Origin of the sequence: uncultured Algoriphagus sp. (assembly GCF_963974835.1) — a bacterium.
Classification (GTDB): domain Bacteria; phylum Bacteroidota; class Bacteroidia; order Cytophagales; family Cyclobacteriaceae; genus Algoriphagus.
Genome location: NZ_CAXBET010000001.1, coordinates 517420 through 632762, shown reverse-complemented (window position 1 = coordinate 632762; position 115343 = coordinate 517420). Strand labels below are relative to the sequence as shown.

104 protein-coding genes (1 of these 104 running past the window's edge) are annotated in these 115343 nt (G+C 40.2%); 48 read left to right on the top strand and 56 right to left on the bottom strand.

Features of this window, described 5'->3' with window-relative positions; genetic code table 11:
• The 3 genes from AACZ73_RS02910 to AACZ73_RS02900 all read left to right on the top strand — a co-directional run.
• On the top strand, positions 1 to 346 hold the 3' portion of the coding sequence (locus AACZ73_RS02910) for a TfoX/Sxy family protein (RefSeq protein ID WP_339875240.1). Its footprint begins 11 nt before the window's first position; only the last 346 of its 357 coding nucleotides appear in the window; the start codon falls outside the window, past its left edge; its stop codon occupies positions 344 to 346.
• Between the two features lie 78 nt (positions 347 to 424).
• On the top strand, positions 425 to 844 hold the full coding sequence (locus AACZ73_RS02905; protein WP_339875238.1) for a hypothetical protein: 420 nt from the start codon (positions 425 to 427) through the stop codon (positions 842 to 844).
• 50 nt (positions 845 to 894) lie between these two features.
• Positions 895 to 1329, top strand: a complete 435-nt coding sequence (locus AACZ73_RS02900) for a secondary thiamine-phosphate synthase enzyme YjbQ (protein ID WP_339876336.1) — start codon at positions 895 to 897, stop codon at positions 1327 to 1329.
• A 2-nt stretch (positions 1330 to 1331) separates the two neighbouring features.
• On the opposite strand, the gene AACZ73_RS02895 is transcribed toward AACZ73_RS02900, so the two are convergent.
• From AACZ73_RS02895 to AACZ73_RS02870, 6 genes are all read right to left on the bottom strand, one after another.
• Complete coding sequence (locus AACZ73_RS02895) at positions 1332 to 2720, bottom strand: hypothetical protein (protein WP_339875236.1); 1389 nt, start codon at positions 2718 to 2720, stop codon at positions 1332 to 1334.
• Between the two features lie 10 nt (positions 2721 to 2730).
• A complete protein-coding gene (locus tag AACZ73_RS02890; protein WP_339875234.1) occupies positions 2731 to 3669 on the bottom strand; it encodes a polysaccharide deacetylase family protein in 939 nt (312 codons plus the stop codon).
• Positions 3670 to 3712: 43 nt separating this feature from the next.
• A complete protein-coding gene (locus AACZ73_RS02885) occupies positions 3713 to 3979 on the bottom strand; it encodes a hypothetical protein (RefSeq protein ID WP_339875232.1) in 267 nt (88 codons plus the stop codon).
• A gap of 29 nt (positions 3980 to 4008) precedes the next feature.
• On the bottom strand, positions 4009 to 4278 hold the full coding sequence (locus AACZ73_RS02880) for a hypothetical protein (protein ID WP_339875230.1): 270 nt from the start codon (positions 4276 to 4278) through the stop codon (positions 4009 to 4011).
• A gap of 254 nt (positions 4279 to 4532) precedes the next feature.
• Positions 4533 to 5591: an aminotransferase class I/II-fold pyridoxal phosphate-dependent enzyme gene (locus tag AACZ73_RS02875; RefSeq protein WP_339875228.1), complete on the bottom strand. Its 1059-nt coding sequence runs from the start codon at positions 5589 to 5591 to the stop codon at positions 4533 to 4535.
• A 9-nt stretch (positions 5592 to 5600) separates the two neighbouring features.
• Positions 5601 to 6023, bottom strand: coding sequence for a VOC family protein (locus tag AACZ73_RS02870; RefSeq protein WP_339875226.1), 423 nt, complete (start codon positions 6021 to 6023; stop codon positions 5601 to 5603).
• 60 nt (positions 6024 to 6083) lie between these two features.
• On the opposite strand from AACZ73_RS02870, the gene AACZ73_RS02865 reads away from it, so the two are divergent.
• Together AACZ73_RS02865 and AACZ73_RS02860 are read left to right on the top strand one after the other, a co-directional pair.
• The gene (locus AACZ73_RS02865; protein ID WP_339875224.1) at positions 6084 to 6986 is read left to right on the top strand and encodes a patatin-like phospholipase family protein; all 903 of its coding nucleotides are present in this window, start codon (positions 6084 to 6086) and stop codon (positions 6984 to 6986) included.
• Positions 6973 to 7587, top strand: coding sequence for a class I SAM-dependent methyltransferase (locus AACZ73_RS02860; protein WP_339875222.1), 615 nt, complete (start codon positions 6973 to 6975; stop codon positions 7585 to 7587). Before AACZ73_RS02865 ends, AACZ73_RS02860 begins: the two co-directional genes overlap by 14 nt.
• A 21-nt stretch (positions 7588 to 7608) precedes the next feature.
• Here the strand turns inward: AACZ73_RS02860 and AACZ73_RS02855 are convergent, their stop codons facing one another.
• From AACZ73_RS02855 to AACZ73_RS02845, 3 genes are all read right to left on the bottom strand, one after another.
• Positions 7609 to 8961, bottom strand: a complete 1353-nt coding sequence (locus AACZ73_RS02855; protein ID WP_339875220.1) for an NAD(P)/FAD-dependent oxidoreductase — start codon at positions 8959 to 8961, stop codon at positions 7609 to 7611.
• A 25-nt stretch (positions 8962 to 8986) separates the two neighbouring features.
• On the bottom strand, positions 8987 to 10267 hold the full coding sequence (gene kynU / locus AACZ73_RS02850) for a kynureninase (RefSeq protein ID WP_339875218.1): 1281 nt from the start codon (positions 10265 to 10267) through the stop codon (positions 8987 to 8989).
• 266 nt (positions 10268 to 10533) lie between these two features.
• Positions 10534 to 11046: a 3-hydroxyanthranilate 3,4-dioxygenase gene (locus AACZ73_RS02845; RefSeq protein ID WP_339875215.1), complete on the bottom strand. Its 513-nt coding sequence runs from the start codon at positions 11044 to 11046 to the stop codon at positions 10534 to 10536.
• 118 nt (positions 11047 to 11164) lie between these two features.
• Between AACZ73_RS02845 and AACZ73_RS02840 the strand changes: the two genes are divergently transcribed.
• Together AACZ73_RS02840 and AACZ73_RS02835 are read left to right on the top strand one after the other, a co-directional pair.
• Positions 11165 to 12154, top strand: coding sequence for a membrane dipeptidase (locus AACZ73_RS02840; protein WP_339875213.1), 990 nt, complete (start codon positions 11165 to 11167; stop codon positions 12152 to 12154).
• Positions 12154 to 12768, top strand: a complete 615-nt coding sequence (locus tag AACZ73_RS02835; RefSeq protein WP_339875211.1) for a thiamine pyrophosphokinase — start codon at positions 12154 to 12156, stop codon at positions 12766 to 12768. Before AACZ73_RS02840 ends, AACZ73_RS02835 begins: the two co-directional genes overlap by 1 nt.
• On the opposite strand, the gene AACZ73_RS02830 is transcribed toward AACZ73_RS02835, so the two are convergent.
• Genes AACZ73_RS02830 through prmC form a run of 5 tightly spaced genes read right to left on the bottom strand, consistent with a single transcriptional unit; the run spans position 12722 to position 14930 of the window.
• Entirely contained in the window at positions 12722 to 13108 is a 387-nt protein-coding gene (locus AACZ73_RS02830) for a magnesium citrate secondary transporter (protein WP_339875209.1), read from the bottom strand. The two genes, AACZ73_RS02835 and AACZ73_RS02830, sit on opposite strands and share 47 nt — an antisense overlap.
• Complete coding sequence (locus AACZ73_RS02825; protein ID WP_339867611.1) at positions 13105 to 13389, bottom strand: class I tRNA ligase family protein; 285 nt, start codon at positions 13387 to 13389, stop codon at positions 13105 to 13107. Before AACZ73_RS02825 ends, AACZ73_RS02830 begins: the two co-directional genes overlap by 4 nt.
• 4 nt (positions 13390 to 13393) lie before the next feature.
• A complete protein-coding gene (locus AACZ73_RS02820) occupies positions 13394 to 13762 on the bottom strand; it encodes a helix-turn-helix domain-containing protein (RefSeq protein ID WP_339875207.1) in 369 nt (122 codons plus the stop codon).
• Positions 13755 to 14066, bottom strand: coding sequence for a type II toxin-antitoxin system HigB family toxin (locus tag AACZ73_RS02815; RefSeq protein ID WP_339875205.1), 312 nt, complete (start codon positions 14064 to 14066; stop codon positions 13755 to 13757). The genes AACZ73_RS02820 and AACZ73_RS02815 overlap by 8 nt, the downstream gene beginning before the upstream one ends.
• A 24-nt stretch (positions 14067 to 14090) precedes the next feature.
• Positions 14091 to 14930, bottom strand: coding sequence for a peptide chain release factor N(5)-glutamine methyltransferase (gene prmC, locus AACZ73_RS02810; protein ID WP_339875203.1), 840 nt, complete (start codon positions 14928 to 14930; stop codon positions 14091 to 14093).
• A 256-nt stretch (positions 14931 to 15186) separates the two neighbouring features.
• Between prmC and AACZ73_RS02805 the strand changes: the two genes are divergently transcribed.
• Entirely contained in the window at positions 15187 to 16374 is a 1188-nt protein-coding gene (locus AACZ73_RS02805; RefSeq protein ID WP_339875201.1) for a class I SAM-dependent methyltransferase, read from the top strand.
• Between the two features lie 206 nt (positions 16375 to 16580).
• Positions 16581 to 18059, top strand: a complete 1479-nt coding sequence (gene guaB / locus AACZ73_RS02800) for an IMP dehydrogenase (protein WP_339875199.1) — start codon at positions 16581 to 16583, stop codon at positions 18057 to 18059.
• Between the two features lie 103 nt (positions 18060 to 18162).
• Here guaB and AACZ73_RS02795 read toward each other — a convergent pair whose 3' ends face one another.
• The 3 genes from AACZ73_RS02795 to AACZ73_RS02785 form a co-directional block, all read right to left on the bottom strand.
• Positions 18163 to 18621 carry an RES family NAD+ phosphorylase gene (locus AACZ73_RS02795; RefSeq protein WP_339875197.1) on the bottom strand — a complete coding sequence of 153 codons (459 nt, stop codon included), beginning with the start codon at positions 18619 to 18621 and terminating at the stop codon, positions 18163 to 18165.
• 3 nt (positions 18622 to 18624) lie between these two features.
• Positions 18625 to 19092 (bottom strand): antitoxin Xre/MbcA/ParS toxin-binding domain-containing protein, encoded by a 468-nt coding sequence (locus AACZ73_RS02790; protein WP_339875195.1) that lies wholly within the window; start codon positions 19090 to 19092, stop codon positions 18625 to 18627.
• Positions 19093 to 19172: 80 nt separating this feature from the next.
• Entirely contained in the window at positions 19173 to 19649 is a 477-nt protein-coding gene (locus AACZ73_RS02785; protein ID WP_339875193.1) for a GNAT family N-acetyltransferase, read from the bottom strand.
• Between the two features lie 61 nt (positions 19650 to 19710).
• On the opposite strand from AACZ73_RS02785, the gene AACZ73_RS02780 reads away from it, so the two are divergent.
• Complete coding sequence (locus AACZ73_RS02780; protein ID WP_339875191.1) at positions 19711 to 20481, top strand: type III pantothenate kinase; 771 nt, start codon at positions 19711 to 19713, stop codon at positions 20479 to 20481.
• On the opposite strand, the gene AACZ73_RS02775 is transcribed toward AACZ73_RS02780, so the two are convergent.
• Positions 20478 to 21146, bottom strand: a complete 669-nt coding sequence (locus tag AACZ73_RS02775) for a peptidoglycan DD-metalloendopeptidase family protein (RefSeq protein ID WP_339875189.1) — start codon at positions 21144 to 21146, stop codon at positions 20478 to 20480. The two genes, AACZ73_RS02780 and AACZ73_RS02775, sit on opposite strands and share 4 nt — an antisense overlap.
• Positions 21147 to 21315: 169 nt before the next feature.
• On the opposite strand from AACZ73_RS02775, the gene AACZ73_RS02770 reads away from it, so the two are divergent.
• Positions 21316 to 22266, top strand: coding sequence for a pyridoxal-phosphate dependent enzyme (locus AACZ73_RS02770; RefSeq protein WP_339875187.1), 951 nt, complete (start codon positions 21316 to 21318; stop codon positions 22264 to 22266).
• A gap of 6 nt (positions 22267 to 22272) precedes the next feature.
• Here AACZ73_RS02770 and AACZ73_RS02765 read toward each other — a convergent pair whose 3' ends face one another.
• Complete coding sequence (locus AACZ73_RS02765) at positions 22273 to 25233, bottom strand: glycoside hydrolase family 3 N-terminal domain-containing protein (RefSeq protein ID WP_339875185.1); 2961 nt, start codon at positions 25231 to 25233, stop codon at positions 22273 to 22275.
• Positions 25234 to 25502: 269 nt separating this feature from the next.
• On the opposite strand from AACZ73_RS02765, the gene AACZ73_RS02760 reads away from it, so the two are divergent.
• From AACZ73_RS02760 to AACZ73_RS02745, 4 genes are read left to right on the top strand one after another with little or no spacing between them, the layout of a single operon-like run.
• Positions 25503 to 25916, top strand: a complete 414-nt coding sequence (locus AACZ73_RS02760) for a hypothetical protein (protein WP_339875183.1) — start codon at positions 25503 to 25505, stop codon at positions 25914 to 25916.
• On the top strand, positions 25909 to 27750 hold the full coding sequence (gene mutL, locus AACZ73_RS02755; RefSeq protein ID WP_339875181.1) for a DNA mismatch repair endonuclease MutL: 1842 nt from the start codon (positions 25909 to 25911) through the stop codon (positions 27748 to 27750). Before AACZ73_RS02760 ends, mutL begins: the two co-directional genes overlap by 8 nt.
• Before the next feature lies 1 nt (position 27751).
• Entirely contained in the window at positions 27752 to 28543 is a 792-nt protein-coding gene (locus AACZ73_RS02750) for a rhomboid family intramembrane serine protease (protein ID WP_339875179.1), read from the top strand.
• 2 nt (positions 28544 to 28545) lie between these two features.
• Positions 28546 to 29484, top strand: a complete 939-nt coding sequence (locus AACZ73_RS02745) for a rhomboid family intramembrane serine protease (RefSeq protein WP_339875177.1) — start codon at positions 28546 to 28548, stop codon at positions 29482 to 29484.
• A 60-nt stretch (positions 29485 to 29544) separates the two neighbouring features.
• Here AACZ73_RS02745 and rlmN read toward each other — a convergent pair whose 3' ends face one another.
• Complete coding sequence (rlmN, locus tag AACZ73_RS02740) at positions 29545 to 30612, bottom strand: 23S rRNA (adenine(2503)-C(2))-methyltransferase RlmN (protein ID WP_339875175.1); 1068 nt, start codon at positions 30610 to 30612, stop codon at positions 29545 to 29547.
• A gap of 67 nt (positions 30613 to 30679) precedes the next feature.
• Positions 30680 to 31162, bottom strand: coding sequence for a peptide deformylase (locus AACZ73_RS02735; protein WP_339875173.1), 483 nt, complete (start codon positions 31160 to 31162; stop codon positions 30680 to 30682).
• A 278-nt stretch (positions 31163 to 31440) separates the two neighbouring features.
• Here AACZ73_RS02735 and AACZ73_RS02730 point away from each other — a divergent pair, with 278 nt between their 5' ends.
• Positions 31441 to 33342, top strand: a complete 1902-nt coding sequence (locus tag AACZ73_RS02730) for an ABC-F family ATP-binding cassette domain-containing protein (protein WP_339875172.1) — start codon at positions 31441 to 31443, stop codon at positions 33340 to 33342.
• Positions 33343 to 33437: 95 nt separating this feature from the next.
• Here AACZ73_RS02730 and AACZ73_RS02725 read toward each other — a convergent pair whose 3' ends face one another.
• Complete coding sequence (locus AACZ73_RS02725) at positions 33438 to 34100, bottom strand: multicopper oxidase domain-containing protein (protein WP_339875170.1); 663 nt, start codon at positions 34098 to 34100, stop codon at positions 33438 to 33440.
• 272 nt (positions 34101 to 34372) lie between these two features.
• Complete coding sequence (locus tag AACZ73_RS02720; protein WP_339875169.1) at positions 34373 to 36613, bottom strand: TonB-dependent receptor; 2241 nt, start codon at positions 36611 to 36613, stop codon at positions 34373 to 34375.
• A 133-nt stretch (positions 36614 to 36746) separates the two neighbouring features.
• Here AACZ73_RS02720 and AACZ73_RS02715 point away from each other — a divergent pair, with 133 nt between their 5' ends.
• From AACZ73_RS02715 to AACZ73_RS02685, 7 genes are all read left to right on the top strand, one after another.
• Positions 36747 to 38795: an alpha-L-fucosidase gene (locus tag AACZ73_RS02715; RefSeq protein ID WP_339875167.1), complete on the top strand. Its 2049-nt coding sequence runs from the start codon at positions 36747 to 36749 to the stop codon at positions 38793 to 38795.
• 19 nt (positions 38796 to 38814) lie between these two features.
• Positions 38815 to 40224, top strand: a complete 1410-nt coding sequence (locus AACZ73_RS02710) for a sulfatase-like hydrolase/transferase (protein WP_339875165.1) — start codon at positions 38815 to 38817, stop codon at positions 40222 to 40224.
• 55 nt (positions 40225 to 40279) lie between these two features.
• Entirely contained in the window at positions 40280 to 40852 is a 573-nt protein-coding gene (locus tag AACZ73_RS02705) for a gluconate 2-dehydrogenase subunit 3 family protein (protein WP_339875164.1), read from the top strand.
• On the top strand, positions 40845 to 42563 hold the full coding sequence (locus tag AACZ73_RS02700; RefSeq protein WP_339875163.1) for a GMC family oxidoreductase: 1719 nt from the start codon (positions 40845 to 40847) through the stop codon (positions 42561 to 42563). Before AACZ73_RS02705 ends, AACZ73_RS02700 begins: the two co-directional genes overlap by 8 nt.
• Positions 42564 to 42775: 212 nt before the next feature.
• Positions 42776 to 43912, top strand: a complete 1137-nt coding sequence (gene bshA, locus AACZ73_RS02695; protein WP_339875161.1) for an N-acetyl-alpha-D-glucosaminyl L-malate synthase BshA — start codon at positions 42776 to 42778, stop codon at positions 43910 to 43912.
• 116 nt (positions 43913 to 44028) lie between these two features.
• Positions 44029 to 44655 (top strand): sterol desaturase family protein, encoded by a 627-nt coding sequence (locus AACZ73_RS02690; protein ID WP_339875159.1) that lies wholly within the window; start codon positions 44029 to 44031, stop codon positions 44653 to 44655.
• Positions 44656 to 44700: 45 nt separating this feature from the next.
• Complete coding sequence (locus tag AACZ73_RS02685; protein WP_339875157.1) at positions 44701 to 45525, top strand: NAD(P)H-binding protein; 825 nt, start codon at positions 44701 to 44703, stop codon at positions 45523 to 45525.
• On the opposite strand, the gene AACZ73_RS02680 is transcribed toward AACZ73_RS02685, so the two are convergent.
• Positions 45522 to 45860, bottom strand: coding sequence for a tRNA-binding protein (locus tag AACZ73_RS02680; protein WP_339875155.1), 339 nt, complete (start codon positions 45858 to 45860; stop codon positions 45522 to 45524). The two genes, AACZ73_RS02685 and AACZ73_RS02680, sit on opposite strands and share 4 nt — an antisense overlap.
• A gap of 72 nt (positions 45861 to 45932) precedes the next feature.
• Here AACZ73_RS02680 and AACZ73_RS02675 point away from each other — a divergent pair, with 72 nt between their 5' ends.
• A complete protein-coding gene (locus tag AACZ73_RS02675; RefSeq protein ID WP_339875153.1) occupies positions 45933 to 46292 on the top strand; it encodes a hypothetical protein in 360 nt (119 codons plus the stop codon).
• A 57-nt stretch (positions 46293 to 46349) separates the two neighbouring features.
• Here the strand turns inward: AACZ73_RS02675 and AACZ73_RS02670 are convergent, their stop codons facing one another.
• From AACZ73_RS02670 to AACZ73_RS02630, 9 genes are all read right to left on the bottom strand, one after another.
• A complete protein-coding gene (locus AACZ73_RS02670; protein WP_339875152.1) occupies positions 46350 to 47084 on the bottom strand; it encodes a 1-(5-phosphoribosyl)-5-[(5-phosphoribosylamino)methylideneamino] imidazole-4-carboxamide isomerase in 735 nt (244 codons plus the stop codon).
• Positions 47085 to 47224: 140 nt separating this feature from the next.
• Positions 47225 to 48259, bottom strand: coding sequence for a YCF48-related protein (locus AACZ73_RS02665; RefSeq protein ID WP_339875150.1), 1035 nt, complete (start codon positions 48257 to 48259; stop codon positions 47225 to 47227).
• 12 nt (positions 48260 to 48271) lie between these two features.
• The gene (locus AACZ73_RS02660) at positions 48272 to 49183 is read right to left on the bottom strand and encodes a TIM barrel protein (protein ID WP_339876335.1); all 912 of its coding nucleotides are present in this window, start codon (positions 49181 to 49183) and stop codon (positions 48272 to 48274) included.
• A gap of 2 nt (positions 49184 to 49185) precedes the next feature.
• On the bottom strand, positions 49186 to 50496 hold the full coding sequence (locus AACZ73_RS02655; protein ID WP_339875148.1) for a Gfo/Idh/MocA family oxidoreductase: 1311 nt from the start codon (positions 50494 to 50496) through the stop codon (positions 49186 to 49188).
• 21 nt (positions 50497 to 50517) lie between these two features.
• Entirely contained in the window at positions 50518 to 51435 is a 918-nt protein-coding gene (locus AACZ73_RS02650) for an SUMF1/EgtB/PvdO family nonheme iron enzyme (RefSeq protein WP_339876333.1), read from the bottom strand.
• Positions 51436 to 51528: 93 nt separating this feature from the next.
• On the bottom strand, positions 51529 to 54879 hold the full coding sequence (locus tag AACZ73_RS02645) for a VCBS repeat-containing protein (protein ID WP_339875146.1): 3351 nt from the start codon (positions 54877 to 54879) through the stop codon (positions 51529 to 51531).
• A 65-nt stretch (positions 54880 to 54944) separates the two neighbouring features.
• Positions 54945 to 56804, bottom strand: a complete 1860-nt coding sequence (locus AACZ73_RS02640) for a RagB/SusD family nutrient uptake outer membrane protein (RefSeq protein ID WP_339875144.1) — start codon at positions 56802 to 56804, stop codon at positions 54945 to 54947.
• A 13-nt stretch (positions 56805 to 56817) separates the two neighbouring features.
• The gene (locus tag AACZ73_RS02635) at positions 56818 to 59937 is read right to left on the bottom strand and encodes a TonB-dependent receptor (protein WP_339876331.1); all 3120 of its coding nucleotides are present in this window, start codon (positions 59935 to 59937) and stop codon (positions 56818 to 56820) included.
• Positions 59938 to 60214: 277 nt separating this feature from the next.
• Positions 60215 to 60868 carry a DUF3365 domain-containing protein gene (locus AACZ73_RS02630; protein WP_339875142.1) on the bottom strand — a complete coding sequence of 218 codons (654 nt, stop codon included), beginning with the start codon at positions 60866 to 60868 and terminating at the stop codon, positions 60215 to 60217.
• Positions 60869 to 61018: 150 nt separating this feature from the next.
• On the opposite strand from AACZ73_RS02630, the gene AACZ73_RS02625 reads away from it, so the two are divergent.
• Entirely contained in the window at positions 61019 to 63829 is a 2811-nt protein-coding gene (locus AACZ73_RS02625) for a YCF48-related protein (protein WP_339875141.1), read from the top strand.
• A gap of 18 nt (positions 63830 to 63847) precedes the next feature.
• Here AACZ73_RS02625 and AACZ73_RS02620 read toward each other — a convergent pair whose 3' ends face one another.
• Both AACZ73_RS02620 and prfA read right to left on the bottom strand, forming a co-directional pair.
• Positions 63848 to 64372, bottom strand: a complete 525-nt coding sequence (locus tag AACZ73_RS02620; RefSeq protein WP_339875139.1) for a GNAT family N-acetyltransferase — start codon at positions 64370 to 64372, stop codon at positions 63848 to 63850.
• A gap of 85 nt (positions 64373 to 64457) precedes the next feature.
• Positions 64458 to 65537, bottom strand: coding sequence for a peptide chain release factor 1 (gene prfA / locus AACZ73_RS02615; RefSeq protein WP_339875138.1), 1080 nt, complete (start codon positions 65535 to 65537; stop codon positions 64458 to 64460).
• A 114-nt stretch (positions 65538 to 65651) separates the two neighbouring features.
• Between prfA and AACZ73_RS02610 the strand changes: the two genes are divergently transcribed.
• Positions 65652 to 65879 carry a Kazal-type serine protease inhibitor domain-containing protein gene (locus AACZ73_RS02610; RefSeq protein WP_339875137.1) on the top strand — a complete coding sequence of 76 codons (228 nt, stop codon included), beginning with the start codon at positions 65652 to 65654 and terminating at the stop codon, positions 65877 to 65879.
• 31 nt (positions 65880 to 65910) lie between these two features.
• Here the strand turns inward: AACZ73_RS02610 and glmS are convergent, their stop codons facing one another.
• The 3 genes from glmS to AACZ73_RS02595 all read right to left on the bottom strand — a co-directional run bounded on the left by glmS (position 65911) and on the right by AACZ73_RS02595 (position 70013).
• A complete protein-coding gene (gene glmS, locus AACZ73_RS02605) occupies positions 65911 to 67755 on the bottom strand; it encodes a glutamine--fructose-6-phosphate transaminase (isomerizing) (protein ID WP_339875135.1) in 1845 nt (614 codons plus the stop codon).
• Positions 67756 to 67876: 121 nt separating this feature from the next.
• Positions 67877 to 69166, bottom strand: coding sequence for a DUF4270 family protein (locus tag AACZ73_RS02600; protein ID WP_339875133.1), 1290 nt, complete (start codon positions 69164 to 69166; stop codon positions 67877 to 67879).
• A gap of 28 nt (positions 69167 to 69194) precedes the next feature.
• Positions 69195 to 70013 carry a glycogen/starch synthase gene (locus tag AACZ73_RS02595; RefSeq protein WP_339875131.1) on the bottom strand — a complete coding sequence of 273 codons (819 nt, stop codon included), beginning with the start codon at positions 70011 to 70013 and terminating at the stop codon, positions 69195 to 69197.
• Between the two features lie 129 nt (positions 70014 to 70142).
• Between AACZ73_RS02595 and panC the strand changes: the two genes are divergently transcribed.
• From panC to AACZ73_RS02565, 6 genes are all read left to right on the top strand, one after another.
• A complete protein-coding gene (panC, locus tag AACZ73_RS02590; RefSeq protein ID WP_339875129.1) occupies positions 70143 to 70991 on the top strand; it encodes a pantoate--beta-alanine ligase in 849 nt (282 codons plus the stop codon).
• A gap of 21 nt (positions 70992 to 71012) precedes the next feature.
• On the top strand, positions 71013 to 71360 hold the full coding sequence (gene panD, locus AACZ73_RS02585; protein ID WP_339875127.1) for an aspartate 1-decarboxylase: 348 nt from the start codon (positions 71013 to 71015) through the stop codon (positions 71358 to 71360).
• Positions 71360 to 72364 (top strand): lysylphosphatidylglycerol synthase transmembrane domain-containing protein, encoded by a 1005-nt coding sequence (locus tag AACZ73_RS02580; protein ID WP_339875125.1) that lies wholly within the window; start codon positions 71360 to 71362, stop codon positions 72362 to 72364. The genes panD and AACZ73_RS02580 overlap by 1 nt, the downstream gene beginning before the upstream one ends.
• Before the next feature lie 31 nt (positions 72365 to 72395).
• The gene (locus AACZ73_RS02575; RefSeq protein ID WP_339875124.1) at positions 72396 to 73082 is read left to right on the top strand and encodes a zinc metallopeptidase; all 687 of its coding nucleotides are present in this window, start codon (positions 72396 to 72398) and stop codon (positions 73080 to 73082) included.
• Positions 73083 to 73180: 98 nt separating this feature from the next.
• Entirely contained in the window at positions 73181 to 74320 is a 1140-nt protein-coding gene (locus AACZ73_RS02570; protein ID WP_339875122.1) for an acyl-CoA dehydrogenase, read from the top strand.
• A 138-nt stretch (positions 74321 to 74458) separates the two neighbouring features.
• Positions 74459 to 75385: an AraC family transcriptional regulator gene (locus AACZ73_RS02565; protein ID WP_339875120.1), complete on the top strand. Its 927-nt coding sequence runs from the start codon at positions 74459 to 74461 to the stop codon at positions 75383 to 75385.
• Here the strand turns inward: AACZ73_RS02565 and AACZ73_RS02560 are convergent.
• The 4 genes from AACZ73_RS02560 to AACZ73_RS02545 form a co-directional block, all read right to left on the bottom strand.
• Positions 75371 to 76150, bottom strand: a complete 780-nt coding sequence (locus AACZ73_RS02560) for a geranylgeranylglyceryl/heptaprenylglyceryl phosphate synthase (RefSeq protein ID WP_339875118.1) — start codon at positions 76148 to 76150, stop codon at positions 75371 to 75373. The two genes, AACZ73_RS02565 and AACZ73_RS02560, sit on opposite strands and share 15 nt — an antisense overlap.
• Complete coding sequence (locus AACZ73_RS02555; RefSeq protein WP_339875117.1) at positions 76122 to 76505, bottom strand: hypothetical protein; 384 nt, start codon at positions 76503 to 76505, stop codon at positions 76122 to 76124. Before AACZ73_RS02555 ends, AACZ73_RS02560 begins: the two co-directional genes overlap by 29 nt.
• Positions 76506 to 76509: 4 nt before the next feature.
• On the bottom strand, positions 76510 to 76863 hold the full coding sequence (locus tag AACZ73_RS02550) for a phage holin family protein (protein WP_339875115.1): 354 nt from the start codon (positions 76861 to 76863) through the stop codon (positions 76510 to 76512).
• Between the two features lie 70 nt (positions 76864 to 76933).
• Positions 76934 to 77533: a YkgJ family cysteine cluster protein gene (locus AACZ73_RS02545; RefSeq protein WP_339875114.1), complete on the bottom strand. Its 600-nt coding sequence runs from the start codon at positions 77531 to 77533 to the stop codon at positions 76934 to 76936.
• 171 nt (positions 77534 to 77704) lie between these two features.
• Between AACZ73_RS02545 and AACZ73_RS02540 the strand changes: the two genes are divergently transcribed.
• The 7 genes from AACZ73_RS02540 to AACZ73_RS02510 all read left to right on the top strand — a co-directional run bounded on the left by AACZ73_RS02540 (position 77705) and on the right by AACZ73_RS02510 (position 86040).
• Positions 77705 to 78427: a TIGR00730 family Rossman fold protein gene (locus tag AACZ73_RS02540; RefSeq protein WP_339875112.1), complete on the top strand. Its 723-nt coding sequence runs from the start codon at positions 77705 to 77707 to the stop codon at positions 78425 to 78427.
• A gap of 64 nt (positions 78428 to 78491) precedes the next feature.
• Positions 78492 to 79142 (top strand): hypothetical protein, encoded by a 651-nt coding sequence (locus AACZ73_RS02535; protein WP_339875110.1) that lies wholly within the window; start codon positions 78492 to 78494, stop codon positions 79140 to 79142.
• A 52-nt stretch (positions 79143 to 79194) separates the two neighbouring features.
• Positions 79195 to 80130 (top strand): lytic transglycosylase domain-containing protein, encoded by a 936-nt coding sequence (locus AACZ73_RS02530; RefSeq protein WP_339875108.1) that lies wholly within the window; start codon positions 79195 to 79197, stop codon positions 80128 to 80130.
• 318 nt (positions 80131 to 80448) lie between these two features.
• A complete protein-coding gene (gene uvrA, locus AACZ73_RS02525) occupies positions 80449 to 83280 on the top strand; it encodes an excinuclease ABC subunit UvrA (RefSeq protein WP_339875106.1) in 2832 nt (943 codons plus the stop codon).
• An 80-nt stretch (positions 83281 to 83360) separates the two neighbouring features.
• Positions 83361 to 84413 (top strand): histidine kinase, encoded by a 1053-nt coding sequence (locus tag AACZ73_RS02520; RefSeq protein WP_339875104.1) that lies wholly within the window; start codon positions 83361 to 83363, stop codon positions 84411 to 84413.
• A 14-nt stretch (positions 84414 to 84427) separates the two neighbouring features.
• The gene (locus AACZ73_RS02515; RefSeq protein WP_339875103.1) at positions 84428 to 85162 is read left to right on the top strand and encodes a LytTR family transcriptional regulator DNA-binding domain-containing protein; all 735 of its coding nucleotides are present in this window, start codon (positions 84428 to 84430) and stop codon (positions 85160 to 85162) included.
• Between the two features lie 122 nt (positions 85163 to 85284).
• Positions 85285 to 86040 carry a response regulator gene (locus AACZ73_RS02510; RefSeq protein ID WP_339875102.1) on the top strand — a complete coding sequence of 252 codons (756 nt, stop codon included), beginning with the start codon at positions 85285 to 85287 and terminating at the stop codon, positions 86038 to 86040.
• A 101-nt stretch (positions 86041 to 86141) separates the two neighbouring features.
• Here the strand turns inward: AACZ73_RS02510 and AACZ73_RS02505 are convergent, their stop codons facing one another.
• The 6 genes from AACZ73_RS02505 to AACZ73_RS02480 all read right to left on the bottom strand — a co-directional run bounded on the left by AACZ73_RS02505 (position 86142) and on the right by AACZ73_RS02480 (position 96635).
• Positions 86142 to 86363, bottom strand: a complete 222-nt coding sequence (locus AACZ73_RS02505; protein WP_339875101.1) for a hypothetical protein — start codon at positions 86361 to 86363, stop codon at positions 86142 to 86144.
• A 210-nt stretch (positions 86364 to 86573) separates the two neighbouring features.
• On the bottom strand, positions 86574 to 87920 hold the full coding sequence (locus AACZ73_RS02500; RefSeq protein WP_339875100.1) for a PhoH family protein: 1347 nt from the start codon (positions 87918 to 87920) through the stop codon (positions 86574 to 86576).
• A 179-nt stretch (positions 87921 to 88099) separates the two neighbouring features.
• Positions 88100 to 91039 (bottom strand): DEAD/DEAH box helicase, encoded by a 2940-nt coding sequence (locus tag AACZ73_RS02495; protein ID WP_339875099.1) that lies wholly within the window; start codon positions 91037 to 91039, stop codon positions 88100 to 88102.
• Between the two features lie 219 nt (positions 91040 to 91258).
• Positions 91259 to 91891, bottom strand: a complete 633-nt coding sequence (locus AACZ73_RS02490; protein WP_339875097.1) for a lipoprotein signal peptidase — start codon at positions 91889 to 91891, stop codon at positions 91259 to 91261.
• 16 nt (positions 91892 to 91907) lie between these two features.
• A complete protein-coding gene (ileS, locus tag AACZ73_RS02485) occupies positions 91908 to 95282 on the bottom strand; it encodes an isoleucine--tRNA ligase (RefSeq protein WP_339876329.1) in 3375 nt (1124 codons plus the stop codon).
• Between the two features lie 246 nt (positions 95283 to 95528).
• The gene (locus tag AACZ73_RS02480; RefSeq protein ID WP_339875096.1) at positions 95529 to 96635 is read right to left on the bottom strand and encodes a Fic family protein; all 1107 of its coding nucleotides are present in this window, start codon (positions 96633 to 96635) and stop codon (positions 95529 to 95531) included.
• A 170-nt stretch (positions 96636 to 96805) separates the two neighbouring features.
• On the opposite strand from AACZ73_RS02480, the gene AACZ73_RS02475 reads away from it, so the two are divergent.
• Positions 96806 to 97837 carry a glycoside hydrolase family 43 protein gene (locus AACZ73_RS02475; RefSeq protein WP_339875094.1) on the top strand — a complete coding sequence of 344 codons (1032 nt, stop codon included), beginning with the start codon at positions 96806 to 96808 and terminating at the stop codon, positions 97835 to 97837.
• A 176-nt stretch (positions 97838 to 98013) separates the two neighbouring features.
• Here AACZ73_RS02475 and AACZ73_RS02470 read toward each other — a convergent pair whose 3' ends face one another.
• Entirely contained in the window at positions 98014 to 98412 is a 399-nt protein-coding gene (locus AACZ73_RS02470; protein ID WP_339875093.1) for a hypothetical protein, read from the bottom strand.
• Positions 98413 to 98749: 337 nt separating this feature from the next.
• A complete protein-coding gene (locus AACZ73_RS02465; RefSeq protein WP_339875092.1) occupies positions 98750 to 99994 on the bottom strand; it encodes a M20/M25/M40 family metallo-hydrolase in 1245 nt (414 codons plus the stop codon).
• A gap of 72 nt (positions 99995 to 100066) precedes the next feature.
• Here AACZ73_RS02465 and AACZ73_RS02460 point away from each other — a divergent pair, with 72 nt between their 5' ends.
• The 3 genes from AACZ73_RS02460 to AACZ73_RS02450 all read left to right on the top strand — a co-directional run bounded on the left by AACZ73_RS02460 (position 100067) and on the right by AACZ73_RS02450 (position 102772).
• A complete protein-coding gene (locus AACZ73_RS02460) occupies positions 100067 to 101176 on the top strand; it encodes a hypothetical protein (RefSeq protein ID WP_339875090.1) in 1110 nt (369 codons plus the stop codon).
• A gap of 85 nt (positions 101177 to 101261) precedes the next feature.
• Positions 101262 to 101729, top strand: a complete 468-nt coding sequence (locus AACZ73_RS02455; RefSeq protein WP_339875088.1) for a hypothetical protein — start codon at positions 101262 to 101264, stop codon at positions 101727 to 101729.
• 299 nt (positions 101730 to 102028) lie between these two features.
• The gene (locus tag AACZ73_RS02450) at positions 102029 to 102772 is read left to right on the top strand and encodes a mechanosensitive ion channel domain-containing protein (protein ID WP_339875086.1); all 744 of its coding nucleotides are present in this window, start codon (positions 102029 to 102031) and stop codon (positions 102770 to 102772) included.
• Positions 102773 to 102888: 116 nt separating this feature from the next.
• Here the strand turns inward: AACZ73_RS02450 and lysA are convergent, their stop codons facing one another.
• Positions 102889 to 104121: a diaminopimelate decarboxylase gene (gene lysA / locus AACZ73_RS02445; RefSeq protein WP_339875084.1), complete on the bottom strand. Its 1233-nt coding sequence runs from the start codon at positions 104119 to 104121 to the stop codon at positions 102889 to 102891.
• Positions 104122 to 104333: 212 nt separating this feature from the next.
• Between lysA and AACZ73_RS02440 the strand changes: the two genes are divergently transcribed.
• Together AACZ73_RS02440 and AACZ73_RS02435 are read left to right on the top strand one after the other, a co-directional pair.
• Positions 104334 to 106061, top strand: coding sequence for a HAMP domain-containing sensor histidine kinase (locus AACZ73_RS02440; protein ID WP_339875082.1), 1728 nt, complete (start codon positions 104334 to 104336; stop codon positions 106059 to 106061).
• Positions 106058 to 106753, top strand: coding sequence for a response regulator transcription factor (locus AACZ73_RS02435; protein WP_339875080.1), 696 nt, complete (start codon positions 106058 to 106060; stop codon positions 106751 to 106753). The genes AACZ73_RS02440 and AACZ73_RS02435 overlap by 4 nt, the downstream gene beginning before the upstream one ends.
• Before the next feature lie 168 nt (positions 106754 to 106921).
• Here the strand turns inward: AACZ73_RS02435 and AACZ73_RS02430 are convergent, their stop codons facing one another.
• Positions 106922 to 107935, bottom strand: a complete 1014-nt coding sequence (locus AACZ73_RS02430; protein WP_339875078.1) for a dipeptide epimerase — start codon at positions 107933 to 107935, stop codon at positions 106922 to 106924.
• A 93-nt stretch (positions 107936 to 108028) separates the two neighbouring features.
• Here AACZ73_RS02430 and AACZ73_RS02425 point away from each other — a divergent pair, with 93 nt between their 5' ends.
• From AACZ73_RS02425 to rlmF, 3 genes are all read left to right on the top strand, one after another.
• The gene (locus AACZ73_RS02425; RefSeq protein WP_339875076.1) at positions 108029 to 109510 is read left to right on the top strand and encodes a M14 family zinc carboxypeptidase; all 1482 of its coding nucleotides are present in this window, start codon (positions 108029 to 108031) and stop codon (positions 109508 to 109510) included.
• Positions 109511 to 109594: 84 nt separating this feature from the next.
• Positions 109595 to 110326: an SIMPL domain-containing protein gene (locus AACZ73_RS02420; protein WP_339875074.1), complete on the top strand. Its 732-nt coding sequence runs from the start codon at positions 109595 to 109597 to the stop codon at positions 110324 to 110326.
• Between the two features lies 1 nt (position 110327).
• Positions 110328 to 111287 (top strand): 23S rRNA (adenine(1618)-N(6))-methyltransferase RlmF, encoded by a 960-nt coding sequence (gene rlmF / locus AACZ73_RS02415; protein WP_339875073.1) that lies wholly within the window; start codon positions 110328 to 110330, stop codon positions 111285 to 111287.
• 111 nt (positions 111288 to 111398) lie between these two features.
• Here the strand turns inward: rlmF and AACZ73_RS02410 are convergent, their stop codons facing one another.
• The 4 genes from AACZ73_RS02410 to AACZ73_RS02395 all read right to left on the bottom strand — a co-directional run bounded on the left by AACZ73_RS02410 (position 111399) and on the right by AACZ73_RS02395 (position 115322).
• The gene (locus AACZ73_RS02410; RefSeq protein ID WP_339875071.1) at positions 111399 to 111812 is read right to left on the bottom strand and encodes an OsmC family protein; all 414 of its coding nucleotides are present in this window, start codon (positions 111810 to 111812) and stop codon (positions 111399 to 111401) included.
• 79 nt (positions 111813 to 111891) lie between these two features.
• A complete protein-coding gene (locus tag AACZ73_RS02405) occupies positions 111892 to 113067 on the bottom strand; it encodes a DUF1972 domain-containing protein (protein ID WP_339875069.1) in 1176 nt (391 codons plus the stop codon).
• Positions 113043 to 114191 carry a glycosyltransferase family 4 protein gene (locus AACZ73_RS02400; protein ID WP_339875067.1) on the bottom strand — a complete coding sequence of 383 codons (1149 nt, stop codon included), beginning with the start codon at positions 114189 to 114191 and terminating at the stop codon, positions 113043 to 113045. Before AACZ73_RS02400 ends, AACZ73_RS02405 begins: the two co-directional genes overlap by 25 nt.
• A 12-nt stretch (positions 114192 to 114203) precedes the next feature.
• Complete coding sequence (locus AACZ73_RS02395) at positions 114204 to 115322, bottom strand: glycosyltransferase family 1 protein (RefSeq protein ID WP_339875065.1); 1119 nt, start codon at positions 115320 to 115322, stop codon at positions 114204 to 114206.
• Between the last annotated feature and the right edge of the window lie 21 nt (positions 115323 to 115343).

Genomic DNA, 115343 nt, shown 5'->3' with positions numbered 1-115343 from the left:
TGAATATTTGGTAGAACGATTGGCTGAAAGTCTAAAACGGCGAGGCGTTGTTTTCTCAAATAAAAAGATGATGGGAGGCATGCTTTTTTTAGTGGATGACAAGATGCTCATTGGATTGAATAAAGATAAGGCCACTCAAAAAGATCGGATGATGGTGCGGGTAGGGGAAAATTTGCAAGAGATGTGTATGAAAAGGGCAGGTTGTAATCCGATGGAATTCACAGGTAGATCGATGAGAGGCTTTGTATATGTTGACCCTGAGGGTTTTGACATGGATGAAGACTGGGAATTTTGGGTGGAAAAGGCTTTGGAATATAATCCGGAAGCTAAAAGAAGTAAAAAATGAGGCTTTAATTTTTAGTTTTGTTTTTTGGCAAAGTAATTGGATTTCAAAAGGCTATATAGATAATAGTCAATAAAGCCAATGAAAAACGTCATTTCCTTCTTAACCTTTGCAATGGCAGCCGTTTTAGCATTTTCATGTAACTTCGATGAGAATCCGGAGCCAGGTGAGAGTATTGAACGGTGGGTTTTGGCTGGTTATCAAAAGGGAGGGGAGACAAAATCAAGTTATACCAGCGTTCGGGATTCTGCTTACGTTTATACCCTTTCTTCAGATGGGACTTTCAGAAAATCCATAGGGAAGCAAGGATTTATTGGGACCTATGAGGAGCGCTTTGAGGACGGATTAAGAAAATTTATATTTCAATATGAAACAGCAGCCGATAATGAAATCCACGGCTGTAGCAGCGATCAAGAAATATATTTTCTCAATAGTCAAGGCCAGCTGACCGGCACTTGGGATTCCTGCAACGGAGACAAACTATACTTTGATAAAGAATAAGCCGGAATAAAGGCTTTTCTTTTTTTGGATGAACTCTAATTTTGTCAATGATTCAATTTTTCCAGCATAAACTTCGTTTGTCTTCTTATCCAGCAGGATACCATTTGATTACAGATGAGATCGAAGATGCGATTCCTGAAATTGCACGGATTAAAACAGGTGTTTTGCAGATTTTTATCCAGCATACTTCCGCTGCGCTCACCATCAATGAAAATGCTGACCCTACTGTCAGAAAAGACTTCCAAACCTTCGTAAATGAGTTAATTCCAGAATCTTATCCACGATTTATCCACACCTATGAAGGGTCGGATGATATGCCTGCGCACATTAAAGCAAGTTTTTTTGATTCAAGTTTACAAATACCCATTTCTGGTGGAAAACTTAACATGGGTATTTGGCAGGGAATTTATCTCTGTGAATTTCGTAGAAATGGAGGGAATAGAAGCTTGGTTCTCACGGCATTTGGGGAAGTTGAAAAAGAATAAAGTTAGTTCTTCTGAGCCTCGATTTTTACATGATCTCCTGTCATTAGAATCCTGCGGAAATTATCTTTGGTATCTATGCTCACTTGCTTACCCAGCACTTTTACTTTGGAGAAGTCTTCAGGCAGATGAATCGATATACCAGCACTTTTTTGGGTTTGCGTCACTTCAACAATCATTGAGTTTTCATCTATGGAAATCGCAATTTTCAGCTTATTATCATCCATCCAGAGATTTTCGATAATAACTTCATTCCATTCTGTAGGCAAATTAGGTTTAATAAAAACCACTCGATTTTCGAAGTCAGCTTTGATTCCCAGTAATTTAAAAATTAAGGGTTGAATCAACCTATGTGAAGGAGCAATATGCCTAGACGAATTCAAATTTTCTATGAATGCGGTCTGATCTATTTTTAAAGGGTATTCAGGATCAAATTGCGCTAAAAGTTTCAGAAGTTCATCAGAATTGTGTTGAGGTATATCTTGGTCATATGAATTTAATGCAGATATGCCTCCTTTGTATTTACTCCAATCCCAAATCTGTTTTATATTATCTGAAGGAATTATGAGTTTTGAAGTATTCTGAAGAGAATCTAGCAGGGAGAAATTTTCTTCCCAGTCGGAAAATAGATCAGTACGCAGATCTGCCAGCGTTTCGATCGCTGAATATTCACTTTGATCTGAACCTGCTATGAAAACTGGTATTATCCGTTCTTCCAGAGGACCTAATTCTAAATTGATTTCGAAGCCAGCACTTGCCCCGAACCCGGGAAGTTCTTTTCTACAATTAGAACTAGCAGGATTCAAAGTGAAATCACTAGAACTACCCCATACAGCATACCAATCTATGGCACCATCTTTTGCTGTGAAAATTCCCGTTACTTGGTCAAAATTGATTTGATCGGGACCATCTTGCTCATTAATTCCATCCATCCAACCGGTAGAACTTAGATTAGTATTTGCCTCAAATTTGAGTTTTAAAGTTTTTTCGGACTCATCGACATTCTTTACAAAATTCAGAATAGTAATTCCAGGTTTGTCTTTACTAAAGATCAGCATCTGGTTGATTTCTAATCCTTGTGATTTCAACTTGTAGTTTAAGTTGGCGGCGATTGGATATTTTTTAAAAGACTCCGGTTGATCTAGACAAATAGTTTCATCTTCAGATAGAATAGAAAATGAATAAGTCGATAAAAGATGAATGCCCTTGAGTGATATTTCTTTTTCGCTAACTAGCATTTCTTCGTTTGCAAGGGAGAAATGCTCGTAGTTATCTACTGAATAGTGAGGCAACCTATCCAAGCTATCAAAAAGCAAATGCTCCTTTGGTTGTGGTCCGTGGCAGGAAGTAATGATAAAAAAAATGCACGGGATGGCAATACAAAAATACTTCATGTGCGCGAATTCAAAATTGCATCGTTTTGCCAACTTCTCTCCATGTAACCAGTTTCACATTATTTTTTTTCAAAAGTTCTCTGGCTTTTTCACTTGTAAAGAAATTATAATCCGCCTGTCTCCATGGTGCATGGTAGGTATCATGTCCTTGAGTAACCGCATTCATTTCCTCATTGTCAAAAGCCAGATGAATCAAGATTAGATTCAAACCTGAGGACAGATTATTGATGGAATTTGTATAATATTCTTCCATTCCTGATTCATAGTCTTCCGGTTCTGCCATGAATAGTTGATCGATCACAGGGAAATGATCCACATTAATCCCTTCAAATAGAGCCGAATTTGGATTGATAATATTGTCTACTATTTGCTGATTGATCATGGCTGGGATTTTCAGCTCTTGTGCGATTGTAAGATAAGATTTTAGATATTCTGGTCTACCATAGAAAACGCATCCCATATGTGAATCCAAATGAGTTGGTACTATTCCCATCTGGTTAGCGGTTTTGATCTGTGCACGTATTTCCATTTCTACTTCTTGAGGACTGGCATTGGCACTGACTTCGGCACAGTTCGAATACATATGACCTTTTTCATTTGCCAAACCAGGGACAGCAGTTCTTCCAGCTTCTGGGCCCCAATTGAAATTCAGCCATTCATTGGTCAAGGTAATATGAATTCCAATATCAGCGCCTGGCATTTCCTTCGCCATTTCTCCCACTTCTGCAGACCAACCGGTTGGTACCATCATGCTTGTAGAGTTTACAATGCCAATTTTCATGGCATCAAAAGTTGCCTTAGTCTGTGAATGGGATACTCCTACGTCGTCTCCGTGGATGATTAGAACTTTGGCATCACTGGGGTAGCCGAGTTTCTCTGCGAGGTTTTGTGAAAATGCAAGACCTGGTAAAAAGGCCATAAGAAGTAGGTAGTAGCGGAGATTTTTCATTTTGGGTTGTTGTTTATACCAAGATAAATAATCCAAGGTAATCTTAACTTTTATATTCCTTTGATTTGATTCTGTACACCCAGAGATAAGTGAAAAAGCCCATGAACACCTGTAAAATGGCAAAGTATAACCAAGTGGATGGTAACTTTAGCGGTTCAAAATTGATGGTGTTATTGTAATATAGCTTTGAAACTGCCAGAGCTGTCAATGTTCCAGGGAGTATTACAGCCAGCCAAAAATTGAAAAATGATCGGAAAATAAAAGGAATGGATTTTTTATAAACTGGAGCTTTGGATTTATGCTTTTTCATTTAGGTTTAATTTGCCATTTGGATCTGGATCAAACTCCATCTTTATATTGCCGTGATTTTGGCTTGTAGTCTCTAAAATACATCCAAAGACCAAAGATCAGCTGAAAAATAATCATTTTGAAATAGGTAGAGGGTAATCTAAAGAACTCCGCGCTGATAGATCCCGTGAATAGTTGTGTCACGATAATAGTAATAATACTTGCAGGAAGAATCAATACTATCCAGTATTTGAAGTAGGATCGATAGATGAAAGGAATTTTACTTTTAGGGGAAGGATTTGGCTCTTCGTGGTTTTTCATAGAAAGAATTGATGTTAAATGCCCTTATACTGAGAAAGCATTTTCTTATTTCTTGGATCTGGATAGATGAAGTGGTTTATAGGGGATTATATGAATCAAGCAAGGAACTTTTAGGATCACCGGCCCCATGATGTCTAAGATTAGGCTTGTAACTCAAATAATGGTCGATCCCTTTTGTGGATCCATTACATCCAATTTATATTATTTTCAAAACTATCTCACCATTATTCAGATGTACAGTGAAAGTTTAGCCTCTATGAAGATAATTCACGGATTATTTCATTCACATACATCAGATCTCCCAGTTCATGAAATGCAGAGATCACAATTCTATTTACACTGGGGCTTGCAGCAGTAGGATATGGAAAAGATGAGGTGATGATTCCAGCTTTTTCAAATTTTTCAAACCAAGAGGGATCAGTATATGCAAATGCGGGGAAATTTTTACTTCCTTGGATTTGACGAATAGTAGCAGTTTCCTGAGCGAAAATAGCACAGGCATCTTTTAGCCAAAGTTGCTTTTTCAGATAAAGATTTTCCAGATCCAGAAATGTTTTTAAGTGTGCTGGTGATCCCGGGGAAGCTCCACCAAAGAGTGAAGTGGATTTTATATTATTTATCTGTAGGCGATTTCCCACAATTATACCGGCTGGTAACCCCAGCCCTTTTCCGAGAGAGCCAGAAACTAATAAATTTATGGATGGGTCAGCCCATTGTGAATAAGTGCCATAAATACTATTCCCAAAGGCCCCAAATGCGTGGCTGTCATCGATAAGAAGACTCACTTCATGTTTTCGGGATATTTCTTTTACCCAAGAGTAGTCATTTATTTCACAGGAAAAAGGATCGACAGCATTACCGATTAAGAGAATTTTCCGTGAAAGTAAACTTTCAGATTGCTGTAGACATATCTTTTTCCATTGTGTAAAATTTAATTGAATGCTGGAAGTATGATGATCTGGGATGATGGCAGTGTGAGCATCGGGAGCTATCCAAACTTCATCCTTATCCATAATTAATGATTTCCAAGCAGCTATTCCTGCTAGGTATCCCGAACTAAATATAGCTGCCGATTCTGATCCTGCTCTCTCTGCAAAATGATTTTCAAAGTCATCAAAGACAGAAAGCCGGATATTATTGATTCTGCTTTGTCCGTGATTCGCTCCTAAAAGAAAAAGATTATCAGATAAAGCGCCAAGAAAATCCTTGTCTTGACCAATTCCCAGATAGGATGTGCCGCTGAAATAAAGATATTCTCTCCCTTCTATTTCTATCGTCCGACCTATTCCAGCACCTAGGTAGTGATTTTTCAAAGCAGTGATTTATTTGGCAAAAATCTGAGATTCGTCTTGAAATGATTTGAATTCGAGCGCATTTCCGCATGGGTCCAAAAAGAACATGGTAGCCTGCTCACCGACTTCGCCCTTAAAACGAATATATGGCTCGATCACAAACTCGATTCCTTGTTTTTTTAATTTTTCAGCAAGTTCATGCCATTCTTCCCATTGTAAAATAGCTCCGAAATGACGAACAGGTACATATTTTCCATCCACTGTATTGCTATGCGCTGGAGCTAACTCTTCTGGTTTGATATGAGCGGAAAGCTGGTGACCAAAGAAGTTAAAATCAATCCATTTGTCAGTGCTTCTTCCGATCTCGCATCCAAGTAGGCCTCCATAAAATTCACGGGTTTCTGCAATATCCCTGATCGGGAAAGCCAGGTGAAAGGGTTTAAATTGGCTCATAATATGTACTTTCGTTGAGGGTTTTTCGGCTCCAATTTAGTTGTTTATTCCCTAATTAATATGGTCAAAAGTAAATCAGTATCATTGGTTCTGAGCAGCGGCGGAGCGCGGGGATTGGCGCACGTAGGCGTAATCGAGGAACTCGAAAGAAGAGGCTATCATATTGCCGAAGTTGCAGGCTGCTCAGCAGGAGCGCTGATTGGAGGAATGTATGCCGCGGGCAAGTTGAATGAATTTAAAGATTGGATTTGTCATTTGGATAGATTGGATGTGTTTTCCCTGATGGATTTCACCTTTTCCAGTAGAGGATTTATCAAAGGCGAAAAAGTATATAGTGCGCTGAAGAAAGTGGTGAGTGATTGTCAGATAGAGGATTTTGAAATCCCCTTTTATTGCAATGCAGTTGATTACATTAATGGGAAAGAAGTGATTTTTAGTAAAGGAAGTTTGTATGCTGCGATCCGAGCTTCTGGAAGTATTCCTACAGTTTTCCAACCCGCCCGGCACCAAAGCCAAGAATACATAGACGGAGGAGTGTTGAATCCTGTTCCTCTTTCTCTTTTGCGGAAATCCGAAGGAAATATCGTGGTGGTAGTGGGACTGAATGCCGGGGATTCTGAGTTGGTAATTCCTCCCAAGAAAGATGCTACCGGCAAGCGGTTTATTTCTCTGCCCGTATGGCTAGCTGATTACCGTATGAAAATGCGTCAGTATTTTCCAGACCAAGTAAAAGAAGAGAGGCCGGCTTATCTCAGTTCAATAAGTCTTATGACACGCTCGTTTGATTTGTTGCAAGATCGGTTTTCTGCTTTACTAATAGAAAAGCATGATGTTGACGTATTGATTCAGGTCGCAAGAAATCAAGCAGGAATTATGGAGTTTCACAGAGCCGAAGAATTGATAGAAATTGGAAGAACAAAAGCTATTCAAGCATTAGATAAATGGGAAAATGAACATCTCTGAATTAAATCGTCTTTTAGGCAATATTGATATTTACCTATTGGATCAAATTCTGAAAGGAAGGTTTTCCACAGATATGAAAATCTTGGACGCTGGTTGTGGAGAAGGGCGAAATATCATCTATTTCATCAATCAAGGCTATCAAGTTTTTGGAATTGATCAGAATGAGACTGCTATTCAATATTGCCGATTTATGGCAAAAAGTCTTGATTCGAATTACGATGCTCACCGATTTCAGGTTGGTAGATTGGAGGAGATTCCTTTCCATAAAGAAGCGTTCGATGCGGTAATCTGCTCGGCAGTATTGCATTTTGCGAAAGGGGAGGATAACTTTTGGCAGATGATTGAGGAAATACTTAGAATCCTGAAGCCTGGGGGGATATTTTGGTTTAGGATGACCACAGCTTTCGGCGGAATGCTCAAAGAATCCCATTCGACAGGAAGAGGAACATACATACTCCCGGACGGCTCCGAAAGGTTTCTTCTTAACCAATCTCATGTAGATAAATTGGGTGAAATGGGCTTGAAATTTTTGGAATTTCCTAAATCTGTGCTCGTTCATGGACAGCGAGCGATGGGAGTATTTGTGATGGAAAAAAGTTGATGGATAAAAAAAGCGGTCTGATTAGACCGCTTTTGCTGTTTCCATTTTATAAATAATATCCTCGTAGTCAAGTTTATTCCAATTCTCCGTGATCAGCGGGTCAGCCATCACGCGATCCATAATTGCTTCCTGCAATTTGCCCTGAGTATAAGCTTCCGAATATCTCATATTGGTAAAAGTCACCATAGAATAAAGTGGTATCCAGTCATTTGGATACAATTCATATAATTTAGCTTCGATTTTTTTACGAAGGATAAACTTAGGATCTGCAACAGAATCTCGCATTTCCTCAAAATTCTCCATTGCCAGTTGACAGATGGCATCGGTATCTACTTTTCTTTTTTTCTGGAATTTTTCGAAAACTAAATCCCATGAGTTTGTTCCGTATTTATCGATCAAACCATTTAAAATAGAGCAATCCTCAAAACCACAATTCATACCTTGTCCGTAAAAAGGCACCATGGCATGACTGGCATCTCCCATCAACAAACTCGTTCCTTGAACCCATGGGAAACATTCCACATTGATCAAAGCGGAGGTTGGGTTTATAAAGAACTCAGTCTTTAGGTCTGGCATTAGCTGATATGCGTCGTCAAAATAATTTGAGAAGAGTATCTCCAAATCTTTCTCGTCATTGATTTTGTCAAAGCAAACTTTTGATCCACTATGAGGCAAAAACAAAGTACAGGTAAATGTCTTATCAGGATTGGGAAGTGCGATCAGCATAAACTTCCCTCTTGGCCAGATATGTAAAGCGTTTGGATCCATCGCAAACTCCCCTTCAGCAGTTGCCGGAATGGTTAGTTCCTTGTATTCATGAGAGATATATTCTTGCTTATAATTGAAGCGAATTTGCTTTTGCATTGCCAGTCGGAGTGAAGAATACGCTCCATCAGACCCAAACAACACAGGAGCTTTGATTTTTTCTACTCTTTCGGGAGTCTGGAAAGTAATTTCTTGGGTGTTGAAATCTACCCCCAGGCATTTGTGCTCAAAATAGTATTTTGCTCCAAGCTTTTCTCCTTCTTCTACCAGAAGCTGGTTAAACTTTCCTCTAGAAAGGGAATATATCGCTTGATTTTCCTTTCCGTAGGAAATAAAGGTAGTGCCACCATGCTCATCATGGACTTTACGTCCATACATGGGTATAGCCAACGGCATCACTTTATCCTTCAATCCCACCTCTTCCAAAGCACTCCAACCTCTATGGCTTAATGCCATATTTATTGATCTTTTTCCTTCTTCAAAAGTTGATTTGCGCTTGTCGGGTCTCTTGTCGAAAACCTCAACTTCTAAACCCTGACGCTTCAGGTATATGGCCATTAGGGAGCCGATTAATCCGGCTCCTAATACGGTAACTTGGTTCTTTTCCATTTGGATTGTTTTATCCACGCTTCCTTTAAGCGAATTTCTTCAGAGATTGTTCCAAAATCTGTGCAAATCGGAACACGTCTAGGAAGGTGTTATAGAGTGGTGTAGGTGCCAGGCGGATCACATTTGGATTGCGCCAGTCTCCTACTACTCCGTGTTTATACCATTCATCGAATACAGCCTTGCCTCCGCGATGAATCAGCAAAGATAACTGACAGCCTCTTTCCGCAGGATTTTTGGGAGTAATAATTTCCAAAACCCCTGAATTTCCGCTGATTTCTTCAATCAAATAAGCTAAATATGCTGTCAGCTGTTCTGATTTTTTCCTCAAATTGGCAATTCCAGCTTCCTGGAAAATATCCAAAGATGCCTGATGCACAGCCAAACCAACGATATCAGAATTGGAAAGTTGCCATCCATCTGCCCCGTGCATAGGAATAAAACCTTTTTCCATCTTAAACCGAAGATCCTGATCATGTCCCCACCAGCCAGCAAAGCGATTCATATCAGGTCTATCCGCAAATCGCTCATGGATAAATACGCCTGAAACATTTCCCGGACCTGAATTCATGTATTTATAGCTACACCATGTCGCAAAATCAACATCCCAATCATGAAGGCTAAGAGGTGCGTTACCAGCTGCATGAGCTAGGTCAAATCCAGCATAAGCTCCTACCTCATGTGCAGCAGCGGTTATAGCTTTCATGTCAAAAACTTGCCCCGTATAATATTGTAGACCGGCCATATTCACCATTGAAAGTGAATTACCTTGCTTTTTTATTTCTGCTAAAATATCCTCAGTTCGAAGCGTATGCTCACCTCCTTCCCTTGGACTCAGCTCCACGATTACTTCTTTGGGATCCAGGCCGTGAAACTTTACCTGTGACTCCAGCATGTATTGATCTGAGGGAAAAGCACCAGCTTCTACAATGATTTTGTACCGCTTCTTTGTGGGCTGATAAAATGAAACCATCAAAAGGTGAAGATTTACAGATAGATTATTCATCGCTACCACTTCGTGTTCATGAGCTCCGACTATTTCTGCCAGTGCCGGCTTAGATTTCTGCTTCGCAAAAAACCAGGCATCCTCTCCATGAAAATGTCCATCCACACCCATTTCTGCCCAATTAGTCAATTCCTTGTCAATGTAAGACTTGGCTGATTTGGGCTGTAAACCCAGCGAATTTCCACAGAGATAGATGGCATCTTTTCCATCTATTTTTGGGAAAAGAAAGCTATCCCGAAAGTGTGAAAGTGGATCTTTCTCATCCATCTCCCGAGCAAATTCGGCTGAATATTGGTAGTTCATTCTGATCTATTTGGGGTTATAAAATTTTTCCATGATTAGCTGCAATCATGTCAATACCATTATCTTTTTTGATTAACATGCTGAAAGATCGATAACGGGTGACCGAGGAGGCCTCAATTCAAGTGTTTACCCTCTCATCTATCTTCTTTAAATGGTATATATGCGCACATACATGATCATTAAAAAAGATAATTTAAAGACTAAAGAATCATAGGAATTGTTTAACATTTATTAGACAGCACGGGCCATCCGACATCGGACATTTTTTATTTCTCCATTATTGTTCCGCAATTCTTGCATGTAGTATTCTCAGGATTTCCCCAGAATCTTTCCTGTACAGGAGGTAGCTGGGTGACAATGTCGGTTACTTCGAAAAATTCCTCATAGAGTTTTTCACCACAATTTTCACAATGCCAGATAAACCCATCGATCTCTCCGGGTCTTCGATATCGCTCGATCACCAACCCAACTGTATTGGCAGGACGACGGGGAGAATGCGGCACTTTTGCTCGAAGGAGGAATATTTCTCCCGCGCGGATATGAATGTCTTTTGGCTTTGCGTCATCTATAACTTTCAGCACGATATCGCCTTCTACCTGATAGAAAAATTCCTCTCCTTCATTGGAATGATAATCTTTTCGGGAATTTGGTCCGCCAACTACCATTACAATAAAATCATCATTGCCTTTATAAACTTGCTGATTTCCAATAGGAGGCTTGAGTAGATGTCTATTTTCGTCAATCCATTTTTTGAAGTTGAAAGGTTGAGCTAAGGCCATATTGCTTATTTTTCTGTGAAATTGAAAATCTATCCGAATGTTACTTAACAGTAATACTCCCTAAAAGTATTAAAAAACATACGCTTTTTTGGCTTACTTTGCCTTAACCACAAAAATGATGAGCTTTCCTATAATCGACACACACTGTGATTTGTTGTCCTATTTGGCAAAAATCCCAGGAGCCAATCCATATGCAAAAGATGAAATCGCCTGTGCAATTCCTTGGCTACAGGATGGTAATGTGCGTATGCAAATCTTGGCGATTTATACGGATGTGAGGGCAGAAAACATGAGTCTAGCCACCAGACAAGCTCAGATTTTTTCTGAATTATTAGAAAAGCATGAGAACGACCTTGCCTTTGCTGATTCCGCATTTTTACAAAATTGGGACAAGCAAAACTGTGTTGGGATAAAAGCTTCAGTCGAAAATGCAGCAGGTTTTGGTAATGAAGATGCAAGTTGGGAGGAAATCTATCGGCAGTTTGACTCTATTTTGGCAAAAGTAAAATCGCTGGCGTACATCAGCCTGACCCATCATACAGAAAACCGATTTGGAGGTGGAAATTATACCGAAGGAATAGGCCTGAAGGATGACGGGAAAAAGCTGCTGGATTATATGGCAGGTAAAAGAATTCCGGTTGATCTATCGCACACTTCTGATTTGCTTGCAGCCGGTATTTTGAACCACATCGATAATAATAAACTGGATATTCCAGTGATCGCAAGTCATTCCAATTTCAGGGAAATCTGGAAACATCCACGTAATCTTACTGATGAGTTTGCCAAAGAAATTATCAATCGTGGAGGAATTATTGGTGTGAATTTCTTAAGAGCTTTCTTGGATCCGGAAGTCCCGGAGCGCTTATTTGACCATCTTTTCCATGGCTTCCAGATTGGCGGAGAAAAATCTATCTGCTTTGGTGCAGACTATTTCTACACCAAAGATTTTAACGATCCGGAGAGATTCCCATTCTATTTTCCCTTGGTGGAGGATGCGAGCAAATATCCATCGCTTCTCAAAAGCCTGGAAGATAAGCTGAGTCCTGAGGATTTGGAAGGCTTGGCCTACAGGAACGCCCTTGAATTTTATAGAAAAATTCAATCCTAATGTCCTCACACCATTTTGTGAAAGATAAGCAAGAACCTGCTGTTCTCATTTTGGAAGTAGATCAGATCAAATTTGATCAGGTTTCTCCTCTATTGGAATGGGTTCCCACAGTGCTTGTGTCAGAAAATGCGCTTGATCAAGTGTTAAGCTGGGGAATAAAAATAGATGTAATTCTAGCTTCTGAGGCTTTTCAAGCAGAGAATCAACACCTCTTAGAAGAACAATATCCTGTGAAATTCATCAATATCTTCGACGATAACTATTTGCTCGCAGGGATTGATTATTTAGCCTCCACCGAGCACAAAGCTGTACATTTGATAGGGATTTCACATCTGGAATGCTTTGATCTTCAAGACAAGCTAGAAGTGATGAATTTTACAATTTTGGATGGAGACTGGAAATATTACCCAGTGAAATCGAGAGAATTCAAAAAATGGTTTGCAGAAAGTAGCATCCACATCCATGGTAAGGAAGGTATGCCTGTACAGATTCAGAATGAAAATGGAGAATTGATTTTACCCATCACCTATGCGACTATGCTGGAAGTTCCAGAAGGAATTACAGAGATCAAAGCGCCCGGGATTTTTTGGATTGGGGAGCAGGTTTATTCATAAACTTTAGGAACACTAACGTTCCCAATCCATAGCAAAACACATCGATTGGATCTGCTGTATAAGTCTTTGAAACCTGTGGTAACACGATTTCAAATACGATTGAAAAATAAACCAGACCAATTAATACCTGTTTTTTGCTAAAAGTCAGTTGATCGCCCAGTGGATGAAACCACCTCATTAGTTGCAGGCAAAGTCCAAAAACTACAGGCATTGCCATCAAATCATCACCATATGCATGGTAGAATGGAACAAAAATTCCCATTGATTTTTCTAGGTATTGATTTGCCCAAAAAGCAATGGAAGCAAAAATAAAAATTGGGTTTTTGAATAGATTTATCATCCTGGTAAAGCTGCAATCAACCACATGATAAAGGTCATGATAGCCATGAAAACGGTATAAAATAAGTTTCCGGATTTCTTAAAGAATTTCTTAGCCCCAGAATCTTCAGGATTGATGTAAAACATCCAGTCTTTTTCTTGGCGGTCTCGCTCTTGAATGAATTTTTCCTTCCGCTCAAGCTCTACTGGAGACAGAAACTCTCCGCAATGCTCACAGCGATCCTCGTAATTGTTTGTCCATACAGACCATTCACCGCAATGAGGACATTTCTTCTGACTCATAAGCTTATACTACCGCTTTACTTGGTTTACCTACCAATATATCGACTGGTAAATCAAGCTTCTCACTTAATCCACGAATCATATCAACAGTCAGGCTTCTTTTCCCCTTCAAAATTTTTGAAATGTTACCTGGATCCCCCATTATGGGTTCCAGATCTTTGTTCTTCAAACCCAAATCCTCCAATCGAATTTTAATTGCTTCTATCGGGTCAAGAGTAGGTAACTGAAAATTTTCTTGTTCATAGAGTTTGACTAGAGTTACTAATAATTCTAACTCATCACCTTTCTGTGTTCCTTGTTCAGCATCAAATATCTCATCTATTCTCGCTAGATAGTTTTGATACATCGCTTCATTTTGGATTATTTTAATCATTATAATCAGGTTGAACGGTTAAAACATCTATTCTATCATATTCTTTATGTCTACCAAACCATTTGATTTGCAATACCTTGAATCGAAAGCTAAATCTTACAATTAGTCTGAACTTATTTCCTTTTACATTAAAAACAACTCTGTCATCTCCTACTTGATCTGCTGAAGGATAAGACAACTTTACAGCATTGAAATTTTCCCAATTTGCCTTTTCAGCAACCTCGTACCAAGTCTGAAGCCAACTGGCAGCTTCGGGAAAACTCTGCATATACTTTTGAAGTGTGCCTTTTGTGATGACATTCATTACGATAAAAATAAATAAATGTTGTCAAAATGACAACAGTCCTTTGGCAATTCTCTCCTTTCCATTCAAATCTTTTAATATCTGAACATCTGAATAACCTAGATCCTGCATCAACTGAGAAACTCCTTTCCCGTACTTTTCATTGATTTCAAAATACAGCTTCCCACCTGACTTCAGGAGTTGTTTTCCTTTCTCTGCTATTGTTCGGTAAAAAATCAGTGGATCTTCATTGCTGACAAACAAGGCCAATTCGGGCTCAAAATCCAGTACATTTCTATGCATTTCTGTTTTCTCCTGCTCAGGAATGTAAGGAGGGTTACTTACCAAAATATCCAATTCAGAGACATCAGGAGTTTGTGCCAGAATATCACAGGTAGAAAAAGTGACATTTGCATTCAACACATCTCTATTTTTCTTGGCGATTTCCAAAGCTTCCTCAGAAATATCCACTGCGAAAACTTCTGGATTATTCATCTCAAATGCCAATGAAATAGGAATGCAGCCTGTTCCAGTGCCTATATCTAAAATCTTCAACCCAGCTTTCGGATTCTCTTTGATGATCATGTGAACCAATTCCTCTGTTTCATTTCTTGGGATCAAAGTAGCCGAACTAACGATAAACTCTCTGCCATAGAAAGGTCCTTTTCCCATAATATACTGAATGGGCTCTCCGGTTTTCAATCGCTCAAAGTCTTCAACTAGCTTGGTTGGAAAAGTCTCTTCATCAACTTGATCCAAAATCTGAGTTCTCCTCCATCCCAGATGATGCTCCAAAAGCCAACTTACCAGAGATTCTGCTTCCTGTTTCTCATAAATGGAAAGTTTCGAAGCCCAAGAAGACAGAAGCTCTTGAAAGGTTGACATGGTAAGGTAGATTTTGGAAGATTTAAAAATGTAAAGGTATCAAAACCAAAATTTCTATTTTAAACACTCAAGTCATATTCTCAAGACACAGTTTTTCAGTCCTTTTCAAAATCTCATTCTGACAGACTCAGAAAGAAAAACTACCTTTGTGTAGAATTTATTTGCCATGAAATCGAGCACAACTCTAGAGTCACACAAAGAGATGAATATATGTTGCGAGATTCCAAATGGCCAATAAAGAACGATAAACAAACAGATGAAGCTACACAACAACACGATCCGCGGAGTTCATACCGCACTTGCAGCCATTTTTGAAGAAGGTCAGTACGCTGATAAAGTAATCGAAAGAACACTGAAATCCAATCCAAAATGGGGGGCGAGAGATCGTTCTTTCATTGCTGAGACTACCTATGAGATGGTTCGTTGGTGGCGTTTAATCAATTATTTGAGCCCAAGTAAGGAGCCCTATGATCTTTTTGGAACCTATTGGTTGATGCAGGGACACACACTTCCACCATGGGAAGAGTTTGCAAAAATCAACCCTGACAAGCTTAAAGAAAAGTACGAGAAACTGGATGATCCAGCCAAATTGGAGTCTGTCCCTGATTGGCTTTTTGATCTAGGAAAGAAAGAATTGGGAGACAAATGGGAAGCTGAAATCCACAGTTTGAATCAGGAAGCTCAAGTAGTATTGCGTGTAAATACGCTTAAGACTACCCGCGAGCGTCTGAAAAATAGATTGGCGGAGGATAATATCCATACCCATATTATCAAAGGTTATCCGGATGCCTTGATTCTGGATGAACGTACAAACGTATTCCGAAATCCTGCTTTTAAAGAAGGTCACTTTGAAGTACAAGATGCCTCTTCGCAATTAGTTGCCGCTGCACTTGCTGTGGAGCCGGGAATGCGGGTAATCGATGCATGTGCAGGTGCTGGAGGAAAATCGCTTCACATAGCCGCTTTGATGCAGAACAAAGGGAAAGTTCTTTCAATGGATGTGGAAGAATGGAAACTACAGCAAACAAAGCTTAGAGCGCGCCGAGACGGAGTTTCCATCATTGAGCGAAAGGTAATTGAAGGTTCCAAGACCATCAAACGAATGAAGGAAACAGCCGACAGATTACTTTTAGATGTTCCTTGTTCTGGACTAGGTGTGCTTCGTAGAAATCCTGACACCAAGTGGAAACTTAGTGAAGAATCCATAGAGAAAGTACGTCAAACGCAGCAGGAAATTCTTCAAAGCTATCCTTCCATGGTTAAGTCAGGTGGCCAGATGGTCTATGCTACTTGCAGTATTTTACCCTCTGAAAATCAAGACCAAATTGCCAAATTTCTGGAAAGCGAAGCTGGCAAAGACTTTACATTGATCGAAGATCAGAAAGTCCTAGCGCAAGAGAGTGGCTTTGATGGGTTTTATATTGCGAGGCTGCAGAAAAAGTAAGTTTATTCTCTTTATTTAAGCTGAATATAGAAATAAAACCTGATCACAAAATTCGGTTTCAAACTATTTCCTTCCTCCCCTGATGTTTGGTTTGGACTAGAAATAGCTTCCTATTCCAAATTTATTTTGGATTGGATTAGTTTGGCATTAAATTTTGTGTGTAACTTTGACGGGCAAATAGGGTTACCTCCATACCAATATTTGCCATGAATAGAAATTCCGACAAGTTCCTTTACGAAGCACTCACCTACGACGATGTGCTTCTTGTCCCAGGTTATTCAGAAGTCCTTCCACGCGACACGAATACCTCTACCCAACTCACCAAGAAAATCAGACTAAACATTCCTTTGGTTTCCGCTGCTATGGACACGGTTACTGAAGCTGAATTGGCTATTGCCATTGCTCTTGAGGGTGGTCTTGGATTTGTTCACAAAAACATGTCTATCGAGCAGCAGGCAGCGCAAGTGCGTAAAGTAAAGCGTTCGCAGGCTGGTATGATCCTCGATCCTATTACGCTTCATATTGATGCGAAAGTTAGGGATGCTGAGACTATCATGCGTGAATATCATATCGGTGGTATTCCTGTAGTCGATGAAAATAAGGTTTTGAAGGGTATTATTACCAACCGTGATCTTCGCTTCATTAAAGATCAGGATCGCCCTATTCGTGAGATCATGACCATTGACAACCTCATTACGGCTAAATCTGGTGTATCACTAGAGCAAGCAGAAGAGATTCTCCAAGAATATAAAATCGAGAAACTTCCAATCGTTGACGATGAGTACAAGCTAACTGGCTTGATTACTTATAAGGATATTTTGAAGAGAAAAGACAAGCCAAATGCTTGCAAGGATGAGTTTGGAAGACTTCGTGTAGGAGCAGCAGTTGGTGTGACTGCAGACATTGTGGAGCGAGTAGAAGCATTGAAAAATGCAGGTGTTGACGTGGTTTCTATCGATACTGCTCACGGCCACTCAAAAGGAGTAATCGAAACTTGTAGAAAAATCAAAGATGCTTTCCCTGATCTGGAAGTGATTGTAGGAAATATTGCTACTCCTGAAGCAGCAATTGCACTAGCAGATGCAGGAGCTGATGCGGTAAAAGTTGGGGTTGGCCCGGGTTCTATCTGTACTACTAGAATCATTGCAGGTGTAGGTGTTCCTCAATTATCTGCAGTGTTTGAATGTTCTGAAGCATTAAAAGGTCGCGGAGTACCAGTAATCGCAGATGGTGGAATTCGCTATTCAGGTGATTTAGTTAAAGCGATTGCTGCAGGCGGAAGCTCCATTATGATTGGTTCTTTACTGGCAGGAACAGAGGAAGCTCCAGGTGAAATGATCATTTTCCAAGGAAGAAAATTCAAGTCTTACAGAGGAATGGGTTCGCTAGAAGCAATGGAATCAGGTTCCAAAGACCGTTATTTCCAAGACGCTGAAGACAATATCAAAAAGCTGGTTCCGGAAGGAATCGTAGGCCGTGTTCCTTTCAAAGGATTAGTTTCTGAGGTTCTTTATCAGTTGGTAGGTGGGCTTCAGGCTGGTATGGGTTACTGCGGAACTCAGACTATTGAAGATCTTCAGAAAAACGGAAAATTCGTAAAAATCACTGCAGCAGGTGTGAAAGAATCACATCCTCACGATGTATCTGTGACTAGAGAAGCTCCTAACTATAGCTTGAAAGGATAACAAGCGAGGAGAATAGAAATATTGACAAGAGACCGGCATTAGCCGGTTTTTTGTTTTACTAGCAATAGAATTTTTAATCTTCCAATTTTCCAATTTTAGAATTCTAAGAATTCACCTCAAAGCTCACATCCCATTCTTCCACTACTTTCACTAAATTTTGAAAATCAGGATGGAGAGGATTGATTAACAGATTATGCTCACTTGGATAGCTTTTTAAAGGAATTCCACAGGAGGGGATTTTAAGAGAAGGAGAAATCATCCCTCTTGCCCAGGCTGTACCAAATTCCTGAGTTGATTTAGGATGGGGTATATTTTTCCAGTCTGACGGTAACAGCGAAGCATCTAATTCAGGTATTGGAGTTTGTATCTCAAGTATCACCAGCTTCCACTTACTTTTTGTAACTACAGGCCCTTTTATACTTAGAAGCTCCAGAAAATTAAGGGATGAAGCACTGCATCCATAGATAATTGGTGTCCCGTATTGATTCCACCTTCCGGCCCCTATACCAAAGCCAAGCGAACTTCTACCTACTAGATTTTCAATTAGTCGGAAATACCTCACTTCCTATAGAATAGAACCCCAAGAAATAGCCTCAATGGCCTCATTCACACGATCGACACCATAAGGACTCTTCATAAGTGTGGATGGCTTTTGACCTCCAAGAGATGAATTCTCAGTGTGCAGCCATTGCGATAGCAACTCTTCGGAACCGAAAATCCTGATGCCTTTGGCAATCACTTGATCCATCTCCAAAATACTCTTAGTAAGCATTTTGGAGAGCTTTCTATCTTCTTTGCGCCAGCGCGAAAGTGTACTCGGATCTACCTCTAGCATCTCAGATACATCCTGCTGAGTAAAATCTAAAAAGTCAAAAATCTCTCCTGTATCATGAAATGTAACAGAAACATCATACACTGCGGCTGGCTCGCTCACTGTGGAAAAAACCTCTTGGAAAAAATAATACGAATCATGACCAGTAAGTATGGTCTCAGCACCAGCCTCCTCAAACGATATTTTCCAAGTGTGCGTCATAGCTATCTTATTAATTAACTCTAATATACAAGTTTATATTGCAAATACAATACGAGAATATTGTATTTGCAATAAAAATTTTACTTAAGAATTTGCTGGATTTCATAATCCTGTAGATGAGCATTTAACCAGCCGGCTTCTAATGTTGCTCCATACTTTCTATAGAAATTAATTGCGGGTTCGTTCCAGTCTAGCACCTGCCACATCATTCCTGTGCAATTTTCTTCCAGACCTTTTTTCATGATGCGGTCAAAGAGTAATTTTCCTGCGCCATTTCCTCGCTCAGATTGGGTTACCACCAGATCTTCAAGGTAAATTCTTCTTCCTTTCCAAGTACTGTAGCGATAATAATAAATCGCAAGACCCACGATCTCTGAAGTCTCGTCTTTTACACAAAGAAATGTTCCAAAAACAGGATTTTCTCCAAATCCATCTTTTTCCATCATTTCCAGCGTGTTGGTCACTTGCTCAGGAGCTTTTTCGTAAAGTGCGAGCTCATTTATCAATTCCAACACCCTAGGGAGATCCTCGATTTTTCCTTCTCTTAAAGTATACATGTTCAAAGTTTAATAATCCGATTAATTTTGGGAAGGCTAATTTAATCAAATCCGAGAAACAATGTTTTTAGCAATAGATGCGGGGAATTCAAATGTAGTTTTTGCGCTATATGATGAAGTGGGTGAAAACTGGAAAAATCACTTCCGGATCGAAACACATGCCGCAAAATTCGCCGCCCAGCTTCACAAAAAAGTCCCGATGTATTTTTTGGAGCATGAAATCAGTCCTTCAGATATAAAGCAGATCGGGTTTAGTTCTGTAGTGCCAGAGATAAATGAGCAGATTCTTCAATTTTGTGAGAACTTTTTCCGTACGCAGCCTTATCTTATTTCCCCAGCCAGTTTTGGCAAGCTTCCTGTAAAAACCCTTCGCCCAAATGAAATTGGTACTGACCTGATGTGTAATGCGATGGCAGCATTTTCGCAGTACGAAAAGGCAATAGTTGTTGTGGATTTTGGTACAGCTTTGACTTTTACTGTTGTAAATGAAGTAGGTGAAATCATAGGTGTCAATATCGTTCCTGGGCTGAAAACTGCACTCAATTCGCTTTTCAAGAACACTTCAAAACTCCCGGAAGTAGATTTGAAGATGCCGGAATCGGCGCTTGGTCAAAACACTGTTCATGCCATTCAAGCAGGGATTTTATATGGATACACAGGTTTGGTAAAGGGAATGCTGGAAGCAATTGAAAATGAAACGAAGCAAAAATTCCACGTTATTGCCACTGGAGGACTTTCGGCTGTATTAACTCCACTAGCTGAAGTTTTCGAGGAAATAGACAGAAATTTGACGCTTGAAGGATTGCGATTGATTACAAAAGCTAATTCCTAAAGAACTTCACTTCGCAGAATAAGATTAGGGTCCGGGCAATTCGCCTGATAAATATCCACATCCCGCTTGGAACAAACCCCTGGAAAGTCACCATTGTTACCCATCAAATCCCACACTAATTGGAAATGTAAATGTGGTGGCCAATCGCCATTTTCCGGAAAAGGACCAACATGAGCGATGAGGTCTCCAGCTTTGATTTTTTGTCCGATTTTTAAGTTGTCAAGATCAGATAGTAAAAGATGACCATAAAGGGAATAGAGCTTTTTTTCAAAAACCTCATGTTCTAAAATGATGGTAGCTCCATAATTCCCGAAACCTGCATTGTCCTGAAAGCTGTGAATTTTTCCGTCCAAAGGGGAATATACTTGTGCTCCAGCTTCAGTCCAGATATCCACTCCAAGATGAATATTTCGGAAATCAGCTTCTGAAGTAGCAAATACAGCACTTCTTCGGTAAATAGCTCTATGCTCTAAATAGCCCCCAACTCCATAGGTACTGCCAGAATTCTTGATTTGCTTAGTCACATATTCATCAAACTTAGCAGTATTTGATAAGTCCAAGATTTCCAAATCTGGATTTGATGGGCTAAAATCCAATTTGACAGTGTTTTCTAAATTCAGCTTTTCTCCCATTACCGGGAAAAAATCCATCTCATTCCAATTCATGCCTGAAGATAAATAATCATGTTGAAGTCGGTCAACTATTTCTTCAATCCCTAAATCTCCTTTCTCTTTTTCTCGTTAATTTCAGCAAATGAAATCGAGCATGGCAAAAGAGAATTGAATTATTCACTCTGCGAGATTCCATCTGACCATTAAAATAAAAAATAATCAGATGAAAACTGTTTTTCCGACTTTAGATGATATAGAGGCAGCGCAAGAGCGCATTCAGCCATTTATTCACAGGACTCCAGTCTTGAATTCTTCTGCGATAAACGAAATCGCGGGATGCGATATATTTTTTAAGTGCGAAAACTTCCAGAAAGTTGGTGCATTTAAAGCACGTGGTGCGGCAAATGCGGTGATGAAACTTACTGAATCCCAGAAAGCAAAAGGAGTAGCAACTCATAGTAGTGGAAATCATGCTGCAGCATTAGCAAGGGCGGCTTCAGTCGCTGGGATTCCAGCCTACATCGTCATGCCATCAAATGCACCAGAGATCAAAAAAAAAGCAGTGAAAGGATATGGCGGTGAAATCATCGAATGTGAACCCAACCTTAAAGCTAGAGAAACCACACTGCAAGAAGTTGTGAAAAAGACTGGTGCTACTTTTATTCCTCCTTATGATTTTATGGACGTGATCGAAGGTCAAGCAACTTGCGCTCTTGAGCTAATCGAAGATCAAAGCGATCTAGATATTATAATGGCTCCTGTTGGAGGTGGAGGTTTGCTAGGTGGAACGGCACTAACTGCACATTATTTAAATTCAAATATCGAAGTAATTGCTGCTGAACCTCAGGGGGCAGACGATGCATTTCAGTCTTTCCATGCCGGAAAAATTATCCCACAGTCTGGGCCGAATACCATCGCTGATGGTTTATTGACCTCTTTAGGAGTTTTGAACTTCGAATTGATAAAGGAATTTGTCTCTGATATTTTGCTAGCGACCGACCCGCAGATCATAGAAGCAATGCGATTGATTTATGAGCGGATGAAGATCGTCGTAGAACCTTCCTGCGCTGTGCCCTTAGCAGCTTTGCTTGCAAATCAAGATAGATTCCGAGGAAAAAAAGTCGGAATTATTCTTTCAGGAGGAAATGTGGATCTGGGTAAGTTGCCTTTCTAGTGAAAGCTATTTCTTACCCATGGCCTCATAGATGATATCATGGATATCAGTTCGGATTCCTTCTTTTAGCAATTTGGTATTGGTAGCATCTGGATAGACACGATTGGATAAGAATACATAAATCAGATTATTTTCGGGGTCGGCCCATACACAGGTGCCCGTGAATCCAGTATGTCCAAAAGTAGATTTTGGAGCCAAGTCACCAGCAGAACCTCCTTTGCCAGCCTGAGTATCTGGCTTGTCCCATCCCCACCCTCTACGGCTTTGACGGGACTGATTTTTGGTAAATTTATTTACAGTCTCAGGATTGATCAGATTTACATTGCCATAACTTCCGCCGTTAAGCATCATTTGCATCATCACTGCTAAGTCATTTGCTTTGCCAAATAGCCCTGCATGACCTGCCACACCGCCGAACATAGCCGCTCCAGGATCATGTACATATCCCTGAACTTGTCTTTTTCTGAAAGTAATATCATTCTCTGTAGGAGCGATATTGTCAATCGGCATTTTCATAGCAGGGTTGAAAGTCATGGTATTGAGCCCTAAAGGACCATAGAAGTTTTGATCAAGGAAATCTTCCATAGGCTGATTTACGATTCGCTCTACTACCGCCTGCATCAAATACATGGTTAAATCAGAATATACATAAGCATGCTTACTGGCCCCTCTAGGAATCGGTGTTATTTTTGAATCCACTGTCCAATGCCAGATACTATCCCGGAGGGCATCCATTCCATACATGTCATTAGACACTGCTCTGGAAAATCCAGGAGAGGGAGCGGGCTTATAATAATCGCCTCTCCATTGTCCAGCTTCAACAGTTCTGGCATAATATGGGATAAATGCTACCAAGCCTGCTTCATGCGCCATCACATCACTCAGTATCAATTTTCCTTTATTGGTGCCCTTAAGTTCTGGCAGATAATCCTGTAGATAATTTCCCATATCCAATTCCCCTCTACTCTCAAGGAACATAACAGCCTGAGTGGTGGCTAAGACTTTGGTGATTGAAGCCAAATCAAAAACTGTTTCAGAATTCATGTTTGGGCTGGACTTGTATTCCAACTTACCGTAAGACCTCTCGAATACGACTTTGCCGTCCTTTACCACCAATACATTTGCTCCAGGCGTAGCTTGGATTCGTATTGCTTTTTCAGCCACTGCATCTATTTTATCCAGGATTTTTCCGTCGATTCCTACACTTTCTGGAGTGCCATAGGAAAGCCTATTCGCAGGAGCCAGATAACCACCCACTCCATGAGAAAACTCCCCATTTACTGTGACAGGCAGTATACCTTTCGCAGCTCTGGCACCAAATAATATCTGTGGAGCGAGCTTCTGAGTAGCCGGGGTATTTTCGTAAGCAAAAACGACGTTGCCTATTCCTTCTAATTGTTGGGCAGCGTAAGCATTCCCAAAAAGAACGGTTACAACTTTTTGACGCTTTGCTAAATCCTTAATCAGTTGAATGTCACTTGGAGAAATCCCGAAATTTCTTTTTGGGCTGTTCGTTAAGCCCATCAGGCCAACGACAACTACATCGTAGTCTTCCAGCTGTTTGATGGTATTATAATGAGTAGTTTCGTTTGATGCCTTTTCAATGCTGAAATGATCAAACTTCGTGTATTTGCTTAGATACTTCTGAAAATCTTTCCCCTCATCTCCAATACTCAAACTTGCGAAACTAGTGAGATCCAAAAATTGAAAAGGAAGTAAATCATTCTTGTTTACGGCCACAGTCATTGCATCGGCATACAATTCCTCTATGATAGTTTCAGTCTCCGGGGTGTCTAGCCTTTCTACAAGTTTATAAGTGTCTATTGGCTTATATTCATTGAGTCCTGCCCAATATTTTGCGCGTAAAATCTTCTTAACTCTTCGGTCTATCTCTTTTTCTGTTATTTTTCCTTCCGTCACCGCGTTTTTGATCAGCGCTTTAGCTTTGGGCACATCCTGTGAATATAGCAGGACGTCATTTCCTGCCAGTAATGCCTTCAGATCAACTTCTCCCGGTGCATTGGCGACTGCCACTCCTTTCATGTTTAGCGCATCGGTAAAAATGAGCCCTTGAAAATTCATCCGCTTTTGCAGCAAATCGGTCACCACTTTTTTAGAAAGGCTAGTAGGAATATTTCCTGTATCATCCAGGCTTGGCACATTCAAGTGCGCTACCATTACTGACATCAGATTTTCTTTAAAAAGCTCCTGATAGGGATACAAATCCACATCCCAAATACGCTGCTCAGGATTCTTGATCACCGGTAAGGAGTAATGACTATCAGCCTCTGTATCTCCGTGACCTGGAAAATGTTTGGCGTTGGCAATAACTCCATTTTCCTGAAGCCCTTTCATATACGATACCGCATGTTTGGTGACTACTTCCCTATTTCCACCAAAAGCTCTATACCCAATCACAGGATTTTCAGGATTGGAATTCACATCGACCACCGGCGCAAAGTTGATGTGCATGCCCAACTCTTTAAATTGGCGGGCCATTTCTTTCCCCATTTTATACACCAACTCCTCGTCCTGGACTGCCCCAAGTGTCATAGCTTTAGGGAAATCGGGTACAGAATCTAACCGCATGCTGATGCCCCATTCAGCATCCATAGCGATAAAAAGTGGAGTTTTGGACTGTGCTTGATAGTAATTGGTGAGCCGAGCTTGTCTATCCGGTCCTCCCTGAAAAAAAATCAATCCTCCAAGATTCTCGGTTTTCACAAGGTTACTGATTTCATCCACATGCTTTTGATCCTTGTTTGAGTAGGCGGCAATCATAAAAAGCTGTCCCAAGCGCTCATCTAAGGTGAGGCTATTGAATACAGAATCCACCCAATTAATCTGGGCCATTGAATCTGTGGTAGAGAGTGGATCGGCCACTTCTAATGATTCATCTATTTTCCCTGAGGAAAAAATAAGAGCTATAATGCCAACTGCGAAAACTCTCCAAAGCTTATTGCTCATTCTTGAGTAAATTTTTAATCCTTAACTTTCTAAATAAATTTGTATATCGACCGATATAAGATCCTTCTTGCAAGTCTATAAATTTCCAGCACTACTTCAAATTACGAAGTGTAGGACTTATTTAGTTGAATATACTCAATGATTAGGGAACATCGTTTCCTAAATCAGGTTAAAAAGGGCATAAATTTGATATCTGGTCGATATACCGGAACTTATTCCTTCAATGTGCTTTTACTTAACGTGGAACCCGAATTAAAATTTAAATAGCTATGAAATTTCCTTCCGTATTTCGCACTGCAGCTCCGACTAGATTTGATGTTAAACCTCGGTATTACGATCCTGTGCGGGAGGAAATCGAACAAAGAACCTCCCTAATCAAAAGGGAATTGGAAGCACAGGGGCTTTTGGAAAAAAGTGATGGTACTCCACGGGACTTTGGCTCGTATGGTGCTGGCATCCGCGGGTCTTTTGCGCAGCACAAAGGGATTAAAGAGCGGGATGGATTAAACGTCTTTGCCTCCACCGCAATGATAAGAACCTTCATTTTTCTATTGCTGTTTGGTTCGATATTCGGATATGTATATTTGGGTCCAGTTATATTTGAATATATCGCATATGCGGTAGCAATAGGTGCCGGGATTTATTTTTTCTTCAGGCTAAAACCCAAGAAGAAACATGAGTGATATCATACAACTCCTTCCCGATGCGATAGCTAATCAAATCGCAGCTGGAGAAGTAGTTCAGAGACCTGCATCCGCACTTAAGGAATTACTTGAAAATGCAGTGGATGCCGGCGCTACCCAAATACAAGTGGTCGTAAAGGAGTCAGGCAAACAGCTTATTCAAGTCATAGACAATGGTAAAGGCATGTCTGCTACAGATGCCAGAATGAGCTTTGAGCGACATGCAACCTCTAAAATCCGGAGCTCAAGCGATCTATTTTCCATACGTACTTTTGGGTTTCGCGGAGAGGCATTGGCTTCTATCGCTGCAGTGGCTCAAGTAGAACTGAAAACCCGTCAAGTTGAAGCTGAGCTTGGAACACTAATTCAAATTGAAGGCTCGGAAGTGAAAAAGCAGGAGCCATTTGCCGGGAACGTTGGAACGTCAGTTTCCATGAAAAACCTGTTTTATAACGTTCCTGCCCGAAGAAATTTCCTAAAGTCTAATCCCGTAGAAATGCGTCATATCGTGGACGAATTTCAGCGGGTAGCTCTATCTTATAATGAGATAGGATTTTCCCTTTTTCAGCAAGACCTTGAAGTATACAGTCTTACTCCAGGTAAACTCAGCCATAGAATTGTTGGACTTTTTGGTAGAAACTATCAAGGGCAGCTGGTGCCATGCGAGGAGCTTACTCCGCATGTGAATGTGAAGGGCTACATAGGGAAACCTGAAAATGCCAAGAAAACCCGTGGTGAGCAGTTTTTCTTTGTGAATAACCGCTTCATCAAATCCAGTTATCTTAACCACGCAGTCAGCTCGGCTTTCGAAGGATTGCTACAGTCAGATCAGCATCCATTCTATGTGCTTTTCCTGGAAATAGATCCCTCACATATCGATATCAATGTTCATCCGACTAAAACAGAAATCAAGTTTGACGATGAGCGGACTATCTATGCTGTAATTCGATCTGCGGTAAAGCAGGCGCTGGGAGCACATCACGTAGTTCCCTCTCTGGATTTTAGTCTGGATGTGAATTTCAATGAAAAGTGGGACAAGGATCCTGAAAGAAAAGTGCAAGTGGACAGGGAATACAGCTATAAAACTTATAATACACCGGAATTCAAGCAAGCCAGCACTTCAGGATGGGAAAAACTATTTGAAGGAACTCAACAAAGGACTAGCGAAAGAGCCTCTGCATCAGATGAAACAGAAGTTCTGACTTTTGAAAGTAAGGCTAAACCAGACGAGGCTACGGAATTCATCCCTAAGCCAGCAGAGACTGATTCTACTGGTACCACATTTCAAGTCGAACTGAGCTATGTAGTTGCTCAGATGTCAACTGGATTTTTGATTATAGATCAGCAGACGGCTCATGAGCGAATACTTTATGAGCGTTATTCGCGCCAACTGAAACTATCTCAAGGCACTTCACAACAATGCCTTTTTCCACCGGCAATTAATTTAGGATCTTCTGATTATGCGTTGGTGATGGATATTATGCCAGAATTGCACAGTTTGGGCTTTATGGTTTCTGAATTTGGCAGGGATACTGTACTCATTCAGGGCGTACCTGCGGATATACAAGTTAAAAATGAAAAGGAGCTTTTCGAAGGGCTTCTCGAACAATACAAGCATTTTAAAAGTGAGCTTTCGCTCGACACCAGAGAAAATCTTGCGCGATCTTTGGCGCGAAAATCGTCCTTGAAAAAAGGACAAAAACTGAATTCACAGGAAATGGAAACGCTTGTCGGGCAACTTTTTGCCTGCCAAAACCCGAATTATGGACTAGGAGGGAACAAAACATTCGTGAAATTAGATTTAAGCAGTATTCATTCTTTCTTCGGCAAATAGCATGTTTAGAAATATTACTCCTGTAGTTCAAAACCTACTAATCATCAATGTAGGACTACTAATTGTTTCGCAATTTATTTTCCCCCAACTCAATAGTTGGTTTGCGCTATACTATATTCATAGCCCTTATTTCAAACCATTCCAGTTTTTGACCTACATGTTCATGCATGCAGATTTCTGGCATTTGTTCGGAAATATGTTTGGGTTGTTGATTTTCGGACCTTTGCTCGAGCAGTTTTTGGGGCCAAAGAAATTGTTGATTTTATGGATGGTTTGTGGCGTGGGTTCGGGAGTTCTTTATTCCGGATATACAGCCTATAGAATGAATAATTTGGAAGCGAAAGTCGCCATATTTCAAAGTAACCCTGATCCAGACACCTTTAATAAATTGGTGTTGGAAAACCGTGGCTTTTTTCAGCGCTCGGTTTTTGATTTTGTAGACGCCTATAGCAGAAATCCTGAAGATCCTAACAATATCACTCAAGCTAAGCAAACGCTCGACGCAATCGTGAGTATTCAAGGAAATGTACCGATGGTAGGAGCATCTGGTGCACTCTTTGGTGTTTTGATTGCATTTGCCATGCTTTTTCCTAATACGCAGCTCATGTTGCTTTTTCCTCCGATCCCAATCAAAGCGAAATATATGGTGCTTTTATATAGCCTTTATACCATATATAACGTATTTGTGAATAATCCGCAGGATAATGTAGCTCACTTTGCCCACCTCAGCGGACTGGTGATCGGTGGAGTTTTGGTTTACTTCTGGAAAAAAGACAGAAACAGTTTTTATTAATTATGTACGGTAACTTTTGGGACAATCTTCGTAACGCTTTCAAGCACAGCGACAACAGCTTGTATAAGCTGATTGCTATTAACATCCTGGTGTTTTTTGTTGTGTTGATTTTTAGGGTTTTCATGACCATCGGGGGAATGGGAGATCTGTATACTACAGCACTTTCCTACCTTATGATGCCTGCTTCACTCCCTAGGTTAGCTACCCAGCCGTGGAGCATCTTCACATACATGTTTCTTCACGAGGGGATATTTCATATTCTTTTCAATATGCTTTTCCTCTTCTGGTTTGGTCAGTTGATCCATCAGTTTCTCGGAAGCCGCAAACTTGCCAATTTATATATTCTGGGAGGTTTGGCAGGGGCATTGTTTTATGTACTTATTTACAATTTAGCACCTTTTTTTAGCCAGTCTGTAGACAGTTCTTTGATGCTGGGAGCAAGTGCGGGAGTATTTGCAATAGTAGTGGGCGCTGCCACACTCTCGCCAAATACTACCTTTTTCCTTATTCTATTAGGTCCCGTCAAGATCAAATATATAGCGATCTTCTATGTGATTCTATCGTTCGCTAATTCTGCTGGAGCAAATGCCGGTGGAGAATTGGCTCATCTTGGTGGTGCAATTCTTGGCTATCTTTACATTGTACAGCTGCGCAAAGGAATAGATTTGGGAGTTCCGGTTCAGAAAGTTGGGATATTCTTTGAGGATCTTTTTTCAGGGAGAAAAAGCAAGGTGAAGGTCTCTTATCGCAAAGCTAAAACCAATAGCGGAGGAGGATTTTCTTCATTTAATAAATCCTCAAAATCTACAGCTAAGCCAATCAGTTCTGACGAAGCAACGCAAGAGGAAATAGATAAAATTCTGGATAAAATCGCTGATCGTGGCTACGAAGCACTAAATAAGGAAGAGAAGCGAAAGTTGTTTGAGTTTTCGAAAAAATAATCCTGTAGAGCGAGAATAGAACATCTGAAACCGTTGATTTCGATGTTTGGAAATTAATAACTACCCCACGTTCAGTTCCGCCACCTCATTCTTATTAGCCAATTGTCCACAGGCAGCATCGATGTCCTGACCACGGGATTTTCTCACTTTAGCAATAATGCCCTGTGATTCCAATACGCGAACATACATATCCACTGCTTCTTGCTTAGCCTGACGGAATTCTCCTTCGTCGATAGGATTGTACTGGATCAGATTGACTTTAGATGGGATGATTTTACAGAATTTAGCTAGTGCCCTTGCATGCCGCTCATCGTCATTGATTCCTTCCCAAATCACATATTCGTAGGTGACTTTGCGTTTGGTCTTTTCATACCAATATTTCAGAGATTCACCCAACTCTTCCACTGGATTGCTATCGTTGATTGGCATGAGCCGTGACCGGGTTTCGTTGATCGCAGAGTGGAGCGAGACGGCCAGATTGAAGCGAACTTCATCATCGGCAAGCTTGCGGATCATTTTGGTGACACCCACAGTGGAAACAGTAATCCTTCTTGGCGCCATTCCCAATCCTTCAGGTGACGTGATTTTATCTATCGCTTCCAGCACATTCGCATAGTTTAACAGTGGCTCCCCCATTCCCATAAACACAATATTGGTTAAGGGACGCTGGAAGTAAGTTTCAGCCTCATCTTTGATAGCCACTACCTGATCGTAGATTTCATCAGGATTTAAGTTTCTCATTCTTTTCAAGCGTGCAGTCGCACAAAAATTACAATCCAAACTGCAACCCACCTGAGAAGATACACAAGCCGTAATTCGCTTAGTTGTAGGGATCAAAACCGACTCCACAATCTTATTGTCATAAAGCTTCACCGCATTCTTGATCGTGCCATCGGTAGAATGCTGCATCAAATCCACCAAAATATGATTGATCTCAAAATGTGTTTTGAGCATTTCTCTGGTGCTAAGAGAAATATTGCTCATCTCATCAAAGTTCTTCAGAGACTTGTTCCACAGCCATTCATATACCTGCTTTGCACGGAATTTCTTTTCTCCATGCGCCAAAAAGAATTCTTCCAACTGGGCCAGAGATAGCTTACGGATGTCTTTTTTCTGAATTGCTTCCATGATGCAAAGGTAAGACTTTTCGGAGTATCAGTACCTAGTGCAAAGTATCATGAAAGTAGGTGCGGGATTATTTCCACTTAAAGCTTTTATGGTCAATTGCTCGCATGGTACACAGGATTCCATCCAAGTGATCGTATTCATGCTGAATCAATTCTGAAATAGCTCCAGAAACGTCCCATTTCTGCTCTTTCCAATATTCATCTCTATACACCAAAGTAAGGGATTTGTGCCTGCTGACCCTGACTAACAGATTCGGAAAACTCATGCAATCGTCCCATAACTCAAACTCCTCGTCACTGAGATTTTTGAGTTCAGGGTTGAGAATCACATAGGGTTTATCGAGATTTAGGTAAAACATGCGCTTCCTAATCCCCAACTGTGGAGCTGCAATTCCCCTTCCGAAGCCATAAACCCTCCGAATATCTTCCATGGCCTCGTGTAATTCCTGCACCCAACCCGATACTTGATCCAGTTCGGATTCCAAGACTGGCTCGCAAACTTCGTAAAGTCTGGGATCGCCGAGTTTTAGAATTTGGTGGATGGTTTTCATATTTTTATAATTTGTCTTTTAAAGGCCATATAGCCTGTCCCGATTTTTCTTCGAGAGAATCTCGCAGGGTGTTAATAATTCCTCTGTGTGACGCTTGCGGCATGCTCGATTTATCTGTATATATTTTGTTTTTTATTGGTCAGATGGAATGCCCTAGTTAATCGTTCCTCTGTGTGAGGAGCCATTCTCATGAGCATTTCAAGATTTGAAAATAGCCTTTCTATTGAAACTTAGGAAGTCATACCTATACTCACTTTGCTTTTCCCTACTTTTGCGGCATGAATTACCTTTCGGTCGAAAACCTCAGCAAAGCGTTCGGTGAGCGCAAGCTTTTTTCCAATATCTCTTTTGGCATATCTCAAGGTCAAAAAATCGCCCTTGTCGGCATCAATGGCGCGGGAAAATCCACGCTGATGAAAATCATCATGGGCTTAGAGATTCCTGACACAGGTCAGGTTGGGATAAACCAGCAGGTAAAAGTCGCTTACGTGCACCAAAACCCGGTTTTTGAAGGGGCTATGAGTATCTACCAAACGATTTTCGATCAAAGTAATTCGGAGGTGCTGAAGGTGATTGAAGATTACCACAAAGCCATGTTAGATGCAGAGCGAGGCATTGACAATTCGGATAAAATGTCCGTATTGTTTGAGAAAATGGATGCTTTCCAAGCCTGGGATTTTGAATATCAGGTAAAGGAAGTACTCGGCAAACTGGGGCTTCATGACACCGATCTTCCAGTAGGAACACTTTCCGGTGGTCAGCGTAAGCGGGTTGCTCTGGCAAAAGCCATACTTGAGAAACCTGATTTACTATTACTTGATGAGCCTACCAACCACCTTGATTTGGAAACTATCGAATGGCTGGAAGACTATTTGGCAAAAGCCAATCTTGCACTTTTCATGGTAACTCACGATCGGTACTTCCTTGAAAAAGTAACCAATGAGATCCTCGAGCTTGATCAGGGAAAAGTGCATAGATATTTAGGCAACTACGGCTACTTCTTGGATAAGAAAGAAGAGCGCATGGAGATCGAAGATATAGAACTCGAAAAAGCCAAAAGCCTCTACAAAAAAGAATTGGACTGGATTCGTCGTCAGCCAAAGGCGAGAAGTACCAAAGCAAAATATCGTGTGGATGCTTTCGAAGAAACCAAAGAAAAAGCCTCTCAGAAGCGTGAGGAACGTGATATTCAATTAACGGTCACTACTCAACGTTTGGGTAATAAGATCATTGAGATCGATAAAATGAATAAGGCATTTGGCGATAAAACTATCGTCAATGACTTTTCTTATACATTCAAGAAGAAAGATAGAGTAGGAATTATTGGCCCAAATGGTGCTGGAAAGACAACTTTCCTTAATATGATTACGGGTCAATTAGCGCCTGATTCTGGAAAAGTTTCCATCGGACAAACTACTGCTTTTGGTTATTACAGACAGGAAGAAAGTAGCTTTGATGAGGAAAAGCGTCTGATAGATATCGTGAAGGAAGTAGCCGAAGTGGTGACTATTGCTGGTGGTTCCGAAATCACAGTTTCTCAATTTTTGACGCAGTTTGGTTTTCCTCCAAAGCAGCAACATACGCCAGTCGCTAAATTGAGCGGTGGTGAGAGAAGAAGACTTCAACTGCTTATGGTTTTGATCAAGAATCCCAATTTTCTGATTCTCGATGAGCCTACCAATGATTTGGATTTGATGACGTTGAACACGCTGGAGGAGTTTTTGGATACTTTCCCAGGCTGTTTGATCATCGTTTCCCACGATCGATATTTTATGGACCGCTTGGTGGAGCATTTGTTTGTTTTCGAAGGAGAAGGTGATATTTCTGATTTTCCTGGGAATTATTCTGAATTCCGGGAAGTGGAAAAGGACCGAAGTCCGAAGACCGAAGACGGAAGTAAGACTGCGTCTAAGAAGAAGGATGAGAAAGTTGAGGTGAAGGAAATTGCTTCAACGAAAGTAAAAGCCAGCTTTAAGCAAAAGAATGAGTTTAAGGAAGTGAATGCTTCCATTGCCAGACTGGAGAAAGAAAAGGCAGAAATCACAGATAAAATAGCCGCAGGAATAGCTGATCACGAAGAACTAATCAAGCAATCCAACCGCATCGGAGAAATCGATTCTGAATTGGAAGAATTGGAATTGACTTGGTTGGAGTTGAGTGAGTTGGATGGGATAGAGTAGTACTTCGTCATTGCGAACGACGCAGGAGTGAAGCAATTTTAACTTGAGAAATGGAATATTTCATCACTAATACAAACGCTTTCGAAATCTGAAAATCATTGATTTTGATATTTTGGTTTTAAGCCATTTAAAAAATGATTTTTGATGTCCTCTGCAATCTTAAGTTCTTCGACATTGTCATAAACGTGGTACCAAGCCATTGGTGAATGATAACTGAATGTTCGGATGTTGTTATCAACCTTGACTTGATATGTATAATTAGCTCCATCCGTAATTTGACTTCTTTTTTCAACAGTTCGGCCATCAGCCAGGAGCATATACTTTTTCATTCTTGGCCTGACTTCATCCATTGTTGGAAATTCAAAGAAGTTCATGCTTACCAAGGAATTTAAAAAAGATGGCCATGAGATAGTTGGAGTGAGTTCCATAATTTCAACCTTGGTTATCTTCCTTTTTTCGAATGGTTTTTTTGGGTTAAACCAATAATCAATTTTTTTGGCTTGGAGATTTTCATCAATACAAGTGATGATCGTTACTTTCCCTCCGTTTACTAATGAAGGTGAATAATAATATCTAATCTCAAATTTCGATTTTGAATTTTCAATTCTCCCAATTTTTTTATGTTCATCAATAAATGAATCATATGTTATTGTAGAATCAGATACTACTTTAAAATCATTTACCAGTAGTTCACAACTAACCTGAGCTCTTGCAGCTATCGAGAATTGTAGTGTCAATATGAAAAATAGAAGTTTCAATTTTTTTTAAGTTTTGGGCTTCCAAGTATTAGCAATTAAAATTTAAGACCAAAATCCACCTTATTCATTAATCTTTATAAAACCCCCTGCCCCTTTTAATTGACTTTCGAATCCACATTCAAATTGAAGTCCAAGGGGGATTTGCTTCAAATCTAGGTCGTCATTGCGAGAGACGTAGGAACGAAGCAATCTCAAACTAAAAGCAGATTGCTTCGTTCCTCGCAATGACGTTAAAATCTAATTACTTGATACTTATATCTCTCTACTAGATACTAGTATAAAAACGCCACTTTCACTCCGCCATACCAGTTTCTTGTCGGTGCTGGCTGATAATATCTTCCACCAAATGGGTTGAGATCGTTACCAAGTGAGTAGCTTTCATTAAGTAAATTATCCACACCTGCAAAGGCTTCCAATTCCCACTTTCCAGCAAAGCTTCTTGCCCAGCCAAATCTGGCATTTACCAAATTGTAGGCGTCTTGATAAACCGTGTTTGCATCATTTAGCGGGATCTCATCTGTGTATTGGTGAGTGAAATTCAAGTAAAAACCTGGCGCAGTTCGAAGATCCAGACGAGTTACTAAGGTGTTTGGAGCAACTCCCGTCAGGTCGTTTCCAGAGAAATCATCGTCTCCTTTTTGGTAATCAGTGAACGTAAAATAATTACCGGTGAATGCAGTCCCGATTTTTAGATCTCCAACAAAAGCCGTTTGGTTTCGGATCAGCGCATAATCAACTGCAGCTTCTATTCCTTTTTGATCTGTGGAGCCCGCATTTCGGAAAAGCACCACGCCTTGCGGATTGGTGTAAGTGGTAATGGTTTGATCAAGTTTGAAGTAAAAAGCAGTCAGATCCAGATTTAATTTTCCTTTACCCATCCTATAGCCAAGTTCATAATTGATTCCTTTTTCAGCTTCCAAATCAAGATTCAAACTTCCCTCATTTGTCCGAACTTCGTCGATGGTCGGTGGAGAAAAACCGCTGCTGATACTTCCGTGTACTCCTGAGTAGTCGTTGAACTGATAATTCAGCGCAAAACGCGGAACTATAACAGGATCAAATTTCCGTGTTTGCAAACCTAAAGTTCCGCCAGCAGCATCGATTTGTCTATCGATTTCCAGACTGCTGAAATTCTCGCTCAGCGCGAAAGTAACCATGAAGTTTTCCATCAAATCCCACTCTGCCTGTTGAAACAAAAATCCTTGGGTGGCCCGCAGTTTATCAGCGAATCTCACTGTGTCAGCTACACCATTCACATTTCCAAAATTTTGGGCATCCGTCAAACTGGTTTGATATTCACCTCCTGCGATGACTCTCAGGTCTTTTCCGGCTAATTTTCCATCATAAGTGAATTTCGTTCTTCCACCAAAACCAAATCCCAGTTCCTTTTTGTAATCCAACAGGAAGGGATTTTCAAAGTCATTGGTGTTCAAATAGAGGGTAGTGGAGTTCTTTAACTTGGAAGAGAAACGATACAAATGACCAATTGAAGCAAATACGGATTGCTGGGAAATGGAACTGTTTTGGTTTACTGATCCAGGCCTGGCTTGAGTTGGATCTTCTGCCACCTGATCTGCATTGAGTCCTCCAGGGATCTGATAATTCAAATCAGAAATCAATAACTGAGTGCGAACTTCCTGCTTCTCGGAAACTGAGAAAAATCCTCCCAATTGAAAGACTTGCCTATCCATGGCTGATTGCTCTCTATAGCCGTCTGATTTTTGGCTAACGTAGGATGCCTCAAATCCCCCATTTCCAACTTGCTGAGAAATGCCCAATCGATAGCGAGACATACCAAAATCCCCAGCCATAAAATCAGCCGTTACTCTTCCTCCAATTGGGTCTGCAGGACTGTAGAGATTTACCACGCCACCATTACCAGCGCCATAAATACTTCCGGAAGGTCCTTTGATGACCTCGGCATTTCGGATGTTGGAAAGATCGAGCAAATTCAAAGCAGTGGTGCCGTCAGGAGCAGTAAATGGGACTTCATTCCAATACACCTTCACATTTCGCACGCCGAAAGGAGCTCGAATGGAACTGCCACGAATGGAAATTCTATAACTTGCTGGGGCACGCTCTTCAATGCGAACTCCAGGTTTGGTGTTGAATGAATTGACAATTGACGTTTCGTTAAAGCGATTAAAATCCTGCTCTGAAACTACCACAATTGCTGCCGATTGCTCCAGCAGTGGACGCTCAGATTCAAAGGCTTTTACTGTAACTTCGGATAGATTAAGCGATTTTTCGACTAATTCTATGATATGCTCTCCTTCTCCCAATGTGATAGAGAAAGTATCATAACCTGATTTGAAGAATGAGAAACTCTGATTTTCCGACCCTGGAAAAGCCAAAATTCCTGATGCATTGGTGAGTTGGGCTTTACCGATTTGAGGTTGCACTCGGACGTTTTCCAACGGAGACTGAGATTGCGAATCCACCACTTTAATCTGAATCTGCGCATGACAGAGGGATGAAATCAGCAGAAATATCACTGTAAAAATTCTATTCATAGTTGCAAATTGTAGCCTTTCGCCCAAAGATAACATTGAACTTCTACCAAAGGTCATTTCAAGAGTGTTTACATGAGATACTTCTTTCAATCTTGAGGCGAAAGCCCTAATTTTCTGACATAATATATCCCCTATGAAAAAATTACTTTGGCCTGCGCTTTTGTTCACGCTCACTTTTTGTCAAGAAAAAGTAGCGCCCCCTGCGCCAGTTTCTCCTGTTCCTGAGCCTCGTCAGATCACATGGCAAGAGTTGGAATACTATGGCTTTTTGCATTTTAACATGAATACTTTCTCAGATAGAGAGTGGGGTTTTGGTGATGAGAAACCGGAGATGTTTAATCCGTCAGATTTGCAACCGGGACAATGGGCTCAAGTAGCTTCTGAAGCTGGGATGAAGGGGTTGATTATCACTGCAAAACATCACGATGGTTTTGTACTTTGGCCGTCGGCATACACGGAACATTCTATCAAAAACAGTCCCTGGAAAGACGGAAAGGGTGATTTGATTAAAGAATTGGCTGAAGCATGTAAAGAATATGGATTGAAATTCGGGATATATTATTCCCCTTGGGATAGAAATCATCCTGACTATGGCAAGCCGGAATACATTACCTACATGAAAAATCAGCTGACGGAATTGTTGACAAATTATGGAGATGTTTTCGAGGTTTGGTTCGATGGAGCGAATGGTGGAGACGGTTACTACGGTGGAGCAAACGAGACTCGAAAAGTAGATAAACTGACTTACTATCAATGGCCCGAAATGTACAAACTCGTTCGCGAGTTGCAGCCAAACGCGGTCCTTTTCAGTGATGGAGGCCCGGATGTGAGATGGGTTGGTAATGAAGGTGGAGAAGCTTTCGAGACAAATTGGGCGAATCTAATGAGAGATTCTGTATATGCTGGAATGCCTGAGTATCCAGAGAAATATGCTTCAGGTCAGGAATTTGGTACGCACTGGGTACCAGCGGAAACTAATGTTTCGATCCGTCCAGGATGGTATTATCATACCTATGAAGATCACAAGGTCAGAAGTCTTTCCAACTTAGTCGATATCTACTACAATAGTATAGGTAGAAACACTTCCTTGCTGATCAATTTCCCAGTTGATACACGAGGCTTGATCCATGAAAACGATGCGGAGGCAATTTTGAAGTTTGGGGAAAAAATCAAGGAAGACTTTTCTGTAAATCTATTGGCGCAAGCTAGTGTAAGTGCTGATGCTGAGCGAGGTAGTGCATACGAAGCCAAGAATGTGCAGGATGAAGATTACGAGACATACTGGACTACACCTGATGGAGGAAAAACCGGTGAAATCACGATAGCATTTGGCACCGAAACCACATTCAACCGACTTTTAATCCAGGAATATACGCCTCTGGGACAGCGAGTGAAGGCATTTGTATTGGAGAAAGAATCTGAGGGAAACTGGGAAAAAATAGCTGAAGGGACAACTGTGGGGCATAAAAGAATTTTGCGTTTTCCAGATGTAACTGCCTCGAAGGTTCGTGTAAGGTTTACTGACGGAAAGGATATCCCTGTAATTTCCGAAATAGGAATATACAATGCACCTAAGCTTTTGATTCCTCCAACCTACTCCAGAACCGTCTCGGGTGAAATAACACTCACAAAGCCAGATGAAGGGCTGGAAGTTTATTATACGCTAGATGACTCTGATCCTACCACTGAAAGCCAAAGATACAGTGGACCCTTTAAGATTGAGAAAGCCGTGACAGTGAAAGCTATTTCGGTTGATCCAGCATCTGGTCAAAAAAGTGAGGTGTTGAGAAAAGATGTTGATATAGCAAAATCAAACTGGAAGGTAAGCGAAGCAACAGGTGAAAAATCGATTGATGAAAAAGCTGAAAGTTATTTTGAAAGTGATAATAACAGTTTGACAGTTGATTTGGGTGAAAATCTAGGTCTGAAGGGTTTTACTTACATGCCCATGCAGGCTAGATATCCAAGTGGATTTATCACCAATTTTACATTTGAAGTAAGTGAGAATGGAAGTTCATGGAAACAGGTTGCTACTGGAGAATTTTCAAATATTGTCAATAGCCCAATTGAGCAAATCATCCGATTTGATGCTGTAAACGCACATTTTATCCGCTTGAAAGCTAGTAAAACAGCAGATGGAAATCCTGCGACTTTTGCGGAAGTAGGAGTTTTGACGAAATAATATCAGGAGGTATAAAAATATGAAATCCCAATTAGCTCTAATCTTTGGCGTAACTCTTTTAATTGCAGCATGTGCACAGGAGGAAAAACAAGCTATTTCAGCTAAGCCTTCCAAACCGAATATAATCGTAATCCTTTCGGACGATCAAGGCACGCTGGATTTGAATAGCTACGGCTCAACTGATTTGTCCACACCAAATCTTGATCGATTGGCAGCTTCGGGAGTACGATTCACACAATTCTATGCAGCGGCTCCTGTTTGCTCCCCTTCCAGAGCTGGTCTTTTGACAGGAAGGTATAATTACAATGCTGGCCTATATGGAAATGTAGATATTCCCGATCATGATCCTGAGGGAAAGTCTGGCATGCCAACCGAACAGATAACAATGGCTGAATTATTTAAGCCGGCAGGATATAGAACAGCATCAATTGGCAAATGGCATTTGGGACATACTCCCGAGAAACTTCCAAATGGACAAGGCTTCGATTATTTCTTTGGCCACCAAAGAGGCTGCATCGATAATTATTCCCACTATTTCTTCTGGAGTGGACCAAATCTTCATGATTTGTATCAAAACGAAAAAGAAATCTATAGGCCAGGTGAGTTCTTTGGCGACTTAATGGTAGATGAAGTGAAGTCATTTACTCAACCATCTGAAGATCCTTTTTTCATCTATTGGGCGATCAATATGCCTCACTATCCTTATCAGGGAAGGCCTAGTTGGTTGGAGCATTACAAGGATTTGCCAAGTCCGCGTAGAGAGTATGCGGCTTTTATTTCCACCTTGGATGAATTGGTAGGAAATGTTTTGGATCACTTGGAGCAAACTGGCCAGTTGGATAATACAATCATCGTATTCCAATCCGATCATGGGCATAGCACAGAGGAGCGGGCATACTTTGGTGGAGGTAATGCCGGGCCTTTCAATGGCGCGAAGTTCAGTATGCTTGAAGGAGGAATTCGAGTACCTGCGATCATCTCTTGGCCAGGAGGGGATCTTCCTAAAGGCGAAGTAAGAAATCAATGGGCTGGAAGTGTGGACTGGTTCCCAACGCTTGCCGATTTGGCAGAAGTGGAGGTGCCAAATGCAACGGATATGGATGGTATCAGTATGAGAGATGTCATCTACGAAAACGCGCCTTCCGGGCACGATGTGATGCATTGGGCTACCGGAAATCCTGAAGTTACTACCAACTCTTGGGCAGTACGAAAGGGACCATGGAAATTGCTTGGCAATCCTTTCGATCCTGCGAAGAATTTAACTTTCACCGAAGAGGATAAAATTTATCTGGTGAACCTATCTCAAGACAGTACCGAATCCAAAAATCTAAAAATGGAGCATCCAGAGGTAACTGCAGAGTTACTAATGCTTCATGAGGATTGGCTAAAAGGAGTTTTGGATGCTCGATCAAAATTAGATGGAAATTGATAATTGATTTCTCTATTTTAATTGCCAAGTTTAACACCAATAACCTATTATATACATGAACAGACGAATTGCCCTAAGGCATCTCGCGCTGATTTCCGGAGGACTTGCCCTTATTCCTTCCTGCGATTTCAGCTCAGACGATATTCTTGCCGCATATGAAAATCTCAAGGTTACTGCTTCGCAAAAGCAACTTTTGGGAGATATTTCCAATATAATAATACCAGCAGGTGAACTAAAGGGAGCCTTAGAGTTGGAAGTACCTGACTTCATCCTTGTGATGGTTAATGATTGTATGACTTCGGAAAATCAAGTTCTTTTCAGTACTGGATTGGCAGCTTTTCCTGAATATGCCAAGAATAATTCAGGCAAAAAATATGATAGGTTAAGTTCCAAAGAAAAAGAAGATCTTATACAAGCTGGTATTGAACTTAAACATACTGAGACGCCTAAAGGTGAAAAGGATAGAGCGATTTCGTATTTCCTTAATACGACCAAGAGACTAACTATGCAGGGCTATATGGCCTCAGAGTATATCCAAACAGAAATTATTCCTTACTCACTTATTCCTGGGCCATATAATGGTGCAGCGCTAATCTCAGAAACTCAAAAACCTAGAATCAATGGCTAATCTGAATATCAGAAACAAACAAGAGCGAACATATCAAGCCATCGTCGTAGGTTCTGGGGCCAGTGGAGGATGGGCAGCTAAAGAATTTGGAGATTTGGGTGTGAAAACACTTTTGCTCGAAAGAGGTAGAAATGTCGAGCATATTAAAGACTATCCTACTACTAATATGCTTCCCTATGAATTCAAGCATAGAGGAAAACTGCCCCAGAAAGTATTGGATGAAAACCCAATTGTATCCAAATGTTATGCATTTGGAGAAGATTCTGAGCACTTTTTTGTCAAAGATGCCGAGCAGCCTTACATACAGGAGAAGCCATTTGACTGGATTAAAGGATATCAGGTAGGCGGGAAATCTCTACTATGGGCCAGACAGGTACAGCGTTGGTCAGACTATGATTTCGAAGGTCCGGCTCGAGATGGATTTGCGGTTGACTGGCCGATTCGATACAAGGATATAGCTCCATGGTACAGTCACGTGGAGAAATTTGCCGGTGTTTCTGGCAATCTGGATGGACTAGATACTCTTCCTGATGGTGAGTTTTTGCCAGGCTATGATCTAAATATTGTAGAGAAGCATTTTGCCCAGAAGCTTAAGGAAACCTACGGCGGAGATCGTCATATGATTTCTGCTCGATGCGCGCACATTCATGAGCCAAGACCGGAATTTACTGCACAAGGCCGTGCTTCTTGTCAAAACCGGAACTTATGCCAGCGCGGATGCCCTTTTGGAGGATATTTTAGTAGTAACTCATCCACAATTCCTTGGGCATTGAAAAGTGGAAATGTGACACTCAGACCAGATTCGGTGGTTCATTCTGTGATCTATGACGATGAAAAAGGTAAGGCAGCTGGCGTTAGAGTAATTGATGCACAAACTAAAGAAGTTGAAGAATTCTATGCAGATGTGATCTTCATCAATGCCGCTGCGATTAATTCCAACGCTATTTTGATGAATTCTACTTCTACTCGATTTCCTAATGGACTTGGAAACGATAGCGGGGTTTTAGGCAAATACTTTGCTTTCCATAATTATCGTGCACAGGTAAATGGCTCTTATGAAGGCTTTATGGAATATACTACTACTGGCGGAAGACCTACAAGTGGATATATCCCGAGATTTAGAAATGTGAAAAAGCAGGAAACCGATTTCCTTCGCGGTTATGCAGGCGGATTTAGCGCTTACCGAGGTGGGGGATACGTGGCCGACGCAAGAGTGGGAATGGATTTGAAAAATAGCATGCTAAATAAAACTCCGCCGGATGGTCCTTGGAGAGTTGGTTCACATATGATGGGAGAGACTATCCCTAAAGAGTCAAATTACATTGCTTTGGACAAAGACAAGCTTGATCTCTACGGTCTTCCTACTCTGAAATTCAATGTTTCTTACGATGATAATGATGAAAAGATGATCCTGGACTATCAGGAGCAGGTTTCTGAAATGTTTGAGAAAGCAGGATTTACAGACATTAGAGTGAATGACGATCATAGAACCCCGGGACTGGATATCCATGAAATGGGTGGCGTAAGAATGGGTAAAGATCCAAAAACGTCTATGCTCAATGGCAACCATCAGCTGCATGCCGTCCCAAATGTATATGTAACTGACGGTGCTTGCATGACTTCTACATCTACACAAAACCCTACGTTGACCTACATGGCTTTTGCTGCCCGAGCGGCGCACCATGCCGTTAGTGAAAGCAAAAAAGGATAATTGCAATTGTCCAATAGAACAGTAAGCCCTTGAGAATATTCTTTTCTTAGGGTTTTTTGTTCTCATCAGGGAATAAGTAATTTCTCAAAAGGGTTGGTTTTCAAAGGGTTTTGTAGAAAAATCTTTATTAATTGGATAATTAATCTAGGTAATGAACAAAATGGGAGTTAATGCGTGTTAAAAATCAGGTTAATTAACCAGCCCAATACAATATGAAAATAGGCATTGTTTGCTACCCGACCTTCGGAGGTAGTGGAGTAGTAGCGACAGAACTTGGTAAAGGTCTTGCAAAAATTGGTCATGAAGTTCACTTCATTACTTACAAGCAACCCACCCGATTAGACTTTTTTAGCGAAAATCTATACTATCATGAGGTGGATATTAAAAGTTATCCGCTTTTTGAGCATGCTCCTTACGAGCTGGCTCTTGCCAGTAAAATGGTAAGCGTAGTGAAATACGAAAAATTGGATTTGCTCCACGTTCATTATGCTATTCCGCATGCATCTGCTGCTTATATGGCGAAGCAAATTCTCAAAACACAAGGAATTCAAATTCCTGTAGTGACTACACTTCATGGGACGGACATCACTTTGGTGGGTAAAGATCCAAGTTATGAGCCAGTTGTCACATTCAGTATTAATCAATCTGATGGCGTGACAGCAGTTTCTGAGGATTTAAGAAAGGAAACATATGCTTTCTTTGATATACAGCGGGAAATCGAAGTGATTCCAAACTTCATAGATCTGGAAAGATTCAAACGCCAAAAGAAAGAGCATTTCAAATTGGCGATTTGTCCTAATGGGGAAAAACTGTTAGTTCACACTTCCAATTTTAGAAAAGTAAAACGGGTGGAAGATGTCATCCGGGTTTTTTACGAAGTTAGGAAAGAAATACCAGCCAAATTATTATTGGTAGGGGATGGTCCGGAAAGAGATAAAATGGAACGACTATGCCGAGAATTAGGCACTTGCGATGATGTTCGTTTCTTGGGCAAGTTGGATGCCGTAGAGGAAGTTCTTTCTGTTGCGGATCTGTTTTTAATGCCATCCGAAAAGGAAAGTTTTGGATTAGCTGCATTGGAAGCAATGGCTTGTGAAGTGCCTATCCTTACTTCCAATGCTGGAGGTATTCCCGAACTGAATGTAGATGGCGTGACTGGATATGTCTCAAAAATTGGAGATATTCAATACATGAAGGAAAAAGCGCTCTATATTCTTGACGACGCAAATCTTCCGAAATTCAAGGAAAATGCACTCGCGCGAGCTAAAGAGTTCGATATTTCCAATATTTTACCTCATTATGTTTCTTATTATCAAAAGACCATTGAATCAACAATGGCACAGATTTGATTAAAAACTGATTATTGTCATTAATTTCTCAGTGACAAAACATCGTTTTGAATTATCTTTGCAAGTAGATTCTTAGTTGGGTCTCAGAATTTTAGTAAAATTAGAATCAGTAGCGTATGAAAAAGATTGGAAGATTGGATAAGCCGGACAACTTTGGCACAGCCCAGATGTTCTCCAACCCTATTCTTGAAAGAATTACCAGAACACCTATTTGGATGCCTATTGTAATGTTCATCATTCTTGGAGGTATTTCAATATATTTTGGTATTGAAAAGACTTCAGTAGGACTTGGTACAGCTATCCTACTGTTTGTGGTTGGATATATAGGTTTTACTTTGGTGGAGTATATGATGCACAAGCATTTTTTTCACATGGAGCCTAACACTCCAATAAAGGATAAATTGCAGTACACTGTACACGGAGTTCACCACGACTACCCTAAAGATAAAGACAGGTTGGCAATGCCTCCATTCGTAAGTGCAGCCTATGCTGCAATTCTTTATCTGGTTTTCAAATTGACTATGGGAGATTTAGCATACTATTTCTTGCCAGGCTTTTTGTTAGGATATGCGTTGTATTTGGGCATTCATTATTTGGTACACGCGATGCAGCCACCGAAGAATTTCATGAAAGTACTTTGGGTACATCATGCTATTCACCATTACAAGGATCCAGATGTAGCATTTGGTGTGAGCACGCCTTTGTGGGATTATATTCTGGGGACGGTTCCGAAGAAAGACTAAGTTTTATAAACCTCTCGTATTGGGAGGTTTTTTTATTTAAACACTATGACAAAAGTTTCGATTATAGGGCTGGGATGGATTGGTTTGCCTCTTGCACAACTGCTGCAGGAAAGAGGACATGACGTGATAGGAAGTACCACTACAGCTGAAAAGAAAACCAAAATTGAGGATCTGGGCGTGGAGGTAGTTGAGTTTGCACTTGTTCCTTTCCCGCAAGGCAAAGCCTTTCAAAAACTATTTTTAAGCGAGGTTCTCGTAATTAACATTCCTCCTAGATCCCGCTCCACTGATGGTAAGTTTTATTTAGAACAAATGAAATACCTGAGAACTATGGTAGATCAAGCGGGTATTAAAAAAATAATTTTCGTGTCAAGCACTGGTGTTTATCCAGACCATGTGCGAGCGGAAGCATACTTAGAAGATGATGAAATAAACTCTGAGACGACTGGGAATGTAACTTTGCTGAAAGGGGAGAAAACTTTTAAGAGTACCAAAGAGCTAACTATCGTAAGGTTTGGTGGATTGATGGGTGATGATAGAATTCCGGGGAAATATGTTGCGGGTAAAGAAAATGTAGCTGGGCATACTCGAGTGAATTATATCCATAGAATTGATGCTGTAAGATTGCTCGCCTGGATCATAGAGAAAAAACTATGGAATGAAGTTTACAATGGCGTTGCGCCAGTGCATGCTTTACGTAAGGATATCTATGAACAAAATGTACGTGAATTAGGATTCGAGCCGCCTAGGAGCTACCAAAATGCTTCAGAAAGCGATGATCGCCTTATCTCCGGCGATAAAATACTTAGCTCCGGCTTTGAATTCGAATATCCTAATCCTTTGAATTTTCCATATTTCAAAACTAATTAGTGTAATCTAGCTCCATTGGGGACTTGTCTTTCTACAGATGCCAGTACAATATTCCCTTGCTCATCGCTGAATCCGGTAATCAAAATTTCTGACATAAAATCAGCGATTTGTCTTGGTGGGAAATTGCATGCACAAAGTACTTGTCTCCCGATTAAGTCTTCGGGTTGATAGTGAAAGGTGACTTGTGCAGAGGATTTCTTTACCCCGATTTCTTCCCCAAGGTCAACCCAAATTTTATAGGCAGGATTACGAGCTTTATCGAACGGTTCAACCTTCAAAATAGTGCCTAGACGCAATTCTATTTTGTTGAAATCTTTGATGTCAATCGTTTGCATAGTGAAATTTTTTCCTAATTTTAGGAATCTTTTACTAGTTCCTTGGTAAAAGTTGAGTTTATACATCCAACTATGATTGCACAGATCGATTTTTCTTTTAAAAAATTAGCCATTTTCAGTCTAGCTGTTGTGGCTTTTACCTTCTGGGCAGGGGATTCAATGGCTCAGAGTGAGCAGGAAAATTCTGAAATGGAAATCCCAAAGCCTATTGATAAGCCAACTTTGGAGAATCATTCGGATATGGCAAACAACGATGGACAAGTTCAACAAAGTATAGTTCCAGCAGCGGGAACAGTAATCCCTACTAAAACTTCTACCCCTCAAAAAAAGAATGCACATGTAAGTGGGGAAGGAAAAAAACCAGAACATGCTCCTTCTACACTTTCATTTAATATATTTCTCTACATAGTAGATAAATTCAAAGCTGATTAAATACTAAAAATCATATTAAAAAAAGAGACGTTAACGTCTCTTTTTTTTGTCTTTAGCTTAAATCTCTTCTAAAAATTTCTCCAAATCCTGAAGGCTTATCATCCCTTCATAGTAAGCTCGACCAAATACTGTAGCGGATACACCCATGTCTCTGAGCCTTCTGAAATCATCCACTCCTCTTACCCCACCACTTGCCGCTAAATGAATTTCAGGGAATTTATCTCTGATACTTCTGAACAGGGCAAAGTTTGGACCTTCCATCACTCCATCCCGAGAGATGTCGGAACATTTTAGATACTTCAAGCCTCTTTCATAAAAAAAGTCAATATGCTCAAAAAGGTCGATTTCAGTCTTTTTCAACCATCCCCTTATTTTGATTTTATTGTCAGCGGGATTTGTATCTGCCGCTAGATTGATTTTTTCTCTACCATAAGAAAGAAGGAATTGAGCGAATCGTTCAGGATGATTGGCAGCTGCGGAACTCACAGTCACAGTAGAAGCTCCAAATTCAAAACATTTGATTACATCGCCGTCAGTAGAAATTCCCCCTGTAAAATCCACTTTCAAGTCGGTATATCCGGCAATGGCTTCCAAAATGTGGTAATTTTTTGGTTCTCCTCTTCGTGCACCATCCAAATCTACAAGATGAAGTCTTTTGATTCCTATAGATTCAAATGCCTGAGCAATTTCCAGCGGATTGTTGGAGATCACTTCTTCAGTTGAAAAATCACCTCTTTTGAGACGGACACATTTCCCATTAATTAGCCATATGGAGGGTATAATTTCAAACATTTCTATTAACTCGGGTTTATAGGTAATTAAGATTTAGACTAAAGATAGTATAAGCGATAGCTAAAAATCTTAGCTAAGATGCAAATCTTTTAAGACAATGACTATTTCAAGCATTAAGATGAGGTAGCTTATTTGAAGCTTCAATACTTCAATTTAGCAATTTTCCCGTTAGCACCGGATGCCCAAACTGATCCATCTGCATGTCCCGTTTTTACAGCATGGAAACCTTCTTCCGATATTGGTTCCCAATTAACTCCTGCATCTTTAGAAAAATCGGATCCTGAAGGTCCTACAGCAATCACCCATTTTTGTTGCGAATAATATACAACTCCTGATCTATATCCTCCCGGACCCCGTTCAGGTTTAATCCATTCCTTCTTGTCAGAAACAAAAATACCGGCAATACCATCCTGCATATCTTCATTCAAATAATCTCCACCAACTGCGATTATCTCCCCATTACCCATAGCAGCAACAGAAAATATACCCTGGGATGATTGTCCTTGGATAAATGGAGTGCTGTACTTTTCCCAAGTCTCGCCCATGTCTTTTGAGAAATGAAGGTTAGACTCTGTTCCGCCTGTTCCCAGCCATAGTTCATTTCCTTGGGAAAGAAGTGAAGTTGCGCTTGCAGCAAAAGCGGCTTCTCCTTCTGCAGCTTGAGGCAGTGAATCGATAGGGTACCATGTATCGCCTTGATTAGCTGTCTGCAGTATCGCCCATTTTCCATCACTGGGATCCCCAATTATATATCCTCTGGTTGTTGATGAAAAACTTATCCCGTCCAAAAAAGCAAATTCGTTTTCCTGATGCTTAAGTTCCCAAGTTTCCCCTCCGTCGATGGTCTTATAAATCACCGCTGGTTGCCCTGCAGAAACCGCTAATGCAGTAAGCGCGTCAAAAGCATGTATGGATCTGAAATCAACTGTATCCAAACCAGCGATCACCCCACTATCCCAAGTTTTTCCTCCATCAATGGTTCTAAGCCAAGTGCCTTTACTTCCACTTGCCCAAGCTATTTCATTTGTCAAAGGAGAAAGTCCCCTGAGGGATGCCTCTACTGGTGTTTCCAAGATTTCCCAACCACTGGGCTTATCGGCCAGGTTTTCCTCAGATTTTTTGCAGGAAAAAAGCGCTACCAATAATGATAGCGCTAGTAATTTACTTTTAATCATTTTATTCTAAAATCAGACTATATCTACTTTTCTGTAAGCTTGGATCAACGCTTTTTCACCATCTACTCCTGGTGAAGCATTGCCATGCTCCATACCCATCACACCTTTGAAGCCTTTTTCGTGGATGTATTTGAATACATTGCTATAATTTATTTCTCCCGTTCCTGGTTCCTTTCTCCCTGGATTATCTCCAATTTGAATATAATCTATCTCTTCCCAAGTCTTTTCCATAGTAGCGATCAAGTCCCCTTCATTCCGTTGCATGTGATAAATGTCATAAAGTATCTTACACGCCGGGCTGTCAACTGCCTTGCAAATCATATAAGATTGGTCTGCATGACGTAGAAAAAGATCAGGATTGTCACTTAACGGCTCCATCACCATTACCAATCCTTCTTTCTCCAGTACCTCTGCACCGCGCTTATAAGCTTCAATCACATTTCCTGTCTGTACGCCGATTGGAAGATTTCTTTCAAAATACCCCGGAACTACAGTCATCCATTTTGCTCCCACACGCTTAGCTACCTCTACAGACTTCTTGCACGTATCTACGAAAAGGTCCTCATGCTCTTTTTTCCCTGTAGTCAGGGATGTCTTCCAATTTTCCCCTCCATCTATTACAAAAACCCCCATTCTCATACCAAGAGATTGCAGCGTTTTGCCTATGAGTGTCTGTTCTTCTACAGACCGACCAAGCATTCCATTGTCTTCTAATGATCGAAAACCTTGATCAGCCATGAATTTCAATTCATCTACAATGCCTCCCGGTGCGGAATTTCTGAACATACCAAAATGTGGAGCAAAGTCCATATTAAAAGTAGGTTCAGCTTTGCCTCCTGCGAAAGAAGGTAAACTCATAGCTCCGGAAACACCCAGAAGGGTGCTTCCTAAGCCAACTTTCTTAATAAATCCTCTTCTTTCCATCATTAGACCACTTTGGTTTTTCCAGGAATTGCATGAGGATAATACATATCCGGACCAGGTAGAACTTTAGGCATCGCATCCCAAGCCAAGGTCTCAGGCATCAAATCAACCTGACCGTTCAATGCTTCATCCCATGTCAAAGGCTTACCTGAATAAGTTGCATATCTACCCATAATCGCTGTCATTGTGCTCGTAGCAGCATTTTCCGCATCAGCAAATTTGTATTCTCCATTGAATAACGCAGCCCAAAGCTGATCATGCTCAACCTGATATGGATTTGGCTGATCTTTTCTATCATGATCATAAAGTACATTACCTTTCCAATCTTTAAGGATACCATGATTTCCAGCGCTTAAGTAAGCTGTTCCTTTCGTTCCTTGGAAGCTTTCATCCACACGGTTTTGAGCGCCTGGGAAATGACGGCACTCGCTGTGGATCACAGATCCATCCGCGTATGTAAAAGTTAACACATGGTGATCGAAGATTTCCCCGTTTTCCTTACCGGTACGGATTAGTCGTCCACCTGTGCCTTCTGCTTTTACTGGTGGTCCTTGCTTCACCCAGTTTGCAATGTCAATATTATGCACATGTTGCTCATTGATATGATCACCACATAGCCAGTTGAAATAATACCAGTTTCTCATTTGGTACTCCATTTCTGTTTGTCCTGGCTGACGCTCTCTCACCCAAACTCCACCATCATTCCAATAAACTTGACCGTTGATTATATCTCCGATTTCACCATCATGGATACGTTTGATGGTTTCTATATAGTTAGGTTGATAATGTCTCTGAAGACCTACTACCACATTTAATTTTTTAGCCTTGGCCTCTTCAGCTGCCTTCAATACTTTTCGGATACCTGCGGCATCTACAGCTACTGGCTTCTCCATAAAAATCTGTTTGCCTTGCTTTACAGCTTCCTCAAAGTGCATTGGGCGGAAACCGGGAGGTGTTGCCAGAATCACTACGTCAGCCTGAGCGATGGCATTTTTGTACCCATCAAAACCAACAAATTTCATTTCCTCAGTGACGGAAAGTTTATCAGCGTATTTCTCACTTAGTGCATTATATGCTGTATCCAGACGGTCTCTGAATGCATCTGCCATAGCTACGATTTTGATATTGTGGCCTGTAGCAAGAGCTTGGAAAGCAGCGCCGGTACCGCGGCCTCCACAGCCAATTAGCGCGAGTTTTAATTCATTGACAGGAGCAGCATACGCGCCTGGCAATATAAAAGGAGAAGTCATCAGGCCACCTGTCACTAGGGCGGAAGTCTTAATAAAGTCTCTTCGGGAATTTTCGAATTTCATAATAGATTTATTTAAGGTTTATTAATAGTCGGTAATCGGTTTGGCTTGATAATAAGCCATAATTTCTTCCGGGCTAGGAGGCGTTAGCGGCCTTACAAGTCTGAAGCCTAGGAAAGGAGCCTCAGGAAACCACCACTGACTCTTAGGGATTTGAGGATCGATTCTTTTCCAATCTGCAGAACTAACAAAGCGTTTAGTTGAGCTAATTTCCGAAGCCTCTGTATCGTAACTACCTCCACGCACCACTCTTGGATACAGCTTGGTAGAAGGATTGGTAGGGTTTACTGCTGATGACGAAGCGTAGAATTCAGGATCATATTGATCTGAAGTCCATTCTAATACATTGCCATAGATATCATAAAGTCCCCATGGGTTTGGTTTTTTCTCACCAATGGGGTGTGTCATTTCAGATGAATTCTCTTTTGTCCACGCATACTCATCTAGCTGTGAACCATCGTCACCAAAGAAATACTTGGAGTCAGCGCCAGCTTTAGCAGCATATTCCCATTCTGCTTCCGTAGGAAGTCTATAGAAAATGCCTGTTTTTAAATATAGCCAGTGGCAAAATTGAATAGCACCGTATTGCGTCATTCCTATAGCTGGCTTTCCTTCTTTTCCCATGCCAAAAGTCATGTCCAAATATGGCATACTTGGTCTGGTCAATCCATCTACAAGATCACCGATTGGTCCTTCTGAAATTGCCAGTTCATAGTTTTTGTCCAAGAAGGGTTCAAAGGCATCCCAAGTTACTTCGTGTGTCCCCATCCAAAAAGGAGAAATCTGAACTTCATGGACGGGCTTTTCGTCGTCCGAATTTTCTGAACCCATCATGAATTTACCTTCAGGAATAGGAGTCATCTGAAATGTAACTTCAGTCCCGGGAATCTTCTGTGTGTAAGATTCAAAATTGGCTTCATTCACATCAAAGCTCATAAGCATCAATGCACCAACTGTGAAGTATTTTGTATTTGTCTTAATCATGTTCAAAGAAAAAATCTTTAGCATTAAATATAATAGTATAAGGGTTCTAAATTAATTCGTTTTTGATGGATGGAAAGAATATATGTCCACTGAAGTCTCGTCCCGATAAATCATCAGTAAGCCGTTACCAGCTATGATTTTGCGGACATTTCCAGAGAGGTTTAATCCTGTTTGGGATTTGTTAGCATAGGTGAAGTTGCCTTTACCATCGCCAAGCAAAACCACTCCTTGACTAGCATCATATTTACCAAAGTACAACTTTCCATAACTGGTATTTCCTCCTAGCACCATATCCAGATTTCCATCATTGTTTACATCAAGAGCTGAGCTTGCGTATACAGGAGAAAACTGAGCTTGAAGTGGAAGGGGTTTTACCTCGTATTTTCCTTCAGGATTTTTGACAAAATAACTCGTCTCCAGGCGGTTGATGAAAATTGAGTTGGTTCCCTGGCGTTCCTGTGCGGTGAATAGTTCGTTCATTTTTACGTTGGCGAAGGACTTAAAGTCCAAATATCTCTTTTTCAGGAAGAGAACCTGACCCAAGATTTCATCCCTGCTGGCTGCCGGGTATTTCTCACTTTGTACGTAATATCCCAAGAAAGCATCAACGGATCCATTAGAATCAAAATCCTTATATAAAATTTCAGCCGGCTCCGAGCTGCTAGCTTTGATTTGAGAGTTTGTGCCAAGATTGCCAGCCAGAATTTCCACCGTTCCATCACCATCCCAATCTGACAGTGTGAGGTTATTCCAAAAGCCAAACTCATGTTTTTCGAAGAAATTCAAAGTTGTTTCCTTCCATTGTTCGTCTTGGAAAGAGAAAACCTGAATTGGCATCGCTTCTCCCATTACGATCAGTTCGGGCTTTCCATCCTGATCCAAATCAGCTAAATCAGAATCGGTCAACATTCCCAAATTGACAATAGTTGGTGCCAACTCCTTGGTCTGGTCTGAGAATTTTCCTTTACCATCATTAATCCAAATCCTAGCGCCAAGTGAAGTTGGAAATTGTCCTGGATTGATCCTGGCTCCTACAAACAAATCGGGATTTCCATCAAAGTTAAAATCCCCAACTTGCACAGTTCCGGTTGGAAATGCTTCTGTCGGAAGGGCATCAGCAGCTCTGGTAAAATTCCCTTTCCCATCATTTATATAGAGTCTGTCCTGTAGGGCTGCATCTCCAACATTGAAATCAAACACACCTCCACTAGCTACATACAAATCCAAATTTCCATCCGTGTTGGCATCAAAAGCAAGAGCATCAGAATCTTCTGAAATTGAAGTCGCGGCAAACTCATTTGCATTAACTTTTGTGAAAGATCCAGATGAACTTTGCATAAATAAGGAAGCGCTTGCATTTGATCCTGCTCCTACAAACAAATCCTCTCTCCCGTCTCCGTCAAAATCTGCAAAGACCATGGCCTTGCCATTTCCAGAAACAGGATTGATAAGCAGAGGCTGTCTTTTGTAATCATTAAATGCTCTGCCTTTTCCCAGTTCCAGTTTTGTTTTTTCCGTCAGGAAATAGGAAGCAGTCTTTGAGCTTGTCTTAGACCCTGGTAATGCGTTTCCCTGACTTAATTCCAAGGTTTGATTAGCAGCAATTTTATATTCTTTGGTGATCTTTCCGTCAGGCCAGTTGACTTTAAGGGAGTCTATCTCAGTTATATTTCCAACACCAAAATGAAGTGTGCTAGAGACAGAAGATTGATATCCCCTATAGGGATTTTGATCCAAAACCTGCACAGCCGATCCAGTGTAAACTTCAACTCTTGCCCCAAGAGCCGAAGAATTTTTATCTCCGCCAGCTAATTTCAAATTTAAATAATTACCTCTATCCTGCTGAAAGGTTTGATTTTCATAGATAGATGCAGGGGTGTTGATGTTGTTGATTATTAAGTCTAGATCACCGTCATTGTCCAGATCGCTGTATGCGGCTCCACTGCTATTTGCTATATGATTAATTCCCCAAGCTTTTGTTTGGTTTTGAAAAGTTAGATCTCCTTTGTTCTGAAAAATGTAATTCGTCAGATTAGAGGAAGGCATGTTCTTTACCATATTCAACAAATCTTCCCGTTTGAGTTTTCCTCCCGAGGTACGAACGTAATTGTCCATGTATTTCAAAAAATCCTGATTGTTGTAATCTCTCAAATAGCCATTAGTGATGAAAAGATCTTTCCATCCGTCATTATCAAAATCAGCAAAAAGAGAAGCCCAACTCCAGTCAGTATTGGAAACTCCGGCGAGCTGGCCAATTTCCTGGAAAGTGCCATCACCCGAATTTACATGTAGCATATTACGCATGTATTGATGGTGAAAACCTTTGCTTACGTTCAGTTCAAACAATTCAAAATTATCAGGTGCAAGTAAAAGCTTCTGCCTTTCGTTTCCTTCCGGAAGCATGTCCAAGGTAAAGATATCTGGCATGCCATCGTTGTTATAATCCGCTATATCATTTCCCATTGAAAAATGGGAAGTGTGACCAAGTCGCGTCTGAATTTCATCTTTGAAGGTTCCGTTTTTCTGATTGATGTAGAGGTAATCTGGCATAGAATAATCATTGCCAATGTACAAATCCGGCCAGCCATCCTGATTGATGTCAGCAATGCCAATTCCTAATCCATAGGATAGGCTAGAACTGGAGATTCCAGCTTGCTGTGTTACCTCCACAAACTTACCGTTTCTATTTTCGAACAGCTGTGAACCAGCCTCGTGTTTTTCTTTCAACAATACTTTTGTAAGATTCACATCCTGATTCTGGATGGATTGAGTATTGTGATTAAGGATAAATAAATCCAGATCTCCGTCCAGATCATAATCGAAAAAGCTTCCTGATGTACTTGGTGAATTTGAATCGATGCCATATTCTCCCGCCATTTCTTTAAAAAAGGGAACTCCATTTTCGTCATTTCCCTGATTTACAAAAAGCTGATTTGTACGCTTCTCAGTTGGTAGATTTCCTGAATAGCATTGATATATATCTAATTTATTGTCGCCGTTTATATCGACAAATACTACCCCGGTTTTCCATGGGCCTGATCTTCCCGTAGCTCCGGAGGCTTGAGCTGTTTCTTTGAATTTTAGCCCACCTTGATTAAGGTAAAGCTGATTGCCACTTACGTTGGCTGAAAAATAAATATCATCTAATCCATCCCCATTTAGATCACCTACGGCTACTCCACCACCATTGTAGAGGTATTCATACATGAGGACATTTAAGTTGAGGGTCTCTTCTATTTTATTGGAAAAAGTAATTCCTGTTTGTTCAGGAGCCAACAAATTGAATAAAGCAGGAGTATTTTGTTCGGTTAGGGTCTCAGTATCTGGGGACTTACCTGGCTCTGCACAGGAAACAGCAAGTAGACTGAAGGCCAAAACTGAAACATAATTTCGTTTTGTCATAATCTAAAATAATCTAAGCCACCCCAAAAGGAATGGCTTAGATCAAAAATTAAGAATGAGTCTGATTAATCTAAACCAGGGTTTTGGATTAAAGCTTCATTTCTATTCATCTCATTACGATTGATAGGAGTGTAGTACATTTTATCCAACCAAGTTCTATTTTCCTTTCCAGGATCTATTGGTTGAACTTTGTATACATAATTATAAATCTCCGGATCGTAACGGTAAGTAGAAAGAGTTTTACCTGGCTTCAAAGTACCTGTAATGTTTATGATGTTCGCCTTACGAGACAAAGTCTCATCAGCAATCATCCAACGACGGGTATCATGATATCTCTGCTCTTCATAAGCCATTTCTATTCGTCTTTCGTTTCGATAACGCTCAACTAATGCGTCCCCAGTGTCAGTTATTGCAGGCTGACCTACTCTAAATCTTATTTGATTCAAATAGTTGCGAGCCACATCTTCCTGACCTAGTTCTAGAGATGCCTCTACATAGTTTAAAACAGCTTCAGTGTATCTTAAAAGAGGCCATGGAACTTCTTGCCATGTGTTTTGATCAACTATAGCAGGATTTGGATCTATGAATTTTCTTACATAATAACCGGTATAGCTACCATTCCAATCTTCGATGGAACTGTTTCTAGTATCCAATCCGAAGTGAGTTACTTTAGCGCCAGATGCGTCTGTCACTTCATAAGTACCCGTTTGGATCTGTCCCAAAGGATCTTTTGCTTGATTAGCAGTGGATCTTGGTTTCCATTGAGCTCCATCATATAAGATGGACGCATAGAACCTTGCATCTCTGTTTTCATATGGAGCAGAAGCATGTGCTGGATTTGACCAGTTAAACTCAGTGCCATCCATCATTTCATAATCATCCACTAGTAACTGTACCGGACTGTTTCCTGCCCAGTTGTTATATCCGTTTGGACCATTATATAATCCTTGACGTCCACCATCTTCCTGGTTGGCATTGATAAAGTATCTACCCATTATAATTTCATTCTCACCACCATTTCTAGCCATAGAATTATTAATGTAGTTTTGGATACCTTCCTCATGCGCTACTGGAGAAGAAAGACCATATAAATTACCAGATCCCTTTGAGACCACTTCCAGAGCAGCAGCTTGAGCTTTTTGCCATCTTTCTGTTTGATTTCCTCCTGTATAAGCAAGTAAGGAGATATCCTCAAAGCCTGCTAAGGTAGAAGAATTGGCAGTTGCAGTTGGTCCGTCATGTAGATCACTGGCAGCATAAAGCAGAACTCTTGATTTCAGCGCTAGAGCGGCCAATTCGCTAGTACGACCTTTAGCCATGTTTTTGCCTGCTAATAAAGATGCTGCATCATCCAAATCTGCAATGATGAAATTGATAGTTTCTTCGTAAGTAGATCTACCAATTGCATAAGATTCTTCTCCAAGTTCATAAGGACGATCTACTAATGGAACACCACCATAGTATCTGGCCAATTGCTGGTAATAGTAAGCTCTCATGAATTTTGCTTCTCCAAGAAGTCTATCTACTATTCCTCCATCATTTGCGAACTGTGGTTCTGAAAGTTCTGCAATAGCAATGTTCGCTCTTCGAATATAGCTATACATAGTACCCCACTCGTATGTTCCACTTACCCATCCGATATCTGCTGCATTTGATCTTGCTTCAGTGATCGTAGTTATACCACGTCCAGGGTGAGTGAAAATCGCCTCATCTGTCAGTGAAGCTAGCATTTGTTCCCTAAAGCCACCCATATCTAAACCTTGGTAGATACCAGTAACGAAAGCTTCGGCCAAGGCAGGATCTGTCCATACGGCAGATTCTGATATTTCACCAAGTGGCTCCGTATTTAGGAAATCATTGTCACAACCTGCAATTGTAAAGCAGGCTGAAATCATTATAATAAAGTGTTTTAAATTTCTTTTCATTATTTCGGGTTATTTAGAATGAAACAGAAAGACCTGTGTTGATTACCCTAGCTTGAGGATAATACTGACCTAGTGAATTATCAGATTCTGGATCATATACTTTGTTTTTGCTCCAAGTGATCAAGTTTAATCCATTTACGTAGAATCTAGCATTTTTAACACCAATTTTCTCAGTAAGATGCGCTGGAATATTGTAGCCGAGCTCCAGGTTCTTCAATCTCAAGTAATCAGTACTTCTAAACCAATAAGTATTTCCATTGGACCAATACTGGTCAGATCTATTAGCGATTCTTGGATCTGTGCTACTTGGATTATCAATAGTCCATCTATCATCATAGATATCTGATAAGTAGTTTCCAATATTTCCAGATTCACCTGCGCTGATATATTGTCTAGCTCCTGCTGCACCTTGAAGTAAAATTGTTAGATCAAAGCCTTTCCAATTTGCTCCCAAGTTAATACCACCTTGGAAAGTAGGAATATTGTTTTGATCCATTCTTACTCTATCGTCAGGGGTGATCTTACCATCTCCATCGTAATCCTTATACCTCATATCACCAGGACGTAAATTATTAGTTATAGCGGTATAATCTAATGTCTCTGCGTCGATAGATTGTTGATCTGGGAATACACCATCGTACTGATAAACCAATCCTGTATTCATAGGTCTTCCGGTAGACATTTGCCACTCAGGGGCTCCTGGAGCTTCATCCCAGAACAAAATGCTGTTTTTTGCATAACCACCATTTACGCTAGCAGTATACTGAAACTCACCTTTGCTACCTCTAACACCAAGGTTCAAGTCAAATCCTTTGTTTTCCACCTCGCCGATGTTTTCAGCTGGAAGAGATAGACCGGTAGTCTGAGGTACGGAAGCATTTCTTTGCCAAAGGATATTAGTACGTTTGTTGTAGAACAAATCAAACTCGAAGAATATCTTTCCTTGAAGGAATTGACCCTCAAATCCTAGGTTAGAGTTATTTGCAACCTCCCAAGTAATTGCTCTATTAGGAATTCTTGTTTCATACAAGGTTTTGGTTTGAGCTCCACCAATGATGTAAGAGCTGAATCCGTAGGTGGATAGAAATTGATATTCTCCAATATCGTCATTACCTAGCTGACCCCAAGAACCTCTAATTTTGAAGAAGTCAAAAGATTTACCCAAAGAGTTTTTCCAGAAGCTTTCTTCAGAAACAACCCAACCTAGCATTAATCCAGGGAAGAAACCAAATCTAGTGTCTTCAGGGAAGATGTAAGATCCATCATTTCTCCATAGAAACTCAGCAAGATATTTTTCCTTGTAGTTATAAGCTACTTTACCGAAGTAACTTAATCTAGCTCTGTTAAAAGCTCCACCACCGTTATCTTTCTGAAGGTCACCGCCAGCAAACAACTGGTCGATCGCTGTAGATATAAAGAACCTTCTATATGCACCAAAGTTACTTCCTTTGATAGTTTCCCGGTTTACCCCAGCCACTACATTTATTGAATGAACATCATTGAAGGTTTTCTCATAGTTCAATACACCTCCCAAAAGGATGTTCAATTGATCGTTATATGACTCAGATAAATTAGGTTCTGCAGGACCTCTTAAGTTAGGAACCAATAATGGGGTCACTCCATCTGCCTCGAAACCATTTCCTCTTTCATAAAGAGTCCATGGAATTTGCCAATTCTTATTTCTTTGTAACAATTTATCAATTGCCGCAGTACCTGTGAATTTCAAACCTTCTACACCTGGAATCTTAATTTCTAAGTTTCCTGTAGTCTGGATATAGTCTCTAGTATCTGTGCTATAGCCAGACTTATTGGTAGTGATCACGACAGGATTCTCTCCGTTTTCGATATCTGGACCAGGAAGACCATTTGGCCAGTAGGCTGGCTGATTTGGCTTTCCTCTCATTTGCATACGGAAGATTGAACTGGCTGGTCTAGTAGGGAAAGAACGAGCTTCCTCTCTAGCCAAAATCCCCAAGCCAACTTTGATATACTTGTTGACATTTGCATCCACATTGATACGTAAGTCATACTGCTTATAGCCTGTAGCAGAATTCTTATAGTATCCATCTTGGTTTTGATAACCTAAGGAAGTCAAATACTTCACATTCTCATTTCCCCCTACTAACTGTAGATTGTACATGCTCTGTGGAGACCAGTTTTTAAGGGTCTCATCATACCAGTCAGTATTAGGATAATTCCACGGATCAGAACCATTTCTATACAATTCTATTTCAGATGGTGAATAAGGAGCGGTTCTGACTTGACCATCAGGTCTAGTATATTGCCCATTCTGCTTATACGCTTCATTTGCAGCAGCCCACTCCTCTGTAGGAAGTTCGTAAATATTCAACTCATTAAGTGCATTTGCATATTCAGCTGCATTTGACAATTGAGGAAGCACAGCTGGCTGGGCCCATCCCTGATTCACTTGGAAAGTCAACTCAGGTGCTCCTGTTGCTCCTCTTTTAGTAGTTACAAGAATTACACCGTTAGCAGCTCTTGATCCATAGATAGCAGCTGATGCATCTTTCAATACAGAGATACTTTCGATGTCATTTGGATTTAGACGTTCCAAACCACCTGCTCTAGCAGGAATACCATCGATTACAACCAACGCACTGTTGTTACCAAGTGTGTTTGAACCACGAATTCGGATGCTAGATCCATCGTAACCAGGCTCACCACCTCTGTTGACCGCTACTACACCAGCCATACGGCCAGCAATAGAGTTTGAGAGGTTCAACGCCGGTGATTTGGTTAGTTCCTTACCTTTTACTGAAGCCACAGCTCCCGTAATGGTCTCCTTTTTCTGTTCACCATAACCTACTACAATCACTTCTTCAAGAGATTTAGTATCGGGAAGTAGAGTGAGATCGAAAACAGTTTTATCACCTACAGGAACTTCCATCTGGGTGAATCCAATAAACGAAATCACTAATACATCACTTGGCCCAGAAACGTTTAGTAAAAACTTCCCGTCGACATCAGTAACGGTACCATTTGTTGTGCCTTTAACTAGGACAGAGGCACCAGGCAGAGGTAGATTGTCCTCTCCTGAAATAATCACACCAGACACCTCCTTGGTCTGTGCGAACGTGGAGCTAATCAATCCAAGACATAATAATGCAGTCATGGCGAATAGCCTAAAATGAGTAAAGTTTCTCATTGGCATAGGGTTTATTATTTGTTTAATAAAAATTAACAATCTAATGTCCCGCTATGTTTTTTTAAAAGCAAACTGTTTTTTGCAGAAAAGTGACTGAATTATGACGGATAATTGGCATAACTATCCCTATAAGTGATCATAATAGGATTATAAGATGAAATTATGGATAATTTTAATAATCCAAGAAGAGTGTAGGTATAAAAATTTCATCAAAATAGCCTCTCCTGATCATTTCAATCGATTGCTATAATCTATTAACTACGGCTTTCTTTGGAATCTTCAAAGACCACATTCCTCTCAAATCTCCGACAGAAAATCCTTTAGCCTTATCATCAGTGTAAATAGAATCTATCTTACTTAAAACACCTTTCTCAATATCATTTGTCTCACTTCCATGACATGCCAAACAAAATTCTGAAGAAATTAAAATTGCTTTAGTATAAAGTAATACGTCCCCTCCTTCTATCTTTTGAATGTTTGACGCATTTTCTACGCTGTTTTCAGCATTATATTGATATGCCTCCAAGATCGGGACCTCTTCATCATTTGGCGAATTAGTGGAATTTCTGGCACGCAAAGAAGTTCTCCTAATTGAGACTCCGTATCTGTCGCTTAACTCCTTTATAATAGGAATTGCATCGTCACTGCAAAAGCCAACTGCTCCAACGACTCCCCTTTCCTCAATAGCCTTATGAAGACTTTCCATAAGTTGCCTTTGTGCTTCCATACTTATAGAGTCCCCCCAGATCATTGCTTCCTGGATGATTTGTGAATCTGAAAGCTTTTTTGCTTCCATAGATCTATTAACCTCTTCAAATACGCTTTTTGATACCCGTTCTCGAGGCCCGCAGGAAAACAACAGAAAGAATGATAAAAGAATGGAAAGTGAGTATTTCATAAGTTCGGATGTTTTAATATGATAAAATTACAAATCATACCTTGTAATTACCTGATATGCGAATATTCTATCTGTGTAGTGAGGAGAAGTATTTCATCTCTCTTTGAGAAGACCTGAAATAACTTATTTTTGTTTAATTCAAATACAAGCATGCAAAAAACCTTAGGTCTACTTTTTTTCTGGATGTTTTTAAGTACTGAGCTATTTTCCCAAACCTGGATGAGAATGCAAAGTTGGGGATTGGACCTTGAATCAATTACTTGGGTAGATGAAAATGTCGGCTTCAGCGTGGGTGAAAATCTTATAATCCGGACATCGGATGGAGGAACAACTTGGGAGGAACTTTCCGTAAGTTTTGAGGGGAAGTTGCTCGATGTTGTGTTTTGGGACATAAATAAAGGTGTCGCGGTAGGGGAAAATGGATTAATTCTATTGACGCAAAATTCAGGCGATAGCTGGGTTCAAAAAGTATCTGGTACTAGCCAGGCATTGCGTAGTGTGGAAATTTCTTCTGAAAGCAGAATTCTTGCTACCTCAGCTGGCGGAGAAATACTACTCTCTAAGGACAGCGGTGAGAGTTGGAGCAAACTTTCTTCTGGAACAAATCAAAATTTAAATGAGCTCAGTTTTATTAATCCGGATACCGCATTTATAGTAGGTAGTCAAGGGTTGATATTAAGGACTTACGATGGGGGCAATCAATGGAAATCTTTGAATTCCGGGCAATCAGCAAATCTTAATGGAATAGATTTTTCCACTTCCCTTATAGGTTATGCGGTAGGCGATGAAGGCATTATACTTAAAACAATAGATGGAGGTGAGTCTTGGACTTCCCAGGTTATTCCAGCGAAAACAAACCTTCGAAAAGTTATTATAAGTCCTTCGGACATTCGTATCGTCACAATAGTAGGTGACGCGGCCACTGCATTACGTTCTACTAATTCAGGAGTAACATTTGGAAAAGCAAATCTAGGAGCCACCAACACCAGAAATCTAAAATCTTTAGCATACCAGCCGTCAAGTAACCTTTTATTTGCAACTGGTCAGGATGGCTACATCATCTCCTCCGCCAATTCTGGAAGTTCTTACACACAAAGATTAGCTGGTATCCGCAACGATTTTACCGGGGCTGATTTCAAAACAGACAAAGTTGGGCACATTACGGGCCAACAGGGGGCTGTATATTTCACCAATAATGGAGCTACATCTATTATAGTAAGACCTCTTCCTGCAGCTGTGGACATAGTCGGGTTGGATTATTGGAATAATTCTTTCGGATATGTAGGTTCCTCAGAAGGGAAAATGTTTCGTACTTCCAACAGTGGATCTAGCTGGGTACCCGTGTCTGCTCAGACCTCCGAGACCATTACAGGATTTTATCTTTTCGCTCCATCAGTGCTCTACGTCACAGGGACAAATGGCTACATAGCAAGATCGTTTGACTCGGGAGGTACTTGGGACGCCGCTGGGATTCAAACAAACACCACAGAAAACCTAAGGGACATTACCTACTTTGACTATCAGGTAGGTTTTGCTATAGGAGATAAAGGACAGATCAGTTGGACCAATGGAGGGAATGTCTGGGAGAATCTGCCCAAATTAACTTCAGAAGATTTAAACGCGCTTTCTAAGCTGGATTCTAGCACAGCTATTATAGTGGGTGATGCAGGGGTTATTCTTAAGTCTGAGGACATGGCAAGGACATGGCGAAAGATTAACGTACCATTTGTTGAGAATTTTACTTCGGTAGATTTCTGGGATAAAAATCTGGGGTTTATTTCGGGAGATAATGGGCTGGTCATACAGACCAAAAATGGTGGAGAATCCTGGGTACAAATTCCCAGCGGAACGAGCCGAAATCTTACCGGCATCAGCGCAGGAAATCCAACTGTAGCTTTTGCTGTGGGTGATGATGGGACTATCCTGAGGTATGAATGTATTCCTCCCACCGCCCTGAGTGAGATAGCCGGAGAGAATCAACTTTGTCTCACGGTTGGTCGCTATTCTATTTCTGATGCGGGACGCCCTGGCGCACAATTGGTCTGGAGAGCCGATGGAGGAGAAATAATATCCGGACAAGGCACAAATGAAATAGAGGTTTTGTGGAATACTCCGGGAAGGAATGGGGTATTTGTAAGTATGGAGAATTTTTGCGGAAATGGAAAAACCTCCTCTCTTGAGGTAATAATTACTTCCATTCCTTCAGATATTGATCAAATCGATGGAAATGGATCTGTATGTGTGGAACGAACAGAAGCCTATTCCATTCCAAACCAACAAGGAATAACTTATAGCTGGGAAGTCGTCGGTGGGGAAATAGTAGATGGTCAAGGTACATCCGCTGTTCAGATAGTATGGAAGACTTCAGGGAATCAGGAAATCAGCGTAGTTAAAGAAAATGCCTGTGGCAAATCAAGCCCTATTATTAAGCCAATTAATGTAAATAGCCCACCTGATCAGCCAGAGGAAATATTAGGAGAAACACAAACAGGACTTTGGGAAACGGTTTATCAGATACCAGTTAATCCAGGAGTAAATTATATCTGGAATATTACAAATGAAGGAGGTCGCATAATAGATGGTCAAGGGACTGAAAAGGTAACTGTGCTGTGGGAAAAGGAAGGAGACTTTCAGCTAAGTGTAACTCCTGAAAATCAGTGCGATGAGGGAGAACCCAGAACCCTTGATATAAATGTCAATGTGATCACAGCAATTCCGGAAAAGGAAGATTTAAATATCCGGATTTTTCCAAATCCTTCATCCGGAATTCTACATCTAGAATTAGGAGGGTCAAATTACCAAAGCGTGCAGTTAATTAATGCCTTAGGACAAATTATTAATTCTCTGGATCTGTCAAATGGTAAGAAGGAAATTACGTTTGAAAATTTACCTAAGGGAATCATCTTAATTCGCCTGAATACTGGCTCAAACGTAATAGTAAGGAAGGGAATTGTAAAATAGGTCGGTGAGAGCTTAATATTACTGTTCCCCGCGAATATTTACATATTGAAAAATATCACCCACTGTCGTGTTTTTCACAAAAGCCTTTTTCAAGATTGCTTCAGGGAAATAACCCGCCTTTTCCAAGACACTCATAGACTGCCCGTTGAAATCATAGACTTGAGCAAATATGCGCTCGATATCAAATTTCTCAAAAATATACTTAGTATAAAGTTTCACTGCTTCAGTGGCAATTCCCTTTCCCCAAAAAGGCTCGCCTATCCAAAAACCAAGTTCCATATTGGTGCGGAGTTCATCTTTCCCTCTTTCCGATCCTATGGATCCAGCAAGTCTTCCCTCAAACTCAACTGCAAAGTTTTGTGGTGGGTTGAATTTTTGGTTATGTTCTATCCAATATCTTGCATCATGAATAGTGTAAGGCTGCGGATAGCTGTCCTTTAAATTCATTGCAATTTTGGGATTATTGGCCAAAGGATAGAGCTGATGAAAATGAGCCTCATTCCAGGTCACTAATCTAATTTCTCTTTCTCCGGTAATAATCATAAAGGTCTGTTGGGTTAATTCTTCAAGATAATAGGACAATCGCAGAATCAATAAAATTCTACTGGATTTTATGCAAAAGATCAGCCTATTCTTCTAAGCCACTGGTATTCATTCTGTCCAGATTCTCAGCAAAACGTAAAGCGGATATAAAATCCTCAATATGCCCATCCATTACCTCGGGGAGATTGTACACAGTTTTATTGATTCTATGGTCTGTCACCCGTGATTGTGGATAATTATAGGTTCGGATTTTGTCCGACCTATCCCCAGATCCCACCATGGATTTACGTTGTGCGCCTACCGCATCATTATGCTTGGCAAGCTCAATTTCATAAAGCCTGGATCTTAATACTTTCAGCGCTTTCTCAAAGTTCTTGATCTGTGACTTTTCATCCTGACAGGTTACTATTAGACCCGAAGGTTCGTGAGTTAAACGAACCGCAGAGTATGTGGTATTTACTGATTGTCCACCTGGACCAGAAGAGCAATAAGTGTCCTTACGGACATCATTCATATCGATGTTTACTTCCACTTCATCCATCTCAGGCAATACTGCTACTGAAGCTGCGGAGGTGTGAACTCTTCCCTGGGATTCTGTGGCTGGCACTCGTTGTACGCGGTGCACCCCAGACTCATATTTCATTCTGCCATAGACGTCATCTCCTCCAGAAATAGTGGCGATGATTTCCTTATATCCTCCGGCTGAGCCAAAAGTCAAATCCAAGACTGTAAGTTTCAAATTTTGCATTTCGCAGAAGCGCTCATACATACGGAATAAGTCTCCGGCAAAAATAGAGGCTTCATCTCCCCCGGCTCCGCCCCTGATTTCAAGGATACAATCCTTGGCATCATTGGGATCCTGCGGTATGAGAAGTTGCTTTAATTCATCTTCCAGCTCTTCTTTTCTAGGTCTGAGCTCTTCCAGTTCAGCCTTAGCCATTTCTCTGAAGTCAGCATCTTTTTCCTTGTCAAGAATCTCTTTTGAACTTGTAATGTTTTGCAAAACCAAACTGTACTCATCATAGACTGTCACAATTTTTTCCAAGTCCTTGTACTCCTTGGTGAGCTTGGCATATTTGCTCATATCTGCCATGGACTCCGGCAAAATGATCAGTTGACCTACTTCCTCGAAACGCTCTTTAATTGATTGTAATTTGTCCAGCATAGTTTTTTAATCGCTGTGCAAAAGTAGGGAAATTTATCCGGAGGCAGAATATCCAACCTGACTAATAAATTTGACTATAAGTAGCGTTTCTAAAGCAAAGATCGTCTCAGAATTATGAAACAGTCATCACTATTACTCATTTGCTTAATTTCCTTGGCTACTGTGGCATGTGAAAAAGAAGAGCCATATAATAATAGCTGCATTGACAAGAGCAAGATAAGAGAAGGAGCTTGTTCTTTAGAATATGCTCCAGTATGCGGCTGTGACGGAAAGACATACGGAAATGCCTGCAGTGCAGATATGGCAGGAGTGAGATCTTGGACTGATGGCGCATGTAATTAAGAAGGCCGTCCGATTAGACCGCCTTCCAAATTTATTCTACCGTCACAGATTTTGCCAAATTCCTGGGCTGATCCACATTACAGTTTCGCATCACTGCGATGTGGTAGGAAAAAAGTTGAAGTGGAACTACGGCTACTAATGGGGTAAAAGCTTCATGTGTCTCAGGAATCTCGATCACGTGATCAGCCATCGCCTTTACCTGAGTATCCCCTTGAGTTACTACAGCAATTACTTTTCCTTTTCTAGCTTTAACTTCCTGAATATTGCTTACCACTTTTTCGTAAGAGCTATCTTGGGTTGCAATGAAAATTACCGGCATTTCCTCATCTATCAGGGCAATGGGGCCATGCTTCATTTCTGCTGCTGGATATCCTTCTGCATGGATATATGAGATTTCTTTCAGCTTGAGGGCTCCTTCCAAAGCCACAGGGAAATTATATCCTCTCCCTAAATAGAGTGCATTTCGCACATCTTTATATTCCTCAGCTATAGATTTAATGACCTCATTTGATTTCAGTGCCTGTTCTACTTTTGCAGGTATCGCAGCAAGCTCATGAAGCAGCTGTACATATTTACTCTCAGGTAAAGTGCCCCGCTGGTAACCAAGTTTCAAAGCCATCATGGCAAGAACTGAAATCTGAGCAGTAAATGCTTTGGTAGATGCGACTCCAATTTCAGGGCCTGCGTGAGTATAAGAACCTGCATGAGTAGCCCTTGGTATGGATGCACCTACTACGTTGCAAACTCCAAAGATGGTAGCCCCCTTAGATTTTGCAAGCTCAATTGCAGCTAATGTATCGGCTGTTTCTCCAGATTGGGAAATAGCAATTACAAAGTCTTTTTCACCTAAGACCGGATTTCTATACCTGAATTCAGAAGCATATTCCACTTCTACCGGGACACGTGCAAATTCTTCAAAAAGGTATTCTGCTACAAGTCCGGCGTGCCAGGAAGTACCGCAGGCGGTGATGATTATCCGCTCAGCATTTTGGAATTTATTCATGTAATCCCTCAGACCTCCAAGAACCAAACGTCCGGATTTGGCGTCAAGGCGACCTCGAAGGCAATCCGCTATGGACTTAGGTTGCTCAAAGATTTCCTTAAGCATGAAATGCTCATAACCTCCTTTTTCGATCGCTTCCAATTCCATCTCCAATTGATTGATGTAGGGATTGGTCTCTACATTCTCAATGGTTTTAATTTGAAGATTATTGTTTCGGATTACTGCTATTTCAAAATCGTCTAAGTAAACCACTTGGTTTGTATATTCTATAATAGGGGTAGCATCCGATGCCAGGAAATATTCTCCATTACCTACTCCTATGACCAGAGGAGATCCTTTTCTTGCAGCAATAAGTGTAGTGGGCTCATCTTTATTAAGCAATACAATCGCATAAGCTCCGACTACTTTATGAAGTGCTAATCTCAATGCTTCCTCTAGGCTGCACTCATTGTGCAGTTGAATATCTTCTATGAACTTGATAAAAACCTCAGTGTCAGTTTCTGATTGGAATGTGTAGCCTTTCATTAGCAAGTCTTTTTTCAAGACCTCATAGTTTTCAATAATGCCATTATGGATTATTGCTAATTTTTCAGTAGAGGAATAATGCGGATGTGCATTGACATCATTGGGTTCCCCATGAGTAGCCCAGCGGGTATGGCCAATTCCGATTTTCGATCCCAAATCATCCGATGTGGATGAAAGATACTTTTCCAATTCGGATACTTTGCCCTTTTTTTTATAGACACTTATTCCATTGGAATCCAATAATGCGACACCAGCACTATCGTATCCACGATATTCTAATCTCCTCAGACCTTTGATCACTATGGGTAAAGCTTCCTGCTGACCCACGTATGCTACAATTCCACACATAGTTAAAAATTATTTCTTTCAATTTGGACTTTGGTAAAGAAACAGCTTTTATGCCAAAAAAATAATCCACTTCCTATAAATTAGAAAGTGGATTAGAATCACTTATATAAAATAAATTTGCTTATCTAGATCTAGAGTAGATCACTTTTACCTTAATCTTGTTTTTATCTACTACAAACTGACTTAAAGATTTCTTAAAATCATCACCATTAGTACTAGGGGAATTACCATAGAGCAACCAATCTTTTCTTATTAGCTTCTCTCTAAATAACGCATTGACATGCGAGGTAATAAATTGTTTGTAAGTCTTGTCATCGGAATCGTATATTAATGCTGTTGGAACATTTGTAGAGGGAACTTCAATTCCATTTTCATCCGTGTAAACCTGAGCCTGACCATCTGCTTGTACAGCAAGTTGGGCGCCTGTTGAAGATTCCAGTATTTCATTACTTGCATCAGTAAAATACATAATCAAACCTCCTGGAGGTTTTATGGTTTCTGGCTGCCCATCTATATCCCCTATCTCTAATGCTACCTGATTGAAAGTAATGCCAGATAGAGTATCCAGAAATGCATCAAAAGGACTAGTGTCCAATTTTATGACCAGACCAAGCATTGACTTCATACCAACTTTTGAACCAATATCATAAGCTTTTTGCTTTTCAGTAACTATATCAAGCGGGGTTCCACTTCTATCACTTATAAGGCCGTTAAAACTTCTGGAAGATGCTGTAGAAATACTATATAAGGTAGCTACTGTATCTCCTTCATAATGATAATAGACATTCAAACCAGTTGTACTTCCTACTCCAATACCAATAGATGAATTATCACCTTCCCTTCCTTTTACAGCAATGCCTGGAAAGTATTCTCTGAAGGTAAATAGGTCATTGAATTCCAGACCAGATTTCATCTTACTGAAAATTTCTTCAGCAAATTCTTCCTCAACTTCAAAAGAAGCTAGTGTATCAGTTTCTTCTCCAAATACTATTTCACCAGAAGAGAATGGGGTTTGCTCGTAAGATAATTCGTCAAAATTGTAGTACAGCGTATCCAGAATAGGTTCCGTCAATTTATGGATGGAAAAATATTTAGGTTGACCCAAGTCTTCTCCATCTATATTTGATATGTTGAGATCGAAGAATATCGAATCCAGCAATGCCAATTCTGTTGGCCTTTTAGCTGCAGAACTAATGGATAGTCTAGAATACCCCGTCGCAGAGGTTTTGCCAAAGAAATCATCTTCATCTTCGCCTACTATCAGGACAGACTGATTAGTAGTATTAAAGGAATCCAATAATACAACCGTAGCAGGAAGCTCAAACTCCTCGAAAACAACACCGATTTGGTTGTTTCCGGGAGCAAGCTCAATGCCTACTGTGGCAGGATCACTACATGAACTAATAAGCAAGAGGGACGCAATTGCGCCAAATGCCAGCTTAACCGGCGAGATTCGTGTAAATATCGAACAGCTCTTCGTGAGCTTGTGCTTCTGATTCTGCTTCAATGCTGATGTCAAACTTCTTGTCTTTTGAGAAATCCTCGATTAGTTGGTTTAATTCTGCGGAAACTTCACCGCCTTTGACTACCAAGTCAGCGTACTCCATGCCCATCTTGATAAATCCTGTAAAGTCTTTGCTCTTCAAAGGTGCTAAAATAGCGTCATCAATATCCACCATCTTAACCTTGTTTAACAAATCATCGCCAAAGGTATGAGAAAATCCGTTGTTGTAGATCGCAAATACAGACTTCGTGTCTTTAAATAAAGGCTCGCTCTTGTAAGTGGTCTTCAGATACATTGGGATCAAGCTGGTCATCCAGTCGTTGCAATGAACGATATCCGGAGCCCAACCTAGTTTTTTGACCGTCTCGATCACTCCTTTGCAGAAGAAAATCGCGCGCTCATCATTGTCCTCGTAGAATTTGTGTTGCTTGTCGTGGAATACATGCTTGCGCTGGAAATAATCTTCATTATCAATGAAGTATACCTGAAGCTTTGCATTCGGGATGGAAGCAACTTTAATCACCAAAGGTTTCTCCTCTTCTCCTACTGCTATATTAATTCCAGATAATCTCACTACCTCATGAAGCCTATTCTTTCGCTCATTGATCAGGCCGAATCTTGGAACCAAAATTCTAATCTCCATACCACGCTCTTGCATAGCTTGAGGAAGGGATCTTAAGAAATTGGCGACTTCTGATGTTTGGAGAAAAGGGTTGATTTCACTGGCAACGTAGAGGATACGTAATTTGGACATGCTTAATGGATTTTAAGTTGAAGGTGAAAAAACAACTGCGCAAAGATAATAAAAAAAGACCTAAAAGCCTTGTTTTGTTGAATAATAATCTAGATTTGCCCCTATTTACCCAAACTAAACCCCTTACCAGTGCAAGTAGTACATACTCGAGCCGATTGGCACGAATACTGGCTTAGATCCATTAAAAGCAACAAATCTATAGGACTGGTCCCAACTATGGGAGCACTTCACGAAGGCCATTTGGATCTGGTGAGAAAAGCCAAGGAAGAATCGGATGTTGTGGTGGTTTCCATCTTTGTGAATCCAACACAATTCAATAATCAGGAAGATTTTGAAAATTATCCGAATACGTTAGAATCGGATTTGGATAAACTTAGTAATGAAAATGTTGACTTTGTTTTCGTACCTGATACCAAAACTATCTATCCGGAAAAACCTGTAATTAATATCAATTTCGGAGAATTGGAAAGAGTATTGGAAGGCACCTTTCGCCCAGGTCATTTCAATGGAGTTGGCATCGTTGTATCCAAACTATTTAATTTAATCAGACCTCATAAAGCTTTCTTTGGCCAGAAAGACCTGCAGCAAACCGGCATTATCAAGCAATTAGTAAAAGATCTTTCAATGGAAGTGGACCTAATTATCGTTCCTACTCGCCGTGAAGAAGATGGATTGGCGATGTCTTCCAGAAACATGAGACTATCCACACAAGAAAGAAATCAATCACTGATATTGATTAATAGTTTGATAAAAGCAAAGCAGGAACTTTTAGCGGGTAAGCAATGGTTTGAGGTGCAGAATCAAATCAAATGCGATTTTGAGGAAAAGCCGTTGGCTAGTTTGGAATACTTCGAACTTATTCATCCTGAAAGATTTACGAGATATTCAAAGTTTGACGAAAACCAAAAGTCGTCAATCTGTGTAGCTGCTTATCTAGGAAAAATCAGATTAATCGACAACCTTCCAATAATTCCTTAATTTTGCGGCAAAATTAAACCAATGCAAATTCAGGTACTGAAATCCAAGATTCACCGGGTGAAAATTACCCAGGCAGAATTGCACTACGTAGGCTCAATTACCATCGATGAAGATTTGATAGATGCAGCGAATCTAATCGAAAACGAGAAAGTTCAAATCGTCAATGTAAATAATGGCGAACGATTGGAAACTTACGTCATCACTGGCGAAAGAGGTTCTGGACAAGTTTGTCTAAATGGTCCCGCTGCAAGGAAGGCGCAAGTAGGTGACATTGTCATCATCATTTCCTACGCAGGAATGGAACTGGAAGAAGCCAAAAAATTCAAGCCGGTTTTGATCTTCCCTGATGATCAAAATAAACTCATCTGATGAGTCAAAAATATATCAAGCAATTTATCCAGGTAGTAATTTCATTAGGAATTGCTATCTGGATTTTTTGGTTTTTATATAAAGATATCGCGCTTGACTCATTAATAGACCAAGTTAGGTCGAGTAATTGGTACTGGATTGTATTTTCGATTGTGATTTCGATGCTTGGGTATTTCGTCAGAAGCTGGCGCTGGACCTTATTGATTGATACTGAAGAAGGAAAGAAGGTAACATTAACTCGCGCGTACCACGCCTTAATGGTTGGGTATTTGGCAAATATGCTAATACCTAGGGCTGGTGAAGTTGCCCGATGTGGAGTGCTCACCCGAACAAACGGAATCTCAATCGGCTACTTAATAGGTACTGTAATCGTAGAGCGAAGTGTCGATTTAATCTGTCTGGTCTGTACCATTATCTTAGCTTTTTTAGTAGAGAAAGATCTGTTTGTGGATCTTGCTTCACAATTAGTCGATGTAAATTCTCTCGGGCAGAAGGTATTATCCAACCTCCCAATAGTAATTGGGATTTTTATCATTCTAGGTCTAGCTATTTTCTATATTTTCAAGAGATTTCGCGACCATGGACTAATCAATAAACTCCAACACTTTTTTAGGGAAATTCTATCCGGACTCAAACAAATTGGGACTCTGGCTAATCCAGCAGGATTTTGGATCAGCTCAATATTGCTCTGGGTAATTTATTTTCTCACTATGTATACCATTGCTTTTGGTATACCGAGTACTGCCAATTTGTCTTCTGGAGAAGTGCTCTTAGTCATGGTAATGGGCAGTATTGGCATGGTAGCGCCAGTTCAGGGGGGTATTGGAACCTTTCATGCACTCGTGGCCTTCATTTTGATACAGCTCGGAATATCGGAGGTAGATGGAAAGATCTTCGCAGCCATCATTCACGGGACTCAAGTTATCCTTGTATTAGTGGCCGGCCTTGTGAGTTGGTTAATAATGATGAAATTACCTTCTCATTCCGAACCTAAGATTTCTTAAAACGTATTCAACCCTGCAAACCAAATAAATTATGTTCCTTATAATCATTATCGTATTCGCAATTGCGGGATTTGTGGTCAGCAATAAGCTGAAAAGCAAATTCAAGCAATACTCTCAGACCCCGTTGCAGGCAAATTTGTCTGGGGCAGAGATTGCCAAGTTGATGCTGGCAGACAATAACATTACTGATGTACAGGTTTTATCAGTGGAAGGACAGCTTTCCGACCATTATAATCCAGCAAATAAAACTGTCAACTTAAGTCCAGATGTTTATTATGGCAGAAATGCTGCTGCTGCTGCGGTCGCGTCTCACGAGTGTGGTCATGCAGTACAACATGCCACATCTTATACATGGTTGAGTTTAAGATCCACATTGGTTCCTCTTCAAAACAGCGCTGGGAAAATCCTTAATATCGTCTTGATCGCATCTCTCCTGGGAGGTTTTCTTATTAATTTGCCAAATGAAATCATTGGATTTATAGTTGTAGGTGCTTACGGTATTATTACGCTTTTTTCTCTAGTGACCCTTCCTGTAGAATTCGATGCTAGTAACAGAGCTTTAGCTTGGGTTAAGACAAGAAACATTGTAACTCCAGATGAATACGCAATGTCAAAAGATGCACTTAAGTGGGCCGCTATGACTTACGTAGTAGCTGCTTTGGCTGCATTGACCACCTTAGCTTATTATATTATGGTCTTCTTTGGAGGTAGAGATTGATACAGATCAAATAAAATTTTGGAAGAGGGGCAAACGTTGTCCCTCTTTTTTTTTTACCATATATTCCAATCAGATAGCTAAACCCAAAAGAGATAAAAATGTATTTTGAACTAACAGAGGAGCAACGGGCAGTACAAGAAGCTGCGAGAGATTTTGCTAAAAACGAGCTGCTGCCAGGAGTAATAGATCGGGATATTGAGTGCAGATTTCCCGCGGAGGAAATTAAAAAAATGGGAGAGCTAGGCTTCATGGGAATGATGGTCGATCCTAACTATAATGGAGGAGGAATGGATACAGTTTCTTACGTCATTGCGATGGAAGAACTGTCCAAGATCGATGCTTCTGCATCCGTGATTATGTCTGTAAATAACTCTTTGGTTTGCTGGGGAATGGAAAAGTATGCGTCCGAAACCCAGAAACAGAAATACTTAAAACCATTAGCTTCTGGGCAAAAGTTAGGAGCATTCGCTCTTTCCGAGCCAGAAGCAGGTTCTGATGCCACCTCGCAAAAAACCGAAGCATACCTTGATGGTGATCATTACGTTTTAAACGGCACAAAAAACTGGATTACTAATGGCTCACAAGCTGATACGTACTTAGTTTTTGCCCAAACAGATCACAGTAAAGGGCACAAGGGAATTTCAGTATTTATTGTCGAAAAAGGCTGGGAGGGTTTTACTCCCGGTCATAAAGAGGATAAACTTGGGATCCGAGCCTCAGACACCACTTCATTGATGTTTACTGATGTGAAAGTGCCAATTGCGAATCGAATCGGTGATGAAGGATTTGGTTTTAAATATGCTATGGAAACCTTAAATGGTGGCAGAATTGGTATTGCTGCACAGGCACTTGGCATTGCAGCTGGAGCTTATGAGTTTGCTTTGGCCTACTCCAAAGAGCGTAAGACTTTTGGAAAACCAATTAGTGAACACCAAGCCATCCAATTCAAACTTGCGGATATGGCTACGAATATCGAAGCAGCTAGACTTTTAGTTTATAAAGCTGCATGGTTGAAAGATCAAGGTGAAGATTACTCTCATGCTTCCGCCATGGCAAAATTATATGCCTCACAAGTCGCTATGGATGTGGCAATTGATGCTGTGCAAATTCACGGAGGTTATGGTTATGTGCGGGAATATCACGTGGAGCGCCTGATGAGAGATGCTAAAATTACCCAGATATATGAGGGTACTTCAGAGATTCAGAAAATAGTTATATCTAGGGGAATTCTCCGGTAAAAACTATTTTGTTCATAAAGGGGTATAGTTTAATAAAACTGTACCCTTTTTTGTTTTTTTAACACCATCTATAGAAAATCTATGAATATTCATTAAAAAAATTATATTTTTGTGGTTCTGTTTTTTTAATACTTATTCATGGAATATTACAACAAGGTTATCGAATCAGTCAATGTTAGGTTTATCAGAGGAAATAATTTCCGGGTAGAAAAGCCTATATCTGTACTTGATTATACGGAATCGGATAATACACTGATTTTACTCCACCATGGTACTCTCAAGTTTGGTGAAGACCAAGAGTTATTAAATGAAGGAGAGGTTCTTTTCCTTCCAGCTGAGCAAAAGACGAAATTGACTCTAGGAAGTAGCCCAAAGAAAAGTGAAATAACAAAAGAACATTTTCAAGAAAATAAAAAGAAATATCTCCAAAGTTTGAGTTTCAGAGATATTAAGAGTACAGAAGATGACTGCATTTCTATAGTGGGTTTTGAATCCAAAGTCTTTGATGTAGTCAACTTTTTTAATTCACTGGATATACCTCCTTTTATCATCAGATTTAATGATCGTTTAGCAACTATCATGGAAGATCTTATGAGGGAAGTGGAAGTGAGTAATGTTGGGAAGGAAAGAGCTTTAAAATCTCACTCGGAACTCCTAGTCATCGAGCTACTGCGACATATTCTAAAAAATAGACTGTTCTTGGAAGAACTTTCTACAAATGCCACCTATTTCAAAGATCCTCGTCTCATTGATTTATTCAATTATATCAAAGCAAATCTAGGTGGAGATCTTTCTAATAAGATCCTTGCCAAGGTTGCTAATGTATCCGAAGATTATGTAGGACAATACTTTAAAATGCTGACGGGTATAAATCCTCAGGATTATATAGAATACCAACGAATGGAAGCAGCGGTTGAATTATTAAGAACCACCAAAAAGTCAATTCGGGATATTGGGAAAGAAATCGGTTATAAAGATACGGCGTATTTTTGCCGTAGATTCAAAATGATGTATGGTGTGCCGGCAGGTAAAATGAGAAGAAGAGAATCCTTAATTAATGTTTAAAGAGACATTTAAAAGCATCTTATAGTTTAAGACCTCGGCCAAAAAACCGGGGTCTTTTTCGATCGCATTACCGATTACTAGAAGGTCTGCGCCATTATCATAAGCAGTCTTTACTTTTGCCAAGGAATCTAACCCTCCACCCACGATGAGAGGATTATTGATCACAGATTTTACAGATTTTATTACTTCGCTGGACACTGATATTTTTGCTCCACTACCTGCATCAAGATAAAAATATTTCATTCCCAAATATAGTCCTGCCAATGCTGTCGCCTGAGCAAGATTAGGTTTAGAATTGGGTAATGGTAAGGTTTGACTGACATATTGCACGCTGGTGATCTCGCTTTCATTCACTAGCATGTAGGCAGTAGGAAGAGCTTCCAATTGCAATTCTTTTATGATCGGAGCTGCAAGTACCTGATGACCTATGAGATACTCTGGATTTCTACCGGAGATCAATGAGAGGAATAAAATCGCATCTGCCTCTTCGGCTAGCTGCATCTGTGACCCTGGAAAAATGACCACAGGAATATTTCCGGAAAGCCTCTGGAGTGAAAGAACGACCTCTCTAAAATTATCTCTACTCAGGTGACTTCCTCCTACAAATATTAAGTCTAGATCTGAATCTTTCACCCAAGCAAACTCCTGCTCGAAAGAAGCAGAATCTTCTAACTTCTCGGGGTCTACCAGCCAAGCAAGTCCTTTTCTCCCCGTCTTGAACAGATTTTTAAGGATTTTACTTACTCTCTTCTTCGACTTTGGCATCTTCAGTATGGGTAGCAAAAAGATTAGGCAGGAATTTTTCCTTAGCATAGGCAAGTCCTAAAATGAAGAGGCGCTGCCCTATACTTGGCCAAAACGTTGACTTAGAATTTTCCGAGAGTTTTTTTTCAATCTCTTTTGTAAGAAGTCCCTCTCTTTCCAAAACTGCCATTGCTGTCTGTGTTGTGCGGTCTTTTTTCTTACTACGGGATTTCATGATTGCAAAAGCTATCAATCCACTGACAACAACTACTCCACCGATTTTTATCCAGTCTCCCGATTCCGCTTTGAAGAGCTCAAGCTGTCTGGCAAGAGCTTGCTCTAGCTCCTCTTCTTTTTTCTTCAAATCTTTCCCCATTCTCTTAACGTTTTTTGAAAATTCTTGCTCTGAAAATAAATCCTTTCAAACCTCGCTGAACTTTTTCATCGGTTGGATCATGATCTCTTAATAAATATAATACTAGAAGAATCACTAGGTAAAGTAGTCCAACTATAAGGAAGCCCATATGGGGAGATTCAAAATACTGACTAAGAAAAAATGCCAGAGAAAGACTTAAAAACAATAAAACCAAAAGGAGACTTCCACCCATCATAATCAGGAATAGCATCCTGGTTAACACACCCGCAACTTGATCTTGTATATCAAGTTTTACCATGTCTATCTTGGTCTCTACTATTCCTTTTACGGTTTGTACTATTTCTCCGATTCTTAGCATAATCAAAAATTTGTGAGAGGTTACTCTTGAAATATGATACAATATACTTCAATTGACAGGAGCAAAAAAATTAAGCAAGTACATCAACCTCTTGATCCTGGTAAAACTTGTATCTCAAAACTAGTTCCAAAGCAAAAGCGATCGCCTCATTAATTGTCATCTGCTGATTAAGTGACTCATCTATTTCATCAAGACGGGAATAGAATGCTGTAGCGAGGGGAATGTGCATATCTTCGTTGATTCTTTCACTCGTCTGTATGAAAGCTGAAGTTTTCTCCTCTTTTAAGACTTTGCAGATTATGAGGTCTTTTTTGCCATATTTGGTTCTGCGCGCAGAGGCGGCAAACAACCTACAGATCATACCTCTTTTAGTATGATTACCACAAAATCCCTTTTTTCCGTCGTCAGACTGAGATCGATACATGATACAACTTACACGCTCCTCATTGTCTTCCAGCGAAGCTAAAGTAGACTCAGCCAGACCTCTTTCATACAGGTCGAATGCTAATGGCAAAAACTCCAATGGGGAAGCAGGTACTTTCGGATTTGCACAGCAAAGGCCACATCCAGATACACAGCTTAACCCGCTCTCAGATACAAATTGCTTTGTTTCTGACTCAAGCTCACCAAACACGTCCAGCGTAGCCTGAGATTTTTCGATGAGATTCATCTCTTTATATAAACAGAGCGCAAAACTACACTAGTCTAGAGCGATTGATTCCTTTAGGCTATTATTTTTTTATATTGAAAGTCAGCGGATTAGGATACAGCTGAGTAAATCGTCAATGATTAACCGCCCATAATAAGAAAGAGATCGTTTTCTTTAATTAAAAAGAAGGGTATGAGCAATCTAGAAAATCAAAATGCAGAAGAGAAAATCCGCCTTGCTTTCAAAGAAAGAGATTGGAGTGAAATAAAAAGTGCTGATTCTTGGGTGATTTTTAAGGTCATGTCAGAATTCGTTGAAGGATTTGAAAAACTGGCCAAAATAGGTCCATGTGTTTCAATATTTGGATCTGCACGCACGCCAAGAGACCATCAGCATTATAAAATGGCGGAAGATATTGCTGCCAAACTCGTTCGTCATGGCTATGGAGTAATCACAGGAGGAGGTCCAGGCATTATGGAAGCTGGAAACAAAGGAGCACATTCTGAAGGGGGTAAATCGGTTGGTTTGAATATCGTATTACCATTTGAGCAGTTTGACAATATTTATATTGACCGGGACAAATTGATGACCTTTGATTACTTCTTTGTACGTAAAGTGATGTTTATCAAATACTCTCAGGGATTTGTTGTTCTTCCTGGAGGATTCGGTACGATGGATGAATTTTTTGAAGCATTGACACTGATTCAGACCAACAAAATCGGGAAATTCCCAATTGTACTTGTCGGTAAAAGTTACTGGTCTGGACTTGTGGATTGGATCAAGCAGACGCTTCTAACTCATCATTATATCAATGAAGTTGACTTGGAGCTATTCTCGGTGGTAGAAGACGCAACTGAGGCCGTAAAGGTCATTGACGACTTCTATAATAAGTACTTGCTCAGCCCAAATTTCTAAGTTAGCTGCTTGGATAATGGAAGAATAAAATAAAAATTGATAGAGACTTTAATTTATTGGAACCATGAAGACATCCATCTTTTATTTTGCCCTCTGCCTTATTTTTCTATCGATATCCTGCACTACTAAAGAAAGCTCGGATACCAACTCGGCAGAAACTACACTTCAGGACACCTCATCGAAAGCAGTGGAAGCTTCTGTGGAAATGACAGATCCTGATCCTACAGATGATATTCCCGTTGGTGAATACAATACAGCTTCAGTTTCGCTGGAGAATGCCGAGAAGGTAAAGATATTTCTCCAGAAGCAATTCGAGGAGGATATTGAAAAGGGATTATTGGAAGAAACCGAGCGCAAATTCGTCCAGTATGAGTATGATCTCAACGATGACGGAAACAATGAAATTCTTGTCGGTTTAGTAGGTCCTTATTTTTGTGGATCCGGGGGATGTACCCAATTTGTTTTGGATCAGGATGGAAATTTGATAACGGCATTCTCTGTAGCTGACTATCCTGTGATTATCGATTCCACGAAGTCAAATGACTGGAATGATCTTATTATTTACAGTGGCGGAAAGAATCGGGTGATAAAATTTGACGGGAAAAAATATCCTTCCAATCCTTCCATAGAGCCCGCTCAAGACAATATTCTTGAAGAAGGTCTTCCAAGAGCATTGGATTTTATAAATGATAATTATCCGTGGTTTAAATTTTAAAATTTTAATCAGGTATACATAGCCCGGATCTCATTTCATAACAAACTAGATAATGCAAAAAAATCAGCTTACCATCCTTTACATTTTAATTTTCATCGGGATAGGAATGGCTGGATATGCTATTTGGAAAACTCCAAATACGATTACAGTGAGCCCTGAAGCGAATGTTCAGATGCTTCAAACCATGCCCATTCCTTCACGGGATACAATCAGGCTTTTTGATTTGCCATCAGAATTGACTTTTGCAGGAGAGAAAGTGCCTTTGGAAATTCCGGACGTAAAGGAACGGCTGGAGCGTGAAATTTATGTAAATGCTTATTGGCAGTCGAATATGATACTGCTGATGAAAAGATCTACCAAATTTCTGCCTGAAATAGAGGAAATTTTAAAAGCTGAAAATGTTCCGGAGGACTTCAAATATTTAGCAATGGCAGAATCAGGCCTGATGAATGTAGCATCTCCGGCTGGGGCCAAGGGATTTTGGCAAATTCTGGAGAGTACTGGTAAAGAGTATGGATTGGAAATTTCAAAAGATGTGGATGAACGGTATAATCTGGGGAAAGCTACTGTCGCCGCAACCGATTACCTAAAAAAAGCACATAGGAAATTTGGAGACTGGACAGCAGTGGCAGCCAGTTATAATATCGGTCAGTCTGGCTTTGCAAGAAGACAGAGCGATCAATTTTCTAAAAACTACTACGATCTTTACCTAAACGATGAGACCAGCAGGTATCTTTTTAGGATCTTGGCGTTTAAAGTTATTTTTGAAAATCCCAAAGCATTCGGCTTTCATTTGAGAGAATCTGATTATTACCGCAATCCGGAATTAAGAACTGTCACAGTGAACTCAGATGTAAAAGATTTGGCCAGGTGGGCAAGACAGCAAGGAAGCACTTACAAGGATTTGAAACTTTTTAATCCTTGGCTTCGAGATAAAGATCTAAACGTAAAGCGAAGCAAGACTTACCAAATTGTACTTCCAAAATAACTTCAATCTTTTGCATTTATGACTTATTTTGGTTGACACTTTTGCATCTACAAAAACATATGAAATTGAGAACCTAGAGTTCGTCATGAAGGTTGTGTTTTTAATAATGGCGCTGGACAAGTATGGTTCTCTAATCCAAGCCATTCCATTTCGCAGTCCTTTGAATAGCCAATCCCTGAACTACCTATGAGAGAATTTGATTAATTATACTGACCATTTCAAACCAAGTACAGGACATTAGGGTTAGTATCTTGGAGTTCGGCTTCTGCTTGCCCTGTAAATTTCGTACCTTCGCCGATTCTATTTTGCCCGCTATTTATGAGTCAATCAACTTCTGCTCAGGAAGAATATATCGAAATATATGGTGCCCGTGAGCACAATTTAAAAAATCTGGATTTAAAGATTCCGCGAAATAAGCTAGTGGTAATCACTGGTCTAAGTGGTAGCGGAAAAAGCTCTTTGGCTTTTGATACCATTTATGCCGAAGGCCAGCGTCGCTACATGGAATCTTTTTCAGCTTATGCCAGATCCTTTCTTGGTGGCATGGAGCGTCCTGATGTAGACAAAATCAATGGCTTATCCCCTGTGATTGCGATTGAGCAAAAAACTACCTCAAAAAATCCCCGCTCTACTGTAGGTACAGTTACTGAAATTTATGATTTCATGAGATTGCTTTATGCCAGAGCTGGTGAAGCTTATTCTTATCTCTCAGGCAAAAAGATGGTACGCCAAACAGAAGATCAGATCATTGACTTACTGTTTGAAAACTTTTTGAATCAAAAACTTTATATCCTTGCACCTGTAGTAAAAGGTAGAAAGGGTCATTACAGAGAGCTTTTTGAACAAATCCGGAAAATGGGTTTTTCTAAAGTGCGGGTAGATGGAGTGGTAATGGACATGGTGCCCAAAATGCAGGTAGACCGATACAAAATTCATGATATTGAAATTGTAATTGACCGGATAATTGCAGAAGAATCTGATCGCTTTCGTATTACCCAATCACTTAAATCTGCTCTGCAGCATGGTAAAGGTGTAATCATGATTCGTGATGAAGCAGGTGAGATCCATCATTTCTCCAAGTATTTGATGGATCCCGAAACTGGACTTTCTTACGATGAACCCGCACCAAATACTTTTTCATTCAATAGTCCATATGGTGCTTGTCCTACTTGTAATGGTCTGGGAATAACTGAGGAAATTACCCGTGAGAGTATTATCCCCGACGCTAATTTAAGTATCACCAGAGGTGGAATAGCGCCGTTGGGTGAGTATAGAGATATCTGGATCTTTAAAAAGATTGAAGCTATCCTCAAGCACTATAAGTGCAGCATGAGTACACCTATCAAGGATTTGCCTGAACATGTAGTGGAGATTCTCCTGAGCGGTGATAAAATTGAAGTGGCTGTTGATTCAGTTAAACATCCAGGCACCAAGTGGCACACCACTTTTGAAGGGATTATTAATTTTCTGAAAAAATATCAGGAAGGAAGTTCTGATAAAATTCAGGATTGGGTAAGTGAATTTACCATAACTCAGATTTGTCCTGATTGTGAAGGCTATAGATTGAAGAAGGAAGCTCTTCATATCAAGATTGATGAGACGCACATCGGGCAATTGGCCATGATGGACATTCGCTCACTTGGAGATTGGTTTGTTGGTCTGGAGGACAGACTCTCTGATAAGCAAAATATCATTGCAGCAGAAGTCTTAAAAGAAATCAGAAAGAGAATAGGATTTCTACTTGATATTGGGCTTGACTATCTATCACTCAATAGACCCCTGAGAACGTTGTCAGGAGGTGAAGCACAGCGGATACGTCTGGCCACACAGATTGGGACTCAGCTTGTAGGCGTGCTTTATATCTTAGATGAGCCAAGTATTGGTCTTCATCAGCGGGATAATGAAAAGTTGATCCATGCGCTTCAAAGTTTAAGGGATTTAGGCAATTCAGTATTAGTAGTGGAGCATGATAAAGATATGATGCTGGCTTCTGATTATCTATTGGATATGGGGCCAGGAGCCGGGCGGCATGGGGGACAGATCGTTGCTAACGGAACTCCTGAGCAAATTTTAAAGACAGATGGAATTACATCTAACTATCTATCGGGCAAGATTGGATTACCAATACCTAAAGAAAGAAGAGATGGGAGGGGATTGGAACTTGTTATAATAGGAGCAAGCGGAAACAACCTTAAGAATTTGAACCTAAAACTTCCTTTGGGATCATTGATCTGTATCACTGGAGTTTCCGGAAGTGGGAAAAGTACGCTGATCCATGAGACCTTGTATCCTATCTTGAACCAGCATATTTATCATTCCAAGAAAGCTCCAATGCCTTATAAAAGCGTGGTTGGATTGGAGCATTTGGATAAAGTGATAGAGGTGGACCAATCTCCTATAGGAAGAACTCCACGATCCAATCCGGCTACATATACTGGAGTCTTTTCTGATATAAGGACACTTTTCACCGAACTTCCCGAGGCCAAAATAAGGGGATACAAGCCTGGTCGTTTTTCTTTCAACGTAAAAGGCGGAAGATGTGAAGACTGTGAAGGTGCAGGGATGAAACTCATCGAGATGGACTTTCTTCCGGATGTGCATGTACCCTGTGAAACCTGCAAAGGCAAGCGTTACAATCGTGAAACGCTGGAGATCCGCTATAAAGGAAAATCCATATCTGATGTCCTCGACATGACTGTGGAGCAAGCGGTGGAATTCTTCGATAAACTCCCTAAAATCCTGAGAAAAATAAAAACCCTAAACGATGTTGGATTAGGATACATCACTCTTGGCCAACATGCTACTACTCTGTCAGGAGGGGAAGCACAGCGGGTGAAATTAGCAACAGAACTATCCAAAAAGGATACTGGAAAAACGTTCTATATCCTAGATGAACCTACTACTGGACTCCATTTCCAGGATATTGAATTGCTAATGCTAGTAGTAAATGGTCTTGTGTCGAAGGGCAATACAGTATTGATCATCGAGCATAATATGGATGTGATTAAAATGGCGGATTACATTGTTGATTTAGGACCTGAAGGAGGCAATAATGGCGGAACAATCGTGGTACAGGGAACTCCGGAAAAGGTGGCTGCTACTTCGGGAAGTTATACCGGTAAATTCCTTAAGATGGAATTAAATAGCTAACAAGGGGAAATATCAAGGGTATACTCCTTTTATCAAATTAAAAAAGAGGGGAAATCTGCGTTATTTATCTTTGGGCGATTATGAATAGAATAAGGCTTTATTGGTTTTTGCAGATAATTGGATGGGGAGGTTTTGCCTTAGTTACGATTGCATTAGCTTCACTCACAGGGGAAATCGCTTCCGTTCAGATTTGGGCCTTTATTGTGTTAGCTGCGACGAACCTAATATCTTCCCATTTTTTACGCCATATAGTCAAAACATATAACTGGTTTAAACTTAGTATTCCTCAGCTTTTATTCCAGTCTTTTCTGGCCATAATAGCTCTTTCCCTCGCCAATTTCGTTGCCCAAATTCTTATTAATATAGCTTTTGGAATACTAAATCCAGAAGAGGATTTTAAGGTTTTGGTAATTTTGTCGAACATATTTTTGGCATTCCTTATATTTTCCTTGTGGTTTGTCATTTATTTTTTAGTCCACTTTTTGGATAATTACAATACCACACTCAAGTACGAAGCTAAAATCAATGAGATAAGACTTAATCATCTGAAGAGTCAATTAAATCCACATTTTATATTTAATGCACTTAATAGCGTGAGGGCATTAGTAGATGAAGATCCAATTAAAGCAAAAACAGCCATCACTAGAATTTCCAATATGCTTCGTTTCTCCCTGATGATGGATAAGAAGCAGACTATTGAATTTGGTGATGAGCTAAACACCGTTAAAGACTATTTAGAACTGGAATCCATCCGTTTTGAGGAAAGGCTGAATGTAGTGTACCACATTGAGGACGAATCCTACAGCTATAAAATTCCTCCCATGATGCTGCAGACTATTGTGGAAAACGGAATTAAACATGGCGTTTCTAATTTAGTAAAAGGCGGCACGATTGAAATCAAGTGTAGGGAAGGTTTGCGCGATGATTTGTATATTCAGGTCAAAAATAGCGGTCAACTGACTCATCAGCCATCATTAAAATCTGATGACGAGCAAGGTCACGGGCTGAGTAATACCGTACAGAGACTTAAGTTGATATATGGGGATAAGGCCAGCTTCCGTATTTTCAACTCTGGAATTGAATACGTCATCACTGAAATAAAAATCCCGAAACAAAAAGTTACATTCGAATAACAAACTCAACAAAAATGCGAGCTATTGTAATTGATGATGAAAGATTGGCAAGGAAAGAGCTAATCACCCTTTTAAATCAACTAGAAAGTGTAGAAGTAGTAGGCGAGGCGGTAAACGTAGATGATGCCAAAGATAAAATCGACCAACTTAATCCCGATGTAATTTTTCTGGATATTCAAATGCCAGAGAAAACCGGTTTTGAGCTTTTGGAAGAATTGGACAATGTCCCTCATGTGATATTTACCACCGCTTACGATGAATATGCTTTGAAAGCATTTCAGGTAAATGCGTTGGATTACCTGCTGAAACCAATTGAGCCAAAACGTCTCGAAGAAGCAATTATTAAGCTTCAAGGTAAAATTGATGGTTATAACAAAAGTGAAGATACCTCGTCTTCCCATAGCCAGAAAAAACTTACTTTGGAAGATCAGGTGTTCGTTAAAGATGGGGATAGATGCTGGTTTGTCAGGCTTTCCAATGTTCGCTTGTTTGAATCAGATGGCAATTATATAAAAGTGTACTTTGACAACTTCAAGCCAATGATTCACAAGTCTTTAAATGCTCTAGATGAGCGTCTAGATGAAAAATCATTTTTTCGCGCTAGCCGGAAACATATCATCAATTTAGGATGGGTAGAGGGCATAGAACCATGGTTTAATGGAGGACTTGTAGTAACGCTAAGAGGAGGCGATAGAATAGAGGTAAGTAGGAGGCAAGCTGCGAGATTTAAGGAAATGATGAGCTTATAATAGTTTTATATCCAATTAAAAGCATTTGAATTGACTGATATTTTGTGTAAATAGTGAGAAATTGCTTTATATAGCATAAAAAAATACTTTTCACATCAAAACGCATCATCTGCCAAAATCTTATGAAAGAAGAGCGGATTTTAATCGTCGAAGACGATATCAGCATCGCAGAAAATATTCAGGAAATACTGGAACTCCTAGGATATGTAAACACAGACATCGCAAATTCTGCTAATCAGTGTATTAAAATCATTAAGAAATATCGGCCGGATTTGATATTCATGGATATCAAACTTAAAGGAGATAAAGATGGGATAGAGCTAGGAGAGATCGTCAAGCAAATGGTGGATGCACCATTGGTTTACGTCACTTCCTACAGTGATCCTACTATTATCGAGAGGGCAAAGCGTATAAATCCTGCCGGTTTTATTGTTAAGCCATTCAATACGAATGATATTCATGCTATTGTAGAGATTGTTCTTTATAATAAACGTACTAAACCTGTTAGTGAAGTAGCTGCTGTAAGTACTATTAATGACAGTCCTTATTTAGTAACAGATGCAGTATTTATTAAAGCGGACAATGCTTTTGAGCGAGTTTCTTATGATAATATATATTATGTAGAAGCTAATGGGAATATGGTAACAATATTCACTAAGAATAGAGACTATAATATCCGGAAATCCATGAAGGAAATTGAAGAAATTCTTCCTTCGCAATACTTCTTACGGGTCCAAAAATCTTTCATTGTTCATCTGGGACAAATTGAAAGTTTCAATACAAAAGAAATCACGCTTCTTTCTGGCGCAGTAGTTCAGGTCGGCCGCCAATATTACAATAGCTTCCTAGCTAAGCTCAGTACAATCACAGAGAGCTAAAACAAAAAGGCGGGTTAGCACCCGCCTCTTTAGTTTAACCAAACAATCAACCAAATTAACCCTTACGAGGTTGTCTTAGAGGATCTCTCCCCATTAGTTTGTTAAAAGACCGTTACTCTGGGCTTTAATTGTCTTTGTTCAAAAGCTACATCCGCTTTCAAATTTGTGTGTTCGCCTTTATTATAAGCTGGTTCAGTATATTCAATAAGGGCAGTATGATTTGCTAGTTTTGTTTCAACTGTTGCTTTCCAAACAATGGTAATTGCCATTACGAAGCCCAGTGCAGCACAAATGTTTTTTTGGGAAAATAATGAAGTAATCATGGCAGTAATAAGTTGGTTTAATTTCTATACCTGCTATTATCCAAAAAGCGACCCAAAGTTGAAAAATAGGATTTAATGGCATTAGGAGATGATTTGCCAAAAATGAATGTACGGTTTCGTACATCAAACTGTCAGCTACGGACAAATTTATTGATAGGGTCAAAAAAAGCTATCCTATTTAGGATAGCTTAATATGAATTGATGAGGTGGCTATAGAAGTTCATTTGCCAAATTAGCCAACTCCGAGCGCTCACCTTTCTCTAGTTTGATATGAGCATAGAGCGGATGATCTTTCACCCGATCTATCAAATATGACAAGCCATTTGATTGTGAATCCAAATAAGGTGTATCGATCTGAAAAACATCTCCTGTGAAGATAATCTTAGTGTTTTCACCAGCTCTGGAAATAATCGTCTTGATCTCATGTGGGGTCAAGTTCTGCGCTTCATCTACGATAAAGAAGATATTCGAAAGCGAGCGACCACGTATATATGCGAGTGGCTGAATCACTAACTTCTCCTGATTCACCAACTCGGTGATCTTCTGAAATTCCTTATCAGTTTCCTTGTATTGGTTTTGGATGAATTTAAGATTGTCCCAAAGAGGCTCCATGTACGGATTCAACTTGGACTTGATGTCTCCAGGTAAGTATCCGATATCCTTATTGCTCAATGGCACGATAGGTCTCGCCAAAAAGATCTGCTTATATTCTCTTCTCTGCTCTAAAGCTCCAGCAAGGGCAAGTAGGGTTTTACCAGTTCCAGCTACTCCTTGTATGGAGACCAAACGGATATTTGGATTGGTGATGGCGTGGAGAGCGAAAGTCTGCTCCGCATTCTTCGGCTTGATATTGTAAGCCAGCTTCTTATCTACACGCTCAAGAATGCTTTCTTCTGAATTATAATATGCAAGCACAGAATTCTTGTCACTTTTAAGAATATAGTAAGCATTGGACTTCCTTTTTCGGGTTCCTAAAACAGTCTTGGCTTCTATATACCCCTGCTCATATAGCTTATTGATATGTTCAGGATCCATATTATCAAGAATATATTTACCGGTATTTTCCAGTTCGGTTATATTCTTAATCTTACCAGTCTCGTAGTCTTCTGCCAATAAATCAATGGATTTGGCTTTTAGCCGGAGATTTATATCCTTGCTGACCAAGATAACTTTTCTGCCCTTATCATGCTGTTTTAGATACAGCGCGCAGTTTAGAATTTTGTGATCATTCTTTTCCTCACCAAAAATTTCATTGGCATTGACCTGATTCTCCGGGTTCATCAGTACCCTAAAATTCCCCTTGGTCTTCCCGTTCAAAGGAGTCCAGTTGTGAATCATATGATCCTGAGAGAGTTTATCCAGTAGTCGGATGAATTCACGGGCTTCAAAATTCTTGGTATCATTGCCTTTCTTGAATTGATCAAGTTCCTCCAGCACTGTAATCGGGATGACCACATCGTGCTCGGCAAAGTTCATAATGGAGTTGTGTGCGTATAGGATTACAGAAGTATCCAGCACAAAGATTTTCCGATCTTTATCGGATTTGGCTCTAGGCATGCGCAGGTATTGTAGTGGTACTAGGTGATTTAATTTAGAAAAATATTTGGGCTAATGGCAAAGTTTCAATGAGAATTTATGGTTAATTAAATGTGATACTAACCTATATATTTGACTATCAATCCAATAAAAAAAGGACAGAATTTGTGGTTCTGCCCTTTTTTGAAAAATCATGGTTTTTAATTTAGTAATGCTTCAATATCTTCCTGTCCAAGACTTTTCATAAAGCTTTCTTCTGTATTAATAAGCTCACCTGCAAGTGCTAGCTTGCGATCCTGAAGCGCCATAATTTTCTCCTCGACCGATCCACGAGTGATGAATTTATAAATAATGACTTTATTTTCCTGCCCGATTCTATGCGCTCTGTCAATAGCCTGTGCTTCCACAGCAGGGTTCCACCAAGGGTCCAGTAAGAATACATATTCTGCTTTCGTTAGGTTTAAACCGACTCCACCGGCTTTTAGGGAAATCAGGAATACTTTGATGTCTTCGTTTTCCTGGAATTTCTCTACTTGCGCCTGGCGATCTTTCGTTGTACCGTCCAGATAAGCGTAAGGAATTCCCTGTTCCTCCAAGTATTCTTTTACAATCGCCAAATGTCTCACAAACTGACTGAAAACTAGCACTTTGTGCCCTTCGGAAATGGTAGACTGCAGCATATATGTCACATCTTCCAGTTTTCCAGATTCTCCTTCGTAATCATCTCTAACCAATTTTGGGTGATTGGCGATCTGACGAAGTTGGGTCAAGCCACGGAGTAAAGTGAACTGCTGATTATTTCTACCCGTACTCTGAATGTCCGAAATAATCTTTTCACGATAATAGCTTTTCACCTCTTCATAAACCTCCTCCTGAGCAGAAGTCATATCTGAGTATTTCACGTTGGTGATTTTCTCCGGTAAGTCGGTTGCTACTTGTGATTTCAGTCTTCTTAGAATAAAAGGCTTGATCATCGCATGAAGCTTTGCCGATTTATCCAGATCTCCTTGCTTTTCTATGGGTTGTAAAAACTGTATTTTAAAGGAATTCTGGTTACCAAGCAATCCTGGATTAATGAAATTCATCTGTGACCAAAGGTCCATTGTGCTATTTTCCACTGGCGTACCGGTAAGAATAAGTTTTTGCTTACTCTTCAGTTGATTAACTGCTCCAGCTATATTACTTCCCGGGTTTTTGATCGCTTGTGACTCATCCAAAATGATGTAGTTGAAATAGAAATCCTTAAGCACTTCTATATCCAATCGGGTGATACCATAGGATGTCAATACCAAGTCATAATCACCAAATCTCCAGGGATCTTTTATACGCTGCGTACCGGAGTAAACCAGAATTTTTAAGTCGGGAGTAAATTTCCTCGCCTCCAATTCCCAGTTATATATCAATGAAGTAGGCATTACCAGCAAAGAGGTCAAACCTGGATTTGATTCCATTTCATGCGCCAGCAATGCAAGTGTCTGCACAGTTTTACCCAAACCCATATCATCAGCCAAGCATCCACCAAACTTGAATTCATTTAAGAATCTAAGCCAGTTGTATCCAGCATGCTGGTATGGTCGAAGGATTCCATCAAATCCACTAGGCAAATCATATTCCTCGATGGATTCAAAATCTCTAAGTCTCTCAAGTTTCCTGCTTAGCGTAACTTGGACAAGATTCCCGATTTCCATTTCTCTAGCTAGAGCCAAATGATGCTTGCGCAACACCATGGAATTTTCATCTCCACGGTCTTCCATAAAGTTGAACAGCTCAGAGTAATCCACAAACCAAGAGGCAGGAATGACTGCAATCTCTCCGTTTGGCAATTCGAATTCTGCTTTACCCTGAAGCAAAAGCTTTCTTAGCTTCGCAAATGGCACCAAGTAAATTCCAAATTTGATCAATGCTTTTACATCAAACCAATCGATGTTTTCATTGACTTCGATTGATATTTGTGCCTTTCCAATGTTATATACCTTTCCTTTAGCATTAGGCTTCTGGACAATTTTAATTTTCTCTTTATCGAGAAAATCTTCGTTTTCACCGATCCACTCAAAAGCTTCTGTTTTAGGCAACGCATCCTTGCCCATCTTGAATTCCAGGCCTTGATCACGGAGTAACTTTAAATAGGCTTTTTCTTTCTGAGTACTTCGTATCGTCTTATAGAACGTATAGGTATCATCGCCTTCTTCTAGTCTCACAGAAGCGCCATGTTTTTCAGAGCTTGGAGTCTGCACGGGAAAATCGATATTTCCATACTTGAATCTAAGCTCAAAAACTATTTTATCCTCCTCCAACTTTTCTCCATCTTCCCCAAAGAGATTCTTTCCTCCCCCACCGGGTAGATCACTAATGTTGATAAAAACTTCAGGAGTGCCACGCTCAATATTGATGTCAAATCCCACGGATTCTACATCGAACTGAGAAATCAAATTGGCCATAAATCCTTTGTAATAGCTAGGCTCAATTCTTTTATCTATGACAATAAACTTCTTGTTCAAAAAGGCTTTTAGCTTTTTTCCATCTATCCCCTTTTCGAAATGAAAAAGCTGACCGTTCACGACCAGCCAGCCAGGTTCGTTACTGATGAAATAGCCATTCTTATATTGCCAATCGAGCTTTTCACCCTTGTATTTAATGGTTGGCCAGTAGTGTGTATTTTCTTCGTTTTTGTGAAAATGAAATAATACACTTGCGCGCTCAGCATTTACAGTAATTTCCTTCCACACAGGATTTCCATCACTACCCATTTCGAAAAGTCGCTTTCCGATGAGCAAAGGCATTATTTTCGAACGCTTCTTTTCAATAACCTCCTCTATTAAGTCCTGTGTTTTTTTATCCTCTGTTTTGGGATCAAAAATTTTCTCCAAATATTGCTTAGGCCGGATATTACCGCGTTTAATAAATGGCTTTACTACTACCTCAGGATTCATCGAATCCATGATTTTGATCAAATCATAATCCGTTTTGTTCAGTCCAGAATCGAACTCACTGGCATTTGCGGAACTAATATTTTGATAGGCCAAAGAAAGCCTACCTTGAGGGTCTATCTGTACTACAAAAGATTCAATCAAGAGTCCTAAAGACTCGTGGCTGTAAATAGAATAAACTATCTGAAAAGGCTTATCAGCATCTACTATCATATTATTGTCAGAAGGACAAAAACTTCTATTTAATTGGGGTTAAGCAAAAAGAAGCCAAGTCGGGGTTAAGTATTTCAAAAAAGGGTAAAGCAAGTTGAAAATTACAAAAAATATAGCTCAAAAACTTGAATTGAGGCAATTTTCTGGCTGTAAACACAAAAATCCTTCAAAATCACTAAAAATGATCCTGAAGGATTTTAGTTAAAATTGACTAGATGTTTACTCAGAAATTTGATTTACCTCTTCTTCTTTTGGCGGGGTTGGACTTTCTGTTTTTTCAGGAAAAAACCTGCCCTGAAAGATCAGAATCATCGCTACGCCTACAAATATTGCAGCATCAGCCACATTGAAAATCGGCCATAGAGCGGTATAAGAACCACCCCACACTGGAAGCCATTCCGGTAGATATCCTTCCCAAATGTCAAAATAGAACATATCTACTACCTGACCATGAAACCATGGAGTAGAAGCATTGTAAGGTGCGTTGTTTAGCCACACTCCATAAAATACAGAATCGACCAAATTACCAATTGCTCCACCTAAGATCATTGCTATACAAACTATATATAAGCTTGGCTGTTTTTTCTCAATGATATGATATAGATAATAGCCTATACCACACATCGCAACTAATCTAAACGAAGTCAAAAGTAGTTTGCCATAGTCAGAACCTAGTTCCATACCGAATGCCATTCCTGGATTGGTGGTGTAATGCAGCTTGAACCAGTCGCCGAAAATCGGAATCTGTCCCGGTGAACCAAAATCCATCTGGAAGTGGACCAACATTTTCACCGCTTGATCTATTAGGATTACCAATAAAGCAATGCCGAAGTATTTCAGGTATTTATTCATTTTATACGTTTTGCTATCAGGCTTTTTCTACCAAAACAGCTAGTTCAAAATCATCCATATCAAGTACAGTAGCTCCATCCAACTTAGGAGAAAGCTCCAAGTTTAACGCTTGTACTTCGGTTTGGATGTATTCCCCGAAAGACTCTAGTGCATTTTTCACCAATTCACTATTATCTGCGATCTTGATGTTTACCTTGTCCTGAACTTCAAGCCCCATATCCTTTCGTAAGTTTTGGATACGGTTTACAAGATCCCGAGCCACACCTTCCTGCCTCAATTCGTCAGAAAGAGTCACATCAAGCGCTACAGTTACTCCTTGATCAGAAGCCACAGACCAACCTGGAATATCCTGTGAAGTGATCAAGACTTCTTCCAAAAGCAATTCTAAACTTTCGCCATCCACATCAACAGAGATTTTGCCTTCACGCTCTATTTTAGCGATTTCGGCTTGTCCCCATTTATTTATTTCGGCTACGACAAAGCGCATTTTCGGCCCCAATTTCTTACCAAGAACCGGAAGATTTGGTTTCACATTTTTTACCAAGATACCAGATTCATCATCGATGAATTCTATGTCTTTGATATTCACTTCAGATTTGATGAGCTCCTCTAGATGCAAAATCTGAGCTTTCGTCTTTTCCTTCAGAATTGGAATCAAGATGCGCTGCAATGGCTGGCGAACTTTCATTTTCTCTTTCTTTCTCAGGGAGTGTACCAGAGAAGAAATAGTTTGAGACAATTCCATACTTTCTTCCAGATCCTTATTGATCAATGCAGCATCGGCATCCACCCAATCAGTCAAATGAACAGAAGCCTTTGCATCAGTTCCCGATTCAGTCAAATTTTGATATAGCCAATCTGAATAGAATGGCGCAAAAGATGACATCAACTGTGTAAGTGTTAGAAGAGACTCATACAAAGTTTCGTAAGCAGCCTGTTTATCGGCATTCATATCGCCTCTCCAGAATCTTTTTCTCGCCAATCGAACGTACCAATTGGAAAGCTGATCCACAGTGAAGCTCATGATCGCACGAGTTGCTTTAGTGGCATCGTAATTATCCATCGCTTCTTCGACTTCCGTGATCAAAGACTGAAGCTTGGACACAATCCACTGATCTAGTTCAGCCCGCTCTGCCACTGGAACTGCTTTGGATTTGTCATAGACAAAAGCATCCAAATTCGCATAAAGCGCGAAGAAATTATAGGTATTCTGAAGTGTACCAAAGAAGCGACGCTGTACCTCAGTTACTCCATCCAGATTGAATTTCAAGTTATCCCAAGGATTGGCATTGCTTAGCATATACCAACGCACAGCATCAGGACCATATTCTTTTAAAGTCTTGAAAGGATCTACAGCATTGCCCAATCGCTTGGACATTTTGTTGCCGTTTTTGTCAAGCACAAGTCCGTTTGCAATCACGTTTTTGAAAGCTACGCTATCAAATAACATCACTGCAATTGCATGAAGTGTGAAGAACCAACCTCGGGTCTGATCCACTCCTTCCGCGATATAGTCTGCCGGATAGTTGGCGTTGAAAATGTCTTCGTTTTCAAATGGATAATGCCACTGCGCATACGGCATAGCTCCAGAGTCAAACCAAACATCGATCAAGTCTGGCTCACGGAACATCTTTTCACCTTTTGGAGAAACTAAGATCACGTCATCCACATACGGTCGGTGAAGATCCAGCTCCTTGCCTTCATATGGAGATTTCTCCATAAAGCCTTTTGCGATCGATTCATCAATTGCTGCTTGTAATTCTGCAATCGATCCAATGCAAAGTTCTTCCGTTCCATCTTCTGTTCTCCAGATTGGAAGTGGAGTTCCCCAGAATCTTGAACGACTTAGGTTCCAATCCACTAGATTTTCCAGCCAGTTCCCGAAACGTCCTGTACCAGTTGCCTCAGGCTTCCAGTTGATCGTCTTGTTTAGCTCTACTAATCTGTCTTTATAGGCTGTGGTTTTGATAAACCAGCTGTCCATAGGATAGTAAAGCACAGGCTTGTCAGTTCTCCAGCAGTGTGGATAACTGTGCTCATATTTTTCAACCTTAAAGGCCTTGTTTTCATTTTTCAGGATGATCGAAATGATCACGTCGGTGCTCTTAAAGTCCGCCGCATTCTCATCATCCTCGGTATAGTTTTTCACATAGAAATCATCCGCACCATAGACTTTATGGGAAGTGATTTCATGTTCCGCTACTTTTTCCGCTAAGTATTCACCAACGATGGTGATGAACTTCCCGCGCTTATCCACAATCGGAAGATCATTACCACGATCGTCTTTCACGAATACACCCGGTACATTATTTTGGACGAGTGTTCTAAAGTCATCCGCACCAAATGCCTTTGCCAAATGCACGATACCTGTACCATCTTCTGTAGTCACATAATCGCCAGAAACGATTGTGAATGCTGGATGAGGAAGTGCCAAACCAGCTATCGGGAACAGTTGCTCATATTCCCAGCCAAGCATGTCTTTCCCTTTGAATTCCTCGATTACCTCAAAAGGGATCAACTTATCTCCGCCTTTGTAATCTTCCAATTTCAGCTCAGCAGCTTTTGGATTCAGGTAGGCATTCATTCTAGCTTTCGCCAAAATCACCGTGCAGGCATCGTAGGTATATGGATTGAAAGTCTTCACTTTCACATAATCCAAGTTCTCCCCGATCGCCAAAGCTGAGTTGGCAGGCAAAGTCCAAGGGGTAGTCGTCCAAGCAAGGATATAGGTATTTTCCTTATTTTTCAGTTTGAACTGAGCAGTGATGGAAGTGTCTTTTACATCCCTATAGGCACCTGGCTGATTCAGTTCGTGCGAACTCAAACCAGTACCCGCAGCAGGAGAATAGGGCTGAATAGTGTAGCCTTTATAGATCAGATCTTTCTCATAAAGCTTCTTCAGCAAGCTCCAAACTGACTCGATATAATTTGGCTCAAAGGTGATGTATGGATCGTCCAAATCCACCCAATAACCGATTTTCTCAGTCATCTCATCCCACTGATGCTTGAAGCGCATGACCGTCTCACGGCACTTTTGGTTGTATTCTTCTACGGAAATCTTCTTTCCGATATCTTCCTTAGTGATACCCAATTCCTTCTCTACCTGTAATTCCACAGGCAAGCCGTGCGTATCCCAACCGCCTTTACGCTTCACTTGGAAACCTTGAAGAGTTTTATAGCGGCAGAAAACATCTTTAATCGCTCGCGCCATTACGTGGTGAATTCCCGGAGTACCATTTGCCGAAGGCGGGCCCTCGAAAAAAGTAAATGTCTCCGCACCGTCACGGTTGGCTACTGATTGCTCGAAAATCTGGTTTTCTTTCCAGTACTTCAATACAGATTCCCCGATTTCGGGATAATCCACTTGTTTAAATTCCTGATATGTCTTCACTGTATCCTTTCTTAAGGGCAAGTAGGTGATAATTCAATTCTAACTGGCCTATGTCCACCCCTTAACGGAGGCAAGCATTTTTAGGCTGTTTTTTTTGCTTTTCAAGAGTCTACACCCTCAAAAGCAGGCACAAAGATAGGAGAAATCCCCCTTTTTGGGAGGGTCAATTTGAAAAAATGGCAGCTTTCAATAAATGAAGCAACGGGTTCAATTTTACAATCTTCAAATTTTCCAATCTTTCAATACCTAAAGCACCAACTCATAACTCACACTTCTTCCCCCACCTTGCGGCAAAAAGACGCCTAATTCCACCAAAGTTTGTAAATCCCGGGTTGCAGTCGCTTTAGAAGCTTTTGTAATGGCCATGTATTTCTTAGCAGTCATTCCTCCCTCAAAACCCGCTGGTCCTTCAGCCAGCATTCGATTGATAGCTTTCATTTGACGGGCATTGAGCTCATTTTTATAGCGATCAAAAAATTTGACTTTTTGAAGGGTGAAATTGACTAATTGCTCGGCACTCAGCTGTGCATGAAAGACTGTTTCGGAAAAATAATCTAACCAATCAGAGATTTCATTGGAGCTTTGTCCACTTTTCAATGCCTTGTAATACTCATTCTTTTTCTCTTCTATGACACTGGAAAGACTGATCAATGTGGCGTGCCCTAATCCTTGATGAAGCGCTTTTTCCGCCAATGCACGACCAATTCGCCCATTCCCATCCTCGAATGGGTGAATGGACTCAAAGTATAAATGCGTAATAGCACATCGTATGAGGGGATTGTTTATAGTTTCTGCCTTGTTTGGAGCGGTTTTGTTAAACCAAAAAATAAATGCGGTCATTTCAGCAGGAACTCGTACTGAAGGTGGTGCTTCGAAATGCACGATTTCTTTTCCAATAGCTCCCGAAACCACCTGCATGGGCGAAGAATCTGCTCGCCACTGGCCAGCTCGTACATAGCGATTGCCTTCCATGAGCAGCTCATGCCATTCAAAAAGCATTTCTTCAGTCAGGTCTTGAGCAAATTCCGAACGTACCTTGATCATCAGCTTGGCAATACCTTTTGCCCGCTGATCTTTTACAAGTAAGGGTTGCTCCTCGTGTATCCCAAGGTTCTTTTTGATAGAATACATCACGTCTGGTCGACTTAGAAATTCACCTTCGATCTCTGAAGTTTTGATTGCTTCCACCACCATCATTTCCATTAGTAGTTCAGTCTGATTTCCTTCTGACAAACCAGTGAGGACACCAGACATTTGCCCAGATTTCATGAGAAAATCAAGCAGTATTTTCCCAGCCTTACCTTCCTTGTAAGTGAATGTTGGCCAATCCGACTGTTCCCAATTATAACTCATGAGCCGAATATACAACTTATTCGGCTCATAATATTAGATTTTATGAGCCGATTAGATTGATTGTTTGGCTCAAATTAAGAAAACCTTCATATTTTATCCCTTTTACACCAAGCGCATTCTCATTTGGATCAAGCTGCTTAACTTTCTGCTTCATTCGAAAATTCCAACTTATGAAAGTTAGTAACTCATTATTTGTAGGAGGACTTGCCTTGGTATTTGCCTGCTCTTCCCCAAAAACAGAAGAAGAAACAGAAGCTCCGAAAAGAGCTGGAAACCCAATTGTCGAAGGCTGGTATGCCGATCCTGAAGGAATTGTATTCGGAGACGAATATTGGGTTTACCCAACCTACTCAGCTGGCTATACAGACCAACTGCACTTCGATGCATTTTCTTCCAAAGACTTAGTGACTTGGGAAAAGCATGCAAATATTCTGGACACTGCAGCGATCAAATGGGCTAGACAAGCCATGTGGGCTCCAGCAGCAATCGAAAAAGACGGGAAATATTATCTTTTCTTCTCTGCAAATGATATCCAGCGACCAAGCCGCGATGGTTGGGATCCAAATAATGACATCAACCACTTTGGAGGTTTAGGCGTTGCTGTGGCAGATTCCCCAGGCGGACCTTTCAAAGACCACATTGGTAAGCCATTACTTTCTGAATTCTATAATGACGCACAACCAATCGATCAGTTTGTATTCAAGGATATTGATGGCACCTATTACATGCTGTATGGAGGATGGAGTCACTGTAATATTGGTAAGCTAAATGCTGACTTCACAGGATTTGAACCTTGGGAAGACGGTGAGCTATTTCATGAAATAACGCCTGAAGGCTATGTAGAAGGTCCTTTTGTATTTATCAGAGAGGGAAAATACTACTTCATGTGGTCAGAAGGTGGTTGGACAAATTCCAGCTATAAGGTTGCTTATGCAATGTCAGATAATATCAACGGACCATGGGACAGAATCGGAACCATCCTAGAAAATGATACGACTGTAGCTACTGGTGCTGGTCATAATTCAGTTATCCAAAAGCCGGGAAGCGATGATTGGTATATGGTCTATCATCGACGTCCAATTCCAAATGAAGGAAGAGATCACCGAGTGACTGCAATAGATGTATTGGAGTTCAACGAAGACGGAACAATCAAGCCAGTCAAAATGACTTTTGAAGGGGTGGAGGCAAATCCAATTGATTGAAATTCAGAAGGAACAAGTCTGAAAGCTGAAAAGTATGCTGGCTAGAATGCTTCGTGACACGAAGCCGGGAAATAGCTTTCATAGGATATCGGATTTGAAATCCTACAATCAATTTTCGGAATTTATATTTGTTACTAAATCTTCAAAAGGAAATTGATTCTATCTCTATAAGAAAATCAGGAGTAGAAAATTGTAGCTTCAAATTCTAGTATTGTATCACAACGACCGCTTTTTCTCTCAAAGCAACCATAGGTATTATAACCTTTACAAATTACTTTTCCATGAACATTCTTTAACCTACTTCTGATTGCATTTCTCAAATCATTATTCAAATTCAAGCTTGAATACAAACAATCGCGATTGATACATTCTATTTCAAAATGGAATTTGGAATCTGAAAAATATTCTTTTTGACTTGTTTCTTTTGCCTCAGAAAAAGCATTCGGATAATCCAAAGAAGTTTTAAGGACTATTTTTGTCACATTTGGAAACTCTTCAGAAATAGTTAGGCTATTCTTAAATGACTCCCATTTTTGCGTAGAATCTTGTTGTCTTAACTTTTCTTCTTTTCCCATACTTAAAATGACTTGTAAAATAATGGAAATATGGACTGGATATAATTTAAAAAGAAATGTCTTTCCGAAAATGTTGAAGCTTCAATATTTATCAATCCAAAAATCGTTAAAGTACCAAACTAAAAAAAAAGGGATTTGCTGAAGCAAGATTTAGTCTAAAAAAGGAATCATATACCTACTTGGGTATTTTTTAAACACGCATTCGGTCTCGATATTTAGACGAGTCTTACTATATTCTTTGAAGATGAAAACTTTAAACTAATAACATTCAAAAATTAAAGCCCTGAAAATTTCTATTTTCAGGGCTTTCTTGTGTCTCGGATTTTGCGCCCAAAATCTAGAAACTAACTTTCACCTCTTTCTTCTCCCCATCTCGCTCATAGCCTAGAAGTACTTCGTCTCCTTTTTGGAAAGCACTTAGCGCACGCATGTAACTCATCATATCCACAATTGTAGAGTCGCCCATTTGTAAAACTACATCGCCTTTCATCAATCCAGCTGCCTGCGCAGGTTTGTCTTCAGAGACACCGTCGATTCGCATTCCTTTTCCATCAAAAAGATAATCTGGCACTACGCCCAAGGATACTGTAAAGCGTGGAGAATCCCCATTGCTGTCTTTGGTTTTGGTGAAGGCAAGCTTTGGCTCTGCATCTAATTGATCCACTAAGCGATCAATGTATTTCACTACGAGTAATAAGCCATCGTAATTGATCAATTCCGAATCATCTGAAGGCTTGTGGTAATCTTCATGTTGCCCTGTGAAAAAGTGAAGGACTGGTAAATCCTGTAAATAAAAAGAAGTGTGATCGGAAGGGCCAACTCCTGACTCAGAAGTTACTAATTTCAAGCTGTCGGCATTCGCCAAATCCAATGCAGGAACGAAGCTTGGACTGGTTCCAACTCCATTAATTGCCAGCGTTTTTTCAGCATTCAATCGGCCAACCATATCCATGTTGATCATGTAATTGACTTCCGCTAGATCAATTGTTGGGTTTTTCACGAAATAATTTGAGCCCCAAAGACCATTTTCCTCTCCTGAAAAAGCAATGAACATGAAGTTACTTTTATGCTCTTCATGCTTCAGGATTCTAGCTAGAGCTACCAGTGCTGCTGTTCCGCTGGCATTGTCATCAGCACCATTATGAATGGCAGAATCACCACGATGAAGTGAACCCTGTCCGCCCATTCCCAAGTGGTCAAAATGTGCTCCGATTACTATGGTATTTTCAGACTTGTTGTCAATAAAACCAATTACATTTCTGCCCGTCACACCTTCTCCATCTGTACCAATTACCGCTTCCTCATGAGGATTTGATGGCTTTGACACTGTGAAAGGCTGGAAGTACTCCTCAGTTCCCTTCGGTTCAAGCCCAATTTCTTTGAATTCGGCAGCCAGATATTCGGCAGCTTTTTGCTCGCCATCTGTGCCTATAGCTCTACCTCCAAGATCATCTGCAGCTAGATAGGCAACATCTTCTTTCAAGCCATCCTTTAAACTTTCATCAGTGGGAGCGGTAGTACAACTCCAGGTAAGCAGTGCTCCTGCAACTGCAGCAAACGTACATGTGGGTAGAAATTTCATGCTTTTTATCATATTTTGTCAAAGATAATATATGGTAACTTTGTGTAGCAATCCTTAAAATCCTATTCCAAAATGAGAGAAATCCTTGTTGCATTGCTGTTGCTTACTTTTGCCTGCAGCCCAAAAAGTGATGTGCAGACAGAAATAGAAACTGAAGTACATTCGGCATCTGACTCTTTACTTTTGGCGCCAGAGGAAATGAAGTATTTGAAAAATATCAAGCAGCTGACTTTTGGCGGAAATAATGCAGAAGCGTATTGGTCATTTGATGATTCTATGTTGGTATTTCAATCAGATTACAGCGAATGGGGAGCGGAGTGCGATCAGGTTTATTACACTAATTGGAAAACTGATGATCTGCAGAATTCTCAGCCAAAGCGACTTAGCACTGGATTAGGTAGAACTACTTGTTCCTATTTTCTTCCAGACAATAAAAGTATAGTTTATGCATCTACTCACCTTGGTGGTGATAATTGTCCTGCAGTTCCTGAGCCTAGAACAGATGGTAAATACGTTTGGCCGATTTATGATTCCTTCGATATTTTCACAGCAGATATGGAAGGGAATATTATTTCCCAACTCACCAACGAACCAGGTTATGATGCTGAAGCTACAGTTTCTCCGAAGGGTGATAAAATCGTGTTCACTTCTTTAAGGTCTGGCGATTTGGAGCTTTATACGATGAATATCGATGGGACGGATGTGAAGCAAATTACTTCAGATTTGGGTTATGACGGTGGAGCATTTTTCTCCCCTGACGGTAGCAAAATCATCTGGAGAGCATCCCGTCCAACTTCTGATGAACACATCAAAGAATACAAAGACCTACTGAAGGAAGGTTTGGTAATGCCTACAAGTATGGAGCTTTATGTGGCAAATGCTGACGGAACTGATGCGAAGAAGATAACCGATCTTGGCAAAGCCAACTGGGCACCCTTCTTCCATCCTTCTGGAGATAAAATCATTTTCGCTTCAAACCACCAAACTGAAAGAGGTTATCCTTTCAATCTTTTCATGGTTAATTTGGATGGAAGTGGCTTGACTCGAATTACCCATGACGGTACTTTTGATGCGTTTCCTGTATTTTCCAATGATGGCAAATACCTGGTTTTTTCTTCCAATAGAAACAATGGGGGGACTCGAGATACTAACCTCTTTGTAGCGGAATGGATTGGAGGATAATGCTGGAATTATTATTTCATCTGTAGACGGCCCGACATTTGGCGGTCTTTTTGTTTCGAACTTGTATATAACCCACGTAAAAATCATGAAAGCTTTATCTATATTATTTTTCGCTGCTTTAATTGTGGTGGCTTGTAAAGGTCCTAAGGAAGACACCCCGGTTGAGGTAGCGTTTTCCCCAGATGAAGAGCATGTCGAAGAACTCAATACAGAATGCTTTCGATATTTTGGTGAAAAAGATACCGTACTCCTCACAACCCATGTTGATGGCACTAATATTACCGGTACTTTAGATTATTCAATTTTCGAAAAGGATAAGAATAGCGGTACTATTGAAGGTGAGATTCGGGACAATATGATTATCGCTGAATATACTTTCCAATCTGAGGGACAAACTTCCAAACGTCAAGTCGTATTTAAAAATACCGAAGAAGGATGGAAAGAAGGGTTTGGCGAGATGTCTTCTGTTGACGGCATACCAGCACAAGACAATCTAGATTCTTTGGACTACAATCACGAAATGATACTGAGTCCAGTTCCCTGCAATGAATGATCAGTAGGTAGAGTTTTGGCATTCTCGGCACAATTCTCTAATTTCTAATCTGATCGCACCCAAAATCACCTTTTTAAGAGGCTGAAAATTTCAGTCCATTTCGTCTTATCTTTTTAAAATAAGAGCCTATGAAATATTATGGTCGGTTGATTTTCCCGCTACTCATAACCTTAGCCCTTGGTTTTTCCAAAATTTATTATGGTCCCCAATCCAAAAATTGGGAAGGATTTTGGTCTTATTTGCCTCATATAAACACCGTCTGTATCATTTTTGGCATTACCTGGTGTTTATTGGTTTTGATGCAAATCCTGAAAAAGGTGTTTTTGCGTCAATACGATATTTCCCAGGAAGATAATTTAAAAGCAAGAAAGGTTCTTACCCAAATCAACATACTGGTTAAAGTAGCCAATTTCATTATTATATTGATGGGAATTGGGTTAATCCTGGTATCGTTTGAATCGGTAAGAAAAGTAGGAGTTGGCTTTTTCGCATCTGCGGGAGTGGCTGGAATTATAATCGGTTTTTCTGCCCAGAAAGCTATCGGTACTTTGATTGCAGGAATTCAAATAGCGGTAACCCAACCTTTCCGCCTGGAGGATGCGGTGGTAGTAGAGGGAGAATGGGGATGGATCGAAGAAATCAACCTTAATTACATTGTAGTACGTATTTGGGATCTTCGAAGACTTGTACTGCCCACTACTTATTTCCTTGAAAATCCTTTTCAAAACTGGACGAGGACTTCCGGCGATTTAATTGGATCGGTATTTTTATATACAGATTACACTGTTCCATTTGATGAATTGAGAAAAGAGCTGGACAGAATTCTAGAAACGACCGATCTCTGGGACAAAAAGGTAAAAGTGCTGCAGGTCAGCGACGCCAAGGAGCATACGGTGGAAACGAGAATTCTGGTCAGCGCAAAGAATTCACCGATAGCATGGGACTTGCGTGTGTATGTCAGGGAGAAAATGATAGAATTTATTCAAAAGAATTATCCGGAAAGTTTACCAAGAACACGCGTGGAGATGGTTCAAAGGAGTTAACTAAAGATTATCTACTTTCTGCCAAGTTAAAGTGTTTAACTGGACGGAAAGCAGAAGAAATCAGTTGGGATTTATACTCTTTTAAAAATATGCTTTTCAGGTCCGGATAGATGTGATTATAAATCCAATATCACTTGATCTTTAATCAAATCTTCAAATATTTCCCGCTTTCTGATTAACTGAGCTTTTCCTTCCCACACCAATACTTCTGCCGGACGAAGTCTTGAATTGTAATTCGAAGACATACTGAATCCATAGGCCCCGGCATTTTTGAATACTAAGAAATCTCCTTTACTTACTTTAGCCAGCTTTCTGTCTTTTGCAAGAGTATCAGTCTCACAGATATATCCCACCACATTATAGGTGTTCAATTCTCCATCTGGATTACTCAAATTGTAAACATCGTGGAATGCATCATACATCATAGGACGGATTAGATGATTTAATCCTGAGTCAACACCTACAAATGTAATCTGAGGAGTTTTTTTGACCACGTTTGATTCTACGATCAGATACCCGGATTCACTTACGAGGAACTTACCGGGCTCAAGCCATAACTCTAGTTTTCTTCCGTATTTTTCGCAGAATTCATTGAAAGCAGTTGATACTTTCGTCCCTACCTCACCGATGTCTGTGGATGGATCGCCTGATTTATAAGCAACTTTGAATCCACCTCCAAAATCCAAGAAGGCAAGATCAGGAAAGCTCATAGCTGCTTCAAACAGCACATTTCCACCTCGAAGGAAAATTTCAGCATCCAATATATCAGAACCTGTATGTATGTGAAGTCCTTTTATTTTTATACCATATTTCTCCACCACTTCCAATATCTCAGGAAGCTGCTGAATCGAAATACCAAACTTGCTTTGAATATGACCAACAGAGATTTTGGCATTTCCGCCTGCCATGATATGCGGATTTATCCGGATACATGCCGGAATAGAATTACCATAAGCTGCTCCAAATTCTTCCATAAGAGGAAGACTGTCCAGATTTACTATTACTCCCAACTCTACAGCTTGCTGCACTTCACGAAAATTTACGCCACTGGGCGTGTACATAATTTCAGAAGCTGTAAATCCGGCTTGCATGCAGATTTTTATTTCCTCTATAGACACAGCGTCCACACCTTCTCCTGCCTTTTTTACCAATTTTAGGATATTGATATTTGACAATGCTTTGGTAGCATATTTAATTTTCAAGGGCACAGAAGCAAACGCGGTTTGAAGTGATTTGATCTGGCTCACTATCTTTTCTCCGTCGTATACATATACTGGCGTACCGAATTCTTGTGCAATTGATTCTAAGCTTACTCCTTGAAGTTGAATAGGATGTTGGGATGCTGACATATCTGAAATTTGCGGGCAAAGATAGCCAAATAACAAAAAAAAGAGGGCAGATGCCCCCTATTTTCATTAGTTATAGTGTAATTAAGAAAACTCTGTTTTCGAATCTAAATATAGATGAAGGAGTTGAAATTGATATTCTTTCTGCAGAGTTTAAGGCGGTTAAATATTGTTAAGCTCCCTCCATCGCCTGATTATAGGATTAAATTTGCAGCATGTCGAAAAGTAATATCATCCTTATAGTTGTCTTGATGACCCTGGCAAGCGTTGGCTTGATGGCATTTCAATTCTATTGGGTGAGCAATGCTATTCGTATTAATAGGGAGCGATTTGATCAAAACGTGTATCGTGCGCTTTCATCAACTGTGGATAAACTGGAAAAAGGTGAAACTTCCGCTGCCTTTGAATTAATCCTTCAGGACTCAATCATGAGCAGATCCCTGTTCGAAGAGATCGACCCTATTGATTTTGACGACATTACTGTAAACTCAAGACAGATATACATTTCCAGGCCTTCTCTGATGGATTCATTCTTTCAGGAACCAGCGCCGAAAGTGAGCCCAACTTTCAGGAGAATTCTCGAGTCAAGAGGTGTCGATATGAGTCAACTTGAAGATTTGGAGACTTTTTTTACCTATATGACCCCGGAATTAGCATCAAGAATGTTTACCCCGGATGAGATGGAAGTACTTCTTCAGGAAAAAGAACGCCAGCTCCAATACATAAGTAGATTGGAGAATTCGGCTAAAAAGGAAAATACTTCGGGTTTAACTACTAACTATCAGGAAGTAGTACGCGAAATAGACCTTGATCCGGGCCTTATTGAAAAAATCGCCAAAGCAAATAGGAAGATAGAGTTTTACAATAGGATGTTGAGTGAGTTGGCGGCAGGACAGGAAGCGATTATGGATAGGTTAGATACCGCTCAAGTTCGGAAAATGTTGAAAAATGATCTGATAGAACAGAATATTTATGAAGATTTTGAATTGGGATTGCTAAAGGATGATGGTCGAATTGTTCCAATCGGAAATGTTAAAGAGCAGATGACATTAGTACAGAAAGGAATTCAGGCAAAGCTGTTTCCAAATGATATTTTCAATAAGGACAATTTTTTAACTATTTATTTCCCTCAAAAAAACACCCGAGTTATCCGTGAAGTTTGGCTTCCTATATCCAGTTCCATAATATTTATAATAGTAATCATCTCCTGTTTTATTTACGCCATTAAGGTGATCATTCGTCAGAAAGCACTTTCGGATACAAAAAATGATTTCATCAATAATATGACGCATGAGTTCAAGACACCCTTGGCTACGGTGAGTCTGGCTGTGGAGGCACTTCAGGATCCTGAATTATCCTCTCAGGACAAATTCCGTTCTAGGTATTTGGGCATCATAAAAGATGAGAATAAACGATTGGTTTCGCAGGTAGAAAACGTTCTTCAGGCAGCGGCGTTGGATAAAAAGGATTTTAAATTGAAACTCGAATTATTAAATGTCTCAGAAATCCTGGAAAGCACCGTTGACCACTTTGGCTTACAGGTAGAAAAAAAAGGTGGTCAAATTACCTTCAAAAATCAGCTTACCGAACCAATTATTGAAGGGGACCTTTTCCATCTCACACATATTTTCAATAATTTGCTTGACAATGCAAATAAATATTCTCCCGAAAATCCATTCATTACCATCGAAGCAAAAGATGATAAAGACCAAGTCTTCATCACCATCAAGGATCAAGGAATAGGAATGAATAAAGATGCGCAAAGGAAAATTTTTGATAAATTCTATCGGGTTCCTACTGGCAATGTCCACGATGTCAAAGGCTTCGGTCTGGGTTTGTCCTATGTAAAGGCTATGTTGGAAGCGCACAAAGGCGGGATTCAAGTAAGTAGCGAACTTGGAAAAGGAAGCTCATTCACCATTAACTTACCGAAAAAACAATGAGTAAAGCAAAATTATTAGTGGTCGAAGACGATCCAAATTTGGGAGACATCCTGCAGGAATATTTGGAAATGAAAGGGTATGAACCTACGCTTTGCCGTGATGGCGAAGAGGGTTGGAACAAGTTTAAGAAGGGAAAATTTGACCTTTGCCTATTGGATATCATGATGCCGAAAAAGGATGGATTCACTTTGGCCAAAGAAATTAAGAAAGTAGAGGAAAACCTTCCTATTCTTTTTCTTACAGCAAAAAATCAAAAAGATGATATCATCGAAGGTCTGAAAATAGGCGCCGACGATTATATCACCAAGCCTTTCAGCATGGAGGAATTACTGCTTCGTGTGAATGCGATCTTGAAGCGAACCCATAAAAATGAAGATATCAATCCCTTAAAAGTCTACACTTTCGGAGGCTTTACACTCCATTACGACGAGCAATTTTTGGATGGGCCGAAGGGACGCCATAAGCTGACTTCGAAGGAAAATGAACTTATACGATTATTAGCTTCAGAAATTAACAACCTGGTAAACAGAAGTCATGCGTTGAAACAAATCTGGGGAGACGACAGCTATTTCAACGCAAGAAGTATGGATGTTTACCTCAGTAAAATCCGCAAACTTCTGAAAGATGATCCGAAAGTACAGATAATCACCGTACATGGAGAAGGCTTTAAGCTGATCGTGAGCGAAGGATGAGAAGCCCGATGGTTGATGACCGGTGTCAGATGTGAAAACGAATAAAGTTTGAAATAGGAAATATCCAAAAAATCCGAAGCGACCTAAAAGAGCTTCGGATTTTTTATTATTCTAAAATCTTGTTTCTCGGCTCTTGAATCTTGATTCTAATGTCTAATTACCTATTAATCAATCAATCATTTCAGCTCCGATACCATTTCCTGCTGGAAAGGTTACTTTTTCGGGTGTGATCGTAATGCCTTTCGCAGGATCTTTGGAAAGCAGCATTGCACCATCCATATCTACAAAATCTAACAGCGGTGCAATATGAGCAATCGCTGTAATTCCCACTGAGGATTCAGTCATACAGCCTACCATGGTCTTCATTCCGAGTTGTTTCGCTTCATGGATCATTCTTAGACCTGGTGTAATCCCACCGGCTTTAACCAACTTCACATTAATTCCATGGAAAAGGCCGTGGCATTTTTTCACATCAGATTCCACAATGCAACTTTCATCTGCAATTACAGGCAATTTGCTGTGCTTGAAAACCTCCCTCATTCCTTCCAAATCATCTTTACCAAGAGGCTGCTCCATAAATTCCACTCCCAATTTCTCCAGTTCTACTGAATAAGTAATGGCTTGCTCTGCAGTCCAGGCGCAATTCGCATCGATTCTAAAGATCGCATCTGTATGCTTACGGAGTTCACGGATAATTGCCAAATCATCGGAAGTACCGAGTTTGATTTTGTAAATCGGCCAGTGAACCTCCTTCATTTTTGCTACCATCTTTTCCACTGTATCTATCCCAATTGTAAAGTTGGTCAATGGAATGTCGGCAGGGTTTAGTTTAAGCAATTCATAAAGTTTTTTGCCTTGCTTCTTTGCATAAAGGTCCCAAGCTGCCATATCCAATGCACATTGGGCAAATGGATTTTCTTTAAATGCCTCCCTGCCTAGATCCCAAAGTTCGGCTGGAGTTTCCCACTCACCTTTTTCTACAATTGGTCTGAAATTCTCCAAACATTCCAACATATTAGTGATAGTCATGCCGTAAAATGGATTTGTAGTAGATTCGCCTAAGCCGGACAGTGCGCCATCTTGCAGTTTTACTATAAGAGTATCTTGCACATCCCTGCTTTGATGAGCGATGGTAAAAGTGTGCTTTAATGGGAGGTCTACGACTTGAAAGGATAAATTCATTTGGCGAAATATTCTATTTGAAGCAAAATTAACCTGTATTTTGCTTGAATGATAGATAGATTTACATTTTATTCAAGGTAAATAGAAATATGTATGAAAGTCAATTCTAACTTATTATTAAGCATGTTTTTGCTGTTTTTAGTTTTTACGATTAGTTGTAAAACGGCAAATACACTTTCCTCAGCACCAACTTCTGTGGCAACACTTGAAGCTGCTTATTCAAAATACAAGGAAGCAGCTATTACCCACAGAAGATTTAAGCATGCTGATCTACAGCCATTGATCAAAAAGCATTCTGTTGCTTTTGAGGTATCGAAATTGGGTGAGTCTGTAGAAGGAAGAAGTATTTCCAGCTTAGATTGGGGAGATGGTAAGACGAAAGTGATGCTTTGGTCACAGATGCATGGAAACGAAAGTACGGCGACTATGTCTCTTTTCGATCTGTTCAACTTTCTGGAAGCCAGCGGAGACGAATTTGATGGGCTGAGAGATCTTTTGAGGACAAATTTGGACCTCAAATTTATTCCGATGATCAACCCGGATGGAGCTGAGCAATTCAAACGAAGAAATGCAATTGATATCGATTTGAATAGAGATGCTATTTCCCAGATTTCTCCGGAAGCAGTGATACTGAAAGCTGCAAGGGATGATTTTGAGCCTGAATTTGGGTTCAATCTACATGATCAGCAGACCTATTATAATGCCACTGGAACCTCAAAGCAGGCTACTATTTCAGTTTTAGCACCGGCATATAATTATGCAACGGACGTTAATGCAGTGAGGATCCGAGCTATGCAAACTATTGTGGGAATGAATGAAGTATTGCAGGAGGTTGTACCTGGACACGTCGGGAAATATGATGATGCTTTTGAGCCAAGAGCTTTCGGAGATAATATCACCAAGTGGGGGACAAGTACGATTTTGATCGAGTCTGGGGGATATCCAGATGATGCGGATAAGCAGTATATCCGTCAGTTGAATTTCATGATTATCCTGAATGCTTTGGAGCAAATAGCGACCAAAAGCTATGAACAATACACTACGGATCAGTACTTTGCAATTCCGGATAATGACCTGCAATTGGTTGATTTACTTATCAACGAAGTGGAGGTACCTGTCAACGGCAAATATTATCCAGTTGATTTGGGAATCAGAAGAAGGGATATAACTGCTGGAGAAACCTATTACATGTCTGCATCGGTCGATGATTTGGGGGACTTGCAGGTTTACTTTGGATTGGAGGAGTTTGATGCTTCTGGATTGAAATATGCGGAGGGAAAAGTCTATGAAAAAGAATTTGATTCTGTGAATACAATTGATGAGGCAAAAGCAATGGAGCTTTTGAAGCAGGGATACTTAGCCGTAAAAGTAAATAGCGGAGCAAAAGGTGACTTGCATCAACTTCCTATTTTAGTACTAAAAAGTATGGAATCATTCTCGTCGGGTTGGAAGACAGGTGAAAGCACAAATTTCTTTTTGGAGAAGGATGGCATTAGAAAATACGCTGTTGTAAATGGCTACCTGATAGATCTGGAAAATCCAAAAGATCAAGAGTTTAAGCAGCAGATTTATTGAAAGTTAATATTTCAAAATGCTTAATTTAACCCGCTACTTGGCGGGTTATTTGTTAAGTAGCTTTTGGATTTAATTTGTAAAATCATGAAGAAAAATCTTTCCGCCATTCTTTTCGCAGTGGCTATAGTAATTGCCTCAATCGTATTGGGAAACGCGATTATCAACCGAAACAGACCTCAGGGCACCATCAATGTTACAGGATTGGGAGAGAGCAATTTTACTTCTGACTTGGTCGTTTGGGAAGGAAATTTCAGCCGTGAAAGCTTCGACTTGAAATCTGCTTACGCTGATCTGGAAAAAGACAGAAAATTGGTTTCAGATTATTTGATTTCTAAAGGAATTCCATCCGAGAAGTTGATTTATAATGCTGTGACCACCAATCCAAAATACCAACAGAACTATGCGAACGATGGAAGATATCTGGGACAAACCTTTGATGGATACACCTTAAATCAGTCCTTGAAAATCGAATCGACAGAGGTGGAAAAAGTAGAAAAAATCTCCCGTGAAATCACTGAATTGCTTAATCAAGGAATAGCTTTTTACTCCCAGTCACCGCGATATTACTACACAGAACTTGAATCTCTTAAACTGGAGATGATTGCTAAAGCCACCGAAGATGCGAGAATTCGCGCTGAGCGAATAGCGGAAAACTCAAAAGGGGATCTTGGCGACCTGATCTCAGCAAATATGGGTATCTTTCAGATCACCGGACAAAATTCAGGTGAAGACTATTCCTGGGGTGGTACATTCAACACTGCAGACAAAAACAAAACGGCTTCCATTACGATGAAGCTCATCTTTGAAGTAGATTAATGTGAAAGAAATTAAACCAATAAAAACAGCTCTCCATCCCAATAACCTTCATCGCGAACGCTACGATTTCCCAAGTCTGATCGGAACCCAGCCTGACTTAGGCAAGTTTGTTTCGGAAAATAAATACGGAGACCTTAGTATTGACTTCGCAGATCCTAAAGCAGTCAAAGAACTTAATAGAGCTTTGCTGAAGCATTTTTATAGGATTTCTGAATGGGATATTCCATCAGGCTATTTATGTCCTCCTATTCCCGGTAGAGCCGATTATATTCATTATTTGGCTGATTTGCTTTCAGACAGCAATTCAGGTAGACTGCCGGCAGGTGAGAAGATTAATGCCCTAGACATTGGAGTTGGTGCCAACTGTATCTATCCCATGCTGGGAAATACGGTCTATAAATGGAATTTTATAGCTTCGGAAATCGACCCAAAGGCTCTTGATGCTGCCCAGAATAACCTTTATGCAAACAGTCAATTCAGAGGAAAGGTAACGCTAAGGCTTCAGGAGAATCCAAAAGAAATTCTCACTGGAATTATTAAATCGGACGATGTCTTTGATGTTGTGATTTGTAATCCTCCATTTCATGAATCCCAGGAAGCTGCTCTGGCTGGAAGTACGAGGAAAGTAAATAATCTCAAAGGAAAAGTAGCTAAAAAAGTTACTTTGAATTTTGGTGGTCAAAGCAATGAGCTGTGGTGTGAGGGTGGCGAACTGGCTTTTATCCACAAGATGATCCGTGAAAGTGTTACGTTCAAGTTCAATTGCTTCTGGTTTACTTCATTGGTTTCTAAAGAGGAGCATTTGAAGGAGCTGATTTTAGCCTTAAAAAAAGCCCGTGTTGTAGATCGTAAAGTTGTGCAGATGACTCACGGAAACAAGAAAACCAGATTTATTGCCTGGACTTTTCTGAACTCTGAGCAGCAGGAAAGCTGGAGAAAAAGGAGATGGGAAAAAATTTAAAACTTGGTAATTTGAAATTTAAAATTGCCAAATCCAGAAATAAGAAAGTCGATTTGAATTCTCCCAAATCGACTTTCTTATGTTTAGATACTAGAAACTGTAATCTAGTATTTAAGCATTAAGTGTGCTTTCCACACTAATTTCTAAATCCAAAACTTTGGAAATAGGGCAATTTTCCTCAGCATCTTTCACTAGCTCATCGAATTTATCCTGTTGGATTCCATCTACTTTTGCTTTCAGGACTAAGTGAGATTTTTTCAAGGTTCCGTCTTCAAATGTGATATTAGCAGTCACATCCAATTCAGTTGCAGTAAAACCAGCCTCTTGTAAGTTGAAGCTCAATTTCATTGCGAAGCATCCAGAGTGGGCTGCTGCGATTAATTCTTCAGGATTTGTTCCTACCCCATTTTCAAATCTGGATCCAAACGAGTATTGAGTTTTGTTTAAAACAGTGCTTGGCGTTGTCAAAGTGCCTTTACCTTCTTTTCCTGTTCCTTGCCATACGGCAGTTGCTTTTCTGATCATGGTTAAAATATTTAGGGTTAAAAATTATATCTATCAAAGTAGAAAACAGCGCTGAAAGTTCACTTAATGGTCCTAAATCTCAGGTCTCTATTATTTTCAATTTGGATTTTTCAGAAAGCATACCAGGCACTCTTATACCTGTCAAATTTTGGAAGACTTCCAGGTATTGATCTGTCACGTAATCCCAATTGTAACGCTGGATTAGCCCTTCGCGTGCTATGCTACGGAAATATGCCATTCTTTCTGGGCTGTTTTCTGCGGCTTCAATCACATCTTTAACCGAGTCAGTGGATTTTTGGAAATACCATCCATGCTTACCGTTTTGAAGCATTTCCTGGTTGAAAGGAGTGTCTAGCGCTAAGATGGCACATCCAAAGCCAAGCGCCTTGAGCATTGCCGGATTTGTCCCGCCATATTCATGTCCATGGAAATATGCATAGCAATGGGAATACCACGCCGCTAGTTCATTAGGATCAGTAATGTAGCCAAGGAACAACAATCTTTCATCTTCCTTATTTTTCAGAATGCTTGCATAATCATCATCAAAAGGAACATCTCCTACTATGACCAGTTTTCTTTTGGAGTCCGACTTCATAAACCCATCAATTAGCAAGTCAGCATTATTGTCGGGAATAAGTCTTCCTACAATAAGGAAATAGTCATGCGATTTAAACCCCCATTTTTCTATTGGTGTAGGATCAACATCTTCTTTAGGATTTGCGCCATAAGCGATCACCTTTGATTCAGCGTTGAATAATTCCTTATAGACACGTTGCATCTCATCAGAATCATTTATAAGCTGATCATAATACCGGGTTGCCATCTTGGAAGCCCAGAAAAAATATTTTGAAGCGATGCCGTGCCATTTTGGTCTCAGCCATTCCAAGCCATCTACATTGATCACAGTTTTTTTCCTAAAAAATCTAGCGATAGCTCCAAAAGGGCCATTTGCGCTATTCACTACCAAAATCACATCAATATCCGAGAAGCAGGCATGCATCATGGAGAAGAAACTATGTGAAAGTTGGGTTAGCTTTTTTGATTCTATTGCCGGAGTATAGATGCATTCTATTCCATTTACGTATCTAGGTTTTTGCGGAAATAATGCTCTATGATTGTAAACCCGCACGTGAACCCCTTTTTTAACAAGGCGTTCCCCGAGCTCTCTAATCATGGTATCATATCCACCATACACGTAAGGATAACCTTTCGCCCCCATTATGGCTACTTTCAATTTTTTCCTAGCTGCTGCCATAAATGGTTTTCAATATTTTTGCTAAAACTATCTAAACTGAATTCCTTCAAAACACGATTTTTACCGGCTCGACCAAAATTATGTCTAATTTCTTGGTTCAAAATTAACTTAATTAACGCATTTACAGCACTGTCCAGATCGTTTATTGGAATTAAGAATCCAGTTTCTCCATCCAGCACTAATTCTGAAGCTCCACCAGATAGAGTCGCCACTACAGGACATTCGGCTGCCATAGCTTCAAGGATAACGGTAGGAAAAGAATCCGGCAAAATTGAAGGTAGAACAAATATATCTGTGGTTCTTAGAATTGAAGCTATGTCTTCCCTAAAGCCAAGGTTAGTTACGCAATTTTTAAGCCTATGTTCGCTAATATAATTGCTTATTTCTGCCTCCAAATTCTCATATCCAGGAAATGGATCGCCTACCAATACAAAATGGCACTGCGGATAGTGAATTGACAGTTGTTTGGCAATTTCTAAAAAAAATAGTTGACCCTTCCCCGGATTGATCCTGCCAACCATAGTGATAATTATACTATTATCTGCCGCATTTAATTCCTTTAAAGAGAGGGGATCTTTGATAAGGAAATCTTCATATGGAATCCCATTATGGATAACTACCGGTATTGATTTACTTAATTTATCTTCCCAATGATGCTTCACTGCCTCCGATACTACGATGGGATAGGGAGTGGTATTATCCAATAATCGTTTGAGCAGACCGAGCAAAGGAGGTGGGCCAAGGAGAATCTCATGGATATGCCAGATGTGTGGTAGTTTATTCCATTTTGCCCATTGAGCCCCTACTACTACAGCTAGGGTGTTGGAGTAAACTAACTCAAACTGAAATTCTCTATGTAATTGGTTTAAAAATCTGTAGGCTTTAAAATTCCTTTTCAGTCTATTGAATACACCGGAAGGAGTTACATATTTCCGCCTAAGTATACCGAGATTCTTAATGTAAACTAAAGCTCCTAAATCAGCGAGTAGCTGCTGAAGTGGTCCTGGTTCGGACAATACAACAACTGCTTTCAAACCAGCAGCTTGGTATACTTTCACTACCTCTACCAGAATTCTGGATGAACCATAGCGGTCTGATGAACTATTAAGGAAGAGTACTGTCAAGGTCTGAAATTCTTATTTCTTAAGGATTACATTTTGAAATCCCTCAATAAATTTTTGAGCAGAAAATTTTTTGGATTGCTCTAGACCTTTACGGATCATTTGATTGACCAGATCTTTGTCTTGATTCAAAATTATCAATTTTTCCATCAAATCCTGTTGATCACCGGTTTTGAAAGAAAGCCCGGAGTTCCCGGCTACCTCCATCAATGCGGCTTGGTCCGAATGAATAACAGGGATTCCAATTGCCATGGCTTCTATGATCGGGATCCCGAAGCCTTCATTTTCTGAGGGGAAAATATATCCAAATGCCCCTTCATATAACGTTCTCACTTGCACATCACTGACATACCCAGGAAGTATCACTTTGTCGTGTAGCTGTAATTCTGAGATAAGTGTTTCCACTATTGGTCTATCATTCATCTGCGCACTTTGTCCTGCGCCTCCTGCCAAGACCAGTTTTAATCCTGAATTAGTTCTCTTCAAAAAGTCCGAAAATGCCCTAACCAAGAGCGGTAGGTTTTTTCTTTTGTCAAATGTTCCAATGTGAAGGAAGTACTGGTGGTTCTGTAATCCATGAGTTTCCAAAAATGCGGAATCTACATCATTCGCCATTTGTTTAGGGGCCTGATGAATTACCGTCATTGGATATATTTTCTTCAGGTATTGGTAGAGTGACTTTCTGGAATATTCGGTAGTAGTAATGATTTCAGTATTTTCCTTTAAGCCTTTTCTGATTAAGCTAAGGAAGTAAGTTCTCCACCACTTAGGATAGTTCTCAGGCATTTGCCAAAAGAATGCATCATGAATCACCGTCAGTCTTCTACATGGGAGGCTTGCGGCAGGAGAAACGAAATCGGGGCAGACCAATACATCCGGCTTGTGTAGTTTTATCATATCCGGAAGCTGAAATTCCTTCCATCGAAAATAATCCAGGTGATAATTTAGGCGCTGGATTTTAGTTTGAGGTCCTTTGAACGTCTGATCTGCACTTTGCTCCTCAGGGTCATGCGAAAAAATCCACTCAATATTCGGATGTGGGTAGGCTAGTGACGCTTGGGCAAGCTCCATCATGTAGGTTTTGATGCCTGTAGTGGCGACGTTCAAATATTGCAGATCGAGTAGGACTTTCATTTAATTAAGTAATTTATTAAG

Excerpts from the sequence above, each read along its gene's own strand:
- AACZ73_RS02905 (WP_339875238.1), top strand. The coding sequence starts at position 425 with ATGAAAAACGTCATTTCCTTCTTAACCTTTGCAATGGCAGCCGTTTTA.
- AACZ73_RS02895 (WP_339875236.1), bottom strand. The coding sequence starts at position 2,720 with ATGAAGTATTTTTGTATTGCCATCCCGTGCATTTTTTTTATCATTACT.
- AACZ73_RS02890 (WP_339875234.1), bottom strand. The coding sequence starts at position 3,669 with ATGAAAAATCTCCGCTACTACCTACTTCTTATGGCCTTTTTACCAGGT.
- AACZ73_RS02885 (WP_339875232.1), bottom strand. The coding sequence starts at position 3,979 with ATGAAAAAGCATAAATCCAAAGCTCCAGTTTATAAAAAATCCATTCCT.
- AACZ73_RS02880 (WP_339875230.1), bottom strand. The coding sequence starts at position 4,278 with ATGAAAAACCACGAAGAGCCAAATCCTTCCCCTAAAAGTAAAATTCCT.
- AACZ73_RS02870 (WP_339875226.1), bottom strand. The coding sequence starts at position 6,023 with ATGAGCCAATTTAAACCCTTTCACCTGGCTTTCCCGATCAGGGATATT.
- AACZ73_RS02865 (WP_339875224.1), top strand. The coding sequence starts at position 6,084 with ATGGTCAAAAGTAAATCAGTATCATTGGTTCTGAGCAGCGGCGGAGCG.
- AACZ73_RS02860 (WP_339875222.1), top strand. The coding sequence starts at position 6,973 with ATGAACATCTCTGAATTAAATCGTCTTTTAGGCAATATTGATATTTAC.
- AACZ73_RS02855 (WP_339875220.1), bottom strand. The coding sequence starts at position 8,961 with ATGGAAAAGAACCAAGTTACCGTATTAGGAGCCGGATTAATCGGCTCC.
- kynU (WP_339875218.1), bottom strand. The coding sequence starts at position 10,267 with ATGAACTACCAATATTCAGCCGAATTTGCTCGGGAGATGGATGAGAAA.
- AACZ73_RS02845 (WP_339875215.1), bottom strand. The coding sequence starts at position 11,046 with ATGGCCTTAGCTCAACCTTTCAACTTCAAAAAATGGATTGACGAAAAT.
- AACZ73_RS02840 (WP_339875213.1), top strand. The coding sequence starts at position 11,165 with ATGAGCTTTCCTATAATCGACACACACTGTGATTTGTTGTCCTATTTG.
- AACZ73_RS02835 (WP_339875211.1), top strand. The coding sequence starts at position 12,154 with ATGTCCTCACACCATTTTGTGAAAGATAAGCAAGAACCTGCTGTTCTC.
- AACZ73_RS02830 (WP_339875209.1), bottom strand. The coding sequence starts at position 13,108 with ATGATAAATCTATTCAAAAACCCAATTTTTATTTTTGCTTCCATTGCT.
- AACZ73_RS02825 (WP_339867611.1), bottom strand. The coding sequence starts at position 13,389 with ATGAGTCAGAAGAAATGTCCTCATTGCGGTGAATGGTCTGTATGGACA.
- AACZ73_RS02820 (WP_339875207.1), bottom strand. The coding sequence starts at position 13,762 with ATGATTAAAATAATCCAAAATGAAGCGATGTATCAAAACTATCTAGCG.
- AACZ73_RS02815 (WP_339875205.1), bottom strand. The coding sequence starts at position 14,066 with ATGAATGTCATCACAAAAGGCACACTTCAAAAGTATATGCAGAGTTTT.
- prmC (WP_339875203.1), bottom strand. The coding sequence starts at position 14,930 with ATGTCAACCTTTCAAGAGCTTCTGTCTTCTTGGGCTTCGAAACTTTCC.
- AACZ73_RS02805 (WP_339875201.1), top strand. The coding sequence starts at position 15,187 with ATGAAGCTACACAACAACACGATCCGCGGAGTTCATACCGCACTTGCA.
- guaB (WP_339875199.1), top strand. The coding sequence starts at position 16,581 with ATGAATAGAAATTCCGACAAGTTCCTTTACGAAGCACTCACCTACGAC.
- AACZ73_RS02790 (WP_339875195.1), bottom strand. The coding sequence starts at position 19,092 with ATGACGCACACTTGGAAAATATCGTTTGAGGAGGCTGGTGCTGAGACC.
- AACZ73_RS02785 (WP_339875193.1), bottom strand. The coding sequence starts at position 19,649 with ATGTATACTTTAAGAGAAGGAAAAATCGAGGATCTCCCTAGGGTGTTG.
- AACZ73_RS02780 (WP_339875191.1), top strand. The coding sequence starts at position 19,711 with ATGTTTTTAGCAATAGATGCGGGGAATTCAAATGTAGTTTTTGCGCTA.
- AACZ73_RS02775 (WP_339875189.1), bottom strand. The coding sequence starts at position 21,146 with ATGAATTGGAATGAGATGGATTTTTTCCCGGTAATGGGAGAAAAGCTG.
- AACZ73_RS02770 (WP_339875187.1), top strand. The coding sequence starts at position 21,316 with ATGAAAACTGTTTTTCCGACTTTAGATGATATAGAGGCAGCGCAAGAG.
- AACZ73_RS02765 (WP_339875185.1), bottom strand. The coding sequence starts at position 25,233 with ATGAGCAATAAGCTTTGGAGAGTTTTCGCAGTTGGCATTATAGCTCTT.
- AACZ73_RS02760 (WP_339875183.1), top strand. The coding sequence starts at position 25,503 with ATGAAATTTCCTTCCGTATTTCGCACTGCAGCTCCGACTAGATTTGAT.
- mutL (WP_339875181.1), top strand. The coding sequence starts at position 25,909 with ATGAGTGATATCATACAACTCCTTCCCGATGCGATAGCTAATCAAATC.
- AACZ73_RS02750 (WP_339875179.1), top strand. The coding sequence starts at position 27,752 with ATGTTTAGAAATATTACTCCTGTAGTTCAAAACCTACTAATCATCAAT.
- AACZ73_RS02745 (WP_339875177.1), top strand. The coding sequence starts at position 28,546 with ATGTACGGTAACTTTTGGGACAATCTTCGTAACGCTTTCAAGCACAGC.
- rlmN (WP_339875175.1), bottom strand. The coding sequence starts at position 30,612 with ATGGAAGCAATTCAGAAAAAAGACATCCGTAAGCTATCTCTGGCCCAG.
- AACZ73_RS02735 (WP_339875173.1), bottom strand. The coding sequence starts at position 31,162 with ATGAAAACCATCCACCAAATTCTAAAACTCGGCGATCCCAGACTTTAC.
- AACZ73_RS02730 (WP_339875172.1), top strand. The coding sequence starts at position 31,441 with ATGAATTACCTTTCGGTCGAAAACCTCAGCAAAGCGTTCGGTGAGCGC.
- AACZ73_RS02720 (WP_339875169.1), bottom strand. The coding sequence starts at position 36,613 with ATGAATAGAATTTTTACAGTGATATTTCTGCTGATTTCATCCCTCTGT.
- AACZ73_RS02715 (WP_339875167.1), top strand. The coding sequence starts at position 36,747 with ATGAAAAAATTACTTTGGCCTGCGCTTTTGTTCACGCTCACTTTTTGT.
- AACZ73_RS02710 (WP_339875165.1), top strand. The coding sequence starts at position 38,815 with ATGAAATCCCAATTAGCTCTAATCTTTGGCGTAACTCTTTTAATTGCA.
- AACZ73_RS02705 (WP_339875164.1), top strand. The coding sequence starts at position 40,280 with ATGAACAGACGAATTGCCCTAAGGCATCTCGCGCTGATTTCCGGAGGA.
- AACZ73_RS02700 (WP_339875163.1), top strand. The coding sequence starts at position 40,845 with ATGGCTAATCTGAATATCAGAAACAAACAAGAGCGAACATATCAAGCC.
- bshA (WP_339875161.1), top strand. The coding sequence starts at position 42,776 with ATGAAAATAGGCATTGTTTGCTACCCGACCTTCGGAGGTAGTGGAGTA.
- AACZ73_RS02690 (WP_339875159.1), top strand. The coding sequence starts at position 44,029 with ATGAAAAAGATTGGAAGATTGGATAAGCCGGACAACTTTGGCACAGCC.
- AACZ73_RS02685 (WP_339875157.1), top strand. The coding sequence starts at position 44,701 with ATGACAAAAGTTTCGATTATAGGGCTGGGATGGATTGGTTTGCCTCTT.
- AACZ73_RS02680 (WP_339875155.1), bottom strand. The coding sequence starts at position 45,860 with ATGCAAACGATTGACATCAAAGATTTCAACAAAATAGAATTGCGTCTA.
- AACZ73_RS02675 (WP_339875153.1), top strand. The coding sequence starts at position 45,933 with ATGATTGCACAGATCGATTTTTCTTTTAAAAAATTAGCCATTTTCAGT.
- AACZ73_RS02670 (WP_339875152.1), bottom strand. The coding sequence starts at position 47,084 with ATGTTTGAAATTATACCCTCCATATGGCTAATTAATGGGAAATGTGTC.
- AACZ73_RS02665 (WP_339875150.1), bottom strand. The coding sequence starts at position 48,259 with ATGATTAAAAGTAAATTACTAGCGCTATCATTATTGGTAGCGCTTTTT.
- AACZ73_RS02660 (WP_339876335.1), bottom strand. The coding sequence starts at position 49,183 with ATGGAAAGAAGAGGATTTATTAAGAAAGTTGGCTTAGGAAGCACCCTT.
- AACZ73_RS02655 (WP_339875148.1), bottom strand. The coding sequence starts at position 50,496 with ATGAAATTCGAAAATTCCCGAAGAGACTTTATTAAGACTTCCGCCCTA.
- AACZ73_RS02650 (WP_339876333.1), bottom strand. The coding sequence starts at position 51,435 with ATGCTTATGAGCTTTGATGTGAATGAAGCCAATTTTGAATCTTACACA.
- AACZ73_RS02645 (WP_339875146.1), bottom strand. The coding sequence starts at position 54,879 with ATGACAAAACGAAATTATGTTTCAGTTTTGGCCTTCAGTCTACTTGCT.
- AACZ73_RS02640 (WP_339875144.1), bottom strand. The coding sequence starts at position 56,804 with ATGAAAAGAAATTTAAAACACTTTATTATAATGATTTCAGCCTGCTTT.
- AACZ73_RS02635 (WP_339876331.1), bottom strand. The coding sequence starts at position 59,937 with ATGACTGCATTATTATGTCTTGGATTGATTAGCTCCACGTTCGCACAG.
- AACZ73_RS02630 (WP_339875142.1), bottom strand. The coding sequence starts at position 60,868 with ATGAAATACTCACTTTCCATTCTTTTATCATTCTTTCTGTTGTTTTCC.
- AACZ73_RS02625 (WP_339875141.1), top strand. The coding sequence starts at position 61,019 with ATGCAAAAAACCTTAGGTCTACTTTTTTTCTGGATGTTTTTAAGTACT.
- AACZ73_RS02620 (WP_339875139.1), bottom strand. The coding sequence starts at position 64,372 with ATGATTATTACCGGAGAAAGAGAAATTAGATTAGTGACCTGGAATGAG.
- prfA (WP_339875138.1), bottom strand. The coding sequence starts at position 65,537 with ATGCTGGACAAATTACAATCAATTAAAGAGCGTTTCGAGGAAGTAGGT.
- AACZ73_RS02610 (WP_339875137.1), top strand. The coding sequence starts at position 65,652 with ATGAAACAGTCATCACTATTACTCATTTGCTTAATTTCCTTGGCTACT.
- glmS (WP_339875135.1), bottom strand. The coding sequence starts at position 67,755 with ATGTGTGGAATTGTAGCATACGTGGGTCAGCAGGAAGCTTTACCCATA.
- AACZ73_RS02595 (WP_339875131.1), bottom strand. The coding sequence starts at position 70,013 with ATGTCCAAATTACGTATCCTCTACGTTGCCAGTGAAATCAACCCTTTT.
- panD (WP_339875127.1), top strand. The coding sequence starts at position 71,013 with ATGCAAATTCAGGTACTGAAATCCAAGATTCACCGGGTGAAAATTACC.
- AACZ73_RS02580 (WP_339875125.1), top strand. The coding sequence starts at position 71,360 with ATGAGTCAAAAATATATCAAGCAATTTATCCAGGTAGTAATTTCATTA.
- AACZ73_RS02575 (WP_339875124.1), top strand. The coding sequence starts at position 72,396 with ATGTTCCTTATAATCATTATCGTATTCGCAATTGCGGGATTTGTGGTC.
- AACZ73_RS02570 (WP_339875122.1), top strand. The coding sequence starts at position 73,181 with ATGTATTTTGAACTAACAGAGGAGCAACGGGCAGTACAAGAAGCTGCG.
- AACZ73_RS02565 (WP_339875120.1), top strand. The coding sequence starts at position 74,459 with ATGGAATATTACAACAAGGTTATCGAATCAGTCAATGTTAGGTTTATC.
- AACZ73_RS02560 (WP_339875118.1), bottom strand. The coding sequence starts at position 76,150 with ATGCCAAAGTCGAAGAAGAGAGTAAGTAAAATCCTTAAAAATCTGTTC.
- AACZ73_RS02555 (WP_339875117.1), bottom strand. The coding sequence starts at position 76,505 with ATGGGGAAAGATTTGAAGAAAAAAGAAGAGGAGCTAGAGCAAGCTCTT.
- AACZ73_RS02550 (WP_339875115.1), bottom strand. The coding sequence starts at position 76,863 with ATGCTAAGAATCGGAGAAATAGTACAAACCGTAAAAGGAATAGTAGAG.
- AACZ73_RS02545 (WP_339875114.1), bottom strand. The coding sequence starts at position 77,533 with ATGAATCTCATCGAAAAATCTCAGGCTACGCTGGACGTGTTTGGTGAG.
- AACZ73_RS02540 (WP_339875112.1), top strand. The coding sequence starts at position 77,705 with ATGAGCAATCTAGAAAATCAAAATGCAGAAGAGAAAATCCGCCTTGCT.
- AACZ73_RS02535 (WP_339875110.1), top strand. The coding sequence starts at position 78,492 with ATGAAGACATCCATCTTTTATTTTGCCCTCTGCCTTATTTTTCTATCG.
- AACZ73_RS02530 (WP_339875108.1), top strand. The coding sequence starts at position 79,195 with ATGCAAAAAAATCAGCTTACCATCCTTTACATTTTAATTTTCATCGGG.
- uvrA (WP_339875106.1), top strand. The coding sequence starts at position 80,449 with ATGAGTCAATCAACTTCTGCTCAGGAAGAATATATCGAAATATATGGT.
- AACZ73_RS02520 (WP_339875104.1), top strand. The coding sequence starts at position 83,361 with ATGAATAGAATAAGGCTTTATTGGTTTTTGCAGATAATTGGATGGGGA.
- AACZ73_RS02515 (WP_339875103.1), top strand. The coding sequence starts at position 84,428 with ATGCGAGCTATTGTAATTGATGATGAAAGATTGGCAAGGAAAGAGCTA.
- AACZ73_RS02510 (WP_339875102.1), top strand. The coding sequence starts at position 85,285 with ATGAAAGAAGAGCGGATTTTAATCGTCGAAGACGATATCAGCATCGCA.
- AACZ73_RS02505 (WP_339875101.1), bottom strand. The coding sequence starts at position 86,363 with ATGATTACTTCATTATTTTCCCAAAAAAACATTTGTGCTGCACTGGGC.
- AACZ73_RS02500 (WP_339875100.1), bottom strand. The coding sequence starts at position 87,920 with ATGCCTAGAGCCAAATCCGATAAAGATCGGAAAATCTTTGTGCTGGAT.
- AACZ73_RS02495 (WP_339875099.1), bottom strand. The coding sequence starts at position 91,039 with ATGATAGTAGATGCTGATAAGCCTTTTCAGATAGTTTATTCTATTTAC.
- AACZ73_RS02490 (WP_339875097.1), bottom strand. The coding sequence starts at position 91,891 with ATGAATAAATACCTGAAATACTTCGGCATTGCTTTATTGGTAATCCTA.
- AACZ73_RS02480 (WP_339875096.1), bottom strand. The coding sequence starts at position 96,635 with ATGAGTTATAATTGGGAACAGTCGGATTGGCCAACATTCACTTACAAG.
- AACZ73_RS02475 (WP_339875094.1), top strand. The coding sequence starts at position 96,806 with ATGAAAGTTAGTAACTCATTATTTGTAGGAGGACTTGCCTTGGTATTT.
- AACZ73_RS02470 (WP_339875093.1), bottom strand. The coding sequence starts at position 98,412 with ATGGGAAAAGAAGAAAAGTTAAGACAACAAGATTCTACGCAAAAATGG.
- AACZ73_RS02465 (WP_339875092.1), bottom strand. The coding sequence starts at position 99,994 with ATGAAATTTCTACCCACATGTACGTTTGCTGCAGTTGCAGGAGCACTG.
- AACZ73_RS02460 (WP_339875090.1), top strand. The coding sequence starts at position 100,067 with ATGAGAGAAATCCTTGTTGCATTGCTGTTGCTTACTTTTGCCTGCAGC.
- AACZ73_RS02455 (WP_339875088.1), top strand. The coding sequence starts at position 101,262 with ATGAAAGCTTTATCTATATTATTTTTCGCTGCTTTAATTGTGGTGGCT.
- AACZ73_RS02450 (WP_339875086.1), top strand. The coding sequence starts at position 102,029 with ATGCAAATCCTGAAAAAGGTGTTTTTGCGTCAATACGATATTTCCCAG.
- lysA (WP_339875084.1), bottom strand. The coding sequence starts at position 104,121 with ATGTCAGCATCCCAACATCCTATTCAACTTCAAGGAGTAAGCTTAGAA.
- AACZ73_RS02440 (WP_339875082.1), top strand. The coding sequence starts at position 104,334 with ATGTCGAAAAGTAATATCATCCTTATAGTTGTCTTGATGACCCTGGCA.
- AACZ73_RS02435 (WP_339875080.1), top strand. The coding sequence starts at position 106,058 with ATGAGTAAAGCAAAATTATTAGTGGTCGAAGACGATCCAAATTTGGGA.
- AACZ73_RS02430 (WP_339875078.1), bottom strand. The coding sequence starts at position 107,935 with ATGAATTTATCCTTTCAAGTCGTAGACCTCCCATTAAAGCACACTTTT.
- AACZ73_RS02425 (WP_339875076.1), top strand. The coding sequence starts at position 108,029 with ATGAAAGTCAATTCTAACTTATTATTAAGCATGTTTTTGCTGTTTTTA.
- AACZ73_RS02420 (WP_339875074.1), top strand. The coding sequence starts at position 109,595 with ATGAAGAAAAATCTTTCCGCCATTCTTTTCGCAGTGGCTATAGTAATT.
- AACZ73_RS02410 (WP_339875071.1), bottom strand. The coding sequence starts at position 111,812 with ATGATCAGAAAAGCAACTGCCGTATGGCAAGGAACAGGAAAAGAAGGT.
- AACZ73_RS02405 (WP_339875069.1), bottom strand. The coding sequence starts at position 113,067 with ATGGCAGCAGCTAGGAAAAAATTGAAAGTAGCCATAATGGGGGCGAAA.
- AACZ73_RS02395 (WP_339875065.1), bottom strand. The coding sequence starts at position 115,322 with ATGAAAGTCCTACTCGATCTGCAATATTTGAACGTCGCCACTACAGGC.